Below are 114,071 nucleotides of genomic sequence, written 5' to 3'. Positions count from 1 at the left end.
TGCGGGGAAGCTACCGAGCCGGCGACCGGAATAGACCGTTCCGCCCGAGAGACCACCCCTTCGGGAGGGCTTGGGGTGGGTGGGGTTGACGCGGTGGGTGTCCGATGCGGGGCGTCGCGGGGCCGCGGAAGGGCCGGGCGAGGAATGCGGCGGGGCGGGGTTTTCCGGTGCGTCGCGCCGGTTACTCGGTGCGCGGGTCGGCCCCGGGCGGGGCGCCAGGACCCACGCGCCAGACCAGCGACAGGAACGGTGGACCAGACCATGCGAATCGCGTTTCTCACCGCACCGGAGGGCGTCGAGCAGGTGGAGCTGACCGAGCCGTGGCGTGCGGTGGCCGCGACCGGCGAGACCCCGCAGCTGATCTCCACCAGCGCCGGCGAGGTGCGGGCGTTCAACCACCTCGACCGGGGCGACACCTTCCCGGTGGACGGCACCGTGGTGGACACCTCGCCCGAGGAGTTCGACGCCCTGGTGCTGCCGGGCGGCGTCGCCAACCCGGACGCGCTGCGCACCGACCCCCGCGCGGTGGCGTTCGCACGGGCGTTCTTCGACGCGGACAAGCCGGTGGCGGCGATCTGTCACGCGCCGTGGACGCTCATCGAGGCCGATGTGGTCCGCGACCGGACCCTGACCTCCTGGCCGAGCCTGACGACCGACCTGATCAACGCCGGCGCCCACTGGGTGGACGAGCCGGTCCAGGTCTGCCGGGCCGAGCCGGGCCCGCTGGTGACCAGCCGCGGGCCGGACGACCTGCCGTACTTCAACGAGGCGATGCTGCGCGAGTTCGGCCGGGTCGCCGCCTGAGTCGGGCCGCCGCCCGAGCCGGGCCGCCGCCCGAGCCACCGCAGAACCGCGCCGGAGGGCGTCATGAATCTCGGATTTCTCACCCCCCTGCTCCACGAGCCCGGCCCCTGGGCCTCGGTGTACTACAACACCTCCCAGATCGCGGCGGACGCGGAGGAGCAACTGGAACTCCAGGCCCGGGCGGCCGGCGACCAGCTCGCCGCGCAGGGCGCCGACGCCGCGACCTGTCGGGCGGTGCGCGAGGCGTGCGCCGGGCTCGGCCGCGAGGAGGTCGGGCACGCGCTCTTCGCCACCGGGGGCCGGGTGGTGCTCGACGTCCCGCTGACCGAGCCGCCGCCCTCGCCGCCGATGACCGAGTGGGCGCCGCTGCCCCGGCTGGGCCCGATGCTGGACTTCGGGGAGCGGCGGCCGCCCACCCTGGTCGCGTTCGTGGACCGGGAGGGCGCCGACATCCAGCTGCGCGGCACGCATGGCCGGCCGCGTCCGCTGGACGAGGTCGACGGCCGGGACTGGCCGATCCACCGCACCCGGCGGGCCGACTGGTCCGAGCGGCACTTCACGCTGGCCGTGGAGAACACCTGGGAGGAGAACGCCCGGCTGATCGCCGAGAACCTCGCCGAGGACGCCGCCGACACCGGCGCGGAGCTGCTGGTGCTGGCTGGCGACCCGTTCGAGCGGGCCGCCGTCGCGGAGCGGCTGCCCGAGCCGCTGCGCGCCGTGACCGTGGAGAGCGAGTTCGGCGGTCGCGGGGCCGGCGCCAGGGAGGACCGGCTGGACGAGCGGATCGACGAGGTCAGGGCCGGGTTGCGGGAGCGGCGCGCGGCCGAGATGTACGACCGTTTCCTGGCCGGTCGGGTGGAGACCGACGAGCGCGGCGTCGAGGCGGTCGAGGGCGTTCCGGCGCTGCTGGAGGCGGCGCGGGAGCACCGGATCGACACGCTGCTGGTCCGGCTGGACGGGTCCGACCTGGCCCGGGACGTCTGGGTGGGCGCGGGTCCTGACCAACTGGCCGCGCGCCGCTCGGAGTCGACGTATCTGGGCGAGCCCGACCCGGTGGCGGCGCGCGCCGACGACGCGCTGCTGCGCTCGGCGGCGGCCACCGACGCGGAGGTGGTCGTGGTGGCGGGCCCGGTGCCGGAGGAGCCGCCGTTCGTGGCGCGGGACGGGCTGCCGGCGGGCGGCCTGGGCGCGGTGCTGCGGTGGTCGTACCGGGACGGCGTGCCCGACGGCGGGCACCGGCCGCCCGGCGACATCCCCGGCGGCGGCCCGCGCACGCCGGGGTGAATCAACGGGTCACCCCCGGGGTCCGCGCGCGACGGTCTCGTCAGGACCCACTCGTCAGGACCCGCTCGTTAGGACCAGCCGCGCGCGGGTACCCGGGGGCGCGGACGCCCGGGCGCTCGCGCGGGCCCGGGCGCCCCCAGCGCGAACAGGGCGCGAACACGGCGCGAGCGCGCCGGGAGGAACCAACCGCCGCGAGGCACCAACCGCAGAGCCGGCCGCGCGCATCCGGGAGGCAAGGGCAGATGACATCCGCAGACCAGTACCTGGCCGAGTTGGGTCAGCAGCTCCGGGTGGACGCGGTGCGCGCCACCTCGACGGCCGGCTCGGGGCACGCGACCTCGTCGATGTCGGCGGCCGACCTGATGGCCGTGCTGCTGGCGCGGCATCTGCGCTACGACTTCGACTGGCCCGACCACCCGGGCAACGACCGGCTGATCCTCTCCAAGGGCCATGCCTCGCCGCTGCTGTACGCCGCGTTCAAGGCGGCTGGCGCGATCAGCGACGAGGAGCTGCTGACGTTCCGCACCCTGGGCAGCCGGCTGGAGGGCCACCCGACGCCTCGGCTGCCGTGGGTGGACGTGGCGACCGGCTCGCTGGGTCAGGGGCTGCCCATCGGGGCCGGCGTCGCGCTGGCCGGCCAGCGGCTCCAGGAGGCGGAGTCCCGGGTGTGGGTGCTCAGCGGCGACAGCGAGCTGGCCGAGGGCTCGGTCTGGGAGGCGTTCGAACACGCGGGCTACGAGCGGCTGTCCAGCCTGACCGCGATCCTCGACATCAACCGGCTGGGTCAGCGCGGCCCGACCCGGCACGAGTGGGACCTGGACGCCTACCGGCGGCGGATCGCCGCGTTCGACTGGCACACCATCGAGGTCGACGGGCACGACCCGGCGGCGATCGACGCGGCCTACACCGAGGCGGCGGGCGTCACCGACCGGCCGACCGCGATCCTGGCGCGCACCATGAAGGGACGCGGCGTCGCTGCGGTGCAGGACCGGGAGGGGATGCACGGCAAGCCGGTGCCCGACGAGGCGGAGGCCGTCGAGGAGTTGGGCGGGCCGCGCGACCTGCGGGTCGAGGTGCGCCGCCCGGAGGCGACGACGGTCCCGCGCTCCCCGGGCGGGCCGCAGCCCGAACTGCCGCGCTACGCGGTGGGCGAGAAGGTCGCGACGCGGAACGCCTACGGCGAGGCGCTGGCGGCGCTGGGCGCGGCGCGGCCCGAGGTGGTGGCACTGGACGGCGAGGTCAGCGACTCGACGCGTTCGGAGTTCTTCGCCAAGCAGCACCCGGACCGGTTCTTCGAGTGCTACATCGCCGAGCAGGAGCTGGTGGCGACGGCGGTCGGGATGGCGGTGCGCGGCTGGCTGCCGTTCGCCTCGACGTTCGCCGCGTTCTTCACCAGGGCGCACGACTTCCTGCGGATGGCGACGGTGAGCCGGGTCGGGCTGTGCCTCGCGGGCTCGCACGCCGGGGTGGCGATCGGCGAGGACGGGCCGTCGCAGATGGGCCTGGAGGACCTGGCCATGTTCCGGGCGCTCCACGACTCGACGGTGCTCTACCCGTGCGACGCCAACCAGGCCGCCCAGCTGGTCGCCGAGATGGCCGAGGAGACGAGTGGGCTGCGCTATCTGCGCACCTCGCGCGGCGCCGACCCGGTGATCTACCCGCCGGAGGAGCGCTTCCCCGTCGGCGGCAGCAAGGTGCTGCGCTCCTCGCCCGGCGACCGGCTGACGGTGGTGGCCGCCGGGGTGACGGTGCACGAGGCGCTGCGCGCGGCCGACGAGTTGGGCGAGGAGGGCGTGCCGGTGCGGGTGGTCGACCTGTACTCGGTGAAGCCGGTGGACGCGGCGACGCTGCGGGAGGCGGCCGAGCAGACGGGCTGCCTGCTGACCGTGGAGGACCACCGGCACGCCGGCGGCCTCGGCGACGCGGTGCTGGACGCGTTCACCGACGGCCGCCCGGTGCCCCGGCTGCTGCGGCTGGCGGTGGACTCGCTGCCGGGTTCGGCCAAGCCGGACGAGCAGCTGCGGGCGGCCGGCATCGACGCCGGGGCGATCGCCACGGCGGTGCGGCGCCACCTCGCCGGCCACGGCGCGTGAGGCCCGAGCCGGTGAACGGGGCGGCCTCAGCCGGCGGTTGACGGGGCGCCGCGCGTGGAGCCGGCGAGAAGCTCCTCGGCGGTGGCGGTCAGGGCTGGCAGCGTGCCCAGGGTGCGGCGGGCGCGTTCGGCCAGGTCGGCGGCGGTGCCCAGGCCCAGGTCGGCCAGAAGGGCGGCGAACCCGCCGGCGTGCGCCCGCCGTTGCTCCTCCGTCCCGGCCTCGGCCAGCACCAGCTGGCAGCGGGCCTGGGTGGCCACCAGCCAGAACAGCACCTCGCGGTGGCGGCCGGCCCGGATCAGCTCGCGGCTGGCGTCGATCGCGACGGGCCGCGCCGGCGCCTGGACGTCCGAGCGGAACGGGAACGGGGTGGCGGCGGCGAGGGGCGCGGCCGCGTCGAACGCCTCGGCCAGGGTGGCCAGATGGGCCTCGGCGCGCTCGGCGGTGAGGGTGGCGCAGCCGAGCGCCGCCAGCAGCGGCGGGTAGGCGTCGGGCAGGCCGCGTTCGGCCAGCAGCTCCCTGGTGCGCAGGTAGCGCAGCCGCACGGTGGGGTTGCGCAGCCCGGCGACCAGCAGCACATGGGTGGTGACGCCGGTGGGGAAGAGCCAGCCGAGCACGGCCGCCGGCGAGGGCGGGGCGAGGTCGGGGGCGGTCTCGGCGACATGGGTCAGCCCGTTCCGCGCCCGGGCCAGCGCGTGCTCGTACCGGGTCCGCACCCAGGCGGGCTCGGCGAAGCGCCCGGCCACCGCGCGCCGGAGCCGGGTCAGGTGGCCGGTGGGGTCGGCGATCAGGGTGTCGGCGGGCGGCGGGTCGGCGCGGAACGGGCCGGCCAGGTGGTAGTCGGCGAGCACCGCCTCGGGGCTGGCCAGCTCGGCGTGCGGCACCAGGCTGATCTCGACCAGCGCGCCCCGGTGGAGGAACTTGCCGGGCTTCGTCGGGGGTTGAGGGTCGGTGGTGACGACCATGACGTCGATGTCGGAGCCGCGCGGCACCTCGGCTCCTTCGGGGAGCCCCACCGTCGATCCGCCGAAGTAGGCCCCGGCGAACCAGGGTTGTGCCGCCGCGTTCGTCCGCACCCAGTCGCGCGCGGCCTCGCGCGCCTCCCCGATCAGCATCGGTCCATGGTGCACTCCCCCGGGGCCCGTCGCGGACGACGGGCCCCGGGGCCTCGCGCGGGGACTTGGCCGGCCGGGAACAACGGTCAGCCCGGCTCGCCGAAGCGGGCGGCGGCCAGGTAGTCCGGCTTGGGGTCCAGGGCGGCGGCCAGCCGGAAGTGGCGCAGCGCCTCGTCGCCGCGCGCCGCGCGCTGGAGCGTGCGCGCCAGCGCGAAGTGCGCGTAGGCGTTGTCCGGCTCGCGCTCCACGATCAGCTGGAACTCCTGCTCGGCGCTGCGCAGTTGCGCGCCGAGGAAGAACGCGCGGGCGCGCAGCAGCCGGGCGGAGGTGTTCTCCGGGTAGGCGCTGACCACGGGGTCGAGCAGCTTGAGCGCGCCGCGCGGATCGCCGGCGTCCAGCAGCTGCTCGGCGGCCCGGTAGGCGATGACATGGGTGGCGGGTGAGATCGGGGACACGTGCCCTCCTTGCGTGACATGGCGGGTGGGCGGCGTCGGCACCCTGTGGGTCCGACGGTCGCAACGTCTCCTTCGCACCCGGTATTCCCCGTGGCAGGCCGGGGAGCGCCGCCCGCACCACGGGCTACGCTGAGTGACCGTGCCCGAGAACGAGACCCTGCCCCGCCGTCGCCGGCTGCTGATCCTGGCCATCTGCTGCATGAGCCTGCTGATCGTGAGCCTGGACGTGACCGCGCTCAATGTCGCCCTGCCCGACCTGGGCCGTGAGCTGGACGCCGAGGTCTCCGGGCTCCAGTGGACCCTCGACGTCTACACGGTGGTGCTGGCCTCGTTCCTGATGCTGTCGGGCTCGATGGCCGACCGGCTGGGGCGGCGGCGGGTCTTCCGGGTGGGCCTGGTGATCTTCACCGCCGGCTCGGTGCTGTGCGCGCTGGCGCCGAGCCTGGGCTGGCTAATCGCGTTCCGGGCCGCGCAGGCGGTGGGCGGCTCGATGCTCAACCCGGTGGCGATGTCGATCATCACCAACACCTTCACGGACCGGCGGGAGTTGGCGCGGGCCATCGGCGCCTGGGGCGGGGTGGTGGGGATCTCGATGGCGATCGGGCCGATCGTGGGCGGCGCGCTGGTGCACTCCTTCGGGTGGCGTGCCATCTTCTGGCTGAACCTGCCGATCGGGCTGGCCGCGCTCGTGCTCACCACGCTCTTCGTGCCGGAGTCGCGGGCGCCGAGGCCCCGGCGGCTGGACCCGGTGGGGCAGCTGCTGGTGATCACGCTGTTGGGCGCGCTGACGTTCGGAATCATCGAGGGCGGGCGGGCCGGCTGGACCTCGCCGCTGCTGCTGGCGGGCGTCGGGGTGGCGGCGCTGGCGCTGGTGGGGTTGCTGGTCTACGAGCCGAGGCGGCGGGAGCCGCTGGTGGAGCTGGACTTCTTCCGCAGCGTCCCGTTCAGCGGGGCGTTCGTGATCGCGATCGCGTCGTTCGCGGCGCTGGCCGGCTTCCTGTTCCTGAACACGCTCTACCTCCAGGACGAGCGGCACCTCAGTCCGCTCCAGGCCGGGCTCTATCTGCTGCCGATGGCGGCGACCACGCTGGTGTTCTCGCCGCTGTCCGGGCAGTTGATCGGGCTGATCGGCGGGCGTGGCCCGCTGGTGGTGGCGGGCGTGACGATCGCGTTCAGCGGGGCGTGGCTGTCCGGCACGGACCCGGACACCTCGCTTGCGGTGCTGTTCACCGGCTATGTGCTGTTCGGCGTGGGCTTCGGGCTGGTCAACGCGCCCATCACGCACACGGCCGTGACCGGGATGCCCAAGGCGCAGGCCGGTGTCGCGGCCGGGGTGGCCTCGACGGGGCGGCAGGTGGGGTCGGCGCTGGGCGTGGCGGTGGTGGGCACGGTGTTGGCGGCCGGATCGCGGGCGGCTGGCTGGTGGGTGATCAGCGGCTGTGGCGCGCTGGTGCTGCTGCTGGGCGCGCTGACCACGGGGGCGCGGGCGCGCCGCACGGCGGACCGGGCCGGCGGCGGCAGCGAGGGCGATGGCAGCGGCGGGGGCGACGGCGGGGAACGGGGCCGGGGCTGAGGGGCCGCCGTCCCGAATGGCCGGGCCGGCGCCCGAGCCCTAGCGTGGTCAGCGCAGGGGGTGCCGCACGGCGCCGAAGACCGGTGAGGACCAGCGAGGAGAGCCGTCATGCCGTCGATCCCGGATGTCACCCTGAACAACGGCGTCACCATGCCGCAGCTCGGCTTCGGCGTCTTCCAGGTGCCAGACGACGAGACGGCCCAGGCCGTGGGGACCGCGCTGGAGGCGGGCTACCGGAGCATCGACACCGCCGCCGCCTACGGCAACGAGCGCGGCGTCGGGCAGGCGCTCGCCGCCTCCGGCATCCCCCGTGACCAGCTGTTCGTCACCACCAAGCTGTGGAACGACGACCAGGGCCACGACCGGGCGCTCGCCGCCTTCGACGCCTCGCTGGAGCGGCTCGGGCTCGACCGGCTCGACCTCTATCTCATCCACTGGCCGGCGCCGGAGCAGGATCGCTATGTCGACACCTGGCGGGCCCTGGAGCGGCTGTACGCGGACGGCCGGATCCGCGCCATCGGGGTCTCCAACTTCCATGTGACACACCTCCAACGGCTGATGGACGAGACGGGGATCGTGCCGGCCGTCAACCAGGTGGAGCTGCACCCGGGGCTGCCGCAGGTGGAGCTGCGGGCCTTCCACCGGGAGCACGGGATCGCCACCGAGGCGTGGAGCCCGCTGGCCAAGGGCGGGCTGCTGCGGGACGCGTCGCTCGGCCGGGTCGCCGAGCGGCACCACGTCACGCCCGCGCAGGCGGTGCTCCGCTGGCACCTCCAGCTCGGGAACATCGTCATCCCCAAGTCCGTGACGCCGGAGCGCATCCGGCAGAACCTGGACGTCCTCGACTTCACGCTGGACGAGGACGACATGGCGACGATCGCCGCGCTGGAGTCCGACCTGCGCACCGGGCCGCACCCCGACACCTTCGGCTGAGCGACGCGCCCGGGCGGCCCGGGCGGCCCGGGCGGCCCCCGGTTCAGTCGGCTATGAACCCGCGCGCCACGTCCTCAAGGCGCCGGCGGTAGTCGGCCCACCAGTCGGCGTCCGTGGCGGGCAGGTTGTCCCCCGGGGTGCGCAGGCCGACCGCGCCGTCGATGAGCTCCCGCAGGATGTCGGCGTGCCCGGCGTGCCGTTGGAGGTCGACGATCGTGTGGACGGCGATCCGGTGCAGGGTGACCTCGGCGCGCTCCGGGGCCCACCAGGGCACCCGGCCGCGCGTGTCCAGCGGCAGCTTCTGGATCACCGCGTCGGAGTGCTCGCCGACCCTGCGGTACTCGGCGATCAGGTCCCGGCTGGACTGGTCGGCGGTGGCCCACATGTCGACGTTGGGCTCGTCCTCGTGGAAGGTCCAGGAGAGCGGCTCGACAGGCTGGTCGAAGACCACGCCGAAGTAGTCGTGCTCGACGAGGGTGGCGTGCTTGACCAGGCCCAGCAGGTTGGTGCCGGTGGGGGTGAGGGGCCGGCGCCGGTCGTACTCCGAGAGCCCGTCGAGCTTCCAGACCAACGCGTCCCGCGCCTCCCGCAGGTAGTGCAGCAGATGGGCCCTCGTCGCGTCGTCGGTCCGGTCGGGCTGGTCTGGCTGGGCGGCGGTGCTCGTCATGCCGCCCACTCTGCCATCCGCCTCTGACAGTCGGGCCGGCGCGCGGGCCTCAGCCGGTGACGGGAGCCGTCGTGCCCCGGGGAACGAAGCGCGGGGCCGGCGACCAGCGCGGGGTGACCGGCCGGCCGTCGATCAACTCCAGCACGGACTCGGCGACCGAGACGCCGAACTGGTGGACATCCACGCTCATCGTGGAGAGCGCGGGCGAGGCCAGCCGGCACATCGTGGAGTCGTCCCAGGCCAGCAGCGACAGCTGCTCCGGCACCCGGACGCCGGCCGCCTTGGCCGCCCCGAGGCCGGCCACCGCCATCACGTCGTTGTCATAGATGATCGCGGTGGGTCGCTCGGCGCGGCGCAGCAGCTTCTCGGTCAACTCGGCGCCGGACTCGGCCGAGTAGTCGCCCTCGACGATCACCGGCTCGATCCCGGCGGCCCGGCAGCCGTCCGTGAGGGCCGCCGTCCTGGCCCGGGTGTGGACCAGGTCGCTGGGCCCGGTGACCCGGGCGATGCGCCGGTGGCCCAGCTCCAGCAGCCGGGCCAGCGCCTCGCGGACCGGCCCGGTGCTGTCGGTGACCACGGCGGGGACGTCGGGGCCGCCGTCCCAGGCGCCCACCATGATGGCGGGCAACCCGAGACCGGCGAGCACATCGGGACGCCGGTCACCGACGGTCAGGTTGACCACGATGACGGCCTCCACCAGATCGCGCTCGGCCCACCTGCGGTGGGTGGCGATCTCCTCCTCGTGGGTCGCGACCACATGGAGCAGCACGGACAGACTGCGCTCCGCCAGCGTCTCCTCGATGCCGGCGATGAACTCCATGAAGAACGGCTCGACCCCGAGCAGCCTCGCCGGCCTGGCCAGGACCAGGCCGACGGCCTCCGAACGTCCCACCTCAGCTCCGCGCCGCCGCGTGCAGCGAGTTGACGGAGCGCAGCACCAGCGGCGCGGTCAGCTCGGCGGGGTCGATCTCGGCGGCGGTGCGCACCTGGAAGGTGTGCGACTCGCCGGCGAGCAGGGTCACCAGCGCGTCGTCCACGACGGCGTCCGGGGCAGCCCGGTCGGCGAGCAGCGCCACGTCCCTGGCGAAGGACGAGGCGGTCACCTCGACCCGGTAGCCGTCGGCCACCCGGGTCACCCGCGCGGTGAGCGCGGCCGGGTCGTAGGCCAGGTCGCGGTCCTCCTCGAAGTAGTGGAAGGAGCGGGTCTCGCCCACCGTCGCCACCAGTACCTCCCGTCGCGCTTCGGCCGCCTTCAACAGCGAGTCGGCCACGTCGAGTTCGGCGGCCGAGCGGGCCGCCACGCCGAGGGAGATGGTAGCGGTCTCGCGCACCTCGCCGTCGAACGTGACCCGCTCCAGGCGGAGTTCGCCGGCCCACTCGGTGCCGGTGTCGTTGACGGCGACCAGCGCGGTCCGCCCGTTCCTGGGCTGGAAGGTGAGCAGCCGGGGGGCGTAGACGTGCTTGAGGCCGTAGTACAGCGGCTTGGGCCGCTCGTCGCCGTCGATGGCCGCCCAGGAGGTCACCGGCCAGCAGTCGTTGAGCTGCCAGACCAGCGAGCCGGTGGTGCGCGGCCAGTAGGAGCGGAAGTGCTCGATGCCGAAGACGACGGCCCTGGCCTGGTTGAGCTGGGTCGCCCAGTGCCAGTCCTCGAAGGTGTGGGTGTCGGGCAGGTGCGGGGCCATGCCGCGGTCCAGCTTGCCGTTGCCGTCGTCGGCCTTCTGGTGGAGCAGGAACGCGGGCGAGGTGGCGGTCAGCGGCCGCTCGGTGATGGCCTCGGTGAGGGTCGCCCAGGTCGGCGGGCCCTGGAAGCCGAACTCCGAGCAGAACCTGGGGGTGTGGTCGCGGTAGGTGGTGTAGTCCACGCGGTTCCACACCTCCCACTCGTGGCGGGTGCCGTGGTCCTGGTCGTTGGGGTGCAGCTCGGTCGGGTGGTAACCGGGGCTGTTCGGGCTGCCGGCCGAGTAGGGGCGCTCGGGGTCCAGCTCGGCGATGACGCGTGGGAACAGGTCGGTGTAGTAGCCGTAGCCCCAGGTGGCGCCGTTCAGGTCCCGCTGCCAGCCCCAGTCCATGTAGCCCCAGAGGTTCTCGTTGCCGCCGTTCCACAGCGCCAGCGAGGGGTGCGGGGTGAGGCGGGCGACGTTCTCCCTGGCCTCGGCCTCGAACTCGGCCCACAGCTCGGGCTCCTCGGCGTAGGTGGAGCAGGCCAGCAGGAAGTCCTGCCAGACCAGCACGCCGCGCTCGTCGCACAGGTCGTAGAAGTCGTCGGTCTCGTAGATCCCGCCGCCCCAGATGCGGAGCATGTTCATGTTGGCTTCGACGGTCTGGTCGATGCGGCGGGCGAGGCGCTCCCGGGTGATCCGGGTCAGGAAGTGGTCGTCGGGAATCCAGTTGGCGCCCTTGGCGAAGATCGGCTGGCCGTTGACCACGAAGGTGAACGGGGTGCCGTGCTCGTCCGGGGTGGTGTCCACGGTGATGGTGCGGAAGCCGACCCGGCGCTCGAAGGTGTCCAACGGGTCGGCGCCGGCGGCCAGTTCGACCGTCACGTCGTAGAGCGGCTGGTCGCCGTAGCCGACCGGCCACCACAGCTCGGCGTCGGGGACGTCGACGGTGAGGGTGGCGCTGGTGGCGTCGGCGGGCACGGTGGCGGTGGCGGTGTGCCCGGCCACGGTGGCGGTCACGGTCAGCTCGCCGGCCGCGCCGAGGCCGGAGCGCTCGATGTCGGCGTGCACGGTGAGCCGGCCGGCGCCGTCCTCGGTGACGCTGGCCAGCGGGCGGACGCTCGCCAGCCGGGCGACGCGCCAGCGCTCCAGGGTGACGGGCTTCCAGATGCCGGCGGTCTGGAGGTCGGGGCCCCAGTCCCAGCCGAAGCTGCACGCCATCTTGCGGACGGCGTTGAACGGGTGCGGGTAGACGTGCGGGCGCGGGCCGAGGCGGCGCTCGGCCTCCTCGGCGTAGGCCAGCGCGGAGCGGAAGGTGACGACCAGCTCGGCGGGGGTGCCGTCCAGCAGCTCGCGCACGTCGTAGCGGTAGGAGCGGAACATGTTCGCGGTCGAGCCCAGGGTGCGGCCGGCCAGCTCGACGGTGGCGACGGTGTCGAGGCCATCGAAGACCAGGTCGACGCGCTCGTCGTCGGCGGCCGCCGGGGCGTCGACGGTGGTGGCGTAGCGCCAGTCCGTGCGGTGCGCCCAGACCAGCTCCTCCTCGACGCGGTTCTGGTAGGGGTCGTTGATCAGTCCGGCGTTCAGCAGGTCCAGGTGGGCGCTGCCCGGCACGTGGGCGGGCACGGTGCGCCCGGAGATGTTCTCCGGTACCGGACCGGCGATCGCCGTCAGCTGCCAACCGTCGTGCAGGGCATGGCGGATCATCGTGATTACTCCCAGGTGGTGACGAGCTCAGACCGGTTGAGATTGTTATGGTGCCGAATTAAGTAAGTCAACAGCGTCTCCCCTCTCCTCCTCCCTCGCCTGGACCGTAAGGCCGGATTTCTGCGGATATATCGCCAACCTCGTTCGAAGCCCTGGTGATCCAGATCACACTCTCTGAGTCGAAGGGCATTCGACGACGATCACCGTGGATCACCCCGGCACGGGGTGGGGGCGGCGGTCGAAACCGCCGCCCCCACCCCGTACGAGCCCCGCCCCGGCCTCCCGGATCAGGGGCGGGCGACCTCGGGTCCCGCGCCCTGGAGGGGCACGGAGACCGGCCGGTCGAACTCGTACCAGGAGCCCGTGGTGTGGTCGTAGCCACGCCCCAGGTCCTCGCGGGTGATGGCGCCCGGCGAGTCGGCCAGCGAGCGGCCCCGCTCGTCCGGGTTGGGCGCCGCCTTCGCCAGCAACTGGGTGTAGGAGTGGCGCGGGTTGAGGATCACCTCGTCGGCAGGGCCGCGTTCCACCACCCGCCCCCGGTACATCACCAGGATGTCGTCGGAGAAGTGCCGCGCCGTGGCGAGGTCATGGGTGATGTAGAGCACCGCGAGGTTGTCCTCGCGCTGGAGCCTGGCCAGCAGGTTGAGCACGCCCAGCCGGATCGAGACGTCCAGCATCGAGACCGGCTCGTCGGCGATCACCACCTGCGCCCCGGGCGCCAACGCCCGCGCGATGGCGACCCGTTGACGCTGGCCGCCGGACAGCTCGTGCGGCCGGCGGGGCGCCATGTCCTCGGCCGGGGTCAGGTTGACCCGCTCCAGCAGCTGTTCCACGCCCCTGCGGGTCTCCTCCGCGCTCCGCGCCCGGCCGTGCAGCCGCAGCGGCCGGGACAGGTGGTGCTCGATGGTGTGGAACGGGTTGAGCGAGGCGAACGGGTCCTGGAAGACCATCTGCACGTGGTCGCGGTACTCCCGGTCGCGGACCGGGGTGCCGTCCTCCTTGGTCGCCACGATGCGCCCGCCGGTCGGCTTCTCCAGCCGGGCGATGGTCTTGGCCACCGTCGACTTGCCCGAGCCCGACTCCCCCACCAGCGCCACGGTGCGGCCCGGGGTGAGGGTGAACGAGACGTGGTTGACCGCGCGCAGCGTCGAGCGGCGCAGCCCGGAGCGGATCGGGTAGTCCTTGACCAGGTCGCGGACCTCCAGTGTGGTCATGGCTGCGCCCTCTCGTTCGCGCTCGCCGCCGGCGGTTCGGTCCGCGACGCGGACTCGCCGGTGCGGATGAAGGAGCCACGGTCGCCCGTCAGGCTGGGGAAGGACTCCAGCAGCTTGCGGGTGTACTCGTGCCGTGGGCTGGCGTAGATCTCCTCGGCCGGCGCGTACTCGACGATCTCACCGGCCCTCATCACCGCGATGCGGTCGGTGAGTTCGAGGAGCAGCGGCAGGTCGTGGGTGATGAAGATGACCGCGAAGCCCAGCTCGTCCCGCAGCCGGATGATCTCCCGCAGGATGCCCCGCTGGACCACCACGTCGAGCGCCGTGGTGGGCTCGTCCATGATCATCACCTGCGGGTTGAGCAGCATGGCCATGGCGATCATGACCCGCTGCCGCATCCCGCCGGACAGCTCGTGCGCGAAGGAGTCGAGCCGCTGGGGGTCGACGCCCACCAGGGTCAGCACCTCGGCGCACCGCGCCCGCCGTTCCTCCTTGGACATGCCGGGCTCGTGGGTGGTGAGCACGTCGTCCAGCTGCTCGTGGATGGTGATCACCGGGTTGAGCGAGTTCATCGCGCCCTGGAAGACCATCGACAGCTTGGACCAGCGGAACGCCCGCAACTCCTCGTTCTCCAGGGCCAGCAGGTCGATGTCCTGCCCGGAGCGGTCGTGGAAGGTGACGGAGCCCTCCGTGACCTCGGCCGGCGGCCGGTGGAGTCGGTTGATCGCGTAGGCGAGGGTGGTCTTGCCACAGCCGGACTCGCCGGCCAGGCCCAGGATCTCGCCGCGCCGCAGGGTGAGCGAGACGTCCTTGACGGCGTGCACCGGGCGTTCGCTCCGGTAGACGACGTTGAGCCCCCTCACCGTGAGGACCAGGTCGTCGCGGCGCTCGGCGGGCGACGACTCGGTGACCGCCTCGTGCCCGGCGACGGCCGCCTCGGCGACGTCGCCAACGGCCTTGACCTGACGGGTGATCCGCAGCTTGGGGTTGATGATCTCGTCGATGCTGAAGTTGATCAGCGCCAGGCCGCAGCCGAAGAGCGCGATCAGCAGCCCCGGCGGAACGAACCACCACCAGGCCTCGTACTGGAGCGCGAAGCCGTTCTGGGCGAAGTAGAGCATGGTGCCCAGGGTGTGGCTGTTGGACGCGCCCAGGCCCAGGAAGGACAGGCCGGCCTCGGCCAGGATCGCCGCGATGACGGCGAAGACGAACTGCGAGGCCAGCAGCGGCAGCAGGTTGGGCAGGATCTCGACGGAGACGATCCGCCACCGCTTCTCCCCCGCCACCCGCGCCGCCGCGACATAGTCGCGGTTGCGCAGCGAGAGGGTCTGGGCGCGCAGCACCCGCGCGGCGGCGGCCCAGCCGGTGACGGCCAGCACCAGCGCCACCGTCCACCAGCCACGGTCCTCCGCCGGCACGAAGCCGGCGACCACGATCACCAGCGGCAGGCCGGGGATGACCAGCATGATGTTGGTGAACAGGGAGAAGCCCTCGTCGATCGCGCCGCCGAGATAGCCGCCGACGATGCCGAAGAGCGCCGAGAGCAGCGTGGCGAGCACGCCGACCAGCAGGCCGATCTGGAGCGATCCTCTGGTGGAGTGCGCCAGTTGGGCCAGCACGTCCTGGCCGGTCTGGGTGGTGCCCAGCAGGTACTCGCCGCTGGGCTCGGTCATGCCGATCGGGTCGATCGCGTTGGGGTTCTGGAAGAACGGCGGCCCGACGATGCCGAAGAGCGCGATGCCCAGCACCAGGAACAGGCCGATGCCCAGCTTGGGCGACCAGCTCGGCAGCAGGGCGCGCAGACCGTTCTTGCCCCGGCGCGGTGCCGTGGCGATCGGGTCGGTCGTGCCCCCGATGGGCGGCGCGCCGTCGTCGGCGCCGCCGGGGAGCGGACTGAGATTGGTCACGTTGCCGCTCCGTTCAGTTCTCGACTCGGGTACGGGGGTCGATGGCCCCGTACAGGAGGTCGACGACCAGGTTCGCCCCCAGCACCGCCACCGTGATGACCAGGAAGATCCCCTGCATCAGGGCGTAGTCGCTGTTCTGCACGGCCGACAGCAGCCGCGAGCCGATGCCCGGGTAGGAGAAGACCTGTTCGGTGATGATGGAGCCGGAGACCACGAAGCCCAGCGAGATGGCGAAGCCCGCCACCGAGGGCAGCACCGCGTTCCTGGCCGCGTAGCGGCTCATGATGCGGCGGTCGCGGAGCCCCTTGGCCTGCGCGGTGAGGATGTAGTCCTCGGAGATGGTGGAGACCATCATGTTGCGCATTCCCAGCAGCCAGCCGCCCACCGAGGAGACCACGATGGTCAGGGCCGGCAGGGTGCCGTGTTCGATCACCGAGCTGATGAACTCCCAGTTCCAGCCGGTGGACAGCGCCACGTCGTAGCCGTGGTTGAGCGGGAACCACCCGAGCTGGGAGGAGAAGACCAGCACGAAGATCAACGCCAGCCAGAAGTACGGCACCGCCGAGAGCACGGTGGTGGCCGGAACGAGGTGGTCCAGCCAGGAGCCTCGTTTCCAGCCGACCACCGCGCCGAGCACCACGCCCAGCGCGAACGACAGCAGGGTGGCGATGCCCACCAGGCCGACGGTCCAGGGCAGGGACTGCCCGATGACGTCACTGACCTTGGCCGGGAAGGCACTGGTCGCGATACCGAGATCACCTCTGGCCAGATTGCCCAGATAGGTGAAGTACTGGTTCCACAGGGGCTCGCCCGAGTCGGACCCGAGCAGCGCCTCGAAGGACTCGCGGACCTCGGGGCCGACCTGGCCGCCGCGCTGCTGGAGCTTGCCCAGCAGCGCGTCGACCGGGTTGCCCGGCATCATTCGCGGGATGAAGAAGTTCAGGGTCAACGCCGCCCACAGGGCGACGAGATAGAACCCCAGCTTCCGGACGTAGTACCTCATCAGGCGGCGTCACTCACCGGCGGGCTTCAGGTTGCGGAAGATCTGCGACTGGTCGGGGCGCGACCACACCGCCGGGAAGGCGTAGAGGTTCACGTCCGTCGGCCAGCCGGAGAACTTGCCGGCGTTGAACTCGCTGGTGGTGCCGGCGACCATGATCGGGATGTAGGGCATGTCCCGCTCGATGGCGGCCTGGATGGTGTCGTAGTACGGCTGACGCGCGTCCTGGCCGTCCTCCGGGTTGAGCTGACCCAGCTCCTCGATCGCCGCGTCCACCTCGGGGTTGGCGTAGCGCGACCAGTTCGGGTTGGCGCTCTCACCGACCGGCTTGGTGCTCTGGCTGTGGAAGAACTGGTAGTAGATGTAGTACGGGTCGGGGGAGGCACCCGGGTAGAGCGAGTCGATCGCCAGCTGGAAGTTACCGGTGTTGCGAGAGTCGGTGACCTCGTTCCAGGACGCCTGGTTGACCGTCAGCTTGATGCCGACCTCGTTCAGCTGCTCGGCCATGGTGTTGACGGCGGTGATGTAGTCGGTCCAGCCGGTCACCACGTTGACCGTCATCTCCAGCTTGACGCCGTCCTTGGCGTAGATGCCGTCGCCGCCCCTGACATAGCCGGCGGCCTCCAGGATCTCCTCGGCCTGCGCGGCGTCGGCGGTCATGCTGGCGGTGCGGTTCTCCAGGTCGGCGGAGACATAGGCCGCGTCCCGCTCGGGGAGGGCGAAGCCGGGCGAGATCTCGCTCGAAGTGTTCTGGAAGGCCAGCGAGTTGAGGGTCTCGCGGTCCATGGCGTGGAAGATCGCCTGACGGACCGCCGGGTCCGTCTGCGGCCCCTCGCAGCCCAGCTCGGTGTTGGCGCAGGTCACCAACACCGTCTGGTTCATGGGGATGGTGATGACCTTGTAACCCTCGTGGTTCTCCTCGAAGTTGGCGATGTCCGGCACCGGGCCGGTCTGCCAGTCGATCTCGCCGGCGGCCAGCGCGTCGGCGCCGGCCTGGTTGCCGGAGAGCGCCACATAGCGAACGTTCTTCAGCTCGGGCTCGCCGTCCCAGTAGTCCGGGTTGGACGTCAGGGTGAACGCCTGGGGCTTGAAGTCATCGAGCAGGAACGGGCCGGTTCCGACCGGCTCGGCCATGATGTCGGTCTCCGGCTCTTCTATGCCGGCCCAGATGTGCTCGGGAACGATCGGCGACTTGCCCAACAGCTGGGGCGCGTCCATATACGCCGGGTCCTCGAAGCTGACGGTCACATGGCTGGCGTCCACGACCTCCGTGGTGCCGTCGAAGCCGAAGCTGTTGAACGCCGGGGTGTCCCGGATCAGGTCGAAGGTGAAGGCGACGTCCTCCGCGTCGAACGCCTCACCGTCGGACCAGGTGACGTCCTCGCGCAGCGTGATGCTCAGCTCGGTGCCGTCCTCGTTCCAGGCGTACTCGGTGCCCAGCCGGCCGGCCGGCTCGTCCTGGCGCGCGGTGTTGAAGAAGAAGAGGGGCTCGTAGATGGAGCCGATCCCCTCGATCGCCTCCGGCGAGTAGGGGTTGTAGTTGCGCTGCCACTCGCCGGCGAGCCCGGTGTAGACGATCAGCGTGTCGGGGTCGGTGGACGACCCTCCGCCGGACCCGCCACACGCGGTCGCGAGCAGACCGATCGTGACCGTCCCGATCGCCGCCGCTCTCGCGCGCCGCCACCTTGCGTGCAAGGACATTCTCGTTCCTCTCTTAGCCTGCCCCGACGTTGGGGCATGGGCGGAGTCACCCAGGGGTATGTGATTGTTAAGCCGCCGAATTAACAAAGTCAACCCTCCAATGACACGAACAGACAACGACGCGCCCGCACTTGGGGCGGACACGCCCCGCACCCGCGCTGCCACCGTGCGCCATGTCGCATGGTGCGTCTCCCGTCCCGTCGTTCACACTGGCCAAATGCTTCGTCAGCCAAATAAACTAAGAGTCGCGCAGTGTCACCCGGGCGACGCGTACCGAAGCGGTGAACTCTCGCGCGGAGTGCGGAGGATGAGGATTCAGTGAGCGGACCTGCCGGAGCGACCCCCCATGCCAGCAGCAGGGCGGCGGTGCTCGACGTGATCCGGGCAGCCGGCACCATCAGCCGGGTCGGGCTTGTGAAGGCCACCGGGTTCACGGGCGCCACCATCTCCACCGTGGTCCGTCGCCTCATCGACGACGGGCTGGTGCTGGAGTCCGGCCGGGCGGAGTCCACCGGCGGCAAACGCCGGGTGCTGCTCCAGCTCAACCAGTCCTCCCGGTTCGCCGTCGGTGTGCATCTGGACCATGCCGGCATCACGTATGTGCTCACCAACCTGGGCGGTTCGGTGGTCGCCCGGATGTCCCGGGCGGGCGTTGGCACCGACGATCCGCCGGTCATCATGGAACGCATGGCGACGGAGGTCGACGCGCTGATCGACGGCGCCGGTGTCGACCGCAGCAGGATACTGGGCCTCGGCCTGGTCGCCCCCGGCCCCCTGAACCAGATCAGCGGGATGCGCGTGAGCCCGCCGACGATGCGGCACTGGGAAGACTACCCACTGGCCAGCGGGTTGGAGACCGCCACCCGGCTGCCGGTGGTCCTGGACAACGACGCCACCGCCGCCGCGCTGGGCGAGCACTGGTCGGGCGACGTGGGCGGCACCTCCACGTTCGCCGCCATCTACATGGGCACCGGGATCGGCGCCGGCCTCGTGGTCAACGGGATCACCTACCGGGGCGCCAGCGGCAACGCGGGCGAGATCGGCCATATTTGTCTTGATGTGAACGGTCCCGCGTGCTGGTGCGGGGCCCGGGGCTGCACCGAGATGCTGGCCGGTCCCGGCGCCGTGGTCAGCGCCGCCCGCGCCGACGCGACGCTGGCCCGCTCGGCCGGCCTCGCCGACGCCCCCGAACGCCCGCGCTGGCTCGCCGACTTCGCCGCGATCACCCGGGCCGCGCTGCGCGGCGACGCCCGCGCCAAGCAGCTGCTGGAGAGCTCGGCGCGGCACCTGGCGGTCGCCGCCCGCACCCTGGCCAACGTGATGGACCTGGAGCAGCTGGTGCTCACCGGCCCGAGCCTGGCCATCGCCGGCTCGATCTATCTGCCGGTGGTGCAGGACGAGTTGGACCGCGCGTTCTTCTCCCGGGCCACCCACTCCATCACCGTGCGGCTCTCCCGCTCGGCCGCCACCGCGCCGGCCATCGGCGCCGCCGCGCTCGTGCTCCAGTCCGAACTGGTGCCGCTGCGCGAGGGGTTGCGCCTGCCGGACAACCTGGGCGACGCGGAGCCCACCGGGCAGCCGACGAGCCGCTGACCTGCGGCGGGCGCGGGAGCGCGCGCCGTGCGCCCCGGCGACCTCACGGGAACGCACCACCCTAAGTGAAGAAATATCGCGGTATCTCTCCTCTAACGGGTTAATTCCGCAGGGGCGGCACATGACCGCGCCGTGGGACGGGGACAGAACGATTCGTCCAGGCGATCCCCGACGAACTGGAGCGCCTCCCTTGGCCACCTCCGACACCGTCCACCACTGCCCGTTCGACTTCGCGGAAGGGCTGGAATTCGACCCCACGCTCAGACGCCTGATGACCGAGGAACCGGTCGCCCGCGTCACCCTCTCCTACGGCGAGGGCACGGCCTGGCTGGTCACCCGCTACGAGGACGTGCGGCTGGTCACCACCGACCGCAGGTTCAGCAGGGCCGCCGTCGCCGGGCGGAACTTCCCCCGGATGACCCCCGCGCCCATCGTCCAGTCCGAGTCCATCAACCTGCTCGACCCGCCGGCCAGCAGCCGGCTGCGCCGCCTGGTGGCGCAGGCGTTCACCGCGCCCAGGGTGGAGGCCATGCGGCCGGCGATCCAACGGATCGTGGACGGCCTGCTGGACGAGATGGCCGACCACGGCCCGCCGGCCGACCTGGTCGCCCACCTCTCCTCCCGGCTGCCGCTGACCACCATCTGCGAGGTCCTCGACATCCCCGAGGACGACCGGCCCGAGCTGCGGCGCCGGGCGATGGCCATGATGGCCACCGGCGCTGCCACCAAGGAGGCCGCGATCCAGGCCAAGGCCGAACTGCGCGCCTACTTCAAGGAGTTGACCCAGGTCCGCCGGGCCAGCCCGGGCGAGGACCTGATCAGCCACCTGGCCACCGCGCGGGACGGCGAGGAGCGGCTGGGGCCCGACGAGCTGGCCGTGATGGCGATGGTCCTGATGATGACGGGCCACGACACCAGCACCTACCAGCTGAGCAACATCACCTACACCCTGCTCACCCACCCCGAGCAGCTCGCCAAGCTGCGCGCCAGGCCGGAGCGGCTGCCGGACGCGCTGGAGGAGCTGCTGCGGTTCATCCCGTTCCGCAAGGGCGTCGGGATTCCCCGGATCGCCCTGGAGGACGTGCGCATCGGCGACGTCACCATCCGCGCCGGCGACACCGTGCACGTGTCCTATCTGGCGGCCAACCGGGACCCGGCACGCTTCCCGAACCCGGACGAGCTGGACCTGGACCGGTCGCCGGCGCCGCACATGACGTTCGGCTGGGGGGTCCACCACTGCATCGGCGCGCCGCTGGCCGTGATGGAACTGCGGCTGGCCATCGGCACGTTGCTCGCCCGCTTCCCCGGGCTGCGGCTCGCGGTACCGGCCGAGCGGGTGCGGTGGAACGACGAGTCGATCTGGCGCTACCCGTATGAGCTTCCGGTCGCTTGGTGACCGGCACCACCACTGAGACTGCCGTCGATACCGCGCCGGGCGCCCCGGGCCCCGGTCGCGGCAAGGGGAGGGGATCATGGCCATTCTGTGCAGACCAGCGATCGCGGTACCGGAGCACGTGCTCACCCTGGAGGAGACCCTCCGGCTGGCACGCACCATGCACGCCGACCATCCGCAACTCGCTCTGGCCCTGCGGCTGATCGAGAACACCGGGGTGCGCACCCGGCACATCGTGCGCCCGATCGAGGAAACGCTTGAGCACCCCGGCTTCGAGGAGCGGAACCGGGTCTACGAGGCGGAGGCCAAGCGCCGGGTGCCGCCGGTGGTCTACCGGGCGCTGGACCAGGCGGACCTGACCGTTCGGGACATCGACCTGATCGTCTATGTCTCGTGCACGGGCTTCATGATGCCCTCGTTGACCGCCTGGCTGATCAACACGTTGGGTTTCCGGCCGGAGACGCGTCAACTGCCGATCGCCCAGCTGGGCTGCGCGGCCGGCGGCGCGGCGATCAACCGGGCGCACGACTTCTGCCGGGCCTATCCGGGGACCAACGCGCTGATCGTGGCGTGCGAGTTCTGCTCGCTCTGCTACCAGCCCACCGACCTGGGCGTCGGGCAGCTGCTCTCCAACGGTCTCTTCGGGGACGCGGTGGCCTCGGCCGTGGTGCGCGGCCGGGGTGGCAGCGGGGTGCGTCTGGAGCGCAACGGCTCGCATCTGGTGCCGGACACGGAGGACTGGATCTCCTACGCGGTGCGGGCCACCGGCTTCCACTTCCAGTTGGACAAGCGGGTGCCGACCACCATGAAGATGCTGGCGCCCGCGCTGCGCACCCTGGCGACCGAACACGAGTGGGACGTCTCGGGGCTGGACTTCCACATCGTGCACGCGGGCGGGCCCCGCATCCTGGACGACCTGTGCCACTTCCTGGACGTGCCGCCGGAGATGTTCCGCTTCAGCCGGGCCACGCTGACCGAGCGGGGGAACATCGCCAGCTGTGTGGTCTTCGACGCGCTGGAGCGGCTGTTCGCCGCCGGGGGCGTGCCGGAAGGCGCCAGGGGGCAGATCGCGGGCTTCGGCCCCGGCATCACCGCCGAGATGGCGCTGGGGAGTTGGGTGACCGGGGAACGGCCGGCGGTGGCCGGCCAGACCCGGGGGTCGACGCGCCGGGCCGGCGTGGCCTGAGCCCGGGGGTGCTCAGCCGGCCCCGGCCCTCGCCCCGGCCAGGTAGGCCGCCGCCATGTCGGTGTGGGTGGGGAAGGCCAAGGTGGCGGGGCGGGTGAGCACCAGCCACTCGGTGGCCTCGGACGTCGGCCGGGACGGCGGCAGGCCGGCCGCGTCCACGGGCGGGAACAGCGCGAAGACGTTGAGGTTGCGCTCGGTGCTCCGCACGTCGTAGAGCGTGACGCTCTCCGTGGAGGCGGTCAGGCCGGTCTCCTCCCACAACTCGCGGGCGGCGGCCTGCCGCCAGTCCTCGCCGATCTCCATATAGCCGCCGGGCAGGGCCAGTTCACCACGGCAGGGCTCGATATCCCGGCGGACCACCACCAGGCCACGGCTGCCGTCCGCCGCCACCACGGGCAGCAGGGCGACGGCCACCGGCAGGGGGTTGGCCCAGAGCGTCTCGCCACAGCGCGGGCAGTCCCTGGGCCAGCCCTCCACGGCGGCGTACCCGGCGCCGCAGTAGGGGCAGTGCGTCACGGTGCGGCCATAGGTGTAAGCCATCGAAGCGTCGCTCCGCCTTTCGTTCTGTTCCGCTGGGTCTTTCGCCGGCGTTCCGCCGGGTCTCCGCTGCCGCGCCGGGCGGCCCGGTCCCCGGTCCCCGAATGCCCTCGGGCGAGCGGGATCTTCGGAGAGGCTACGCTCTCCCGGGCCAGGTCAGGGCTTGCGCCCGACGCCGCCGACGATCTCCAGGTCGGAACGCGCCGGGCGGGCCCCGGGCGTTGGGCGCCACAGCGGGCAGGAGACCACGCCGGGCTCGACCAGGTCCAACCCGTCGAAGAAGCCGGCGACCTCGGCCCGGCTGCGCAACAGGTAGGGGGCGGCACCGGTCCGGTTGTACCGGCCCTGGGCCTCGGCGAACGCGGGGCGGCCCGTGACGCCGTCGTTCGCCGACAGATGGCTGCCCGGGGGCAGCGCCGCCAGCAGCGCGCTGACGATGCCCCGCGCCTCCCCGTACTCCTCGACATGGCCGAGGACGCCGCTGAGGATCAGGCCCACCGGCCGGTCGAGGTCCAGGGTCTGGTCGACGGCCGCCAACACCCCCGCCGGGTCCCGCAGATCGGCGTGCACATAGTCGGTCGCGCCCTTGGGGCCGCTCGCCATCAGGGCGCGGGCGTGGGCGATGACCAGCGGGTCGTTGTCGACATAGACGATCCGGGCGTCGGGGCGGACGCGTTGGGCGATCTGGTGCGTGTTCTCCGCCGTGGGCAGCCCGGTGCCGATGTCGACGAACTGGGTGATGCCGGCCTCGCGCGCCAGGTAGTGGATGCTGCGGCCCAGGAACTCCCGTGAGGCGCGGGCCACCTGGCGGACCTCGGGGAAGATCCGGCAGTAGTCGTCACCGGCCGCCCGGTCCACCGCGTAGTAGTCGCGCCCGCCGAGCCAGTAGTTCCAGATCCGCGCCGAGTGCGGCACCGTCCGGTCGATCATGGGCGCGTCTTCGGTCACGGCGCGTTTCTCCTGATGGTGCCATGGTGCTGCGGTGCGGGTGGGACGTCTTAGCGGCCGGACGGTGGGGCGCGGGAGGCGCCGGGGTGGCGGGGCGCACGCCGTGCGGACCTGGCCCGTGGGCCGGGACGGCGCGGGCGGTGGGCACCGCCGGGACGGTCGCCGGCGGCGTCTCGCTCAGCGGGCCCACCCCGGTCGACAGCGCGGGGAAACGTCGAGGGTGGCGGACGAAGTGGCCCGCGGCGTGCGGAGATTCATAACAGCAACGCATCATAGATGCGCTCTATCGATGCGTCGATAAAGCGTCCAGGACTGATGGCACGTCAGGCGGCCGGAACGCGCGCGCCGTTGCGCTCAGGGGGCCGGGGCGGCGCCGTCAGTCGGCGCGGGTGGTCAGCACCTCGTCGAGGTCGTAGCCGACGGGCTCCTCCAGCTGGGCGTAGGTGCACTCATCGGGCTGCCGGTCGGGGCGCCAGCGGCGGAACCGGGTGGTGTGCCGGAAGCGGTCGCCCTGCATGTGGTCGTAGGCGACCTCGCAGACCCGCTCGGGGCGCAGCGGCAGCCAGCTGAGGTCCTTGCCGCCGGTCCACCGGCTGGGGCCGCCGGGCAGTCGGTCCCTCTCGTGCGCCTCCTCGCGCGCCCAGTCGGCCCACGGGTGGCCCTCGACGGAGTCCATCAGCAGCGGCGTCAGCTCGGCCATCAGCTCCTCGCGCCGCCTGGCGGTGAACGAGGCGGCGACGCCGACGTGTTGCAGCCGGCCGTCGGCGTTGTAGAGGCCCAGCAGCAGGGAGCCGACGACGGGGCCGCTCTTGTGGTGGCGCAGGCCGGCGAGCACGCAGTCGGCGGTCCGCTCGTGCTTGATCTTGACCATGGTGCGCTCGTTGGGCGTGTAGGGCTGGTCGGGCCGCTTGGCGACGACGCCGTCCAGGCCGGCGCCCTCGTAGCGCTGGTACCAGTCCTGGGCGAGCGCCAGGTCGGTGGTGGCGGGGGCGAGGAAGAGCGGCGGGCCGGCGTCGGCCAGCGTCTCGACCAGCAGCCGGCGGCGCTCGGCCAGCGGCTCCGCCAGCAACGACCGCTCCCCCAGCGCCAGCAGGTCGAACGCGACAAAGCCCGACGGGTGCCGCTCGGCGAGCATCCGCACCCGGGAGTCGGCCGGGTGGATGCGCTCCAGCAGGGCGTCGAAGTCCAGCCGCCCGGCGCGGGCGATGACGATCTCGCCGTCGAGCACGCAGCGCTCCGGCAGCCGCGCGAGGAGGCCCTCGGCCAGCTCGGGGAAGTACCGGGTGAGCGGCTTGGTGGAGCGGCTGCTGATCTCGATCTCCGGGCCGTCCCTGAAGACGATCGCCCGGAAGCCGTCCCACTTGGCCTCGTAGTGCAGCCCGGGCGGGATGCGCGCGGCCGGCTTGGCGAGCATGGGCTTGACGGGGGGCATCACGGGCAGCTCCATGCTGCGGATTGTCCCCGCGGGCCGCCGGCCGCGCCCCCGGCGCGCCGCCGTTCGGGCGGGGCGGGCGTCCGTGCGCGTTACCTGGCGACGAACTGGGTGAGTATCGCCTGCACCTCGTAGATGTCGACGCCCTTGGTGAAGGTCTTCTGGAGCGGCGTCGGGTTGCTGGAGACCCAGATCTTCAACTCGGCGTCCAGGTCGAAGTGGCCGGCGGTCTCGACCGAGAAGTGCGTGATGCTCTTGTAGGGGATCGAGTGGTACTCGACCTTCTTGCCCGTGATGCCCTGCTTGTCGACCAGGATCAGCCGGCGGTCGGTGAACAGCAGCGTGTCCCGGATCAGCAGGAACGCCGCCTGCACCCGCTCCCCCTGCCCGAACAGCCGCCCGTACTCCTGCTGCGCCTGCCCCGGGTCGATCGCGTGCGCGTTGCCGAACAGTGCCATATCTGGCCCCCCACCGTGCGAAGTCGCTGTCCTGGCACTGTACCGGGGGGCGCCGACAGTCGGGGGTGGTGTGCCGGCCGTCCGGGCGCGCCCCCGTGGCCGGACGGCCCGGGTCGGCCACATTGGGGTGTCGGGAACGTGTGGTGGACGGATCGCGAGGCCGGGAGGCGTGCGTGGCGGATCATCCGGTGGCGGGCTATCTGGTGTGGGCCCTGCTCTTCGGGGCGCTCTTCGGCTGGGAGGCGCTGACGCTGGCCCGGCCCGAGGCGGGGCTGCCGACGCTGAGCGACGCGATGGACGCGGTGATGCGCTACCCGGTGGGGCGTTGGGTGCTGTTCGCGGTGTGGCTGTGGTTCGGCTGGCACACCTTCGTGCGCGGCTGGCACTTCCTGCTGCGCGGCCCGGTCGAGTGAGGGCGGCGGACGACGGTGCGACCCCCGACGGCGTTGGTGCTGGCCATGACGGCGCTCGGCTATGTCCTGCTGATGGCCACGTTGGCACTGGGCCTGGTGCGGGCCCGTCGGGAGCGGGGCGCACGGCAGCAGGCCGAGCCCGGAGGGCGGCGGGGCCGGGCGGCGCTGGTGTGGCGGGTGGCCGAGACGGTGCTGGGCGGCTGGGCGGTGCTGGTCGTGGTGCTGCTGGGCTACTACTACGGGCTGGCGGACCTGGGCGGCAACTTCCTGGTCGGCGGGCTGACCGGGAGCGCGGCCCTGCTGGCGATCGCGCTGCCGCTGTTCGCGCTGGCTTCCTGGGGTTGGGAACGCGCCGGGGGCCGGAAGCGTGCCGAGGACCGGCGGCGCGCGGGTGCGCGCGGGGGGCGCTCGCGGTGAACGGGCGGCGCCTCGGACTGCGGCGAGGCGCGCCCGGACCTACCGTGGAAACATGGCTGAGGCGTTGGAGGTCACGGTCGGCGGGCGCCAGGTGCGGGTGAGCAACCCGAACAAGGTGTACTTTCCGGAGCGCGGCTACACCAAGCTGGACGTGGTCGAGTACTACCGGGCCGTGGCCGACGGCGCGCTGCGGGCGCTGCGGGACCGCCCCACCACGCTGCAACGCTTCCCCGACGGCGTCACCGGCGAGGCGTTCTTCCAGAAGCGCGCGCCGAAGAACATCCCCGACTGGATTCCCACCGGGCGGATCTCGTTCCCCAGCGGCCGGCACGCGGACGAGTTCGCGCCGAACGAGCCGGCCGCCGTGGTGTGGGCGGCCAACCTGGGCTGTCTGACGTTTCATCCCTGGCCGGTGCGCCGCGACGACACCGAGCACCCGGACGAGCTGCGGATCGACCTCGACCCGCAGCCGGGCACCGACTATGCCGACGCCGTCCGGGCCGCGCTGGAACTGCGGGAGCTGCTGGAGGAGTTGGGGCTGCGCGGCTGGCCGAAGACCTCGGGCGGGCGCGGCATCCACGTCTTCGTGCCGATCGTTCCCGAGTGGACGTTTCCCCAGGTGCGGCGGGCGGCGATCGCGGTGGGGCGCGAGCTGGAGCGGCGCGCGCCCGAGCGGGTCACCACGGCCTGGTGGAAGGAGGAGCGCGGCGAGCGGATCTTCGTGGACTACAACCAGATGGCCAGGGACCGCACCATCGCCAGCGCCTACTCGGTCAGGCCGCGCCCGACGGCGACGGTCTCGGCCCCGTTGACCTGGGAGGAGGTCCCCGACGCCCGCCCGGAGGACTTCGACCTGGCCACCATGCCGGGCCGGTTCGCCGAGGTGGGCGACCCGCACGCGGAGATGGCCGAGCACCCGTGCCGGCTGGAGGCGGTGCTGGAGCTGGCCGAGCGGGACGAGCGGGAGCACGGCCTGGGCGACCTGCCCTACCCGCCCGACCACCCCAAGGTGGCCGGCGAGCCCACCCGGGTGCAGCCCAGCCGGGCCCGGAAGAAGAAGTGACCGGCGGCGGGCGCGGCGTTCAGGACTTGCGGGCGACCCCGCCGGCCTGGCCGACGTCCTGGGGGCCCTGGCTGGCCGCCGGGTCGGGCCGCCAGCGGGGCACGGTGACCACGCCGGGCTCGACGAGTTCGAGGCCGTCGAAGTACCCCCGGATCTCGTCCATCGTGCGGAGCCGGTACGGAATGGCGCCGGACGCGTTGTAGGCGGCCTGCGCGGCGCAGTACACCTCGTCGGTGTCGGTGCCCTCGTTGATGGAGAGGTGGCTGCCGGGGGCCAGCCCGGCCATCAGGCGCCGCACGATGGACTGGGCCTCCTCGAAGGTCTCGACATGGCCGAGGATGCCGCTGAGGATCACGCCGACCGGCAGGTCGAGGTCGAGGTGCTCGGCGGCCGCTTCGAGGATGCGCTCGGGCTCCTGGAGGTCCGCCTCCACATAGGCGGTGTGGCCCTCGGGCGTCGAGGTGAGCAGCGCGTTGGCGTGCATCAGCACCAGCGGGTCGTTGTCGAAGTAGACCACCCTGGCCTCGGGGTTGACCCGCTGGGCGACCTGGTGCGTGTTGTCCACGGTGGGCAGCCCGGTGCCGACGTCGAGGAACTGCCAGACGCCGGCGTCGCGGGCCATGTAGCGGATGGAGCGGACGAGGAACTGCCGGGAGCAGCGGGCGACGTCCACGATGCCGGGGAACGCCTCCCGGTACTGGTCCCCGGCGATCCGGTCCACCTCGTAGTTGTCGCTGCCGCCCAGCCAGTAGTTCCAGATCCTGGCGGAGTGCGGCACGGAGGTGTCGATCTTGGACACCGGCACGGGACGGGGGGTTGACGCGTCGTCTGTCACGGGCGCTTCTCCTGCGGTGCGTCTGCGGTGCGTCGGGCCTGCCACGCCCAACGTAGCCGCCCGGGCGGGCCAGCCGGGCCAGGCTCACCACAGGCGGCGCGGGGCGCTCGCGGGCGCTCGCGGTGAGCCCGGGCAGGATCAGGCGATGCGGCCCAGGTCGGCGGCGTGCACCGGGTGGGCCAACGGCTCGCCCGCGCCGATGTGCGCCAACTCCTCCAGCACCACGTCGGCCAGCCGGTGCAGCTCGGTGCCCTGGGCGCCGGCGACGTGCGGGGTGAGCCAGACGTTGTCCAGCGTCCACAGCGGGGAGTCGGCGGGCAGCGGCTCGGGCTCGGTCACGTCCAGGACGGCGGTCAGCCGGCCGCTGACCAACTCCGGCTCCAGCGCCGCGTGGTCGACCAGCGCGCCCCTGGCGGTGTTGATCAGCACGGCGCCGTCGCGCATCAGGGCGAGGCGGGGGGCGTTCAGCATGTGGCGGGTCTCGGCGATGGCGGGCGCGTGCAGGCTCACCAGGTCGCTGGTGGTCAGCAGCTCCTCCAGCGACAGCGGGGTGGCGCCGAGCGCCGCCGCGCCCTCGGCGTCGAGGTAGGGGTCGGAGATGACGACCTCCAGGTCGAAGGGGCGCAGCGCCTCCGCGACCAGCCGGCCGATCCGGGAGGCGCCGACCAGCCCGACCCGACGCCGGTGGTTCCCGACGGTGGGGAACTGGCGCAGCAGGTCGACGTGGCCACGGCCCTCGCGCAGCCGGGCCATGGCGGCCGGGACGCCCTTGAGGGTCAGCAGGATCATCGCCAGGGTGTACTCGGCGACGGGCTGGGCGTTGGCCTGGGCGGCGGTGGAGACCTGGATGCCGCGTTCCCAACAGGCCGGCGCGAGGTGGCCCTTGACCGTGCCGGCGGAGTGCAGCACCGCGCGCAGGCGGGGGGCCGTGGCGAGCACCGCGTCGTCCACGACGGGGCTGCCCCAGCCGGTGACGAGCACCTCGATCTCGGCGAGCCGGGCGCGGGCGGCCGGCGAGGTGAACTCGGTGAGCACCGAGCCGTCTCCCAGATCGGCCAGCTCCCGGAGCCGGGCCAGCTGGGCCTGGGTGAAGAGGCGGTCCGGGAGGTCGGGGAACATGGCGAGAGCGGCCTGGGGCAGTCGGCGCTGCACGTGCTTCCTCCGGGGTGGGGCTGTCGAGGCGGTGCTGTCGAGGTCGAGCTGTCGAGGTCGAGCTGTCGAGGTGGGGGCGGCGGTAAGCGATTGCTGAGCCCCGTGCATGGTATGCGACGGGGGTGGGGCGGGACGCGGGAGCCCTGGGGGCTCCCGCGAAGCGGGGCCCGGGGAGCCCGGGGGCTCCCCGGGCGGGGCGGGTGCGCGCCGGCGGGGGCCGGCGCGGGTGCCCTGCGGGCGGCGCGGGTGCCCTGCGGGCGGCGGTCAACGGGCGGGGGCGGGTTGTGGATGCGCCCGGCGGGGCGGGGGCGCGCGGCGGGGCGGGGCGCACCTGAGCGAGGGGCAGCGCGCGGGCGCCCGCGCCGGGGACGGGGGGCCGGGGCGGTGGCTCGCGCCGGGGGGGCACCGGTGCCTGGTGCGTGCGCTCGGGGCGGGGACGCCTCGTGGCCCGGGCTCAACGAAGCGTTCCCGGGGCCGCGCGCCGAAGCCGAGCGGTGCCAGCCGACGCGGGCACCCTGCGGGCGGCATGGACTCGGGGCCGGTACCCAAAGGCCGGCGCGCAACGAAGCGTTCCCGGGGCCGCGCGCCGAAGCCGTGAGGGATACGAGCCGACGCGGGCACCCTGCGGGCGGCATGGACTCGGGGCCGGTACCCAAAGGCCCGCACGCAACGAAGCGTTCCCGGGGCCGCGCGCCGGAGCCGTGAGGGGTGCGAGGCGGCGTGGGTGCCCCGTGGCCGGGGCTCAGCGGGGCGGTCTTGGGTGCGGGGTGCCGGCTCGGCGGCGTTTTCTCGTGGCTGACTGTGGCGGGGATCAACGGGGCCGCGCAGGCCGGCCGTTGACCGTCGGGGCCGTCGGCGCGCCGGGCCGGCGGGGGCGGCCTCGGCCGACGCGCCTCGTCGGCAGGTGCCGCCCGCTGAGGCTCCCCGCCCTGGCGGGCGTCGGCGCGGCGGTGTGCGGAACGGGCATGGGCCGCCGAGGGCGGGCGAGACTCCGGGCGGGGTGATCCACCGGTGGCGGTGAGCAACAGGGCCGCACGGCCCGGACGTTGACCGACAGAGCCGGGGCCGCCGGCCGTAACTCAGGCGCGCCGCTGGCCGCCAGGGCCGCCGGGCCGGGGCCCGGCTGGCGGTGGGGCGCGGGCTCGCCGTGGGCGAGGCCACGTCAGTGGGGGGCCGTGGTGGTCAACGTTGTGATGGCGGTGTCGAGTTGGGGCGGGGTGAGGTCGGCGCGGGCGGTCAGGCGGAGGCGGGAGATCCCGTCGGGGACCGAGGGCGGGCGGAAGCAGCCGACCAGCAGGTCCCGGTCCCGGCAGGACTCGGCCCAGGCGAGGGCCGCCTCGGGCGAGGGCGCGCGGAGCGACAGCACGGCGGCGGCCGGTGGGTGGGCGGTCAGCCCGGCGGCGGTGAGGCGTCGGTGCAGGGTGGCCGCCGTCGTTCGGGCCCGTTCGGCCAGCGCCGGTTCGGCGCGCAGCAGGCGCAGCGCGGCCAGCGCGGCGGCCACGGCCGGCGGCGCCAGGCCGGTGTCGAAGATCATGGTGCGGGCGGTGTTGACCAGGTGCCGGATGACGCGTTCCGGGCCCAACACGGCGCCGCCCTGGCTGCCCAGCGCCTTGGAGAGGGTCACGGTCGCCACCACGTCGGGCGCCCCGGCGAGGCCCGCCTCGGCCAGCGCGCCGCGCCCGCCGGGGCCGAGGACGCCGAGGCCGTGCGCGTCGTCGACCAGCAGGGCGGCGCCGTGGGCCCGGCAGACCTCGGCCAGCGCGGGCAGCGGCGCGGCGTCCCCGTCGACCGAGAAGACCGCGTCGCTGACGGCCAGCGCCGGCCCGTCGTGGGCGGCCAACGCGGCGGCGACGGCGGGCGGTTGGGCGTGCGGGACCACGGTGGTCGTGGCGCGGGACAGTCGGCAGCCGTCGATGAGCGAGGCGTGGTTGCCGGCGTCGGAGACGAGGAGGGTCCCGGCGGGGGCGAGCGCGGTGAGGGCGGCCAGGTTGGCGGCGTACCCGGAGGCGAAGACCAGCGCGGACTCCGTTCCGCAGAACGCGGCCAGCTCCGCCTCCAGTTGGGCGTGGGCCCCGGTGCTGCCGGTGACCAGGCGGGAGCCGGTGGCGCCGGCGCCCCAGCGGTGGGCGGCCTCGGCGGCGGCCGCCGCCACCTCGGGGTGGCGGGCCAGGCCGAGGTAGTCGTTTCCGGCCAGGTCCAGCGCGGTCGAGTCAGCGGCGCGGGGGCGCAGTCGGCGGGTGAGGCCGGCCTTGGCGCGGCGTTCGGCGGCCTCGTCGAGCCAGTCCAGCACGTGTGCGGGGGTCGGGCGCGGGCGCGTCGTCATGCCGGCCGTTCCCCCGTTTCGCCTTCCGCGTCTTGTTGACTGCCCATAAAGCTAGTGGGCGGCCGGCGTGCGCAACATGCGGGGATGGACAGACGGCCGCCGACTCCTGTTGTGGGGTTCTGCCTTGGACCTGAGGGGGGCGGGTGCGACAGGATCGGGAGCCATGGACCTTCTGGACCGGCTGGTGGACAAGGGGCTGCGCCGCGCGCGGCCCACCCGCGAGGAGGCGCTGGCCGTGCTGGCCACCTCCGACGACGAGCTGCTGGACGTGGTGGCGGCCGCCGGCCGGGTGCGGCGGCACTGGTTCGGGCGGCGGGTGAAGCTGAACTACCTGGTGAACCTCAAGTCGGGCCGCTGCCCCGAGGACTGCTTCTACTGCTCGCAGCGGCTGGGCTCGAAGGCCGAGGTGTTGAAGTACACCTGGCTGAAGCCGGAGGAGGCGGCCGAGGCGGCGAGCGCCGGCGTGGCCGGGGGCGCGAAGCGGGTGTGCCTGGTGGCCAGCGGCCGGGGACCGACCGACCGGGACGTGGACCGGGTCTCGAAGACGATCGAGGCGGTGCGCGAGCGCCACCCGGAGGTGGAGGTCTGCGCCTGCCTCGGCCTGCTGTCCGAGGGGCAGGCCGGCCGGCTGCGCGCGGCGGGGGCCGACGCCTACAACCACAACCTCAACACCTCCGAGGCGACCTACGGGGACATCTGCACCACCCACGGCTACGAGGACCGGGTCGCCACGGTGCGGGAGGCCAGGTCGGCGGGGCTCTCGGCGTGTTCGGGGCTGATCGCGGGGATGGGCGAGAGCGACGAGGACCTGGTGGACGTGGTGTTCGCGCTGCGGGACCTGGACCCGGACTCGGTGCCGGTGAACTTCCTGATGCCGTTCGAGGGCACGCCGTTGGCGGGAACGTGGGAGCTGACGCCGGCGCGGGCGCTCCGGGTGCTGGCGATGACGCGGTTCGTCTGCCCGGACGTGGAGGTGCGGCTGGCCGGCGGACGGGAGACGCATCTGCGGTCGCTCCAGCCGTTGGCGCTGCACATCGTGAACTCGATCTTCCTGGGCGACTATCTGACCAGCGAGGGCCAGGCGGGCCGGGAGGATCTGGCGATGATCGCGGACGCGGGGTTCGAGGTGGAGGGCGCGGACAGCGACACGCTGCCGGCGCACCGGGACGGCCTGGTGACGGTGCGTCGCCGGGGCGCGGGCACCGATCTTCCGCCCAACGCCTGAGGGGGCGCGCTGTGTTGACGCCTGGTCAGATAGTGCGGCGGCCGGCCGACGTGTTGGCGCTGGACCGGGAGCACGTCTGGCACCCGTACGGTCCGATGCCGGCGGCCAACGGTCCGCTGCTGGTGGATTCGGCCCGTGGGGTGCGGCTGCGGCTGGCCGAACCGGCGTTCGGGCAAAGGGAGTTGGTGGACGGGATGGCCTCCTGGTGGTCGGCCGTGCACGGCTACCGGCATCCGGTGCTGGACGCGGCGGCGGCCGAGCAGCTGGGCCGGATGAGCCACATGATGTTCGGCGGCCTGACGAACCGTCCGGCCGTCGAACTGGCCGCGCGGCTGGTGGAGTTGACGCCCGGCGAGCTGCGGCACGTGTTTCTCGCTGACTCCGGTTCGGTGTCCGTCGAGGTGGCGCTGAAGATGTGCCTCCAGTACTGGGTCTCGGTCGGACAGCCGGAGCGGCGACGGCTGTTGACGTGGCGGGGCGGCTATCACGGCGACACCTGGCACGCGATGTCGGTGTGCGATCCCGAGGGCGGGATGCACGAGCTGTGGTCGGGGGCGCTGCCGCGTCAGGTGTTCGCGGATGCCCCGCCGCCCGGCTTCGACGCGCCGCCCGACCCCGGCTATGTCGAGCGGCTGCGGGCCCTGATCGCCGAGCACGCAGGGGAGTTGGCGGCGGTGGTGGTCGAGCCGGTGGTGCAGGGCGCCGGCGGGATGGCGTTCCACTCCCCCGGGTATCTGCGGGTGCTGCGGGAGGCGTGCGACGAGCACGGGGTGCTGTTGGTCTTCGACGAGATCGCCACCGGATTCGGGCGCACGGGGCGGCTGTTCGCCGCCGAGCACGCGGATGTGGTGCCCGATGTGCTGTGTCTGGGCAAGGCGTTGACGGGTGGTTACCTGACGCTGGCGGCGACCCTGTGCACGCCCCGGGTGGCGGAGGGCATCTCGCGGGGCGAGGTGCCGGTGCTGGCGCACGGGCCGACGTATATGGGCAACCCGTTGGCGTGCGCGGTCGCGTTGGCCTCGGTCGACCTGCTGCTGGCCGGGGACTGGGCCGGCGAGGTGGCGCGGATCGGGGCCGGGCTGCGGGCCGGTCTCGCGCCGGCGGCCGAGCTGCCGGGGGTGCGGGAGGTGCGGGTGCTGGGCGCGATCGGGGTGATCCAGCTGGACCACCCGGTGAACCTGCCGGCCGCCACCGAGGCGGCGGTGCGCGCGGGCGTGTGGCTGCGGCCGTTCCGGGACCTGATCTACACCATGCCGCCCTATGTGACCGAGGACGCCGACGTGGCGCGGATCTGCGCGGCCGCCGTGGCGGCGGCGCGGGCGGGGTGAGGCGCCGTGCGTGCGGAGGGTGAACGGCCGGCGGCCGGGCGGGTGTTGGTGGTCAGCGGGACCGGGACCGAGATCGGCAAGACGGTGGCGACGGCCGCCGTGGCGGCGGTGGCGCTCGCCGCCGGGCGGCGGGTCGCGGTGCTGAAGCCGGCGCAGACCGGGCTGGCGCCCGGCGAGCCGGGCGACGCGGCCGAGGCGGCGCGGCTGGCGGGGCCGTTGACGGCGCGGGAGTTGGCCCGGTTCCCGGAGCCGCTGGCGCCGGCGACGGCGGCCGCGCGGTGTGGGCTGCCGCCGGTGGGTCCGGCCGAAGTGGCCAAGGCGGCCGAGGAGTTGACGGCCGATCACGACCTGGTGCTGGTGGAGGGCGCGGGCGGGCTGCTGGTGCGGCTGGACGAGACGGGCGGCACGCTGGCGGACGCGGCGGTGCTGCTGGGCGCGCCGGTGCTGGTGGTGGTGGCGGCGGGGCTCGGCACGCTCAACCTGACCGCGCTGACGGCGGAGGCGCTGGCCGCGCGGGGGCTGGGGCTGGCGGGCGTGGTGATCGGCAGCTGGCCGGCCGAGCCGGACCTGGCGGCCCGCTGCAACCTGGCCGACCTGCCCGTGGCGGCGGGCGCGCCGCTGCTGGGCGCGGTGCCGGCGGGGGCGGGCGCGCTGCGCCCGGCGGACTTCCGCGCGCGGGCCGGGAGTTGGCTGGCGCCGCCGCTGGGCGGCCGGTGGCGGTCGCCTGCGACGACCGCCGGGGCGTGAGCGGGGGCGCTGCCGCGCGGGTGCGGGGGCGCGTGAGCGCCAGGGCGCTCAGCGCGCGGGGGTGCGCGGCCGGCGCCCGGCTACGGGGGAAGCGGCCTGCACCGTGGACAGTCGACCGTTCCGCGAGGACTGGTCGTTCTGGTTGCTACTCGGCCTCCAGGACGAAGAACAGGAAGGACAGGAAGCGCGGCATGGCAGCCATGGCCTCGGGAAACAGCTCGCGGGCGGCGGGATCAGGGTCCGGCTCGCTGATGACCGTGATCCGGAAACCTGCCCCGGTGAACGCCCTGACCGTCGCGTGCAGCGGCCTGTGCCAGCGACTCACCAATGCGGTCTGGCTGCCTATGGTCCACTCCGTGGTCCACCTGGTGGTGTCGAAGTAGTCGCATTCCGCCTCTCGGCCGACCTCGCGGTGAATGAGATTGACGGCGAAGGGATGGTCGATGGAAGCGATCAGTCGCCCACCGGGCTTGAGCACGCGTCGCAGCTCGGCCAGCGCCGGCCCCCAGTCCTCCAGGTAGTGCAGCACCAGGGACGCGACCACATCGTCGAACGTGTCATCAGGGTAGGGAAGTGGGCCGCCCAGGTCCGTCACCCGCAGGTCCGCACCGTCGCCGAGCCGCCGCCGGGCCAGCTCCAGCATCCCGGCACTCGAGTCGAAGCCGCTCACCACAGCGCCACGGTCGCGCAGCGCGGCAGACAGGAGCCCCGATCCACAGCCGGCGTCGAGGACCCGCCGGCCAGCCACGTCTCCAGCGAGGGCCAGCATCGCCGGACGCTCGTAGTAGGCGTTCACCAGGTTGGATTCATTCACGGCCGTGTACGCCTCGGCGAAGCTGTCGTAGTCGTTGACCCTCGGCGAATCCACACCCTCCACGGGTGGCGAGGCCAGCCTGACGGACATCACGTGTTCTTGGTACTCGCTGGAGATCATGGTGCGGAGACGTGTGCCGCACCAGTTCGGTTCCTTCCTGTGGCCAAATGTTCCTGTCGCCAACTGGGGGTGCCGTCACAAACGGCGAACCTCGTGAAACGCCTCGGGAAACAGTCCGGACCGTGAGCGACGACGACAAGCTCCTGGAATCGCACCGACCGCCCGATGTCCACCCCGCGCCGGCGGCACGCGGCGCGGCCGGCGGCTACGGGCACCGTCGGGAAATCGTTCCCGTTGGGGAGGGGGTCGGTGGCACCATGCGCGGATGCATGAGGCACCTTCCGACCTCGACCCCCGCGCGCTCGGCGCGCTCCTGCGCGACCGTTGGGGCCTCGCGCCGACCGTGCTGGAGCACGCGCCCGTCGGCTTCGGCGGCTACCACTGGCGGGCCTCGGACGCGGCGGGGCGGCGGTGGTTCGTGACCGCCTGGGACCTGGACGCGGGGCCGACCGATCCGTCGACGCTCGCCGCCGCGCTGGCCACCGCCGCCACCCTGGCGGCCCAACTCGACGGCGTGGTCGGCCCGTTGACAGACGGCGAGGGGCGGAGCACGCACCGGCTCGGCCGCCGCTACGCGGTGGCCGTCTTCCCGTGGGCGGCCGGCGCCTCCGGCGAGCACGGCCAGCCCCACTCGGCGGAGCAACGGCGGGCGTTGCTGGGCCTGTTGGCGGCCGTGCACCGGGCGGCGCCCGCCGTTCCCGAGGCGCCGCGCCGCGATCCGGGGTTGGCGGGGCGGCCCGCGCTGGAGCGGGCGTTGGACGCGCTGGACACGCCGTGGACCGGCGGCCCCTACGCCGAGCCGACCCGCCGATTGCTCACGGACCGTCAACCCGCCGCGCTGCGCGCCGCGTTGGCGGACTATGACGCGCTGCTCGCGCGGGTGCGCGCCGAGGGCGTGCCCTGGGTGCTCACCCATGGCGAGCCGCACCCGGGCAATGTGCTCTGGTCCGAGGGGCGGCCGGCGTTGATCGACTGGGACACGGTGGGGCTGGCCCCGGCCGGGCGCGACCTGTGGCAGGTGACGGAGGACCCGGCCGAGCTGGCCGCCTACGCGGCGGCCGGCGGCGGCCCGGTCTCCTCCGCCGCGCTGCGGCTCTACCGGCTGCGCTGGGATCTGGACGAGATCACGCTCTATGTCGACCAGCTCCGCCGTCCGCACGGCGCCGATCGGGACACGGCGACCGCCTTCGAGGGCCTGGTCGAGTCGTTGGACCGGGCGCTGGCCGCCGTCGGCTGAGGCCGCCGACGCCGGACGCCGGGGCATGGTTGCCTCCGCGCCATCGACCCTGTTTTATCGTTAAATCGCACGTTCCACACATGGCACCGAGCCCCCGGAGAGAGTCACACCCATGCCCAAGGCGGTGGTCGACCCCGTACTGCGACGCTGGCGCGCCGCGCTCTTCATGCTCTTCCTCACGCCCGGCTTCGCCCTGGCCTCCTGGGTGACCAGGACCCCGGCGATCAAGGAGGCGGTGGACGTCTCGACCGCCGGCATGGGCCTGATCCTCTTCGGCCTCTCCATCGGCTCGATGATCGGGGTGCTCTCGTCGGGCGCGCTGGTCGCCCGGCACGGCGGCCGGTGGGTCGCGGTGCTCGGCGGCTCGTCGATCACGCTGGGTCTTGCGGTGCTGGCCTGCGGCGCGGCCGGCGGCATCGGTCCGGTGGTCTTCCTGGGCCTGGCGTTCTTCGGCTGCGGCACCGGCCTCCAGGAGATAGCGGTGAACGTCGAGGGCGCCGCCGTGGAACGGGCGTTGGGCCGGCCGGTGATGCCGGCGCTGCACGGCTGCTTCAGCGGCGGAACGGTGCTGGGCGCCGGCGCCGGGATCGGGCTGACCGCGCTGGACTTCCCGGTCTTCTGGCATCTGGCGCTGGTCACGGTCCTGGCGGCGGCCGGGCTGCTGTGGGCGCGGACCCGGGTGCCCGGCGGCACCGGCCGGGAGGAGCCGGGCGAGAACGGCGAACGGACCGGCCGGGCACGGGAGCGGCTCGCGGTCTGGCGGGAGCGCCGGGTGGTGCTGCTGGGCCTGATCGTGCTCGGGATGGCGCTGGCCGAGGGTTCGGCCAACGACTGGCTGCCGTTGATCATGGTGGACGGGTTCGACCTCGACGAGGTGGCCGGCTCGGTGGTGTTCACCGTCTTCGCCGCCGCGATGACGGTGGGCCGCTTCTCCGGGCAGGTGCTGTTGACGCGCTTCGGCCGGGTCGCGGTGATGCGCGGCGGCGCGGTGCTGGCCTGCCTCGGGGTGCTGGGCGTGATCACCGCGCCGGGGCCCGAACTCGCCGCAGGGGCCGTCCTGTTGTGGGGTCTGGGCGCCTCGCTCGGCTTCCCGGTCGCGATCTCGGCGGCCGGCGACGACCCACGGGGCGCGGCGGCGCGGGTGAGCGCGGTGGCCACGACGGGCTACTTCGCGTTCCTGGTCGGGCCGCCGGCGCTGGGCTTCCTGGGCGAGGAGTTCGGGCTGCGGAACGCGATGGTCGCGGTGCTGGCGGTGGTGCTGGTCGCCGGCGCGGTGGCCGGGGCGGTGCGGCCGTCCGGCCGGAGCGCGCCGGTGGCCGAGGGGCAGGAACGCGGCGGCCGCGCCGTCCCCGAGGCCGGCCCCCACGACAGGACCGGCGGGCCCCACGACGAGGCCGCGAAGCCGAACGACGAGGCCGCCGAACCGCGCCGCTGAACCCGCCCGCGCGGAGCCGCACCGCCGAACCACCCCGGCCAGCCACACCGTTGACCGTTCCGGAGTCGGCGGGGCCGCGCCGTCGGCCGTCCGGCGCGACGACGCGCGCCCGCCACGGACGGTGGAACTCCCGTGGCGGGCGCGGCCGTTGCGCAGCGCGGGGCCGAACGTCAGGCGCAGGCCGTCCCGTTGAGCGCGAAGCCCGTCGGGGCGGCGGGGGTGCCGCCGTGGCTGGCCTGGTAGCCGAGGGTGACGCTGCCGCCCGGCGGGATGGTGGCGTTGTGCGCCACGCCCGTCGCGGTGACGGCGCCGCTCTCGGCCGAGTAGTGGGCGTTCCAGCCGGCGGTGATGGCCTGGCCGGCGGGCAGGCTGAACGTGAGGCGCCAGTCGTCGAGCGCTGTGTCACCGGTGTTGCTGACGGTGATCTCGGCGGTCAGGCCCGTGTTCCAGGCGTTGGTGGTGGCCGTCACGGCGCAGGCCGCCGGGTCGGGGTCCGGGTCGGGGCCGGGGTTGCCGGTCGGCTCGTCCAACCCGAAGAAGGCGATGGCCCGTTCGGCCATCCCGCTGCCGGGCAGGTCGTGGCCCATGCCGCTGATGCTGATCGCCTCGACCGGGGCCTGCTCACCGGCGTTGCCGTAGCGGGTCCTGGTCCAGTTGGGCTGCGGGCTGTCGGTGAGCGCCGGGGTCTGGCTGACGCCCAGGACGTTGGTCCACTGCTTGATCTCCTCCCCCAGGTTGTTGTGGTGGAGGATGGCGTCCTGGGTGCCGTGCCACAGCTGCATCCGGGGCCTGGGCCCGGTGTAGCCGGGGTAGGCGGCGCGCGCGATGTCGCCCCACTCCTGCGGGGTGCGGCTGATCTGGCCGTTGGCGCACTGGCTGTTCCAGCCCGAGCCGTCGGTGGTCGCGAAGCAGCCGAAGGGCACGCCCATGAAGGCCGCGCCGGCCTGGAAGACGTCGGGGTAGTTGCCGAGCAGGACGTTGGTCATCATCGCGCCGGAGGAGGCGCCGGTGACGAAGATCCGGTCGGGATCGGCGTTGTGGTGGGTCTCCACATAGCTGATCATCGAGCGGATGCCGACCGGGTCGCTGCCCCCGTTCCTGGTGAGGGCCTGGGGCGAGGAGACGTCGAAGCACTGCCCCTCGCGGGTCGCCGAGGGGTAGATGACGACGAAGCCGTACTGGTCGGCGAGCGAGGCGAACTGGGTGCCCGAATAGAACGCCGGGCCCGAGCCGGTGCAGTAGTGCACCGCCACCAGCACGGGCGGCTCGTCCTGGACGGTGTCCGGAACGTACAGGTGCATCCCGAGGTTGCTCGGGTTGGCGCCGAAGTCCCTGATCTCGGTGAGGGTGGCCGCCTGCGCGGGAGGCGCGGCGACCAACAGGGCGGCCAGCGTGGGGAGTACGGCGGCCAGCAGGGCGAGGCCGAGCCGGCGGAGCCGGCTGCGGCGGACGGGGGGTGTCGCGGCTCTGGTGGACATGTTTCCGCCCTTTCTAGACTGCGGATCGTGAAGGGTCTGTTGCGGCGGTTGAACGCCCTGGACGCCGACGCGGCCGCCGCCGTCCGCGTCATCGCGCACTACCAGGCGCTGTTGGGCGGCGGGGCGGTCGATCCGGTGACCCTGGTGCGTTCGACGGCCGGGCTGGTGCGCTGCCCGGCCGGTCTTGAGCTGGCCGACGGCCGTCGGGTGCGGTTCGCGCCCGACGGGGTGGCCCTGCCCGGGGTGCCCGGGCGGGTCTCCGACAGCGTGGAGCTGCGGCCGGCGGGGCGCGTCTGGCTCGAACGGGCCGGCTCGGCCGAGCCGTTGGACGCCCTGGTGCTGGAGTGGATGGCCCTGGCGGCCCGGGTGGGTCCCGGGCTGACCGGCCCCTCGCCCAGGGCGGCCGACCCCGCCCTGGTCGAACAGGTGCTCTCCGAACGCGAGAGCATCGAGGACCGGACCCGCGCCGTGCGGCTGCTCGGGCTGCACCCGGGCGTTCCGCTGCGGGTGCTCGCCGTCGCCGCCGGGCAGGACGCGGGGGTCACGGCGGTGACCCTGCTGGCCCGCTGTGGGCTGCCGGCGCTGGTGCGGGTCGCGACCGTCGGGCCGCTGGCCGCCGCGCTGGTTCAGCCGCAGGGCGGCGAGGGCTCGCCGGCGGACGCGCTGCGCGCCGTGCTCGCGGAGCGGGACGCGGAACGGCTGCCGGGCGGCGAACGGTCCCGGGGCGTGCGGTGCGGGGTGGGCGGCGCGGTGCCGCCGAGCCGGGCGGCCGACTCCTGGGCGCGGGCCCGTACCGCGCTGCGCTTCGCCACCGGGGTCGGGCCCGACGCGGGGGTGGTGGACCACGACGCGCTGGGCCCGCTGGCGCTGCTGGCCGAGGTGCCGGCGGCCAGGCTGCGGGCCGACGCCGGGGTGCGGGCCCTGGCCGAACTGGCCGAACGGGACGGCGGCGCGCTGGGCGTGGCGGCGCTGGAGGCGTTCTGCCGCACCGGTTCGCTGCGGCAGGCGGCGGCCGCGCTCCATCTCCACCACAGCTCGGTGGCGGCCCGGCTGGCGGTGGTCGAGGAGGCGCTGGGCTGGCGGCTGCACGAGCCCGGCGACCGGTTCAAGGCGCAACTGGCGCTGTACGGCTGGCGGTTGAGTAACGACGTCGAACCGGAGGCGGGTTGACGCTCCGTCGGAAGGTCTCGGGCGTTCACCGGTTCAACCCCGCCGCGAGTGCCGCGAGCCCCTCGTCGTTGATCCGCTGCCCGATGCCGGAGTGGACGACGGCCGCACAGCCGTGGAACGTGCCCGGGTAGCGCCGGAGTTGGGCCGGCACGCCGGCCGCGTGCAGCGCCTCGGCGAAGGCCAACGCCTCGTCGCGCAGCGGGTCGAACTCCATGGCGGCGACGAACGTCGGTGGCAGGCCGGCGAGTTCCGTTGCCCTGGCCGGTGCGGCATAGGCCGGGACCCCGGTCGTGCCCGGCACGCCCGACCCCAGGTAGGCGGCCCAACTCAAGGAGGCGTTGCGGCGGTTCCACACCGGGGTGTCGGTGAAGCGGCGCGCGCTCCCGGTGGCGAGCCGGTCGTCGAGGGCGGGGCTGTGCAGATGGAGGTGGCGGGCCGCCGGCCCGCCGAGGTCGCGCGCCAGCAGCGCGGCCCCGGCGGCCAGCCCCGCCCCCGCGCTGTCTCCCCACAGCGCGAGCCGTTCCGGGTCGACGCCCAGCACTTCGGCGTGTTCCGCCAGCCAGAGCCAGCCGGCGTACACGTCGTCCAGCGGCGCCGGATACGGGTGTTCGGGCGCCAGCCGGTAGTCCACGGCGACGACCACGGCGGGCAGTTCGCGGGCGAACCGCAGGTTGAGGTCGTGATCCACGTCGAAGGAGCCGAGGACGAAGCCGCCGCCGTGCACGCCGTAGACGGCGGCCAGCGGCCCGGCGGCGCCCTCGGGGCGGTAGATCCGCAGCGGCACCTTGGGGTCGCCGGCCGAGCGGCCCGGCGCCAGCACCTCGCGCACGGCGACCCCACGCTCGTCGGCCGCCGCCATCGCCGCCGCCAGCTCGGCCGCCTGGGCGGCGCGGGCTGCGGGCAGGTCCGAGATGTCGATCTCGGCCAACATCGCCGCAGCCGCCGCCAGTTCGGGGTCGAGGGGGTAGCCCATGCCGGGTGTGCCTTTCGCTCTCCACGGGCGGCGCCGTGCCGCCTTCCGAACGTGACACGCCCGCCGCCGCACGGCAGCAGACGGGCGTCGGGGAAACCGGGCACGCGGCCCGACGACCGCGCACGGCCCAGGTGGGAGGGCCGGACCGGGGGCCACGGTACCCGCTGGGCGACCGTTCCGGCCGCGCCGCACGCGGGCCCGACGACCGTGCCCGGCGGCCGAGTTGGGCCGAACCCCGGAAGGGATCACCGAAAATTTTCAGATCCTTACCGGAAGTCTTGACGGGCCCGGTGGCCCTTCCTAGTGTCACGGCGCCGCAGGGAACCGCCCCCGGGACGACCGCGCCGACGGCTCGGCCGTCCGCCCCACCCCCCACCGAAGGAGCCCCCGACCGCATGAAGAGAACCCGCACTCTCGGCCGGCTCGTCGCCCTGGCGGCCCTGCCCCTGGCCCTGCTCGCCGGGCCGACGGCGGCCCAGGCCGCAGGCTCCGCCGGCTCCCCCGCCAACTCCCCCGCCGCAGCGGCGCGTTCACCGGAGGCGACCGGGGCGGGCGCCGAACGGGCCGGCCCGGGGCGGGAGATGCGCTGGGTCGGCAGCTGGACGGCGATGCCGCAGCTCACCGAGCCGCACAACATGCCGCCGCCCCCGTTCACCGGCGAGGAGTCCGTCCTGGTGGACACGACGCTCCGTCAGACGGTGCGGATCACCACCGGCGGCGAGCGGTTCCGGCTGGCCTTCTCCAACGAGTTCGGCGGCGCGCCGCTGCCGTTGACCAGCGTCGCCGTCGCGCTGCCCAGGGACGGGCAGGCCGGCGTCAGCGCGGTCGAGCCGGGCAGCTCGGTGCCGGTCACGTTCAGCGGCGGGCGGAGTTCGGTGACCGTGCCGATCGGCGCGCGCTATGTCAGCGACCCGGTGGACCTCGCCCTCCCGCCGGGCAGCAACCTCACCGTGACCACCTATCTGGCCACCGGCCAGGCCACGTTGTCCCTCACCTCGCACCCCGGCTCGCGCACCACCTCGCACCTGCTGGCCGGCGAGCATGTGACCGCCGACGACCTGCCGGGCGCCACGCCCACCGACCACTGGTACCTGCTCAGCGGCGTCGAGGCGTGGTCGCCGGCCGACCACCACGGCACCGCCGTGCTCGGCGACTCGCTCACCGACGGCCGGGGCTCCACCACCAACGGCAACGACCGGTGGACCGACCAGCTCTTCGACCGGATGGCGGCCGACCCGGACACCGCGCACGTCTCCCTGCTCAACCAGGGCGCCGGCGGCAACCGGGTCCTCAACGAAGGACTCGGCCCCAGCGCGTTGGCCCGGCTGGACCGGGACGTGATCGCGCAGAGCGGCGTCGAGCGGCTGATCCTCTTCGAGGGCGTCAACGACATCGGCACGGCGGAGGCCACCGAGGAGGCCCAACGGGCCGTCGCCGACGAGCTGATCACCGCCTACGACCAGATCGTCACCCGCGCCCACGCCCACGGCATCGAGGTGTTCGGCGCGACGCTGCTGCCCTTCGGCGACAACGAGATGTACGACGACCCCGAGGGCTGGCGCGAGTTGGCGCGCCAGAGCGTCAACGACTGGATTCGCGACAGCGGACGGTTCGACGCGGTGCTCGACTTCGACGCGGTCACCCGCGACCCGGCGCAGCCGGAGCGGCTGCTGCCCGACATCCACGACGGCGACTGGCTGCATCTGACGCCCGAGGGCTACGGCCTGCTGGCCGCCTCGGTGCCGCTGGAACTGCTGCGGTAGCCCCCGACAGGCCCGGCGTTCCCGACAACCAGCCCGTCCCCGCCGCAAACCGGGCCGGGCCGGCGACCCTCGTGTGGTACGGGGCGCGCGAGCGCCCCACAGCCCCCACCGCGCGAGCCGCCGGCCCGGCCCTCCCACGGTAGCCAACTCCCCGGCGGGCGGGCAGGAGGTCCCGCCGTCCCCCGCCGCGCCCCGACCACATTCCGCGGAACGGAATGTTCCGGGATGTCTTGTGCGGCGTCCGGAGGGATGCCTACGATTTCCGGCGATGGTTCGTCGAATCGATTCGACGAACGGTTCGACCGACGGTTCGGACGCCCAACTCCGCTGTGCGCCAACGGAGTTGGAGTGAAAAGGGGCCCGGCCAGGAAGGGAGCCAAGCGGATGGTCACCATCAAGGACGTGGCCCGGCACGCCGGCGTCGCGCCCAGCACGGTCTCCTATGTGCTCAGCGGCTCCCGCAAGATCTCCGAGGAGACCAGGACCGCCGTCCGCGCCGCCGTCGAGGAGCTGGGCTACCACCCGCGCGCCTCGGCGCGCACGCTGCGGCGCGCGCGCAGCGAGGTGCTGGTGCTGGCCGTGCCGAGGGAGCCGGGCAAGTACCGGGCGGTGGACGGCCGGTTCGCCATCGACATCGGCGACATGGCCAGAGACCGGGGCTACGACCTGCTGCTGATGACCGACCCCGACGGGGTGCGCGGGCTGACCCGGGTGGCCCGCAGCGGGCTGGCCGACGGCGCGGTGCTGATGGCGGTGCGCGAACGGGACCCGAGGATCGAGGCGTTGCGCGCGCACGGCTTCCCCACCGCGCTGGTGGGGCACGGCGACGAGAGCGAGGGCGACGACCCGCCGTGGGTGGACCTGGACTGGGCGGCTGCGGTCGCGCTGGCCGTGCGGGAGGCGGTGGCCGCCGGGCACCGGCGGATCGCGTTCTGGGCCTCGGCCGACCACGAGTTCGAGGCCAGGAACGGCTATGCGCTGCGCGGCCTGGCCGGCGCCGAGGCGGCCGCGCGGGAGACCGGGGTCGAGGTGCGGGTGCGGCGTTCCACCGTGGAGCCGGACGAGGCGCGCGCCCGGCTCGTCGAGCTGCTCACCGCGCGCCCGCGCCCGACGGCGCTGCTGGTGCAGCACCTGATCCCGTTGCCGCTGCTGCTGGAGGAGATCGCGGCGCTGGGGCTGCGGGTCGGCGAGGACCTGGCGGTGGTGCTGGTCGGGAGCCTCCCGGACGAGGCGGGCGCGCTGCGGCTGCCGCGCGTCGAGCTGCCGGTGGGGCGGATGGCCGAGGCGGCGGTGCGGCTGGTGGTCGAGGCGATCGAGAAGCCGGAACAGCCCTATGCGGCACGGGAGTTGATCGCGCCGGAGCTGGTGGCCGGAGGCCCGCCCATCGCGCCCCCGAGCGGCTGAGCGGGCGCGGAGCCGCGGCACCAGACGGACCGGACGAATCCGAACGAAGCGCGAACGAGAGAGTCATGCCAGCAAGCAACGGAAGGACCCGCCGGTCGGCGGTGGCCGTCGGCCTGACGGCGGTCACCCTGGCCGCCGGCCTCGCCGGCTGTGCCGCCGAGCCGGACCCCGACACGGTGACGGTGCTCAACTCGGCGACGGACACCGCCGAACACGAGGCCAACCAGGACTTTTTCGACCGCTGCGCCGAGCCGTTGGGCCTGCGGGTGGAGCAGATCAGCGTGCCGGCCGACCAGGTGGCGTCCAAGGCGCTGCGGATGGCGTCCTCGGACTCGCTGACCGACATCCTGGAGCTGGACGGCTCGGAGCTGCCGCAGTTTGCGGAGACCGGCGGGCTGCGGCCGATCGACGAGGTGGGGGTGGCGACCGAGGGCTTCTCGGACAGCTCGGTGGCGCTGGGCTCCTTCGACGGCACCCAGTACGGGGTGGCCCGCTCGGTGAACTCCCTCGCGCTGATCTACAACACCGAGCTGCTGGCCGAGGCCGGCTTCCAACCACCCACCACCTGGGACGAGTTGCGGCGGACGGCCGCCGAGCTGACCTCGGGCGACACCTATGGGATGGCGTTCTCGGCCACCCCGGACGCGGACGGTGTCTACCAGTTCCTGCCGTTCTTCTGGTCGGCCGGCGGCGACGAGGCGCGGCTGACCGAGGGCGAGGGCGGGGCGGCGGCGCTGGCGTTCTGGAAGGAGCTGGTGGATGCCGGCTCGGTCTCCCGTTCGGTCGTCAACTGGAACCAGCAGGACGTGAACGACCAGTTCCTCTCCGGAAGGGCCGCCATGATGATCAACGGGCCCTGGCAGGTGCCGGTGCTCGACGCCCAGGACGAGGTGGACTGGGCGGTTGCCGCGATCCCCGTCCCCGAGGCGGGGCGCGACCCGGTGCCGCCCATCGGCGGCACCGTGATGACCGTGCCGAAGAACGACGACCGCGAGCGGGAGCGGAACGCCGGCCGGCTGCTGAGCTGCCTCAACTCCGAGGAGAACCAGCTGGCCTGGGGCGAGCGGGTCAACAACGTGCCGACGCTGGCGACGGCCGCCGAGCGCTACCGCGAGCAGCACCCGAAGCTGGCGCCGTTCGCCGACCTGGTGCGGACCGCGCGCTCGCGCACCGAACGGGTCGGCACCCGCTGGCCGGTGGTCGGCGACGCGCTGGCCGGCGCGTTCCAGTCGGTGCTGACCGGGCGCTCCTCCCCCGAGGACGCGCTGCGCGCCGCCCAGCGGCAGGCGGGTGAGGAGCGGTGAGCACGACGACGACGCGCCGACGCGCCCCCGGTTCCCGTCAACGGGCGCTCTACCGCTGGCTGTTCGTGCTGCCGGCCGTGCTCTATCTGCTGGCGTTCTTCGGCTATCCGCTGGTGCGCAACATCCTGATGAGCTTTCAGGAGTTCACGCCGCGCACCTACTTCACCGGCGAGGCCCCGTTCAACGGCCTGGAGAACTGGCGGGCGGTGCTGGACGATCCGCTGCTGGGCGACGCGCTGTGGCAGACGATGGTCTTCACCGTGGGCTCGCTGCTCGGGCAGTTCACCATCGGCCTGGCCCTCGCGGTGTTCTTCTCCCGGCGGTTCCGGCTCTCCGGGACGATCCGCGCCGTGCTGCTGCTGCCCTGGCTGGTGCCGATGGTGGTCTCGGCGGTGGTCTGGCGGCGGATCATGGACGAGGAACACGGGGTGCTCAACAGCTTCCTCGACCTGGTGGGCCTCAGCTCCGACGGGGTGCCGTGGCTGTCCAGCCCGAGCGTGGCGCTGGCCTCGGTGATCCTGGTGAACATCTGGATCGGCATCCCGTTCAACATGGTGATCCTCTACGGCGGCCTGGCGGAGATACCCGAGGAGCTGTACGAGGCGGCGGCGCTGGACGGGGCCGGGCCGTGGCGCACGTTCTGGCGGATCACGCTGCCCATGCTGCGCCCGGTGGTCACGGTGGTGCTGGTGCTGGGCTTCATGTCCACGGTGAAGATCCTGGACCTGGTGCTGGCGCTGACCGGCGGCGGGCCGGCCGACTCCACCCAGACCCTGGGCACACTCACCTACCAACTCTCGTTCCTGCGCCTGGACTTCGGCCAGGGCGCGGTGGTGGGCAACATCCTGATCCTGATCAGCGCGGTCTTCGCCGTGCTCTATCTGCGTGCCAACCGGGCCGATCTCGGCCCGGGGAAGGGTAGATGACGATGCGTCAGCGAACGGGTTCCTCCCGCGCCGCCCGCTGGGGCAGCACCACGGTCGCGCTGCTGGTGCTGGCCGTGATGCTCTTCCCGGTCTACTGGATGGTCTCCACGGCGCTCCAGCCGCACTCCTCGATCGCCTCGGCCGACCTGCTGCCGACCTCGCCGAGCCTGGACAACTTCCGTACCGCGCTGGAGAGTCAGGGCGGTTCGCTGGTGACCAGCCTGGTGGTGGCGCTGGGCGCGGTGGTGGTCTGCCTGGCGCTGGCGGCGCCGGCGGCGTACGGGCTGGCGCAGTTCGGGCTGCGCGGCGGGCGGACCATCGTCTTCGGCACGCTGATCACCCAGATGGTGCCGGGCATCGTGGTGGCCAACGCGCTCTACAGCGCGTACGCCGAGTTGGGCCTGGTCAACTCCTATCTGGGGCTGATCCTGGCGGACGCCTCGCTGGGGCTGCCGTTCGCGATCGTGCTGCTGCGGGCGTTCATGGTCTCCATCCCGAGCGAGGTGGTGGAGGCGGCGCTGGTGGACGGGGCGAACCGGTTCACGGCGTTCGTGCGGATCGTGCTGCCGATGAGCCGGAACGCGCTCATCACCTCCGGGCTCTTCGCGTTCCTCTTCGCGTGGGCGGACTTCGTCTTCGCGTTGACCCTCAATACCACCGACGACGTTCGGCCGGTCACGCTGGGCCTCTACCAGTTCATCGGGGCCCATGTGAGTGACTGGGGAGCGGTGATGGCCACGGCCGTGCTGTCGGCGATCCCGGCGGCGATACTGCTGGTCGTCGCCCAGAAGTACATCGCCGCCGGGATCGCCGGCGGCTCCCTGAAGTAACCGGACGACGTAGCCGGCCTCACCCGGGGCAGGCGAGCCCAGCGAGACGGGCAAGCGCTTGCCCCAACCGAACCACCATCCTGACAAGGGTCGAAAGAACTGATGAGCACTGCCGATTCACCGCACCTCGCCCACTCCCCCGATCCCGCCGGCGCGGCCGGCTACCCCACGTTCCCGCCCGGCTTCGCCTTCGGGGCCGCGACCGCCGCCTACCAGATCGAGGGCGCCCACGACGTCGGCGGGCGCGGCCCGTCGATCTGGGACACCTACTGCCGCACGCCCGGCAAGGTCGCCGACGGCGCCACCGGGGACGTGGCCTGCGACCACTACCACCGCTACCGGGAGGACGTGGCGCTGCTGCGCGAACTCGGCGTCGACGACTACCGGTTCTCGATCGCCTGGCCGCGCGTCCAGCCGACCGGCTCGGGGCCGGCCAACGCCGAGGGGATCGCGTTCTACGACCGGCTCCTCGACGAGCTGCTGGCGGCCGGTATCCGCCCGGCGGCCACGCTCTACCACTGGGACCTGCCGCAGGCGCTGGAGGACAGGGGCGGCTGGCGGGTGCGGGAGACGGCCGAGCGGTTCGCCGAGTACGCGGCGATCGTCGCCGACCGGCTGGGCGACCGCATCCCGCGCTGGATCACCCTCAACGAGCCGTTCTGCGCGGCGTTCGTCGGCTACGCCATCGGCCGGCACGCGCCGGGCGCGCGCGAGGGCAGGGGCGCGCTGGCCGCCGCGCACCACCTGCTGGTCGGGCACGGGCTGGCGGTGCGGGCGCTGCGCGCCGCCGGGCAAGGCGAGGTGGGGATCACACTCAACCCGGACCGGCTGCTGCCGGCCAGCGACTCGGCGGCGGACCTGGCGGCGGTGCGCCGGGCGGAGACGCTGCACAACGCGGTCTGGTTCGACCCGCTCTTCGCCGGCCGCTACCCGGAGCACGAGGCCGAGACCTGGGGCGGGCTGGCCGACGGCTCCTACCGCGAGGACGGCGATCTCGACCTGATCGGCGCCCCGTTGGACTTCGTCGGCGTCAACTACTACCGCCCGATCACGATCGCCGCCGCCCCGCACCGGGAGGCCGACCCGGCGCGGCGCACCGCCGTCGACATCGGCGTCGAGGAGACCTGGCGGGACGACGTGCGGCACACCACCATGGGCTGGCCCGTGGTGCCCGAGTCGTTCACCGACCTGCTGGTCGACCTCGACCGGCGGCACCCGAACCTGCCGCCGCTGTACATCACCGAGAACGGCTCGGCCGAGGCGGACACCGTGGCCGACGACGGGCAGGTGCACGACGCCGACCGGGTCGCCTATCTGCGGGACCACCTGGCGGCGCTGGCCGAGGCGGTGCGCGCCGGCGTGGACGTGCGCGGGTACTACGTCTGGTCGCTGCTGGACAACTTCGAGTGGGCCTTCGGCTACGACAAGCGCTTCGGCATCGTGCGCGTCGACTACGACACCCTGGAGCGCCTGCCCAAGGACAGCTACCGCTGGTACCAGGGCCTGATCCGCCACCACCGGCGGCGCCACGGCCAGCGGCCGCAGGACGTGTCGGGGACAGCCGACCAACGACAGGACTAGGGAGACCCGAACACCGTGAAGTTCACCGACGGTTACTGGCTGATGCGCGAAGGGGTGGCGGCCTCGTTCGCCACCTGGGTCGCGGACGCGCGGATCGAGGAGGACCGGCTGACCCTGTGGGGCGCCACCGGCCGGGAGCGCGGCCGGGGCGGCACGCTCAACAGCCCGCTGCTGACCGTGGAGGTCTTCTCCCCGGCCGAGGGGGTGATCGGGGTGCGCTCCACCCACCACGCCGGGTCGCGCGACCGGGGCCCGCACTTCGCGCTGCGCTCCGACGAGGGACACGCGGGCAAGGCGCGGGCGTCCGGTTCGGTGCTGGAACTGGCCAGCGGGCCGCTGGCGTTGCGGGTGGACACCGAGGAGCCGTGGCGGCTCGACTTCCTGGCCGAGGGGCGCCTCCTCACCTCGGCGGGCAAGCGCGGCACCGGCTTCGCCACGCTGGACGGGCAGCACCACATCGTCTCGCAACTCTCCCTCGGCGTCGGCGGGTTGGTGTACGGGCTGGGCGAGCGGTTCACCCCGTTCACCAGGAACGGCCAGTCCGTCGAGGTCTGGCAGGCCGACGGCGGCACGGCCAGCGAACAGGCGTACAAGAACGTGCCGTTCTACCTCACCAACCGGGGCTACGGCGTCTTCGTCAACCACCCCGGGCGGGTCTCCTACGAGATCGCCTCGGAGTCGGTCGGTCAGGTCCAGTTCAGCGTCGAGGACCAGTCGGTCGAGTACTACGTGATCTACGGGCCCACCCCCAAGGAGATCCTGGACCGCTACACCGCGCTGACCGGCCGGCCCGCGCTGCCGCCGGCCTGGTCGTTCGGGCTGTGGCTGTCCACGTCGTTCACCACCGACTACGACGAGGACACCGTCGGCCGTTTCACGCGCGGCATGGCCGAGCGCGAGATCCCGCTGAGCGTCTTCCACTTCGACTGCTTCTGGATGCGGGCGTACCAGTGGTGCGACTTCACCTGGGACCCGGACGTCTTCCCCGACCCGGAGGGGATGGTGCGCCGGCTGAAGGACCAGGGGCTGCGGGTCACGGTGTGGATCAACCCCTACATCGGGCAGAAGTCGCCGCTCTTCGACGAGGGCGCGCGGCTGGGCCACCTGGTGCGCACCGCCGAGGGCGACGTGTGGCAGTGGGACATGTGGCAGGCCGGGATGGCGCTGGTGGACTTCACCAGCCCGGCGGCCAGGGAGTGGTACGCGAGCAAGCTGCGGGCGCTGCTGCGGCAGGGCGTGGACGGCTTCAAGACGGACTTCGGCGAGCGGGTCCCGACGGACGTGGTCTGGTCGGACGGCTCGGACCCGGAGCGGATGCACAACTACTACACCCAGCTCTACAACGAGACGGTCTTCCGGGTGCTGACCGAGGAGCGGGGCGAGGGCGAGGCGGTGCTGTTCGCGCGCTCGGCGACGGCCGGCGGGCAGCAGTTCCCGGTGCACTGGGGCGGGGACTGCGAGTCCACGTTCGAGGCGATGGCGGAGTCGCTGCGCGGCGGGCTGTCGTTGGGGCTCAGCGGCTTCGGCTTCTGGAGCCACGACATCGGCGGCTTCGAGGGCACGCCGACGCCGGCGGTCTTCAAGCGGTGGGTGCAGTTCGGGCTGCTCTCCTCGCACAGCCGGCTGCACGGCTCGGGCTCCTACCGGGTGCCGTGGGAGTACGACGAGGAGGCCGTCGAGGTCACCCGCGTCTTCACCCGGCTGAAGAACCGGCTGGCGCCCTATCTGCTGCGGGCCGCCGAGCAGGCCAGGGACCGGGGCACGCCGGTGATGCGGGCGATGGTGCTGGAGTTCCCCGACGACCCGTCCTGCCATCCGCTGGACCGCCAGTACATGCTGGGGGAGAACCTGCTGGTGGCGCCGGTGTTCAGCGAGGACGGCGAGGTCGAGTACTACGTGCCGGCCGGGACGTGGACGCATCTGCTGACCGGCGAGCGGGTTACCGGGCCCGGCTGGCGGCGGGAGCGGTTCGGCTTCGACAGCCTGCCGCTGCTGGCGCGGCCCGGGTCTGTGATCCCGTTCGGGGCGCGGGACGACGGGCCCGAGTACGCCCTGGCCGAGGGCGTCACCCTGCGGGTGCACGCCCCGGAGGACGGCGTCGAGGTGGTCACCCGGGTGCCGGCGGGCACCGGGGAGCGGGCGGCCGTCTTCCGGACCCGGCGGAGCGGCGACGAGCTGACGGTGACCGCCGAGGGCGCGCCGGGCGGCTGGTCGGTGGTGCTCGCCGGGCCCGACGGGTACGGCGAGCCGGTGCCGGTGTCCGAGGGCGCGCACGCGGTGACCCTGCCGATGGCCGGCTAGGCCGCCGGCCGATGAACCCGGCGCGCCGCCCGCCCCTCCTGCCGGGGAGCGGGCGGCGCGTCGCTCGTGCGGGCGGCGTTGTCAGTGGTGGCGTCTAGGGTGAACGCGCCCGGGTTGGCCGGGATTTCGAGGATCTTCGCCGAACGCCGAGGAACGGAGCAGCCCTTGACCACGCTCGCCGACCGCCCGCACACCGCGCTGCTCGTCATCGACATGCAGCGGGACGTGGTCGCCGCCGCGCACCGCGCGGACGAGGTGATCGCCCGGATCAACGCCCTGCTGGACCGGGCCAGGGCCGAGGGCGTGCCCGTGGTCTGGGTGCAGCACTCCGACGCGGACATGCCGATCGACAGCGAGGGCTGGCGCTTCGTGCCCGAGCTGGTCAGGCGGGATGACGAGCCGCTGGTGCACAAGCTCTACGGGGACTCCTTCGAGGCCACCTAGCTGGAGGAGCGGCTGGCCGAGCGCCGCGTCGGCCGGCTGGTGGTGACGGGCGCGCAGACGGATGTCTGCGTCCGCTCCACGCTGCACGGCGGGCTGGTCCGCGGCTATGACGTGACGCTGGTCGGGGACGCGCACACCACGGAGGACCTGTCGGCGCACGGCGCGCCGCCGCCGGAGCAGGTGATAGCCCACACCAACCTCTACTGGCGGTTCCAGAGCGCCCCGGGCCGGCGGTGCGGCACGGTGAACGCGGCGGACGTGGACTTCGGGCCGGCGGCGACCGGGGCGGCCTGACGTTTCGGGGTGGCCGGCGCGGCCTGACCGGAGCCGGGCTCACGCGTCGTCGAGCCGGTCGATCCTGGCCAGCAGCGGCGGGGTCCAGTGCCGGCCGTAGGCGGCGCGGAGCGCGGGGTCGCGCCAGTCGAGCCCGGTGACCCGCGTGCGGCAACGGGGCGCGCCGCAGCGGCAGTTCATCGACCAGTCGTCGACGGCGGTGAGGGTGGCGTAGTCGATGGTCAGCTCCTCGCCGGCGGCGACGTCCCGCCGGGTCTCGATGGTGAGGGCGTCCCGGTGCCAGAGGTTCGGCTCGCAGGAGTGGTTGCCGAAGCGCACCGGGTGGTCGGGGGTCAGCAGCAGATGCAGGCCCTCGCCCACCGAGAGGCTGTCGTGCCGGGTGAGGGTGGCCAGCGTGGCGTCGTCGATCAGCCGGCCGCCGAGGCGTTCGACCACGGTGCCGGCCGGCAGCGGGACGCCGGCGACGAGCCCCCGGCCCTCGATCGGCGAGCTCCCGACCTCGACGCCCGGGTGCAGCCAGCAGGTGGCCGGAACGGGGCCGAGGCCGGGGACGACGCCTCCGGCGCGGTCCGGGGCCGAGCGATCACGGCTGGGGTGGTTGGGGTGGTTGGTCACGGTGCGTTGCCTTCCGGTTGGGTCTTTCCTTGCGTTTCTGAGCGCGCCGGGGGCGATCCTGTGATCGTTCCGACATGGTTCGGGGCGTTTTAGGCGTCGGTGACCGGGAACCCGCCGTGGTCGAGGTGATAAGACATGTCGAAATCGACCAAGACGGTCGCGGACGCATCCGCCCACCCCGCCCACCCCGTTCACGAGCTGCCCGGCCACCAGGAGTGGCGGCTGCTGCTGGAGGAGCGCGCGGCCGAGCGCGCCCTGGGCTCCGTTCCCGAACGCGCCGTCTTCGGCGAGCAGTTGCCGGAGACCGACTGACCGGACCGACCAGCGGGGCGGGAGGAGAGGCGGCATGACCGCACAGACCGAACGCACGGCGCGAGCGCTGCTCGACCGCTGTGGCGAGACCTACGCGGCCCAGGCGGGCATCCGGCTGCGGGACACCCCGGCGCCGCTGTACCAGACGCTGGTGCTGGCGCATCTGCTGTCGGCGCGGATCAAGGCCGATGTCGCGGTGGCGGCGGCCCGGGCGCTCTTCGACGCGGGGATGCGCACCCCGCGCGCCATGGCCGACGCCACCTGGCAGCAGCGGGTGGACGCCCTGGGCGTGGGCCACTACCGCCGCTACGACGAGCGGACCGCCACCCAACTCGGCGACGGCGCCCGGCTGTTGCTCGACCGGTACGGGGGCGACGTGCGGCGGATGCGCGAGGAGGCGCCGACCCGGCTGCGGGAGTATCCGGGGATCGGCCCGATGGGCGTGGACATCTTCCTGCGCGAGGTGCAGGCCGTCTGGCCCGAGTACGCGCCGTATGTCGACAACCGCGCGAAGGAGGGCGCCAGCCGGGTCGGCCTGCCGCGTTCGCCCCGGGCGCTGTCCGGGCTGGTGCGGAGGGCCGACATTCCCCGGCTGACAGCGGGCCTGGTCCGGGTATCCCTGGACAAGAGGTTGGCCAGGGACGTGACCGACCTGGCCCGCGCCTGAACCGAGCACGACCGGTCCTGGAGGCGGACGATGACCGACGCCGAGGCATTCGAGATGGACGCGCTGTGGGCGGACTTCCACAACGCGGTGAACATGACCTCGCAGGAGTTGGCGGCCTGGCTGCGGGTGAGCAGCGCGGGCGAGGACGCCGAGCGCCTTCCCGAGCGCGCCGGCTCCGAGCGGGGACGCGGGGTCCTCGCGATCCTGCGGAAACGCCAGATGGATCTCACCGATGCCGACATCGACCTGATGCGCGAGGTCGTGGAGACCGTCACGACCGAACGGGCGGCCGGCCCGCGCGAGGAGCGGCCGGAGCCCGACTGGCGCTACCAGCTGATGTCGCTGGGCCACGACCCGCTGCGCGCCGGCTGAGCGCGGGCGCGCGGCGGGCGGCCGAGCGCGGGACCCCGCCCTCGGCCGGCGGGTTCCCGGTGGGCGGGTTCCCTCGGGGCGGGGCCACCGCGCGGTATGTCAACCGTCGGCCGGGCGGGCGCCCAGCCGTGCCCGGCCCGCCCTGGGCACTGCCGCCGGGCGGGCCACCGCCCGCCACCACGGGTCGGGCTCGGGCGCCGCCGCCGGCTCCACGGAGCCGCCCGGCCGGGGCACGGCCACCGGCACGCCCTCCCGCCCGGCGGCGGACAGCGCCAGCTCCACCGGCTCGTCCCAGGCGTGCGGCCCCAGGTTGAACGTGCCCCAGTGGATCGGCAGCAGCAGCCCCGGCGCACCGCCGGCGGCCAGGTCCAGATGGGCCCGCACGCCCTGCTCGGGCGTCATGTGGATGTCGGGCCAGAACTCCTCGCTGTAGGCACCTATCTGGATCATGGTGGCGTCGAACGGGCCGTGCTCCTGGCCGGTCTTGGCGAAGCCGGGGAAGTACCCGGTGTCCCCGCTGTGGTAGATCCGGTGCTCCTCCCCCGCGACCACCCAGGAGGCCCAGAGCGTCTGCCAGCGGCCGAAGAGCCCCCGACCGCAGAAGTGCTGCCCGGGCTCGGCGGTCAGCGTCAGCCCGCCGACGCGCGTTGACTCGTGCCAGTCCAGCTCCACGATCCGGGACGCCGGCACCCCCCAGTGCTCCAGGTGCGCGCCCACGCCCAGCGGCACGGCGAAGACCGCGTCGCCGGCGAGGAGGGTGCGCACCGTCGCCATGTCCAGGTGGTCGTAGTGGTCGTGGGAGATCACCACGGCGTCCACCGGGCCCAGCTCGGCGGGCAGGATCGGCAGCGGGTGGAGCCGCCTGGGGCCGGCGAAGGAGAACGGGGAGCAGCGCTCGGCGAAGACCGGGTCGAAGAGGACCCGGTGGCCGTCGATCTCGGCGAGCACGCTGGCGTGGCCCAGCCAGGTCAGCCGCAGCCCGGAGGCCGGCGGCTCGGAGGTCGCGAGCCAGGCGGGCCGGTCCGTCGGCGGCCGGCGGAGCGGGGTGCGGCGCAGCCGGTCCTCCCGGCGGGCCAGCTGCCGCAGCATCCCCGGCATGGCCCGCAGGTCCGCCATCCGCACCGGGCGGTCGTTGCGGAAGGCGCCGTCCCGGTACTGCGGCGAGCGCCGGATGCGGGCCAGCCGCTCACCGGTGGGCTGGGCGCCGAAGGCGGCCGGGCGCAGGCGCGTGAGCGCACCGGCGCGGGAACTGGGTGGGGTGGCGGAGCTGGGTGGGGTGGCGGACGAGGGTGGTGGGGACAACGCGACCTCCGGAGCGCGGGTACCCGGAACGGGCATGTTTCTCAGCCTAGTTCGTGCCTCCGACATTCCCCGTCCCGTCCCCCGCGCGGGCGGGCGGACCGCTGGTCGGACGGGGTTTGCCGTTCCCCGGCCGGACAGCGGATAGTTGAGGCATGGCTGTTACCACCGTGGTTGTGATGGGTGTGTCGGGTGTGGGGAAGACCACGGTGGCGCGGCCGTTGGCCGAACGCCTGGGGGTGCCGTTCGCGGAGGCGGACGACTTCCACTCGCCGGCGAACATCGCGAAGATGTCGGCCGGCACGCCGCTCACCGACGAGGACCGCGAGCCGTGGCTGGAGGCCATAGGCCGCTGGCTGCGGGAGCGCCGCGAGTCGGGCGAGGGTGGCGTGGTGACCTGTTCGGCGTTGAAGCGGTCCTACCGTGACCTGCTGCGGGCCGAGGCGGACGGCGAGGTGTTCTTCCTCCATTTGACGGGCTCCTCGGAGCTGGTGGGCGAGCGGATCGAGCGGCGCACCGACCACTTCATGCCGCCGTCGCTGCTGCGCAGCCAGCTGGCGACGTTGGAGCCGCTGGGCGAGGACGAGACGGGCCTTTCGCTGGACGTCTCCCCGGGGCCGGAGCAGTTGGTCGCGGAGGCGGTGCGAGGGCTGCGCCCCTAGGCGGGACCGGGCCGGGCACCGGGGGCCCCGGGCGCCGGGGCCTTCGGGTGCGGGCCCCGGTGGCCGGTGAGCGTCAGCGGGGCGCGGGCTGCGCCGCGTGGTCATGTCCGCGACGGGCCATGCGCCGTGGCAGGCCGGCGAAACCGGTGCGCGCCACGCACGCCCCCACCGACCGGCCGTCCCCCGAACTCGGTGTGGTCCCCGCGCATCGGAGGGCACACACCGCCAGAGCTGACCCGCGTTCGACAACACGCCCGCACCTGGCGAACACGCACCAGGTAGGTCAGGCGTCGTAGCCCGCGCCACAACCCCCACCACACCGCAGCGTCTCGTCGTTCACCCACGACCCGTCGGGCTGACCCGCGCCAGCCACCGGCCCGCCGGCGCATCCCGGCCGCCAAGGCCGGGGAGCCCCCGGGCACCGCCGGAGGCGCTCAGCGGACGATGGAGACCAGGCGCAGGACCGCGTCCGTCAGGGCGGGGTCGCCCTCGGTCTCGATCGAGCGTGCCGCCTCCTCCGGGGTGGTCATCCGGCTGGCCAGCCGCCACAACACATCGGCCGGTATGTGGAGTTGGGCGGTCGGGGGGCCGTCGGGGGTGGGGCGCAGCGCCCAGCGTTCCGGTTCGCGCACCGCCGTCCAGTGGCCGCCGGCCGGGCCGGGGACGGTGACGGTGACCGTCGTGCCGGCGGGGGCCGGGACCGGCGCGAGGGTGGTGGGGAGGGCGCGGAGGAACGTGTCGAGTACCGGCCGCAGCAGCTCGGGCCCGTCCGCGCCGGGCCGGTCGGCGGCGTCCCTGATCTGCTGCTGGTGGGTCCAGCCTTCCGTGTACTCGCGGGCCAGGTGGAGCCAGAGCGGCGGGTCGACGCCGGGCGCGGCCCAGGAGACCTCGACGCCGGCGGGCGCCGTGAGGTCGAGGCCGGACCAGGAGGCGTCGGCCTGGGGTCCGAGGTGGCCGATGAGGTCGATCAGCAGGCGGGGGCTGAGCTGCCGGGCGGTGGTGACGAACTCGCCGTTGGCGCGCGCCAGATAGGCGGGCAGCGTCTCGCCCTCGGCGAAGGGCGGGGCGGGGTGCCCGTCGCGGGCGTGGGAGAGGCGGCGCAGCTGTCCGTGCAGCAGGTGGGCGACGATGTCGCGCACCTGCCAGCCGGGGCAGACGGTGGGCAGCTCCCACTCGTCGGGGCTCAGCTGGGCGAGGAGGTCGAGGAGCGCGGCGCGCTCGACGGGGAGCAGGGGCCGCAGGTCGGTCGGCGGGCCCAACCAGTCGACGGGCGGGGGTGGTTGGTTCGCGGGGTGCATCGCCCGAGTAGATCACGGGCCGCTGACAACGTTGACGCCCGCGCGGCGCGGTCCCGGGTGCAGCGGGGCGCGCCACGCGGGCGGACGGGCGCCTCGTGTCAGTCGCCGCCACCGAAGGCGGCGTCGAACGAGGCGGTGGGCGGGGGATAGTCATAGGAACGCAGCCGGGCGAGCGCCTCGGGCGCGCCGGCCAGCCGGTCCATGCCGGCGTCCTCCCACTCCACGGAGATGGGCCCCTGGTAGTCGATCGACCGGAGCATCCGGAAGACGTCCTCCCAGGCCACGTCGCCGTGCCCGGCGGAGACGAAGTCCCAGCCGCGCCTCGGGTCGCCCCACGGCAGGTGGGAGCCGAGGCGGCCGTTGCGGCCGTCGAGCCGGCGGCGGGCCTCCTTGCAGTCGACGTGGTAGATCCGGTCCCTGAAGTCGTAGAGGAAGCCGGTCGGGTCGAGGTCCTGCCAGACGAAGTGGCTGGGGTCGAAGTTCAGCCCGAAGGCCGGCCGGTGGTCGATCGCCTCCAGGGTGCGCTTGGTCGTCCAGTAGTCGTAGGCGATCTCGCTCGGGTGCACCTCGTGCGCGAAACGGACACCTTCGGCGTCGAAGACGTCGAGGATGGGGTTCCACCGGGCGGCGAAGTCCTCGTAGCCGCGCTCGATCATCCCGGGCGGGACCGGCGGGAACATCGCGACCAGGTGCCAGATCGAGGAGCCGGTGAAGCCGATCACGGTGTTCACGCCGAAGGCGGCGGCCGCCCTGGCGGTGTCCTTGATCTCCTGCGCGGCCCGGGTGCGGACGCCCTCGGGCTCCCCGTCGCCCCAGATGCGGGCCGGCAGGATGCCCTCGTGGCGCTCGTCGATCGGGTGGTCGCAGACCGCCTGGCCGACGAGGTGGTTGGAAATGGCCCAACACTCCAGGCCGTACTTCTCCAGCAGCGCGCGGCGCCCGGCGACGTAGTCGGGCTCCCTGAGCGCGCGGTCCACCTCGAAGTGGTCGCCCCAGCAGGCCAGTTCGAGTCCGTCGTAGCCGAAGTCACGGGCGAGCCGGCAGACCTCCTCCAGCGGGAGGTCGGCCCACTGGCCGGTGAAGAGGGTGAACTTGCGGGACATGGTGTGCGTTTCCTTCCGTTGCGCGCTGCTCACTCTGCGGCCTGGACGGGGGTGTGCACGGCGTTCTTCTCCGCGCTCTCCTCGATGGCGGCCAGCACCCGCTGGACCTGGAGGCCGTCGGCGAACGAGGGCGCCGGCTGGGTGCCCGCCGCGATCGCGTGCACCAGGTCCCTCGCCTGGTGGGCGAAGGTGTGCTCGTAGCCGAGCCCGTGGCCCGGGGGCCACCAGCCCTCCAGGAAGGGGTGGTCGGGCTCGGTCACCAGGATGCGGCGGAAGCCGCCCTCGGTCGCCGGCTGGGTGTTGTCGTAGAACTCCAGCTCGTTGAGTCGTTCCAGGTCGAAGGCCAACGAGCCGTCGGAGCCGTTGAGTTCGATCCGCAGCGCGTTCTTGCGCCCGGTGGCGAACCGGCTGACCTCGAAGGAAGCCAGCGCCCCCGAGGCCAGCCGGCCGGTGAACAGGGCCGCGTCGTCGACCGTGACCTGGCCCACGCCGCTGCCGTCGGGCAGCGGACGCTCCTTGACGAAGGTCTCGGTGTAGGCCGAGACCCCGGTGATCAGCTCGCCGGTGAGGTGCTGCGCCAGGTCGACGACGTGGGCGCCCAGGTCGCCCAGCGCGCCGGAGCCGGCCAGCTCCTTGCGGAGCCGCCAGACCAGCTTCAGCTCCGGGTCGGCGCCCCAGTCCTGGAGGTAGACGGCGCGGACGTGGCGCAGCGCGCCGATCCGGCCCCGGGCGACCAGCTCGCGCGCCAGGGCCAGGGCGGGCACGCGGCGGTAGTTGAAGCCGACCATCGCGATCTGGCCGCGCTCGCGCGCCGCCTCGGCGGCCGCGACCATGGCCTCGGCCTCGGCCACCGTGTTGGCCAGCGGCTTCTCGCACAGCACGTGCTTGCCGGCCTCCAGCGCGGCGATGGCGATCTCCGCGTGGCTGTCCCCCGGGGAGCAGATGTCGACGAGCTGGACGTCGTCCCTGGTGATCAGCGCACGCCAGTCGGTCTCGGTCGCCGACCAGCCCAACCGGTCGGCGGCGGCGTCGACCTTCGCCTGGTCACGGCCGCACACGGCGGCCATGACCGGCGAGAGGGGCAGGTCGAAGGCCCGCCCGACGGAGCGCCAACCCTGGGAGTGCGCGGCGCCCATGAAGGCATAGCCGACCATGCCCACGCCGAGGGTTGGGCTTGTGGAGGAGTTAGGCATGGAAATCCCTGTCAGTTGAAGCCGGTTGGCAGGTACTGCTCGACGTTGTCCTTGGTCACGACGGCCGAGTAGAGCTGGATGAACGAGGGGATCTCGAACTCGGCCAGGCCGCCGATGCCCTTGGCCTGGCCCACCGCGCGGGCCAGGTCGATCGCCGAGGCGGCCATCGTGGGCGGGTAGAGCACGGTCGCCTTGAGCACCGTGTTGTCGGCCTGGATGGCCTCCATCACATGGCGCGAGCCGGCGCCGCCCACCATGAAGAACTCGTCGCGGCCGGCCTGGTCGATGGCGCGCTCGGCGCCCACGCCCTGGTCGTCGTCGTGGTTCCACAGGGCGTTGAACTCGGGGACCGCCTGGAGCAGGCCCGCCATCACGTCCTGGCCCGACTCGACGGTGAACTCGGCGGCCTGCCGGGCCACCTTCTCGATGTTGGGGTAGTTGGCCAGCGCGTCGTCGAAGCCCTGGGTGCGCTGCTGGGTGAGTTCGAGGTTGTCCGGGCCGGAGAGTTCGACAACCCTGGCCCCCTCCACGTCCTTGAGCTGCTCGCCGATGTAGTGTCCCGCGTTCAGCCCCATACCGTAGTTGTCGCCGCCGACCCAGCAGCGGTAGGCCTGGGGCGTGTCGAAGACGCGGTCGAGGTTGATCACGGGGATGCCGGCGTTCATCGCGTTGAGCGCGACCTGGGTCAGCGAGCGGCCGTCGGCCGGCAGGATCACCAGCACGTCGACCTGGCTGTTGATCAGGCTCTCTATCTGCCCGATCTGCTGCGCCGTGTCGTTGGAGCCCTCGGTGATCTCCAGGGTGACGTCCTCGTACTCGTCGGCCCGGCTCCTGGCGTGCTCGTTGATCGCGTTGAGCCAGCCGTGGTCGGCCTGGGGGCCGGCGAAGCCGATGGTGACATCGGGTCCCGGCTCCTCGGACGAGGCGGCCTGGTTCCGCTCCCCGCCGTCGCTCTCGTCGTCGTTGCTCTCGTTGCTGGTACATCCGGCGAGGAAGACGCCCGCGCCGGCGGCGGCTCCGCCGAAGAGGAGACCTCTGCGGCCCAGTCCTGAAGAAATGTTCATGAGGAGGAGGAACCTTCCATGGGAAAGATGTGGTCGGGGTGGTGCTCGGCTGGTGTGGGGGCCGGCTAGGTGGTGTGGGCGGCGGATCGGCGCTGGAGCAGCACGGCGGCCACGATGATGGCGCCGGTGGCGATCTGCTGGAAGGCGCTCTCCAGGTTGTTCAGCACGAAGAGGTTGGTGATCAGGGTGAAGACCAACACGCCCAGCACGGAGCCGATGATGGTGCCTCGGCCTCCGGTGAGCAGGGTGCCGCCGATGATGGCGGCGGCGATGGCGTTCAGCTCGTAGAGGTTGCCGTTGGTGTTCTGGCCGGAGCCGGACAGGACGACCAGCATGAACGCGGCGATGCCGCAGCACAGGCCCGACAGGGCGTAGAGCAGCAGGCGTTGGCGCTTGACGGCGATGCCGGCGAGGCGGGCCGCCTCGGGGTTGCCGCCGATGGCGGCGGTGCGGCGGCCGAAGGTGGTGCGGTTGAGCAGCACCCAGCCCAGCGCGGTGATCACGGCGAACATGATGACCAGCGGGGGGATGCCGAAGACGTAGGAGGAGCGGCGGCCGAGGTCGAGCACCGGGTCGACGGTGACCATCTGGGTGGAGCCGTCGGTGATCTCCAGGGAGAGACCGCGCGCCGAGACCATCATGGCCATGGTGGCGACGAAGGGCACCATGGGCCCGTAGGCGATCAGCACGCCGTTGACCAGGCCGCAGCCGAGGCCGACCGCCAGGGCGCAGAAGACCATGCCGGCCATCCCGTACTCCTGGGTGGCCACCGTGGTGCACCACACGGAGGCCAGGGCCACGATCCCGCCGACGGAGAGGTCGATGCCGCCGCCGATCATCACGAAGGTCACGCCGACGGTGACCACACCGATCACGGACGCCTGGGTGAGCACCAGTTGGAGATTGTTGGTGTCGAGGAACTGATCGCCCGCCGTGATCGCGCCGATCACGCAGAGGATGGCGAGGACCACCAGCAGCGAGATGGTGTGCAGGTCGAAGAGCTTGCCCAGGATCAGCCTGGGGCCGTTGGGCGGGCCCTGGTCCCGGGTGACGACACCCGACGGCGGGCCCGGTGGCGCCGGCTTGTCGAGCGAGGCGGTCGGGGACGGTTCAGAGGTGGCGCCAGTGGTCACGCCTGGCTCCCTTCCATGACGAGGTCGAGAACCCGGTGCTCGTCGAGCTCCCGGGCCGGTGCGGTGTGCACCACCTGGCCCTCCCGCAGCACCAGCACCCGGTCGGCGAGCCCGAGGACCTCGGGTATCTCGCTGGAGACCAGCAGAACGGCCACGCCGTCGTCGGCCAGGCGGCGGATCAGGGCGTACAACTCGGCCCGGGCGCCGACGTCCACCCCTCGGGTGGGCTCGTCGAGCAGCAGGACCTTGCATCGGCGCAGCAGCCAGCGGGCCAGCACGGCCTTCTGCTGGTTTCCGCCGGAGAGCGTGCGGATCAGGGCGTCGGGGTTGTCCGGCCGCAGCGACAGGTCCCTGATGTTGGTGTGGGCGGCGGAGCGTTCGCCGGAGCGGTCCAGCCAGCCGCCCCGGGAGAAGCGGGGCAGCGAGGAGATCGAGACGTTGCGGGTGACGGAGTCCGTCATGAACAGCGCCTGCGCCTTGCGCTCCTCGGGCGCCAGCCCGAGGCCGGCCCGGACGGCGGAGACGACGCTGCCGGGGCGCAGCCGCTTGCCGTCGACGGTCACCCGGCCGCCGCTGGGGGTCCTGGCGCCGTAGATGGTCTCCAGGATCTCGGAGCGTCCCGAGCCGACGAGGCCGGCCAGGCCGACGATCTCGCCGGGCCGGATCTCCAGGTCGAGCGGCTCGAACTCGCCCTGGCGGCTGAGCTGTTCGGCGACCAGCACGGGCTGGTCGGCCGAGCCGTCGAACGGGGTGGCGCGCTTCGGGAAGTCGTACTCGACGTCGCGGCCGGTCATCAGGGCGACGATGTCCTTGGTCGCGGTCTCCTTGGCCGGCAGGCCCCGGGCGACGGCGCGGCCGTCCTTGAGCACGGTGACCCGGTCGCCGATCCGGCGGATCTCCTCCAGCCGGTGCGAGATGTAGACGACGGCGACGTTGTCGGCGGTGAGGTTCTCCACGATGCGGAAGAGGTTGTTGACCTCGTCCGGGTCGAGGACGGCGGACGGCTCGTCCATGACGATGAGTTGGGTGTCGTGGGAGAGCGCCCTGGCCATGCTGACGACCTGTTGGCCGGCGGAGGAGAGGTCGCCGACGATGGTGTCGGGGTGGATCTCCGGGTGGCCGAGCCGGGCCAGCAGCTCGGCGGTGCGGGCCCTGGCCTCGCCCCGGCGCACGAAGCCGGCGGTCGACGTCTCGTGGCCGAGGTGCACGTTCTCGGCGACGGAGAGGTGCAGCACCAGGTCGAGTTCCTGGTAGATGGTGGAGATGCCCAGGCGCATCGCGGAGACCGGGTTGGAGAGGGTGACCCGCTCGCCCCGCCAGGTGATCTCGCCCGAGTCGGGCTGGTGGGCTCCGGCGACCACCTTGATGAGGGTGGACTTGCCGGCGCCGTTCTGGCCCAGCAGGCAGTGCACCTCGCCCGGCAGCACCTCCAGGTCGACCCCGTCCAGGGCGCGGACCCCGGGAAAGGACTTGGTGATGCCGGAGAGGGTGAGGATCGGTGGTGGCGCGCTTGCCATGACTGGTCTCCTGTGGCTCTCCTGCGCACGGGGGGCCGGTGCGCGGACATGCGGGGGTAGGGCGTTGGCGGTGCTGGTGGTGCTGATGGCCGCCTGAGGGGCCCGTCGGCCCCCTTGCGTCGGCGGTGAGTTCGGGTGCGGCGCCCGGGGCGCCTCAGGTCGGGGTGTAGCTGAAGAGGTGGTCGCTGATCAGGCGCGCGGCGCCGGTGACGCCGGCGACCGGTCCGAGTTCGCCGAGGACGATGGGCAGGTTGCCGGTGGCCAGCGGCAGGGACTGCCGGTAGACCTGGGTGCGGATGCTGGCGAGCAGCGTGTGGCCGAGGCCGGTCACGCCGCCGCCGATCACGACGAGTGCGGGGTTGAAGAAGCTGACCAGCGCGGCGATCACCTGTCCGGCGCGGGCGCCGCCCTGGCGGATGAGGTCGAGCGAGGCGACGTCGCCGGCGGAGGCGGCGGCGGCCACGTCGGACGCGGTGAGCGAGCCGGCGGCGTTGAGCCGGGAGGCGAGCTCCACGGAACGGCCGTCCCTGGCCGCCTGTTCGGCGTCCCTGGCCAGGGCGGCGCCGCCGAAGTACGCCTCCAGGCAGCCCCGGTTGCCACAGGGGCACTGCCGGCCGTCGACCTCGACCTGGATGTGGCCGATGTCGCCGGCGCTGCCGGTGGCACCACGGTGCACCTTGCCGTCGGCGACCACGCCGCAGCCGATGCCGGTGCCGATCTTGACGCAGATGAAGTCCTGGACGGAATGGGCGACTCCGGCGTGCTGTTCGCCCAGCGCCATCAGGTTCACATCGTTGTCGACCATGATCGGGCAGCCCAGCTCCTGGCTGAGCACCTCGCGGATGGGGAAGCCGTCCCAGCCGGGCATGATCGGGGGCGCCACCGGCACCCCGTCGGGGAAGCGCACCGGTCCAGGGACGCCGATTCCGGCGCCGTCGAAGTGCTCAGCCAGGCCCGCGTTCCTGAGCTTCTCCGCCATGGAGAGCACCTGTTCGCAGACCGCCACCGGCCCCTCGCGGACGTCCATCCGCTCGGTGAGGTGCCCAAGGATCTCCAACTCGGGCCCGGTGACCGCCACGTCGAGGGACGTGGCGCCGATGTCCACGCCCAGGAACCGGAGTTCGGGAGCGAGCCGCACGTTGTGCGAGCGCCGCCCGCCCCGGGAGGCCGCGAAGCCGTCGCCGACGACGAGCCCGGTCTGGAGAAGGCGGTCGATCTCCACCGCCAGCTTGGACCGGGACAGCTCGATCTGGTCGCCGAGCTGCGCCCGGGAACTGGGGCCCGCGTCCCGCAGCAGCCGAAGCAGCCGCGCCTGATGCGCGTTCGCGGGCCGAGCCGTCATGCGCCTCACGCTGCCCCTCCCGCCACCGTCGGCATCGGTCCCCGGCACGAGATCCGTGTCGGGCTTGACGAGGGAATGTAGCAGCGAGGAGGCGGGCAGGGAAGAAGTTCTGCGTGAATCACTGAAACTTTTTCCTCGCTGAGGACAAAGCCTCGTCGGGCGGACCTCCCACCTGCGCGAACCGTGCCCGCTCCCCCGCCGCCGCTCCCGGCCGCCGGAGGCTCCCCGAGCGCCCGCGCAGCCGTCCCGCACGCCCGCCTCGGGTCCGCCGCACGCCCGCCTCGGGTCCGACTCTCACCCGACCGGGCGCCGAACCGGGCCCGTTTCCCCGGGCGTCCGGCACCGGAGCGGAACGCGCTGGGACGTCCGTTCGCGCGGAACGCGGGGGTGTGCTCCGTTCACCCAGCGGGCAGCGGAAGTGGGGAGAGCCGTAAACTCGTTCCGGGGAACTGAAGATCGAGGAGGGGAGGGGCAGGTTCCCGCGCGCCGTTTCCGTACCGCGATCACCCCCACGCCATTTGGGAACCCCGCTTATGCCACTCATCCGAGCGTCACAGCTGATTCGTCCCCTGCGGCGACCCGAGCGCCCCGAGCAGTCGCGGCGCCCGCCGCTCATCCGGGAACTGCTGCTCGTCAGCGTCCTCTATCTCGCCTACAAACTGGGCCGACGCGCGGCCAACGGGCAGTTTCACGACGCCTATGAGAACGCCGAACGCGTGTGGGACCTGGAACGCGCGCTCCGGCTTCCCAGCGAGGCGGCCGTGCAGGATCTGGTGTTGCACAGCGAGGCGTTGATCCGTTTCATCAACGTCTACTACGCCACCGTGCACTTCCCGGCGACGGTGGCGTTCCTGATCTGGATGTACTGGCGCCGGCCCGGGTTCTATGTCTGGGTGCGCTGGGTGATCACCTGGCTGACGGGGGCCGCGCTGGTGCTGCACCTGCTGGTGCCGCTCGCCCCGCCCCGGCTCTTCCGGCCGCTGCGCATGATCGACACCGGCCTGGTGTACGGGCCGGCCGTCTACGACAAGCCGGACCCCGACTCGATGGCCAACCAGTTCGCGGCCATGCCCTCGCTCCACGTCGGCTGGTCGGTGCTGATCGCCGTCGGGCTGATCGTCGCGACCCGGAGCCGCTGGCGGTGGCTGTGGCTGGCGCATCCGCTGATCACGGTGACCGCCGTGGTCGCGACCGCGCACCACTACTGGATGGACGGCCTGGTCGCCTGCGCGATCCTGGGCGCGGTGCTCTTCTTCCTCCGCCCACCCCGGCGTTCCGCGCCGCAGGCGACGGGCGGCCGCCGACGCAGCGCTGACGGCACCCCGACGACGGTGCCCACCACGGAGGTCACCGGGCCGGACGCGGTCCCCGAGATCGGCACCGTCGGCCCCGGCGCGCTGCGGGAGGGACGGGCGGCGACGGAACTGGCCGGGCCCGAGGCGCGGCTGGCGCCGAAGGACGGCTGACCGACGGTCCGAAGGACGGGCGAGCCCAGCGAAAAACCCCGGGAGAGCAAAAGCGATCATTCTCGATCAGTTCTCCCGGGGTTTTTCGATCAGAGACCGGCCGCGTCACGGTCCGCTTTCGCTCCCTTGCCCAGGGCATTGCCGCGCCATATCGTGGTGCCCAACTTCCCTGTCCGCGTGGGGAACTGACGCGGATCAAGGGGTTTTCTTCGGGGAGGGGAACACCTCATGTCCGGACGTGGCCGCCACCGCCGCTATCGGCCCAGCGCGGTCTCCCGCGCCTCGCTGACCGTGACCGCATCGGGGGCCGGCCTCGCGCTGCCCCTGGTGAGCGCCAGCGGCGCCTCGGCGGCGCCCGTCGAGACATGGGAACTGGTCGCCGAATGCGAGAGCGGCGGCACCTGGGACATCAACACGGGGAACGGTTTCTACGGCGGCTTACAGTTCCAGCAGAGCACCTGGGAGGCCTACGGCGGAACGGCGTACGCGCCACGCGCCGACCAGGCCACCAAGGACCAGCAGATCGCGGTCGCCGAGGCGGTACTGCGCGGGCAGGGCCCCCAGGCGTGGCCCACCTGCTCGGTGCGGGCGGGGCTGACCAGGGACGGGGCCGCGCCGGAGATCACCCCGGACGCCGAGCCGGCCGCCGCTGAGGCCGCCCTTGACGCCCGGCCGGCCGCCGAGGCGGCGACGGACGCGCGTCCCGCGGCGGCGAGCGTGGAGGCGCCCGAGCGGTACGAGGTGGTCAGCGGCGACACCCTCTCCGGCATCGCCGAGGAGCACCGGGTCTCCGGCGGCTGGCAGTCACTCTACGAGCTGAACCGCCGCACGGTGGGCGGGAATCCGGACCTGATCTTCCCCGGCCAGCGCCTGTCGCTGCGGCCCGGCGACGAGGCCCCCGCCGAGGAGCCCGAACCGGAGCCAGAGCCGGAGCCCGAACCGGAGCCAGAGCCGGAGCCAGAGCCAGAGCCAGAGCCCGAACCGGAGCCCGAACCAGAACCGGAGCCGGAACCCGAGCCCGAGGCCGACGAGGTCCAGGGCGAGCGCGCCGAGGAGCCGGCGCCCGAGCCCGAGCCGACGCCCACCTACCACTCCCCCGTGGCCGCCGGCACCGGCACCGCCTACCACGCCACCGGCGGCTCCTGGTCCCTGGGCTACCACACCGGCGTCGACTTCCCCGTCTCCACCGGCACCACCGTGAAGTCCGTGACGGAGGGCCAGGTCGTCTCCGCCGGCTGGGCCGGCTCCTTCGGCTACGAGGTGATCGTCCGCCACCCCGACGGCCACTACAGCCAGTACGCCCACCTCTCGGCGATCTCCGTCTCCGAGGGCCAACCGGTCAGCGCCGGCCAGCGGTTGGGCCGCGCCGGTTCCACCGGCAACTCCTCGGGTCCGCACCTGCACTTCGAGGTCCGCACGGGCGAGGCGTTCGGCACGGACATCGACCCGGTCGCCTACCTCCGCCAGAACGGGGTCACCCTCTGAGCGCGCGACGGCCGCCCCCGACCATCGGGCGCGCGGGGTTCGCACACCCGTTCCTCCCGGGATGTTGGCCGAACTCGCCTCCCGGGGACGCGATCTGAACGTTCGTGACCTTGGACTTACGGTTTGCCGGGACCCGAAACCGCCCACCGGTCACCGGAGATTCGGCGGAAACCAGCCGGGCATCCCTGGGGAGTAAGGCCCACGGTCGCGCCCGCCAATCGGGACAGATGCTCCACTAACCCCCCAGCAGGGGGAGGTTGGCCTTCCGTTTCCTTCCCTGGACTGGCAGTCGGTCAGTAGTCTCGACCGTCGGGGCCAATGAGCGCATATGCAGGGGACATTGGAGACGTCGATGGAACGACCCACCTGGGCGCCGCAGGGCATTGACCTGTCGGTGCCGAGCGTGTCGCGCATGTACGACTATTACCTCGGTGGCTCACACAATTTCGAGGTGGACCGGGTCACCGCCCGCAAGGCCATGGAGGCGTTTCCGGGACTTCCCAAGATCATGCAGGCCAACCGCGCCTTCATGCGCCGCGCGGTGCGCTACGCGGTGGACGAGGGGATCACCCAGTTCCTCGACATCGGCTCCGGCATACCCACCTTCGGCAATGTGCACGAGGTGGCCCAACAGGCCAGCCCCGAGGCCCGGGTGCTCTATGTGGACAACGACCCGGTGGCCGTGGCGCACAGCCGCGCGGTGCTGAAGGACGTGCCGAACGCCGGGATCACCGCCGCCGACTTCCGCGAGCCCGAGGCCATCCTGAGCAGCCCCGAGGCCGGCCGGCTGCTGGACCCCGAACGGCCCGTGGTGCTGCTGCTGGTGGCGCTGCTGCACTTCCTCGACGACGAACAGAAGCCCCACCAGCGGCTGGCCACCCTGCGCGACGCGCTGGCCCCCGGCAGCCTGCTGGTGCTCACCCACGCCTCCGTGGACAACGGCCCCGTCACCGTCGAGCAGGGCAGCCGGCTCTCCGAGATCTACCGGGCCGGCGGCAGCGACCTGGTGATGCGCTCGGAGCCCGAAGTGGCCCGGTTCTTCGAGGGGTTCGAACTGGTCGACCCGGGGCTCGTGCCCATAGGGCGCTGGCGGCCCGAGGACCACATCGAGGACGAGGACCCGATGGCGTTCAGCGGCATCGCAGGGGTGGGACGCAAGGCGTGACCGACGAGACCCCCACCCATCACCTCCCGCCCGACGGACTGCGGCGGTTCGCGACCATCTGGTGCCGCGCGGTCTACCCGGCCACCGCGACCTCCATGACCAAGCGGGAGTTCGAAAGCCTGCTGCTCGCCCTCAGCGAGCGGCTCGCGATCGCCCTGCGCGCCCAGCCGTTCGACCCCAGCCCCGGGGTCTCCGTCGGCGAGGCCCTGGTCACCGCGCACTGCACCGCGCCCGAGGCGCTGCCCCGGGTGCTCGGCGTGATCGACGCCTATCTGCTGCTCTACTGCGCCGACCTGACCGTGCTCGGCCAGGACGAGGGCCGCAGCCGCTGCGCCCGGCTCCAGCACGCCATCGCGGCCGGCTTCGCCCGCGCCCTCCAGGAGCGGACCCGCAGCGAGCAGGAGTCGCTGTCGGTGGCGGCGCTCACCGCCCAGACGGAGATCGCCAACGCACTCCACGAGAGCGAGACCCGGTTCCGCGCGGTCTTCAGGGACGCCGCGCTCGGCATCGGGATCGCCGACATCAACGGCGACATCATCGACACCAACGAGTCCTTCGCCCGCATGATGGGCGGCCTCGGGCTGCCCACCAGGCGGCGCAACGTCCTGGACTGGACCCACCCCGACGACTCGCCCGAAGTGTGGCGGCTCCAGCGGGAGTTGATGCGCGGCGAGCGCGAGCACTACCAGGTCGAGAAGCCCTACAGCCGCAGCGACGGCACCGTGCTGTGGACCAACCTCACGGTCTCCCTGCTGCGCGACGCCGAGGGCGAGCCCCGCTACATGCTGGCGATGATGGAGGACGTCTCCGAGCGCCGGCTGCTCAACCTGCGGCTGCGCTACCAGGCGACCCACGACGCGCTGACCGACCTGCCCAACCGCTCCATGTTCTTCGAGCGGCTGGAACAGGCGCTGGCCGCCGGCTCGCCGCAGAGCCGGGTCGGGCTGTGCTACCTCGACCTCGACGGGTTCAAGGCGGTCAACGACAGCCTCGGGCACGCCGTCGGCGACCAGTTGCTGATCGCGGTCGCCGAACGCCTCCAGTCCTGCGCCTCGGAACCGGGGCAGATGCTGGCCAGGATCGGCGGCGACGAGTTCGTGGCGCTGGTCATCGACCCGCCGACCGCCGACTCGGTGGCCGAGTTGGCCCGCCGGGCGCTGGCCGCGCTGGCCACCCCGGTGACCGTCGGCGACCGGGAGCTGATGGTGCGGGCCAGCATCGGCGTCGTCGAGGGTCCCACCCGCAACCTCACCTCGGCCGAGGTGCTGCGCAGCGCCGACATCACCATGTACCGGGCCAAGGCGGAGGGGGGCAATCGTTACGCCCTCGCCGACCCGGACTCCGACGCGCGGGCCATCAGCCGGCACCACCTCACCCACCATCTGCCGGCCGCGCTCAAGGGTTGCGAGTTCTTCATCGAGTACCAGCCGCTGGTGCGGATGGAGGACGGCAGCCTGGAGGGCGCCGAGGCGCTGGTCCGCTGGAGCCACCCGCGCCACGGCGTGCTGGGCCCCGACCGGTTCATCCCGCTGGCCGAACACACCGGGCTGATCGTGCCGTTGGGGCGCTGGGTGCTCCAGGAGGCGGTGCGGCAGGCGTGCAAGTGGCAGGTGCGCGGCATCGGCGGCCCCCGGCCGCTGCGGGTGAACGTCAACCTCTCGCCGCGCCAGCTGCACCACCCGGAGCTGGTCGAGGACACCGTCGCGGTGCTGGAGGAGGCGGGGCTGCCGCCCAGCGCGCTGTGCCTGGAGGTGACCGAGACGGCGATGATCCGCGCCGACGAGAACGAGCTGCGGCCGCTGCGGGAGCTGGCCGAGCTGGGCGTGGGCATCGCGCTGGACGACTTCGGCACCGGCTACTCCAACCTGGCCAACCTGCGTCGACTGCCGGCCAACACGCTGAAGTTGGACCGTTCCTTCACCCAGGGGCTCCAGCGCAACCCGGCCGACCCGGTGGACCTCAAGATCGTGGAGGGCATCGTCTCGCTGGCCCACGCGCTGCGGCTGTCGGTCACGGTCGAGGGCGTGGAGACCTCCACCCAGGCCGAGCAGCTGCGGGACCTGGGCTGCGACTCGGCGCAGGGCTGGTTCTACGCCCGACCCGGCCCGCCGGAGCGGCTGCCCGAGGCGGTCTGAGCCGGGCGGGCCCCTCAGGAGGTCAGGGGGTCAGAGGGCTCGAACGACCAGGCGAAGCGGGGCCGCCGCCCTCGGCGGCGGCAGCCGCAGCGGCCCGGCGCCCGGGGTGAGCGAGCCGAGCACGGCCGCCGCCCGGGCGCCGGTCGCGGCCGGCAGGCTGCCGGGCAGGCCGTGCGCGGTGAGGAAGCCCAACAGCGCGAAGAGCAGCGCCTCCTTGGCGTCCGACGGCAACCCCAGGGCGTCCGTTGGGCGCACCCCGGTCGGCGCGGCGAGGGCCCGCGTCCGGCGCAGCAGCGTCGGGTTGCGCACCCCGCCGCCGGAGACCAGCAGCTCGGTCAGCCGCAGCGCACGGCAGGCCGCCGCGACCAGCTCGGCCGTCAACTCCGTGACGGTGGCGAGCAGATCGTCCGCCGGCAGGCCGCCGGCCGGCAGCCGCTCGCGCAGATAGCCGGCGTGGAACAGCTCCTTGCCCGTGGACTTCGGCGGCGGCAGCCGGTAGTACGGCTCGGCCAGCAGCCGCGCCAGCAGCGCCCGGTCCACGCGTCCCCTGGCCGCCGCCGCCCCGTCGCGGTCCATCCGAAGCGCGCCGCCGCTGGTCTCCACGGCGGCGGCGTCGATCAGCGCGTTGGCCGGCCCGAGGTCGTAGGCGACCAGCCCGCCCTCGGCGTCCCTGGCGGTGATGTTGGCGATGCCGCCCAGGTTGAGCACGCCCCGGCCGGCCGCCGCCGGGACCCGTTCCGCCGGGCCGCCGAGCAGCAGCAGCGCGTCCAGCAGCGGAACGAGCGGCGCGCCCTGCCCGCCCCTGGCGATGTCCCGGGTGCGGAAGTCGGAGACCACCGGCAGCCCGGTGGCCTCGGCGATCCAGGCGGCGCCGCCGAGTTGCAGGGTGCCCAGGGCGCGGGGTCCCTCGACCCAGTGGAAGACGGTCTGCCCGTGCGAGGCGACCAGGTCGGCCCGGCCGCCGGCGACCTCGGCCACCGCCCGGGCCGCCACCCGGCCGAAGAGGCGGCCGAGTTCGGTGTCCAGCCGGCAGACCCGCTCCAGCGTGGTGGCCGCCGGCGGCAGCGCCCCGGCCAGCTCGGCGCGGAGCGGGTCGGGCAGAGGGTCGCTCACCGTGCCCAACGGGCGCAGCACCACCGCCTCCGCCGCCCCGTCCGGCTCGTCCGGGTCGGGCGCGAAGGCGAGTTCGGCGACGGCGGCGTCCACCGCGTCGTGCGAGGTCCCGCTGAGCAGACCCACCACCCGCCAGGGTCTGGCGGCGGGAAACGCGGTGCGGTCGGCCCGGGCCGGCTCGGTAGGATGAACAGTGTCCATGGCGGTGCTCCGTTACGCTCCGTTTACGCCTGATGGCCCGCGCCGCCCGCTGATTCCTCTCACCATTGGAGCATCCGAGGATGGCCCGACACCTCATCACCAGTGCGTTGCCCTATATCAACGGGATCAAGCACCTGGGGAACATGGTGGGCTCGATGCTCCCCGCCGACGTCTACGCCCGCTACCTGCGGCAGCGCGGCCACGACGTGCTCTACATCTGCGCCACCGACGAGCACGGCACCCCGGCCGAGCTGGCCGCCAAGGCGGCGGGCCTGCCGGTCGCCGCGTTCTGCGCCGAGCAGCACGCCGCGCAGAAGGCGGTCTACGACGGCTTCGGCCTCGCCTTCGACTACTTCGGGCGCACCTCGTCGCCGCAGAACATCGAGGTCACCCAGCACTTCGCGCGAAAGCTGGCGGAGCACGGGTTCATCGAGGAGCGATCGACCCGGCAGGTGTTCTCCATCGCCGACGACCGCTTCCTGCCCGACCGGTACATCGTCGGCACCTGCCCGTTCTGCGGCTACGAGGCCGCCAGAGGCGACCAGTGCGAGAACTGCACCCGGGTGCTGGACCCGACGGACCTGCTCGACGCCCGCTCGGCGGTCAGCGGCAGCACCGACCTGGAGGTGCGGGAGACCAAGCACCTGTTCCTGCTCCAGTCCAAGCTGGAGCCCGAGGTCGAGGCGTTCGTCGAGCGGCAGGGCGCTGAGTGGCCGACGCTGGCCTCCTCCATCGCCCGCAAGTGGCTGACCGAGGGGCTGCACGACCGCTCCATCACCCGGGACCTGGAGTGGGGCGTGCCGCTGCCGGCCGACGTGTGGCCCGAACTGGCCGCCGAGGGCAAGGTGTTCTACGTCTGGTTCGACGCGCCCATCGGCTATATCGGCGCCACCAAGGAGTGGGCCGACGCGGCGCCCGACGGCGAGGAGCGGGACTGGCGGTCCTGGTGGTACGAGGCCGACGACGTCCGGTACACGGAGTTCATGGCCAAGGACAACGTGCCCTTCCACACGGTGATGTTCCCGGCCACCCAGCTGGGCACCAGGGAGCCGTGGAAGCAGGTCGACTTCGTCAAGGCGCTCAACTGGCTGACGTACTACGGCGGGAAGTTCTCCACCTCGCAGAACCGGGGCATCTTCACCGACCAGGCGCTCGAACTGCTGCCCGCCGACTACTGGCGGTACTTCCTGATGGCCTCGGCGCCCGAGTCGGACGACTCGGCGTTCTCCTGGGAGCTGTTCGCCTCGGTGGTCAACAAGGACCTGGCGGACACCCTGGGGAACTTCGTGAACCGGGTGCTGTCCTTCTCCCGCAAGCGGTTCGGCGACGCGGTGCCGGCCGGGCACGCGCCGGGCGAGGCGGAGCGCGCGCTGGGCGAGGAGATCGCGGGCCTGCTGGCCGAGTACGAGCGGCAGTTGGAGGCGCTCCAGTTCCGCAAGGCGGCGTTCGCGCTGCGCGCGCTGTGGAGTGCGGGCAACGTCTATCTGGAGTCCAAGGCGCCGTGGAAGGAGATCAAGGCGGACCCGGAGGCGGCGGCGCTGACGCTGCGGACGGCGATCAACCTGATTCACCTGTACGCGGTGGTCTCCGAGCCGTTCGTGCCGTTCACCTCGGCCGCGCTGCGCGGGGTGTTCGCGCCCGAGGACCCGGCGGTCGCCGGGCGGCTCGGCGAGCGGTGGGTGAGCGAGGCGGCGGCGCGGGCGCTGGACGCGGTGCCGGCCGGCACCCCGTTCACCGTGCCCGGGGTGCTCTTCACCAAGCTCACGGACGAGGACCTGGACGCCTACCGCGAGCGGTTCGGCGGCGCCGAGGAGGCGTGAGTCGGCCGGCGGCCGCCGCCCGCCCGGTCACGGGTGGCCGGCGGCGGCCGCCGCGCGCTCCCTGGTCTCGATGAGGTGGCCGACCAGGCAGACCAGCACCCGGGTCGCCGAGGCCGCCTTGCGGGCGTCGCAGGTGATCACCGGCACCCCCGGGTCCAGGTCGAGCGCGGCCCGCACCTCCTCGGTCGAGTAACGCACCGCGCGGTCGAACTCGTTGACCGCGACGACGAATCCCAGGCCACGCCGCTCGAAGAAGTCGATGGCGGGGAAGCAGTGTTCGAGCCGGCGGGTGTCGGCCAACACCACGGCGCCGAGCGCGCCCTGGCACAGCTCGTCCCAGACGAACCAGAACCGTTCCTGCCCCGGGGTGCCGAACAGGTAGAGCACATGCTGGTTGTCCAGCGTGATCCGGCCGAAGTCCATCGCGACGGTGGTGGTGGCCTTCCGCTCGACGCCCTCCAGGCTGTCGGTGTCGGCGCTGAGCTGGGTCAGCAGCTCCTCGGTGCTCAGCGGCTCGATCTCGCTGACCGCGCCGACCAGGGTGGTCTTGCCGACCCCGAAGCCGCCGGCGACCAGGATCTTGGCCGTGGTGGGGAACGGGTCGGGCGCGCCCGGTTCTCCCCCGGTCGGGGCGTCGGAACGCTTCTCGGGGGCGTCGGTACGCCTCTCCGGTCCGGGGGAACGCTTCTCAGAGCCGTTCGCGGAGTCCACGCAGCACCGCCTCCAGCAGGTCTCGGTCGGTCGGGGAAGCGCCGGTGGGCTCCGGCGCGTTGACGGTCACGGCGCCGCAGGCCAGCAGGTCGCCCAGCAGGACCTTGGTGACGGCGGCCGGCAGCCGCAGGTGGGCGGCGAGTTCGGCGACCGAGATCGGCGCCCGGGTCAGGGCGAGCACCTGGCCGTGCTCGGGTCCTGGCGGGGCGCCGCGCGCCGGGCGGCCGGTGGCGCGCACCAGGGTCATCAGGTCGAGGCGGGTCGCCGGGCGGGTGCGTCCGTCGCTCGCGGTGTAGGGGCGCATCAGGCGCCCGGCCCGGTCGTCGAGCCAGGCGCCGAGGGAGGCGCCGCGCGGTCGTTCCACGGGCGGGCCTCAGCGTCCCGCCGGCAGCCGCAGCGGGGTCTCCAGCACCGAGCGCACGCTTCTGACCAGGAGGGTCATCTCGTAGCCCAGCACGGCGACATCGGCCCTGCGGTCGGCGAGCGCGGCCAGGCAGGCGCCGGTGCCCGCCGTGCAGACGGTCAGCAGGGCCGACTCCCACTCGACCACCACCTGCCGCACCCGGCCGCCCTCGGCGAACCGGGCGCCGGCGCCCCTGGCCAGCGCGTGCAGCCCGGAGGCGAGCGCGGCCAGTTGCTCGGCCGTCTCCCGGTCGAGGCCGTGGGCCGCCCTGACCAGGCCGTCGATGCTGAGCAGCAGCGCGCTGCGGGCGTGCGGCACCCGTTCGACCAGGCCGGTCAACAGCCGGCCGAGGTCGGGGCGTTGCTCGGCGGACGAGTCTGGCAGGCGTTCGGTGGCGGAACGGTGCGGGGCATCGGCCGGGGGGTCGTTCCCGGGGTCGTTCCGGGGCTCGCTCGCGGGACCGCTCGCCGGGTCACTCGCTGGGTCGTCGCTGTCCATCGTTGCTGGTCTCCTCGGGCGGGCCCGGTCGCGGGCCCGGCTGGGGGCTCCCGCGCGGGGCCCTGGGATGGGGATGCCGACCGGGGGCGAGCCGGGCGGGCGGCGGTCAGGAGTGGCGCGGCTCGGCCTCCTCGGCCAGGCTGGCGCCGCGCCGGAAGGCGGCCATCAACCCCGGGTCGGGTGGCTCGGCGGCCTCGTCGACCGGCTCGGGGCGCGGCGGCATGGCGTCCCGCAGCTGCGGCACGAGGTGCTGCTGGCGGCGGCGCCTGGGCAGCGGCGGCCGGTGGTCGGGCCCGGCGCCGGCGGCCGGAACGGGCAGGTCGGGGGCGGTGACGGTGGGCGGCAGCGGGACCGGGGTGGCCGCCTCGGCCGTGCTGGGCGCGGAGGGGAAACGGGTGGCGGCCAGCGGGGGCCCCAGCGTGCGGCCCGGGGTGAAGTGGCCCTCGGCCTCGTCCCCCAACAGCTCGTGGGGCAGCACCAGCACGGCCTGGACGCCGCCGTAGATGTTGCTCTGGAGCCGGACGCCGATCCGGTGCCGGCGGGCGAGGGTGGCCACCACGAACAGGCCGACCCTGCCGTCCTCCAACAGCGCGGCGACGGAGTGCCGTTCGGTGCCGGCGAGGACCGCGTTCAGCTGGCTCTGCTCGGCCGGGGTCATGCCCAGGCCCCGGTCCTCCACCTCGATCGCGAGCCCGGCGGTGACCGGCTCGACGCGCAGCAGCACCTGGGTGCCGGGGGCGGAGAACTCCGTGGCGTTCTCGACCAGTTCGGCCAGCAGGTGCACCACGTCGGCGACCGCGTGCCCGCGCACGGTGCCCTCGACGGGCGGCACCAGCTTGACCCGGGAGTACTGTTCGACCTCGGCGATGCAGGACCGCAGCACCTCGGACATCCGCACCGGGCGGCTCCACTGGCGCCGCGAGATGGCGCCGCCGAGCACCGCCAGGTTCTCCGCGTGGCGGCGGATGCGGGTGGCCAGGTGGTCGAGGTGGAAGAGGCCCTTGAGCAGTTCCGGGTCCTCGACGTCGTGCTCCAACTCGTCGAGGTACTCGATCTGTTGGTGCACGAAGGACTGCACCCGCCGGGCCAGGTTGACGAAGACCTCGACGCGCTCGTCGGTGCCGGTGCGTTCGTCGGCGAGCGCCACGGCCTGGGCGACGGCGGCCTGGGCGGCGTGCCGGCTGACGGCGATCTCGTGGCGCAGCTGGTCCAGCGGCTGGTCGCCCGGCTCGGTGGGCGCCGGGCTCTCGGGCGGTCTGATGCGTTCGCCGCGCTCGACCTGGTCGAGCAGCGCCTGGAGTTCGACGCGGCCCCTGGCCGCCTGGCGGCGCAGGGCGTGCAGCCGGCCGGCCTGGCCAGCCGCCTCGGCGCCGGCGAAGGTCGCGGCGAGCGCCAGCACGGCCCCGGTCAGCAGGGTGCCGCCGGTGAGCACGGCCCACAGCGCCCCGTCGGAGCCCTGGCCGTCGACGGCGGGGCGACTCTGTAACACATAGCCGACCGCCAGCGCGGCGAGCAGCGCCACGACCGCCGCCGGCAGCACCGCCAGCGCCAGCAGTCGGCGCCGGAACCCCGGCTCGCGGAGCACCGAGCCCCGGCCGGTCGGCCGGCCATGGCGAGCGGTGCGGGCCACCTGGCGGAGGGGTACTGGCATGGGTGTCCTTATCGTGCCGGTCAGATCTGCCGAAGCAACGCTAGGCGCCAACAGGCAGGCGAACAGGCATAGTTCTGACATTCGCCACCCCCCGCCACCTCCCATCGGGTGAATTCGGCGAAGCGACTTGACCGGCCAGGGCCGGCCGGGGTTCAGCCGTCCGTCAGCCCCGACGCGCGGACCGTGACGTTCAGCCGACCGCGCACGCCCAGCGCGGGCGGGCCGCTGCCGGGAGATGTGCGCGGCACCCCGTGGTAGGCGAGCCGGGCTGGCCCGCCGAAGACGAACGCGTCCCCCGAGCGCAGCGTCACATCCGTCCACGGGCGGCCCCGGCCCTCGACGTTCCCGAACCGGAAGACGCACGAGTCGCCCAGGCTGAACGAGACCACGGGCGCCCGGGAGCGCTCGTCGCTGTCCCGGTGCATCCCCATCCGGGCGCCGGCCGCGTAGTGGTTGACCAGGGCGACGTCATAGGGCTCCGCCGAGGCCGGCTCCCCGGGCAGCGCGGCGGCCACCGCCGCCAGCGCCCACTCCCCCAGCCAGTCGGGGAACGGCTTGACCGGGGCGCCGTCCCCGTCGACCACGGTGCGGGCGTAGCCGTACGGGTACCAGTGCCAGCCGAGGCTCAGCTGCCGCGCCGACATCGTGCCGGTGCGGGTGCGGACCTCGCGCAGCCCGGCGGGCGGCTGCGCCCAGGCGCGGCAGGCGGCCAGCAGCTCGCGCTGACGGTCCTCCCCGAGCCAGTCGGGGAGGTGGACGGCGCCGGGGGCGACGGTCTGCGGCGGGCGGGGAAAGAGATCGGGGAGGTCGGGCCGGGCGGCGGGGTGCCGGTCGGGGGTGGGGCGTCGGCTCATGGGGCCCATGATGCTGGCCGGGTCTGACATTCCGGCCGGCTCGGCCGGTGCCGTAGGGTCGCTTGCGGTTCGGGACCCAGGGCGGGGCCCGAGGACCCCGGGCGGGGTCGGGCGGGAGGAGTCAGGATGACCGAGGTGCCGACGGAGCCCCTGTTGACGGCGGTGCGGAACTTCCGCGACCTGGGCGGGCTCCCCGCGCGGGGCGGGCGCACGGTGCGCCGGGGGCGTCTCTTCCGCAGCGGGCACCTGGCGCACGCGACCGCCGAGGACGCGGCGTTCCTCGGCTCGCTGGGCCTGCGGGCGGTCTTCGACTTCCGCAATGCCGCCGACCTGGAACTGGACGGGCACGACGTGGCGCTGCCCGGGGTGCGGAACGTGAACATACCGCTCAACGACCCGGCCGACGGCGCCGCGTTCTGGGACCTGGTGCGCCGGGGCGACGTCGACCGGCTGCGGCAGCAGCTGGCGGCGGGGCGCGGTGAGGAGCAGATGAAGGCGACCTACCGGTCGATCGTGCTCGGCAAGGCCGCCGAACAGGGGCGGGTGCTGGCCGCGTTGGCCGAGGGCGACGTCCCGGCGCTGCTGCACTGCGCGGCCGGCAAGGACCGCGCGGGACTGACGGTGGCGGTGGTGCTGCTGGCGCTGGGCGTGGAACGGGAGGTCATAGCCGAGGACTACCTCAGGTCCAACGCCCCGCAGAGCCGCTATCTGGTGCGCAGGGACGAGCCGGCCGCCCGGCCGGGGGCCACGGCGCTGGACCTGGAGGTCCAACGGCTGCTCGCGCCGATGTTCGACGCCCGGATCGAGTATCTGACGGCGGCCTTCGACACGATCGACACCCACTGGGGCGGCACCGAGCGCTATCTCACCCACGGCCTGGGCCTGACCCCACCGGCCAGGGACCGACTGCGGTCAACGCTGCTGGAGTGACCGGAGGCTCCCGGGCCCTGGGGGCCCGGAAGCCCAACCCCCCAGCCGGGCACGGCGGTCCACCCCCGAAGGGCCCACCTCCCGGCCCGCAGGGCCGAACCGCCGCCCCGGGAGGGGCGCCCCGCGCCCCGCGCCCCGCAGGGGCGGGCGGCCACCCGGTCTCGCCGGCCGGGCACGGGCCCTGGTCGGGCCGGACCCACTCCGTCCAAACGGGCCCATGATCCGGCACGCGGGCCTCACCCCCGAACCCGAGGTCACGGCTCTCTGCCGAGGGGCCAACCCTGCGCCCCCAGCGCACAGTTCCCCGGCCGGGGCCACGGGCCCGGCCCCGCAGAACCCCCGGCAACGCCGGGCACGTCCGCCGCCCGAAGGGCAACAGATCCTCCGACCGGGCCCACAGGCCCGGCCACCGGGCACAGGCCCTGGTCGGGCCGGACGCACTCTCCGCCCGAAGGGCAGATCCTCCGACCGGAAAACGGGTCCGGCCCCGCAGGGCCGAACCGCCGCCCCGGGAGGGGCGCCCCGCGCCCCGCGCCCCGCAGGGGCGGGCGGCCACCCGGTCTCGTCGGCCGGGCACCGTGCCCGGCCGGCGGCCGTGGCCGCTCCCCGAAAGAGAACTACTTGCTGCGCACCACCACGAAGTCCGCCAGCTCCGTCAGCCGTCGCCTCGTCGCCGCCGGCAGGGCCACCGACTCCAGCGCGTTGATCGCGATGTCGTACTGGCGCCTGGCCTCGTCGGCGGTCCACCGCCGACCACCTGCCTCGTCGATCAGCTCGGCCCGCGCGGCGAACTCCGCCTCGTCGAAGTCCTCGAACTCCTCGCGGCTCTTCTTCACGTCGGCGGTCAGCAGCGCCGTGAGCCGCGCGGCGGCCGGCCCCTCGGCGGCCATGGCGGCGACCACCGGCAGCGACTTCTTCCGCTGTCTGAGGTCGCTCCAGGTGAGCTTGCCGGTGGAACGGGGGTCGCCCCAGATGCCCAGCAGGTCGTCGACGGCCTGGAACGCCAGCCCCAGATGGCGCCCGTAGGCGTCCAACGCGTCGGCCAGCGCGTCGTCGGCGCCGCCCAGCACCGCACCGATGGAGGCGGCGAAGGCCAGCAGCGCGCCGGTCTTGTTGCCCTCCATGGCCAGGCACTCGGCGACCGTGACCCGTTCCCGGTGCTCGAAGGCGATGTCCTGGGCCTGTCCGTCTATCAACTGCCGGCTGGCGGTGGCCAGCCGGCGGGCCGCGCGCGCGGCCTGCGCGTCGTCGCGGTCCAGGATGATCTCGCTGGCCAGCGCGAAGAGCGCGTCGCCGACGAGGATGGCCTGGGCCGGGCCGTGCACCTTCCAGACGGTGTCCCGGTGGCGGCGCTGCTCGTCGCCGTCCATCAGGTCGTCGTGGAGCAGCGAGAAGTTGTGCACCAGTTCCACGGCGACCGCGCCCGGCACGCCCACCTCGGGGGCGGCGCCGGCGGCCTCGGCGGAGAGCAGCGCCAGCGCCGGGCGGACCGCCTTGCCACTGTCGGCGTCGGTGGGGCGGCCCTCGGCGTCGATCCAGCCGAAGTGGTAGGCGGCCACGGTGTCCATCGGCGGGGCCAGCCGGCCCACGGCGGCGCGCAGCGCGGGTGTGGTCAACGCCCGGCTGCGCTCCAGCAGTTCGACGACGGCGTGCGGCGCCGGGCCGGGCGGCTCGGGCGCGTCGGGGGCTTCGGGTCGGGGGGCGGCCGGGTTCACGCGGTCTCCTTAGCCGGTCGTTGGGGGGTGGGCTCTCCCTGGACCGCCGCGCGCGCCGCCGCGAGGCCGCTGCGCACCGCGCTCTCCATGGTCGCTGGCCAGCCGGTGGCGGTCCATGCCCCGGCGAGGTAGAGGCCGTCGGCGCAGGTCACGGGACCGGGGCGGAGTCGGCCCACGCCCGGCGTCGGCGCGAAGGTGGCGGTGCGCTCGCGGGTGACGAAGAAGTCGAGCAGCCTGGCCTCGGCCGCCCTCGGCAGCAGCCGTTCCAGCTCGGGAACGTAGCGCTTGCGCAGCACCTCGGCGGGCTGCTGGATCTCCTCGTCGGCCGCCGACTGGGACAGCGCGAGGTACTGGCCGCCCCTGGCCGCCGGCAACGCGTCGAGTCCCGAGGGGCCGGTGCGGTCGAAGACCCACTGGACGGGGCTGTTGACGGCGGCGAAGAACGGGCGCCGCAGCACCGGGCGGTCGTAGATCACGTGGACGTTGAGGATGGGCGAACTGTCGATGGCGAGCAGCCGGTCGGCGTCGGGCAGCGCGCCGGGCGGCAGCAGCCGGTGCGCCGCCTGCTGCGGGACGGCCAGCACCACGGTCTCGCCGGCCAGCTCTTGGTCGGGCCGGTGGCCCTGGCCCGGGCGGCTGCTGATGCCGAGCCGCCAGCCGCCGCCTGGCGCGGCGCGCAGCGACCTGGCGCGGGTCGCGAGCAGCACCCGCACGCCGGCGCGGGCCAGCGCGGCGCGCGCCAGCTCGTCGTGGAGGGTGCCGAGCGGCACCTGGGGCAGGCCGATGTCGGCGGCGCCGGGGCTGCTGAGCAGCCCGGTGCGGAAGACCTTGGCGGCGAGCGCCAGCGAGACGTCCTCGGCCCTGGCGTTGAGCGTGGCCACGCCGACCAGGTCCCAGAGCGCGGCGACGGCCGTCGGGCTCTGGCCGTGGGCGCGCAGCCAGTCGGCGAACGAACGGTCGTCCAGCGCGGGGTCGGCCGGGTCGAGCCGGCGCAGCGCCAGCGCGGCGCGCGCGACCCTGGCCCGCTCGGCGAGCCCGAGGTGGGGGTAGCGGGCCAGCCCGCCGGCCAGGTGCAGCGGAACGGGCAGCGCGGCGCGGGTGATCCGGCCCAGCGTGCCGCGTTCGGCGTCCAGCACCGGCACGTCGAGGCGGCGCTGCACGGGTGCCAGCCGGGCGCCGCCGATGCGTTCCAGCAGGCCCCGGTAGGCGGTGCAGCAGCGCAGGTAGACGTGCTGCCCGTTGTCGACGGTCAGCTCGCCGACGGCCGACTCGCGGCGGAAGGAGAACGCCAGCCCGCCGAGCCGGGGTCGGGTCTCGACCAGGGTGACGCGCTGGCCGCGCGCGGCCAGCGCCAGCGCGGCGGTGATGCCGGCCAGTCCGCCGCCGACCACCAGGGCGCGGCGGCGTTCGCCGGTCACGCGCGCTCCCGGAGCGCGGCCCTGCGGGCGTCGAGCCCGGCCAGGCCCCGGACGGCGACCAGCGCCTTCTGCGCGGTGGGCAGGGCGACGCGGCCGCGCAGCACGGCGTGCGGGTCGGCCGCGATGCGGTCCAGCAGCCGGTGGTAGATGCCGGCCATGGCGGCGACGCAGGCGCCGGAGCGGCGGTCGAGCATGGGCAGCAGGCGGAAGCCGTCGGCGAACAGCTCGCGGGCGCGCCGGACCTGGAAGCGGACCAGGCCGGCGAAGTCGGCGCCGTGGTGCGGCGGGTCGTGGTGCGCGCCGTCGGTGAGGCCGAACTTGCGCAGTTCCTCCTCGGGGAGGTAGCTGCGGCCGTGGCCGGCGTCCTCCCTGATGTCGCGCAGGATGTTGGTGAGTTGCAGGGCCAGTCCCAGGGTGTCGGCGTACTCGGGGGCGCGGTCGGCGCCCCGGACGCCCGGCACGGTACCGAAGACGCCCAGCGAGAGGCGGCCCACCGCGCCGGCGACGCAGCGGCAGTAGGAGCGGAGTTCGTCCCAGGTCTCGTAGTGGCGGCCGTGGACGTCCATCAGCACGCCGTCGATCAGCTCGTCGAGGGCGTCCAGCGGGACCGGGTAGCGGCGCGCGGTGTCGGCCAGCGCGACGGCGACGGGGTCGGTATCGTCCTCGGCAACCTGCTCGGTCCGCACCCGCTGGAGCAGCTCGCGGGTGGCGCCGAGACGTTCCTCCTTCTCGGCGGCGGGCAGCGCGCCGTCGCCGATGTCGTCGACGCGGCGGGAGAAGGCGTAGAGCGCGGAGAGGGCGCGGCGGCGGGGCGCGGTCAGCAGCCGGATGCCGTAGGCGAAGTTCTTGGCCTGGTGGCCGGTGACCGCCTCGCAGTACTGGTAGGCGGCGAGCACGGGGGCGGGCGGTGCGGGGCTCTTGGTCACGGGCTTGAGCCTCACGTTCCTCGTCGTCGCAGTGCGGTGGCCGCCGCGTACACCAGGCGGCCCCGGCTCGCGCGCGGGGGGCCGGCCAGCACGTCGTACCCGGCCTGGGCGATGGCGTGGGCCGCCGCGTAGCCGCCGCCGAGGAACCCGGCGAGCAGCAGCCGCAGCCGCCCGTGGACGCTGCCCACCAGGGGGGCGCCCTCGTCGAGCAGCCTACGTGCCCTTTCGGTCTGGTACGCGACCAGGGTCCGAACGGAGGCGTTGGCGGTCGGCCGGGCCAGGTCGCGTTCGGTCACGCGGAACCTGAGCATCGCGGTGGCCGGCAGGTAGACCCGTCCCCTGGCGAGGTCCTCGGAGACGTCCTGGAGGTGTTCGACCAGTTGGAGTGCGGTGCATATGGCGTCGGAGCGGCGGACCCGCTCGGGGGTGGCGGTGCCGGTGACGGCCAGCACGAGGCGGCCGACGGGGTTGGCCGACAGCTCGCAGTAGCGCAGGAGTTGGCTCTGGGTCTCGTAGCGGCGGACCCGCTGGTCGAGGCGGTTGGCCTCGACGAGGTCGCGGAAAGGCTCGGGGGTCAGGCCGGCGCGGCGGACGGTGGGGACGAGGGCCAGCAGCAGCGGGTGGCGGGGGGCGCCGCCGGGGGCGAAGGCCCGGTCGAGGTCGGCGGCCAGGGCGTCGAGCAGGGCCAGCCGGTCGTCGGAGCGCTCGCGGTCCACGCCCAGCAGGGTGGCGTCCGCGCCGCCGGGCGGAAGGTCGCCGTCGCCGATGTCGTCGACCAGGCGGGCGAAGCCGTAGACGGCCATCAGGTCGTCCCGCCAGGCGCGGGGGAGAAAGCGCGGGGCCACCGGGAAGTTCTCGTGGGCGGCCTTGGCCAGCGTCGCCGCCGACGGGTCGCTCGTGGCGGTCACCACGCGGGCCCCGTCCTCACCGTTGCCGTCATGCTCGTATTTCTACCTTGGGTCGCGAAGCCTCCATGTCCGGACACGCTACCCCGGCCGGCCGGGGAACCGGCCCCGGCCGCCGGCGTCCGGCGGGCGGTGGCCGGGCGACGCCGGCCGTCCCGCGCCTACTTGTTGGTCTCCTCCTCGTAGGCCTTCAGCACCTGCTCGGTGGGGCCGTCCATCATCAGCACGCCGCGTTCCAGCCAGAGCACCCGGTCGCAGGTGTCCCTGATCGTCTTGTTGTTGTGGCTGACGAGGAAGACGGTGCCGGCCTCGGCGCGCATCTCGCGGATGCGTTCCTCGGAGCGGCGGCGGAACTTCTTGTCGCCGGTGGCCAGCGCCTCGTCGATCATCAGCACGTCGTGTTCCTTGGCGGCGGCGATGGAGAACCGCAGCCTGGCCTGCATCCCGGAGGAGTAGGTGCGCATGGGCAGGCTTATGAAGTCGCCCTTGTCGTTGATCCCCGAGAACTCGACGATCTCCTCGTAGCGTTCGCGGATCTGATCCCGCGTCATGCCCATGGCCAGGCCGCCGAGGATCACGTTCCGCTCGCCCGTCAGATCGTTCATCAGGGCGGCGTTGACGCCGAGCAGGGAGGGCTGGCCGTCGGTGTAGACCTTGCCGGTCTCCGGCGGGAGGAGGCCGGCGATGGCGCGCAACAGGGTCGACTTTCCTGAGCCGTTGGAGCCGATCAGGCCGATCGCCTCGCCCCGGTAGGCGACGAAGCTGACGCCGCGCACGGCGTGCACCTCGCGGACCCGGGCGTTGGGCTCGCGGCGGATGATCCGGCGCAGCGCGGCGGTGGCGTTGCCGCGCTTGGCGGCGCCGTTGACGCGGTAGACGATGTGCAAATCGTCGGCGATCACGGTGGGGACCCGGCCGTCGTCGACGACCTTCATCGGGGCGGGGATGTTCCAGTCAGCCACGGCCGTACCGCTCCTCCGCCTTCCAGAAGTACACGAAGCCGCCGATGCCGACCACCACGGCCCAGCCCAGCGCCCACCACCAGGTGGTCATCGGAACGCTGTCATGGTACGGGCCGTCGATCAGGGCGTAGCGCATGAGGTCCATGTAGACGGCCGCCGGGTTGGCCTCCAGCACGGTGGCGACCCAGGACGGCCACTTGGCGGTGTTCTCCACCATGTAGCGGAGCGGGAACATCACGCCCGAGGCATACATCCAGGTCCGCAGCACGAAGGGCATCAGCTGCACCAGGTCGGGGGTGGCGGAGCCCAGCCGCGCCATGATCAGCGCGAGGCCGACGTTGAAGACCAGTTGGAGCGCCAGCGCCGGGAGCACCAGGAACCAGGTCCACCCCGCGAAGTGACCGGAGCCGATCACGATGAGGACCAACACGATCATGGAGTAGAGCAGTTGCTGGAGTTGCTGGAGCGAGAACGAGATCGGCAGCGAGGCCCGGGGGAAGTGCAGGGCGCGGACCAGGCCCAGGTTGCCGGAGATCGACTTGACGCCGGAGAGCACCGACTGCTGGGTGAAGGTGAAGACGAAGACGCCGGTGACCAGGAACGGGATGTACTCGCGGTTGGACATCCCGCCCTTGCCGCCCAGCAGCAGGCCGAAGATCAGGAAGTAGACGAAGGCGTTGAGGAGCGGGGTGAAGACCTGCCACAGCTGGCCGAGTTTCGCCTGGCTGTACTGGGCCATGAGCTTCGCCTGCGAGAAGGCGAGGATGAAGTAACGACGACCCCAGAGCTGCCGCACGTACTGCGGCAGCGAAGGTCGAGCGCCGCTGACGGACAGACCATGACGGGCCGCGAGTTCTGCTAGTGGCACTTCGCGGGGGGACGCACTCTCGTGCGTGGTCTCACTCACCTTGGGAAACTTTCGTCCTCGCAGGGCACAGGGCGGTAGGGGCCGCGCGAACGCTTCGGCCCCAGGATGGTCTCAGACCCGAGCTTGTCAGATAACAGGAGGTCGTCCCAGCCGGGTCAGGCGCCATACCGTACGCCAACGCATCGCCCTGCGTTGACCACACGGGGTGCGCCAGCCCTCGGCGAAGCCGCCGAACCAGGCCCGCAGTGCCGGCCAGGACGGGCGCCTGACCAGGGTGAGCAACAGCCAGACCCCGAGATAGACGGGGACCAGCGGGATCGGGAGGTTCCGCCGGGCCAGCCAGACCCGGTTCCTCGCGACCATCCGGTGGTACATCGCGTGCCGCGAGGGGGCGGTGGCCGGGTGGTGGAGCAGCAGATCCGCCCGGTAGTCGATGGCCCAGCCGGCGTCCAGCGCCCGCCAGGCGAGGTCGGTCTCCTCGTGGGCGTAGAAGAAGTTCTCCGGGAGGCCGCCGACATCCCGGAAGACGGCGGTGCGCACCGCGTTGGCGCCGCCGAGGAAGGTGGTGACCCGGGAGGAACGCATCGGGTCGGAGGCGCGCAGCCGGGGAACGTGGCGGCGCTGGGTGACGCCGGTGTCGGGGTCGGCGATCCGGAAGCTGATGATGCCGAGCCCGGGGTCGGCGGCGAACGCCTCCCGAACCAGCCGGACCGTTTCTTTGTCCGGAAGCAGACCGTCGTCGTCCAAAAACAGCAGTACGTCGACGTCGGAGCCGGCCGGGCCGAAGGACTCGATGCCGACGTTCCGACCACCGGGAATGCCCAGGTTCTCGGGGAGTTCGACGCCGCGCGCGCCCTCGGGCAGCGGCGGCAGCTCGGCGCCGTTGCCCACCACCACGACCTCGACGGGCTCGCCCTCCTGGGCGGCGACCGAGTCCAGCAGGGCGCGCAGCTCGACGGGGCGGTCGCCCATGGTGAGCACGACGGCGCCGACGGTCAGCTTCGCCGCGTCCGAGGCCGCCTCGGGCGCCGGGTCCCGCCCGCTCACCGCAGCCTGCTGGAGGCGAGGATGGAGACCAGGTGCAGCAGGGTCTGGAGCAGCGCGACCGCCGCGAGCAGGGCCACCCCGAGCCGGGTGAAGAACAGCTCGCCGCCGATCGCGTCCAGCACGGCCACCACCAGGATCAGCAGCGAGGCCTCGACGCCGCCGACCAGCCGGTGGAACTTCAGCGCGGCCGCCGCCCTGCGGGCCACCGCGAGCCCGGAGGAACGGGGCGTCGCCGCCTCGTCCCTGACCGCCGGCAGCCCGCTGCGGGCGCGGGCCACGTCGACCAGGTCGGTCTCGGCCTTGATCAGGATCGCGCCGAGCGCGGCCAGGGTGCCGAGGAAGGCCCACAGCCAGTTGGCCGACTCCTCGTGCTGCCCGAAGAGGTCGGCCGCCCGCATCCCGAAGCCGACCAGCAACGCCGCCTCGGAGAGGTAGTGGCCGATCCGGTCCAGGTAGACGCCGGTGATGGAGGTCTGGCCGCGCCAGCGGGCGACCTCGCCGTCCACGCAGTCCAGCAGGAGGTAGAGCTGGATCAGCAGGGCGGCCAGCACCGCGCCGACCAGCCCCGGGATCAGCAGGGCGGCGCCGGCGGCCACCCCGGCGAGAACCATCAGATAGGTGAGCTGGTTGGGCGTGACCCGGGTGTTGACCAGGTGCCTGGTCCAGCGCAGGGAGATCTCCCGCATGTACAGGCGACCGGCCCAGTGCTCCCCGCTGCGGCGGTCCTTGACGCCAGCGGGGTGCACCACGGGGCGGAGTTCAGCTACCGATGGCTTTGACATAGTCCGCGTACGCGTCCCTGATTTCGTCGGTGGTCAGGTCGAGGTGTTCGAGGATGGTGTAGCGCCCGGGCCTGGTCTGCGGGGCGAAGGCGACGGCGGTGACGAACTCCTCGGTGGAGAAGCCGATCTCCTCCGAGCGCACGGGCAGCCCGTGCCGCCGCAGCACCGAGGCGAACAGGCCGCACGCCTCCGGGTCCCCGCGCAGGTGCATGGCGAACGCGGCGCCGAGGCCGACCTGTTCGCCGTGCGGCGCCGAACGGCGGGGGTAAAGGATGTCCAGCGCGTGGGAGATCTCGTGGCAGGCGCCGGAGGAGGGGCGGGTGTGCCCGGCGATCGACATGGCGATGCCGCCCAGCACCAGCGCCTCGGCCAGCACCGTCAGGAACTGGTCGTCCCCGCAGTCCCCCGGGTGCCGCAGCACCGCCTCGCCCGCCTGGCGCGCGATGGCGGCGGCGAGGCCGTCGATCTGCTCGCCGGTCTCCCGGTGGGACAGCTCCCAGTCGGCGATGGCGGAGATGTTGGAGACCGCGTCGCCGATGCCGGAGCGGACATAGCGGATCGGGGCGTCCCTGATCACCTGGAGGTCGACCACCAGCGCGATCGGCGCCGGCACGCCGTAGGAGCCGCGCCCGGCGTCGTTGTCCAGGGTGGAGACGGGCGAACAGATGCCGTCGTGGGCGAGGTTGGTGGCGACCGCCACCATGGGCAGGCCGACGCGGGCCGAGGCGTACTTGGCGGCGTCGATGATCTTGCCGCCGCCGAGGCCGACCACCGCGTCATAGTGGCCCGAGCGCATCGCGTCGGCCAGCTGGACGGCGGCGTCGATGGTGCCGCCGGCGACCTCGTACCAGTCGGCGCCCGGCAGGGCCGGGGTCAGGCGCTCGCGGAGCGCGGCGCCCGAGCCCTTGCTGATGGCGACGGCCAACCGGCCGGAGGAGGAGATCCGTTGGTCGGCCAGCAGCCCCGCCAGGTTGTCCAGGGCCCCGGCGGCGATGTCGACCGAGACGGGGGACGGGATGAGGCGGGTCAGTACCGGCACGCGATCTCCCTGCCCCGGGCGAGGTCGTCGTGGTTGTCGATCTCGACCCAGCTGACCTCGCCGATGGGGGCGGTGTCGATGCGGAAGCCCCGGTGGACCAGCTCCTGGTAGCCGTCCTCGTAGTAGAGCTGCGGGTCGCGCTCGTAGGTGGTGCGCAGCGCGTCGGCCAGCTCGGCGGCGGCCTCGGGCTCGATCAGCGTGACGCCGATGTACTCGCCGGTGGCCTCGGCGGGCTCCATCAGCTTGGTGATCCGGCGGACGCCCTTCTCCGGGTCGGCGACGACCTTCATCTCCTCGTCGGCCAGCACCTTGACGGTGTCCAGCGCCAGGATGATCCGGCGGCCCTCGCCCCGGGCGGCGAGCAGGGTGCGCTCGACGGACGGCGGGTGGACCGTGTCGCCGTTGGCCAGGATCACGCCCTCGGCGATGGCCTCGCGGGCGCACCACAGGGAGTAGGCGTTGTTCCACTCCTCGGCCTTGTCGTTCTCGATCAGGGTGAGCTTGACGCCGTAGCGGCGCTCCAGGTCGGCGCGGCGCTCGTGAACGGCCTCCTTGCGGTAGCCGACCACGATGGCGGCCTCGGACAGGCCGACCTCGGCGAAGTTCGCCAGGGTGAGGTCGAGCACGGTCCTGCTGTCCTCGCCCTCCAGGTCGACCACCGGGACCAGTGCCTTGGGCAGGGTGTCGGTGTAGGGGCGAAGACGCCGTCCGGCGCCGGCGGCCAGCACGAGGCCGATCATGCGGGTTCTCCTGTTTCGTCGTGTACGGCTGGCGCCTGGGAGGAGATCCAGAAGCGGATGCTCTCCCCCAGCACCAGGAGCGCCACGGCCCCGGCGAGGACCGCGAGCGCGATGGTGAAGCCCTGGCCGCCGGACCACAGGGCGGCGGCGACCGTGACCGCCAGGGCACGGCCCTCGTGTCCGCCGGTGGCCGTGACCAGCCAGCGGGGAGGCGCCCCGGCGCCGCCCCGAAGGCGGTACACCGTGTCGTAGTGATGGTAGGCGCTCGCGGCCACCAGGCAGAAAGCCGCCGGCAACGCACCGTTCACCTCGCTGTGGGCGGCGAGCAGCAGGATGGTGAGGTACTCGCCGGCCCGGAACAGCGGCGGGAGCAGCCAGTCGAGGCGACCCCGCAGCGGGCGGGCGACGGCCTGGCCGGCGGCGATCCCGTAGCCGAGGGCGCCGAGCACGGCGAACCAGCTGCCCTCGGCCAGCACCGGGGGCAGGGTGGCCAGCAGCACCAGCACGCCCAGGGCCGCCCAGCCGGGCGCCGGCACCCGGGCGCCGCCGGGCAGCGGCAGGCGGGCGGCGGCCAGCGCGAGCGGGCCGCTGTCGGCGAGGCCGGCCAGCGCCTCGGGGGCGCCGGGCGCGGTGCCGCGCGAGCGGAGCGAGCGCAGCAGCCGGCCGGCCGTGGTGTAGCAGCCGGCGAAGCCGGCGGCGACCAGCAGCACCACCAGGGTGGTCCTGGGGGTGGTCAGCGCGGTCAACACGGCGATCAGCAGCCAGCGTTCGCCGATGGGCAGCACGATCATGCGGCGGGCCCAGACGGTCCAGCCGATGCGGTCGAGCCGGCCCGATATGGCGTTGGCGCCGCCGCCCGACGGGCTGGGCGGGTGCGCCTCGTTGAACGCGAAGTCCACGATGTGCCGGCAGGTGCCCAGGACCATGGCGCCCAGCGCCAGGGCCCAGACGTCGTCGTCGGAGCGGGCGGCGCCCAGGGCGAGGCCGGCGTAGAACGCGTACTCCTTGGCGCGGTCGAAGGTGGCGTCCAGCCAGGCGCCCAGCGTGGAGTACTTCAGCGCGTAGCGGGCCAACTGGCCGTCGGCGCAGTCCAGTACGAACGAGGCCAGCAGCAGCACGCCGGCGGTGACGAAGCCCCAGCGCTCGCCGGTGGCGGCGCAGCCGGCGGCGACCAGGGCGGTGAGCAGCGAGGCGGTGGTGACCTGGTTGGGCGTGTAGCCCCGGCGGGCGCACCAGCGGGCGAGGTAGCGGGAGTAGGGGCTGACCAGGTGCGTGGTGGTGAAGCCGTCGCGGGACTTGACGGCCGAGCGCAGCCGGACGGCCTCCTCGTCCACGGCGGCGACCCGCGCGGCGGCCTCTGCCCTGGCCGGCTCGTCGAGCGGCACCTCGGCGACGAGGGTGCCCAACTCCGGGCGGTGCGGCGGCGCTCCGGCCTCGGCGAGCAGCGTGGCCAGCCGGTCCACCGTGGGCGCGGCCTCGGGCGGGGCGGCCAGCGGGCCGCCGGCGGCCGCGCCGGTGCGGCCGGCGTCGGCGAGCGCCGCGAGGGCAGCGGCCAGGGCCGCCCGGCCGGCGGGCGCTGCGGTCAGGGCGCCGGGGACGGCGGCTGTGGCGAAGCGGGGGTCGGTCAGGGCGAGGCGCAGGCTGTGCCGGTGGCCGACGAAGCGCGGGTCGACGAGCGCGACCCGCTCGCCGGCGGGAACGGCCGCCACGGCCTCGGCCAGCTCGGCCGGCCGCCGGACCACGGAGACGTGGAACCCGAGTGCTCTCAGCTCGTCCTCGATCGAGGACCCGGGATCGGGCGGTCCGGTGAGGATGGCGCTGGACAGCTGACTCACTCCTTGCGACAACTCCGCGCTCTGCGGCGGCATGTCGGCAGAGATTATCTGATGACCACCGCGCGGCAAGAACGGCGTTGGGGTGGGGAAACCCACGGTTCACTTCCGGTGTCCGACGAACACCGAAGGTGACCCTACGCGATGCCACTGACACCGAGCGAAGTCGTGCTGCCGCCGGGGCCGCTGAGGCCGTCCCGCTCGGTCGCTCGCCCTGGTCGAGAGGGCCAGGGCCTAAGCTGCGGGCCATGAGTTGGCTGATCACCGGCGGTGCCGGTTACATCGGGGCCCATGTGGTGCGGGCGATGCTCGCCGCCGGGGAGCGGGTGGCGGTGCTGGACGACCTGTCCACGGGGGTGGCGGAGCGGCTGCCGGCCGGGGTGCCGCTGGTGCGCGGCTCGGTGGCGGACGGGGCGGTGGCCGAGCGGGCGCTGCGCGAGCACGGAGTGACGGGGGTCGTTCATCTCGCGGCGCAGAAGCGGGTGCCCGAGTCGGTGGCCCGGCCGACCCTCTACTACCGGGAGAACGTCGGCGGGCTGGCCACGCTGCTGGACGCGATGGTGGCGGCCGGCGTGCGGCGGCTGGTCTTCTCGTCCTCGGCCGCCGTCTACGGCTCCCCCGACGTGCCACTGGTCACCGAGGAGACGCCGTGCCGGCCGATCAACCCGTACGGCGAGACCAAGTTGGCCGGCGAGTGGCTGGTGCGCGCGGTGGGCCGGGCGCACGGGGTGCGTTCGGTGTGCCTGCGGTACTTCAACGTGGCGGGCGCCGCGAGCCCGGAGCTGGCCGACCGGGGCGCGGCCAACGTGATCCCGCTGTTCTTCGAGCGGATCGAGGCGGGGCTGCCGCCGGTGATCTTCGGCGACGACTACCCGACACCGGACGGCACCTGTGTGCGGGACTACATCCATGTCGCGGACCTGGCGGACGCGCATCTGGCGGCGGCCAGGGAGCTGGCCAGGGCCGATGCCGGGGCGCCGGCCGGGGACCTGACGGTGAACGTGGGCACCGGTGTCGGCGTCTCGGTGCGGGAGTTGGCGGCGGCGGTCGGTGCGGCCACCGGCTGGTCGTCGCCGCCGGTGGTCGAGGGGCGGCGCCCGGGCGACCCGGCGCGGGTGGTGGCCTCGGCCGCGCTGGCCGCCGAGCGGCTCGGCTTCACCGCGCGACGCGGCCTGGGCGAGATGGTCTCCTCGGCCTGGGAGGGGTGGCTGCTCCGGTCCGCCGACCCGGCCGCCGGCTGACTTCGGCGCTGTGCCTTCCGGCCATCGCCGCCGGTCGGGGTGGCTGTGGCGCACGCCTCGGCGCCGACCGGGAACGCGCAGGTCAGAGCACATGACAACGGTGTTCAGTGCCGCGTTGCCTGATACCCCCCGCCCGTAGTTCACTGTGTGGGGAGCCTACGAAGAGGGGGCGGCGCGCATGGGCGCGGGACATCAGCACGGCGGGCACGGGGCGGGCCACGGGAGCGGGGCCCCCGGCACCAGGGGTGCGGCGTACCGGGGGCGGCTGTGGGTGGCGCTGGGCATCGCGCTGCTGCTGCTGGTGGCCCAGTTGGTGGGCGCGCTGGTGACCGACTCGCTGGCGCTGCTGGCGGACGCCGGCCATGTGGCGACGGACGCGGTGGGCATCGGGATGGCCCTGGTCGCGATCCACTTCGCCAACCGGCCGGCGAACCGCGAGCGCCAGACCTTCGGCCTGGCCCGGATGGAGATCCTGGCGGCCCTGGTCAACTGCCTGCTCCTGCTGGGCGTTGGCGGCTACATCCTGCTGGAGTCCATCAGCAGGCTGCGCGAGCCGACGGAGGTGCCGGGCGGCACCACGGTGATCTTCGGCGTCGTGGGGCTCGCGCTGAACTGCCTCTCGTTGGCACTGCTGATGCGCGGCCAGCGGGAGAACCTGAACGTGCGCGGCGCCTTCCTGGAGGTGCTGGCCGACGCGCTGGGCTCGGTGGCGGTGATCGTGGCGGCGCTGGTCATCCTGCTCACCGGCTGGCAGCGCGCCGACCCGGTGGCCTCGTTGCTGATCGCGCTGATGATCGTGCCGCGCACGGTCAAGCTGGCCAGGGAGGCGCTGGAGGTGCTGCTGGAGTCGGCGCCGCGGGACGTGGCGGTGGCCGAGGTGCGGGACCACATCCTGCGGATGCCGGGCGTCGAGGGCGTGCACGACCTCCATGTGTGGACCATCACCTCGGGGATGCCGGTGCTCTCGGCGCATGTGGTGGTCAGCCCCGAGCGTCTCGACGCGGTGGGGCACGAGCAGACCCTCCACGAGTTGCAGCACTGCCTGGGCGACCACTTCGAAGTGGCGCACTGCACCTTCCAGTTGGAGCCCTCGGGGCACGCCGCCCACGAGGCGGGGCTCTGTCACTAGCTCCGCCACCGGCGAAGCGGCGGAAGGCGCCGTCGGCGCGCCCCGGGCGGCGGCGGCCGTCACAGCGGCGGTCACGACGGGGGCAGCGGCGGCGGGCCGCCGGCGATCCGGTCCAGCGGCAGCACGGCCCAGATGACCTTGCCGCCGTCGGCGGTGGCCCGCACCCCGCAGGAGCCGCCGGACTCGTGGGCGGTGGCCTGCACCAGCAGCAGCCCGCGCCCGCCGGTGCGCTGCCGCTCCGGGCTGGCGGCCAGGGCGTGCGGCCGGTAGGGGTGGCCGTCCTCGACCCGCACCCACACCCAGTGGGCGTCCACGGCGACCTCGACGCCGATCGTCGGCGTGAGGAGGGCGGCGTGCCGGACCGCGTTGGTGACCAGTTCGGTCAGGATCAACAGCAGGCCGTGGAGGCGGTCGGCGGTCAGCGGCGCCGCCCGGCGGCGCAGCAGGTCGCGCACCGCGTGCCGGGCCTGGGGCACCGACCGCTCCTCGGGGGCGAGGGTGAACCGCCAGGTGCCCTGCCAGCCGGGCGCCGGGGGGCGCCCGGTCGCGTTCGGGCTCGGGGGGGCTTCCGACGATCTGTCCATGATGTTCGCCACGGGCCTTTCTCCTTAGTTTCGCTGGGTCCACTCGCTTCACACACGCTGCGGCGCTCCGACTCGGCGGGGCCCGCGCGGCGTCGCCGTCGGGTCACCCGCTGTGTCGAGTCTTGGCATGTGCCAGCGCAACATGACCGAGTGCGCGAAACTCATGAGAAAGCGGACGAGATCAGACCAACTCGCTTCGTTCACGATCGAGTTGAGCAATGAAGCGACCGTTCACCCCGGGCGCAACGTTTCGCTCCGGGGTGGCTCACCCCTGCGCGCCGGGCGAGCACACGTTCGGTGGGGCCGCGCGGCACTCACCCGTCCGGACGGGCGCACGGTAGTGAACGACCAGAGGATCGACGCACCGGCGCGAGCGCCGGTGCGAGGGCGCCACCGTGTCGCGAATATACGGAAGTTGAGAAATCGGACTACCAGGGGGCGACCACCTGGTACCTTTCGGTACAGGCACTCCCATACATGCCTACTATCACGATGTATATGAATTACCCCGAACCATAAGGAAAAGGGCAGAGCCCACTTCCAGGCGCCATTTCGGTGAGTGTTCGAGTCGCTTCAGGGGCAAGGTCATCCCGACTCGTTATCCCTGGCCGTTGGAGTGCTGCTGTCATGGCTCTTCCGCAAGGTCCTCTGGAGCATCGCTACCAGGGGGAACATCCGGTGCGGACCCTCGCCTACCTCTTCCGGGACGACCGCCTCCGGCTCCTGGTCGCCGTCTTAGCGTTCGTGGTCAAGCACAGCCCGGTGTGGCTGTTGCCCCTGGTCACGGCCAACATCATCGACATCGTCGTCGAGCGCCGACCGATCGGGGAACTCGGCAGCAACACCATGGTGTTGCTGATCGTTCTGATGCTCAACTACCCCACCCACCTGCTCTATGTCCGCTGTATGCACGGCAGCGTGCGCCGGGTCGGCACCGGGCTGCGCTCGGCGCTGTGCCGGCGGATGCAGGAGCTTTCGATCGGATACCACTCCCGGGTCAGCGCCAGCGCCCTCCAGACCAAGGTGATCAGGGACGTGGAGAACATCGAGGTCTCCGCCCAGCAGAGCGCCGACACCGGACTGGCCGCCATCATCACGCTGACCGGCGGCCTGGCCGTGATCGCCTTCCGGGTGCCGACCGCGCTGCCCGCGTTCATCATCATCGTGCCCGCCGCCGCGCTGCTGGTCCGCCGGCTGCGCACCCGGCTGCGCAGCAAGAACGAGCAGTACCGCCGGCAGGTCGAGCAACTCTCCACCCGCGTCGGCGAGATGACCAGCCTGATCCCCGTCACCCGGGCGCACGGCCTGGAGCGCACGGCCATCGGCCGGGTGGAGGGCTCGCTCAGCCAGGTGCTCCGCGCCGGCATACGGCTCGACCTGCTGAACGGGCACTTCGGGGCGCTGGCCTGGATTCTGCTCAACGCCATCGGCATCGGCTTCCTGGCCGGTGCCGCGATGATCTCCTACTACGCCTGGCTGCCGATCACCGCCGGCGACGTGGTGATGCTCAGCACGTTCTTCACCACGCTCACCGGGTCCATGACCATGCTGATGGGCCTGGCGCCGATCATCACCAAGGGCCTGGAGTCGGTGCGTTCGGCCGGCGAGGTCCTCCAGGCGCCCGACCTGGAGGAGAACACCGGCAAGACCCAGGTGAGCGAGGTCAAGGGCCGGCTGAAGTTCGAGCGCGTCACCTACCGGTACGACGGGGAGGGGCCGGCGGCCGTCGTCGACTTCGACCTGACCGTGCCGCCCGGCGAGACCATCGCCCTGGTGGGCGCCTCGGGCGCCGGCAAGTCCACCGTGCTCAACCTGCTGATCGGCTTCATCCGGCCGGTCTCGGGGCGCATCCTGCTCGACGGCGTCGACATGAGCACCCTGGACCTGCGCAGCTACCGCCGCTTCCTGTCGGTGGTGCCCCAGGAGTCGGTGCTCTTCGAGGGCACCATCAGGGAGAACGTCGGCTACGGAATGCCCGACGTGGACGCCGCCACCGTGCGCGCCGCACTGCGGGACGCCAACGCCCTGGAGTTCGTGGACCGGCTGCCCGAGGGGCTGGAGACCGTGGTGGGCGAGCGCGGCGCCCGGCTCTCCGGCGGGCAGCGCCAACGGATCGCCATCGCCCGGGCGTTGATCCGCGACCCGCGCATCCTGGTGCTCGACGAGGCCACCTCCGCGCTGGACACCCGCTCCGAGGCGCTGGTGCAGGAGGCGATGGACCGGCTGATGCGCGGGCGCACCGTGTTCGTGGTGGCGCACCGCCTGTCCACCGTCCGCAACGCCGACCGGATCGTGGTGATGGAGCACGGCCGGATCTCGGAGGTCGGCACCCACGCCGAGCTGCTGCGGCGCGGCGGGGCCTACTCCCGGCTCCAGGCGGGCCAGATCACCTGACCCGCTCGGCGGGGGCCGGGCCCGGTGCTCAGCCGGGTCCGGCCCCGTCGGGCTCAGCCGGCCTCGGCCGGGCCGGGATCGGCCCCGCCCGGCGCGGTCTCGGTCACCTCCCCTTCCGTGAGGGCCAGCCAGCGGGTCAGCCCCAACTCCCGCAGGAACGGCAGGTCGTGGCTGGCCACCAGCAGCGCGCCCCGGTAGGACGCCAGCGCCGAGGTGAGCTGCCGCACGCTGGCCAGGTCCAGGTTGTTGGTCGGCTCGTCCAGCAGCAGCAGCTGCGGGGCGGGCTCGGCCAGCATCAGCGCGGCCAGCGTGGCGCGGAACCGCTCCCCGCCGGAGAGCGTGTCCACCCGCTGGTCCGGCAGCTCCTTGCGGAAGAGGAATCGCGCCAGCTGGGCCCGCACCCGCTGCGGGTGCGCGGTGGGCGCCAGCGCCGCCACGTTCCGCGCGATGGAGAGGCCACCGTCCAGGATGTCCAGCCGCTGCGGCAGATAGCGCAGCGGAACGTGGACCTCCGCCTCCCCCGAGGCCGGCGCCAGCCGGCCGGCGATCGTGTTCAGCAGCGTGGTCTTGCCCGCGCCGTTGGGCCCGATCAGGCCGATCCGCTCCGGGCCGAGCACCTGGAGGTGGGCCGTGGCACCGTTGCGCAGCGCCAACTTCCGCAGGGTGAGCACCTGTCGGCGGTTGGGCACGGCGGTGTGCGGGAGGTCGACGCGGATCTCGTCGTCGTCCCGCACCGCCGCCTCGGCCTCGGTGAGGCGTTCCCTCGCCTCGGCCAGCCGCTCCTCGTGGAGGATGCGGTGCTTGCCGGCCGAGACCTCGGCGGCCCGCTTGCGGGCGCCGGCGACGATCTTCGGCAGCCCGGCGGTCTCGGCGGCCCGCCGGCCGGCCCTGGCGCGGCCGGCCAGCTTGTCGTGCGCCTCGACCAGGTCCCGCTTCTGCCGGCGCACGTCCGCCTCGGCGGAGCGCGCGGTCCGCACCGCCGCCTCCTGTTCGACGGCGAGCGCCTCCTGGTAGGCGGAGAGCGGGCCGCCGAAGCGGACCACGCGCCCCTCGCGCGGGTCGGCGATCTGGTCGACGCGCTCCAGGAGTTCCCGGTCGTGGCTGACCACGACCAGCACCCCGCGCCAGGCGGCCACCGCCGCGTACAGCCGCTCCCTGGCCCGCAGGTCCAGGTTGTTGGTCGGCTCGTCCAACAGCAGCACGTCGGGCCGGCGCAGCAGCAGCGCGGCCAGCCGCAGCAGCACCGTCTCGCCGCCGGAGACCCGGCCCACGGTGGTGTCCAACCCGATGTGGGACAGGCCGAGTTGGTCGAGGACCGCGCGGGTGCGGCCCTCGACGTCCCAGTCGTCGCCGACGGCGGCGAAGTGTGCCTCGGAGGCGTCGCCCGCCTCGATGGCGTGCAGCGCCGCGCGGGCCTCGGCGATGCCGAGCAGCCGGTCGACGGGCTGCGTGGTGTCCAGGGTGACGCTCTGCGCCAGGACGCCGACCTCGCCGGCGACCCGGACGGTGCCGGCGGTCGGGGTCAGCTCGCCGGCGATCAGCCTGAGCAGGGTGGACTTCCCGCTGCCGTTCAGCCCGATCAGCCCGGTGCGGCCGGGCCCGATCGCCAGGTCGAGGCCGTCGAAGACGCGGGTGCCGTCGGGCCAGTCGAAGACCAACCGCTGGACGGAGACATGGGTGGTGCCGGTAGACATGAGGGCCCTCCAGATGCGTGCCGGGCAGCGCCGCACGGCGGCGGCTGCCAGAAGTGATCAGCGGAACGCGAAGTGACACCGGGCCCGAAGGGACACCGAGTGACGGAGGAAGGCCAGAGAGACAGAATCTGTCAAAGAAAGAAATCTGCCGAGGGAACGGAAGAGAATCCCGAGGACCTCCGAGGTCAACCGCGTGGAGCGGGGCGTTCGTGCCGCCGTCCGCGAACGGGACGGCCGAGGGCACGAGCCAACCGGGCTCGCGGTGTCATGACCTCAGCTGAACAACGGATCTCCCGACCTCGACAGCAGATACGTGGGCGAGTGTAACGAGCGCTGTCGGGCCGGGGCAAGCCGTGAAACCGCCCCGGCCCGTCCCCTCGAAGCGCGGCCGGCCGCGCCGGTGGGCCCGGCCGGCCGGGTCTCAGCTCTGCTGCGCCTTGCGCGCCAGCAGCCTCGCCTTGCGGGCGGCGAGCCGCTCGTCGAAGATCCGCGCCTCGGAGTCGAGGCCACCGAGGAACGTGCCCAACTCCTCCTGCGCCTTGAGCCCTTCGGGGCTCAGCCCGCCGATCTCCATGACGCCGAGGTAGCGCAGCACCGGCTGGAGCACGTCGTCCAGGTGGATGCGGAGGTTGTAGATGCCGCCGACGGCCATCCGGGCGGCGGCGCGCTCGAAGCCGGGGATGCCGTGTCCCGGCATCCGGAAGTCGACCACCACGTCCCGCACGGCCCGCATCGTCTGGTCCGGCGCGATCTCGAAGGCCGCGCGGAGCAGGTTGCGGTAGAAGACCATGTGCAGGTTCTCGTCGGTGGCGATCCGGGCGAGCAGCCTGTCGCAGATCGGGTCGCCGGACTCCCGGCCGGTGTTCCGGTGCGATATACGCGTCGCCAGTTCCTGGAACGCGACATAGGCGACGGAGTGCAGCATGGAGTGCTGGTTGTCCGACTCGAAGCCCTCGGACATGTGGGCCATCCGGAAGTTCTCCAGCTGGACCGGGTCCACGGCGCGGGTGGTCAGCAGGTAGTCGCGCAGCACTATGCCGTGCCGGCCCTCCTCGGCGGTCCAGCGGTGCACCCAGGTCCCCCAGGCGCCCTCGCGGCCGAAGATGCTGGCGATCTCGTGGTGGTAGCTGGGGAGGTTGTCCTCGGTGAGCAGGTTGACCACCAGGGCGGTCCGGCCCACGTCGGTCACCTGGGACTGCTCGATGGACCAGGGCTCCCCACCCAGCGGGCCGTCGAAGTCGCGCCCCTGGCTCCAGGGCACGTACTCGTGGGGCATCCAGTCCTTGGCCGCCTTGAGATGGCGGTTCAACTCGGTCTCGACGACCTCCTCCAACGCGTAGATCAGCTTGGCATCCGTCCAGTCGCCTGATCTGCCGGTGGGGTGGGCTGGGTCGAGGGTCACATGATCTCCTGCTGTATCCGGGAGTACTTACGACACCGTAGGTTACGGTACCGTAAGTTGTTACTCGCCGGTCTGGCAAGGATCTGCGGGGCAACTCACAACGAGGACGGCCAGGGCCCGATGGCCCTGGCCGTCTCGTGTGGCGTCAACGGACGCGCGGGGCACGGTCGTTGTCAGCGACCCTTGCGTTCGGGGCGCACCAGGCCGGCGCGACGCAGGGCGTCGGCCATCGCGCTGTTCGCCGGCGGGGGGCCGCCGGCCCGCTGCCCGCCGCCACCGCCGCGCCGCCCGCCGTTGCCGCCGCTCCCCCGGGGCGCGCCGCCGCCCCTGCGGTCCCGCTGCCGGGGCGCGCCGCCGCGCTCCGCGCGCTCCGCGCCCCTGGGCGCCGGCTCGTCGTCCAGCCGCAGCGTCAACGAGATGCGCTTGCGGGGGACGTCCACGTCCAGCACCTTGACGGTCACGATGTCGCCCGGCTTGACGACCTCGCGCGGGTCGGAGACGAACTTCCGCGACATCGCGGAGACATGGACCAGCCCGTCCTGGTGGACGCCGACGTCCACGAAGGCACCGAACGCCGCGACGTTGGAGACCACGCCCTCCAGGGTCATCCCCGGCTCCAGGTCGCCCAGGGACTCGACGCCCTCCCTGAACCGGGCGGTGCGGAAGGCGGGCCGTGGGTCGCGGCCCGGCTTCTCCAGCTCTTTGATGATGTCGGTCACCGTGGGCAGCCCGAAGGTGTCGTCCACGAAGTCGGCCGGGCGCAGCGCCCGCAGGGCCGAGCCGTTCCCCACCAGGGAGGCGACGCCGCCGCCCGTGGCCTTCACCATGCGGCGCACCACCGGGTACGCCTCGGGGTGCACGGCTGAGGCGTCCAGCGGGTCCTCGCCGTCCCTGATCCGCAGGAAGCCGGCGCACTGCTCGAACGCCTTGGGACCCAGCCGGGGCACCTGGCGCAGCGCGGCGCGGCCGGTGAACGGGCCGTTGCCGTCGCGGTGGGCCACGATGTTCTCCGCGAGGGTGGTGCCGATGCCGGAGACCCGGGCCAGCAGCGGCACGGAGGCCGTGTTGACGTCCACGCCCACGCCGTTGACGCAGTCCTCGACCACGGCGTCCAGCGAGCGGGAGAGCTTCACCTCGGAGAGGTCGTGCTGGTACTGGCCGACGCCGATGGACTTCGGGTCGATCTTGACCAACTCGGCCAGTGGGTCCTGGAGTCGGCGGGCGATGGAGACCGCGCCGCGCAGCGAGACGTCCAGCTCGGGCAGCTCCCTGGCGGCGTAGGCGGAGGCCGAGTAGACCGAGGCGCCGGCCTCGGAGACCACCATGGAGATGAGCTTGGCGTCGCCCAGCCGGGCGATCAGCTCGCCGGCGAGCTTGTCCGTCTCCCGGGATGCCGTGCCGTTGCCGATGGCGATCAGCTCCACGCCGTGCGCCCTGACCAGGGCGGCCAGGGTGTCGAGCGACTCGGCCCAACGGCGGTGCGGGACATGGGGGTAGATCGTCTCGGTAGCGGCGACCTTGCCGGTGGCGTCGACGACGGCGACCTTGACGCCGGTGCGCAGCCCCGGGTCGAGGCCCATGGTGGGCCGGGTGCCGGCGGGGGCGGCCAGGAGCAGGTCGCGGAGGTTGGCGGCGAAGACGGCGACCGCCTCGTCCTCGGCGCGGGTGCGCAGCCGGGAGCGCAGGTCGATGCCCAGGTGCACCAGGATGCGGGTGCGCCAGGACCAGCGGACGGTCTCGGCCAGCCAGGTGTCGGCGGGGCGGCCCCGGTCGACGATGCCGAAGCGGTGGGCGATGGCCCGCTCGAAGCCGGTGGGCCCCTCGGGCGCCTCGTCGGCGGCCGGCTCGGGCTCCAGGGTCAGCTCCAGGATCTCCTCCTTCTCGCCCCGGAACATCGCCAGCACCCGGTGGGAGGGCAGCTCGGTGAACGGCTCGGCGAAGTCGAAGTAGTCGGCGAACTTGGCGCCGGCCGCCTCCTTGCCCTCCCTGACCTTCGAGACCAACCGGCCGCCGTTCCACATCCGTTCGCGCAGCTCGCCGAGGAGGTCGGCGTCCTCGCCGAAGCGCTCGGTGAGGATGGCGCGGGCGCCGGCGAGGGCCGCTTCGGCGTCCGGCACGCCGCGCTCGGCGTCGACGAAGGCGGCGGCCGCAGCGGCCGGCGCCACCGTGGGGTCGCCGAGCAGCCCTTCGGCCAGCGGCTCCAGGCCGGCCTCCCTGGCGATCTGGGCCTTGGTGCGCCGCTTGGGCTTGTACGGGAGGTAGATGTCCTCCAGCCTGGCCTTGGTGTCGGCGGCCCGGATGCGGGCGGCGAGGGCGTCGTCGAGCTTGCCCTGGGAGCTGATCGACTCCAGGATCGCCTCGCGCCGCTCGGCCAACTCCCGCAGGTAGCGCAGCCGTTCCTCCAGGGTGCGCAGCTGGGTGTCGTCCAGCGCGCCGGTGGCCTCCTTGCGGTAGCGCGCGATGAACGGCACCGTCGAGCCGCCGTCCAGCAGCTCGACCGCCGCGCTCACCTGCCCCTCCCGGACGCCCAGCTCCTCGGCGATCCGGCCCTCGACGGACCGGCCTGCGACAGGCTCGTTCACTATCTCGCTCCGCTTTCCCGGCGCGCCCTGCGCCGCGCTGTGCATTCTGGCAGGAGGCACCGACAGTCGCCCCGACAGGCGCGCCGCCTACGATGCGAACATGACAGCGGACGGAGCGGGAGAGCGGTCTCCCATCGGCTTAGGGGAGCCCGACGGCCCGGTGGAGCCCGACGGCCTGAGGGAGCGCCGGTGGCGGCGGGTCCACGAGCGACTCCTCGACACCGGGCTTGAGTTGTTCCTCGCCCACGGCTACGAGGCGACCACGGTGCAGGGCATAGCGCGCGGCGCCGAGGTGTCCGAGCGCACCTTCTTCCGCCATCTGCCCAGCAAGGAGGACGTGGTCCTGGAGCCGCTGCGCCGGCTGCACGGCTTCTTCCGCGACGAGGTGGACCGCCGGCCGACGAGCGAGGGACCGCTGCTGAGCCTGCGTCGGGCCATGGTGGCCGCGCTGCGCTCCGCGCCGGAGCCGCAACGTCAACTGGGCCTGCGGGCACTGCGGGTGGTGGGCAGGGACGAGCGGGCCCGCGCGCTGTGCCTGCGGCTGTACGCCGAGCAGCAGTCGGAGATCGCCGAGGTCGTGCGGGCCCACCGGGGCCTGCCGCCGGACGATCCACGACCCGCGCTGCTGGCGGGGGCGTTCGCCTCGGCCAGCCTGGTGGCGACCGAGCGGTGGAGCCGGGAAGGGGACGGCACCGCGCGTTCCCTGGAGCGCGTCGGCGAGTCGCACTACGCTCTGCTCCACGCGGCGCTCGGGAACGACCGGAACTCGTCGGTCACCACCACGGGTTCTCCCGACGCCGGCCACCAGCGCAGGCCCCGACCGAAGAGCTGAGGGTTCGTCAACTCGGCCACTCCATCGAGTGATATGAACGGCACACGTGCAGCTGAATTCTTTGCGGACTGCCACGCGTGAGGGGCAGGGTGCGAGACACGACGCAGCGCAGTCGTCCCCGACTCCCGTGGCAAGACCGGAGGGTTCACGATGCCAACCAGGCTCACCAGCGAGGAGACCGGCGCCCGGCGGCGCGGCCAGAGCTGGCTGTTGACGGCCCGCAGGGAGGATCTGGCGCGCTTCCGGCGGCTGGCCTCGGCGGCGATGCGGGAGTGGCAGCAGTCGCCTCGGGTGACCGAGGTGGTGTTGCACGGGGTCACCGAGCTGCTGTCCAACGTGGCGCGCCATGTCCCCGACCCGCGCTGTCGGTTGGAGCTGACCTGGGGCGGGGACGGGGACGGGGTGCGGGTCACGGTGCACGACCGCTCGGCGACGCTGCCCACCATCACGCTGCCGGACTGGACGGCCGAGGCGGGCCGTGGCCTGTGGCTGCTGCGGGAGATGGCCGACGACCTGGGGTTCGAGGCGGGCGCCGAGGGCAAGGCGGTCTGGGTTCTGGTGCGCGGCGACGAGCCGCTGGGCTGACCTGACCGGCCTGGAGGAGCGCGCGGCGACGGCCCATGGCGCCCGGTGCGTGTCCCCCGGCGCCCGCCGGTTCCCGCGCGCCGGCGCCCGCCGATCCGGTGAGCGCCCCCGCCCGGGCGAACTACCCCGAGGTCAGGACCCGTTCCGTCGCGCCGCCCCTGGCGAGGAAGTCCGCCAGCGGCAGCGTCGCCGCGCCGACCGTGACCGCGTCCGGGCCGAGCCGCCCGAGGTCGATGGTGCTGCGGCCGGCCGGGTGCGGCAGGGCGTAGGCGTCGGCGGCCCGGCGGACCTCGGGCAGCAGCCGGGGGCCGAGCGCCAGGCCGGCCCAGCCGCCGACCACGATCCGCTCGGGGTTGAAGAGGTTGATCAGGTCGGAGATCCCGGCGCCGAGGAACTCGGCGGTCTCGGCGAGCAGTTCGAGCGCGCGGGCGTCGTTGGCGTCGGCCGCCGCCAGCAGCGCGGTCAGCCCCAGCTCCTGGTCGGCGGTGCCGGGCGGTCCGCCGGCCTCGGCCCAGCGTTCCAGCAGGCCGCGCGCGCCCACATACGCCTCAAGGCAGCCGACGGCGCCGCAGCGGCAGCGGCGGCCGCCGAGTCGCAGCGTGGTGTGGCCGAACTCGCCGGCGGCGGACTCGGTGCCGCCGTAGGGCGCGCCGCCGGTGACGATGCAGGCGCCGACGCCCGAGCCCCAGAGCACTATCACCGCGTCCCCGCTGCCCCGGCCGGCGCCATACCACATCTCGGCCTGGCCGAAGGTGCGGGCGCCGTTGGCCACCAACAGCGGGATGCCGGGCGGCAGATCGACCTCGGCGCGCAGCAGTGACTCCAGGGGCACGGCGTCCCAGCCGACGGTGGCGCCGTGCACCACGGCGCCGGTGCCGGGCACGCGCTCCACGATGCCGGGCACGCCGACGCCGACGCCGAGCAGTTCGTCCTGGGCGACCTTGGCGGTCCGCAGCACGGCGGCGACGCCGGCGCCGATGTGGCGCACGACGGACCGCGCGTCGTGGCCCTCGTCGGTGAGCGGGTACTCCGCCCTGGCCAGCTCGGACAGGGCGATGTCGAACAGCTCGACGCGCACCCTGGTCTCGCCGACGTCCACGCCGATCAGCCGGCCGCAGTCGGGCGCGACGCGCAGCAGGGTGCGCGGGCGCCCGCCGTCGGACTCCACCGAGCCCGCCTCGATCAGCAGTCCGTCGGCGAGCAGTCCGCCGGTCACGTTGGAGACCGTGCCGGAGCTGAGGCCGGTGGCCTGTCCCAGCTCGTGCCGGCTCAGCGGCCCGTGGAAATAGAGCCGCCGCAGCAGCGCCGCCCGATTGGCGCGCCGCAGGTCCCGCACCGTCTGTCTCTTCGCCTCAGCCATGTGTTCCCTCCGCGGAGATCAACCTACCGGTGCGGACGGGGTTGACGCGCACTTACCTCCGGACTTAACTTACGTCAAAATTTAAGCCCCAGTCCGAGGCCGGGGCAAGCAGCCGCACACCCGAAGAAGGGTCCAACGACCATGCGTAGAACTCGCATAGCCCGCGCCGCAGCCGTGACGGCGGTGCTGACGGCGCTCACCGCCACCGGCTGCGGCGGAGGGAGCACCAGCGGCGGCAGCAACGACAACCCCGAGGAGCTGACCTACTGGGCCAGCAACCAGGGCACCAGCATCGAGCACGACGAGGAGGTGCTGCGGCCCCAGTTGGAGCGGTTCACCGAGGAGACCGGCATCGAGGTCAACCTGGAGGTCGTCCCCTGGGACAGCCTGCTGGACCGCATCCTGACCGCCACCACCTCGGGCGACGGCCCGGACGTCCTCAACATCGGCAACACCTGGTCCGCCTCGCTCCAGGCCACCGGCGCGCTGCTGCCGTTCGACGAGGAGACCTTCGAGGCGATCGGCGGCTCCGACCGGTTCGTGCCCTCCGCGCTCGCCGCCACCGGCGCCGAGGGCCAGGACCCGACGGCCGTGCCGCTGTACTCGCTGGCCTACGGCCTCTACTACAACAAGCAGCTCTTCGCCGAGGCGGGCATCGAGGAGCCGCCCGCCACCTGGGAGGAACTGGTCGAGGTCGGCGAGCAGCTGACCGACGGCGACACCTACGGGCTGGCCGTGGAGGGGGCGTCCATCCCGGAGAACGTGCACCACGCGTTCGTCTTCGGCCAGCAGCACGGCGCGGACTTCTTCGACGCCGAGGGCAACCCGACGTTCGACACCCCGGAGGCCGTGGCCGCCATCAAGCAGTACGTCGACTTCCTGGCCGCCGACGGGATCGTCGCCCCGGGCAACGCCGAGTACGCGCAGAACCAGTCGGTCTCGGACTTCGCCACCGGCAAGGCCGCGATGCTGCTGTGGCAGGCCGCCGGCACCTCGCTGGAGAACCAGGGCATGACGCCCGACGACTACGGCGTCGCGCCCGTCCCGTTCCAGGCCGAGCCGCCGGCCGGCGGCGAGGCGATCAACTCGATGGTCGCCGGCATCAACATCGCCGTCTTCGAGAACACCGACAACCGCGACGGCGCCCTGGACTTCGTTGAGTTCATGACCAGCGACGAGACCCAGCGGGCGCTCAACGCCGAGTACGGGTCCATCCCGCCGGTGGCCGCCGCGCAGGAGTCGGAGGAGTTCGCGACCGAGGAGCTGACCGTGCTGCGCGAGACCCTCGCGCAGAGCGCGGCGCCGATGCCGCAGGTGCCCGAGGAGAGCCAGTTCGAGACGCTGGTCGGCACCGCGATGGCCCAGCTCTTCGCCGACGCGGCCGGCGGCCAGGAGATCACCGAGGACGCCGTCCGCGACCGCCTCACCGCCGCCCAGCAGCAGATGCAAGGGTGACCGCGTTGACCACGACGGACCTCACGCCGCCCCGCGCCGTCGATGACGGCGCGGCCGGCGGCGGCCCCAGGCCGGGCCGCCGCCGGTTCCGGCTCCGGCTGCCCGACCGGGTGCGCCAGGGCGGGCTGCCCTACCTCCTGCTGCTGCCGGCCCTGCTCTTCGAGCTGCTGATCCACCTCGTGCCGATGGTCGTCGGCGTGGTGATGAGCTTCAAGGAGCTGACCCAGTTCTATCTCCGCGACTGGAGCCAGGCGCCCTGGACGGCGCTCTCCAACTACGAGGTCGCGATCGACTTCGACGCCCCGATCGGCGCCGCGCTGCTCGACTCGTTCGTGGTGACCTGCCTGTTCACCGTGGTCGCCGTCAGCCTGTCGTGGCTGCTGGGCACCACGGCGGCGATCCTGATGCAGGAGACCTTCCGGGGGCGCGGCCTGCTGCGCGCGCTCTTCCTCACGCCCTACGCGCTGCCGATCTACGCGGCCGTGATCACCTGGGCGTTCATCCTCCAGCGCGACAACGGGATGCTCAACCACGTCATCCACGACCAGTTGGGGCTCACCAGCGACCCGACGTTCTGGCTGATCGGCGACAACAGCTTCGTCTCGCTGGTCCTGGTCGCCGTCTGGCGCAACTGGCCGTTCGCGTTCCTGATCCTGATGGCCGCGATGCAGAACATCCCGCAGGAGCAGTACGAGGCGGCGCAGCTCGACGGCGCCGGCATCTGGCAGCAGATCCGACGGATCACGCTGCCCTCGGTGCGGCCGGTCAACCAGGTGCTGGTGCTCGTCCTCTTCCTGTGGACCTTCAACGACTTCAACGTGCCCTACCTGCTCTTCGGCAAGGCGGCACCCGAGTCGGCCAACCTGATCTCGCTGCACATCTACCAGTCGTCCTTCGGCACCTGGAACTTCGGCTTCGGCTCGGCGATGTCCGTGCTGCTGCTGCTCTTCCTGCTGCTGGTGACGGCCTGCTACCTGCTGTTCACCTCGCGCGGAAGGAAGGGCGAGCATGTCTGAGACCCTCGTGGCCAAGCGCCCGCACCGCTCCCCCACCGCGGCGCCGCGTTCGTTCGTGTGGACGCGGCGGATCGTGCTGACGCTGCTGTCGCTCTTCGCGGCCACGCCGATCTATGTGATGCTCAGCAGCTCCCTCAAGCCGCTGGAGGACGTCACCGGCGAGTTCCGCTGGATACCGAGCGAGTTGACGATCCGTCCCTATATCGACATCTGGGACACCATCCCGCTCGCCCGGTACTTCTGGAACTCGGTGATCGTGGCCGGCGCCGCGACCATCCTGTCGGTGACGGTGGCGATCTTCGCCGCCTACGCGGTGAGCCGGTACAACTTCCGGGGCAAGCGGGTCTTCACCATCAGCGTGCTCTCCACGCAGATGTTCCCCGGCATCCTGTTCCTGCTGCCGCTGTTCCTGATCTTCGCCAACATCGGCGACGCCACCGGGATACCGCTCTCCGGCTCGCGCGGCGGGCTGATCCTGACCTATCTGACGTTCTCGCTGCCGTTCTCGATCTGGATGCTGGTCGGCTACTTCGACTCCATCCCGCGCGGCCTGGACGAGGCGGCCCGGGTCGACGGCTGCGGGCCGATCGGCGCGCTGTTCCGGGTCGTGGTGCCGGCCGCCGTGCCGGGCATCGTGGCCGTCGCCGTCTACGCGTTCATGACCGCCTGGGGCGAGGTGCTCTTCGCCTCGGTCATGACCAACAGCGAGACCAGGACGCTGGCCGTCGGGCTCCAGGGCTACTCCACCCAGACCGAGGTCTACTGGAACCAGGTCATGGCCGCGTCGCTGGTGGTCAGCGTGCCGGTGGTCGCCGGCTTCCTGCTGCTCCAGCGGTTCCTCGTCACCGGCCTCACCGCCGGCTCCGTCAAGTGACCGGCTCCACCCGCCGATCGCGCGCCCGGGGCCCCCGCACGACTCCCGAAGGGACGAACCACCCGTGACCGAACTCAGCTCCCTGCCCGAGGACTTCGTCTGGGGCGTGGCCACCGCCGCGTACCAGATCGAGGGCGCGGCGACCGAGGGCGGTCGCGGCCCCTCCATCTGGGACACCTTCTCCCACACCCCGGGCCGGGTGGCGAACGGCGACACCGGCGACGTGGCGTGCGACCACTACCACCGCTGGCCCGAGGACCTGGGCCTGATGAAGACCCTGGGCGTGGACGCCTACCGCTTCTCGATCGCCTGGCCGCGCGTGCTGCCCGAGGGCCGGGGCCAGGTCAACGAGAAGGGGCTGGCGTTCTACGACCGGCTGACCGACGCCCTGTTGGAGGCGGGGATCACGCCGTTCCCCACCCTCTACCACTGGGACCTGCCGCAGGCGCTCCAGGACGCCGGCGGCTGGCCGGCGCGGGAGACCGCCGAGCACTTCGCCGACTACGCGGCGGTGGTCGCCGAGCGGCTGGGCGACCGGATCACCCACTGGGCCACCCTCAACGAGCCGCTGTGCTCCGCCTGGATCGGGCACCTGGAGGGCCGGATGGCCCCCGGGCTGACCGACATCGCGGCCGCCGTGCCCGCCTCCTACCACCTGCACCTGGGCCACGGCCTGGCGGTGCGCGCGCTGCGGGCCGCGATCCCCGACGCCCAGGTCGGGATCGTCAACAACCTCACCCACTGCGAGCCGTACAGCGAGCGCGAGGCCGACGTGGCCGCCGCCCGGCGGGCCGACGGCCACACCAACCGCTGGTGGATGGACCCGATCCACGGCCGGGGCTACCCGCAGGACATGATCGACGTCTACGGCGTGGACGTGCCCGAGCGGCCGGGCGATCTGGAGACCATCTCCGCTCCGCTGGACTGGCTTGGCCTCAACTACTACTTCCGCAACGTCGCGGCCGACGACCCGGCCGGCCCGGTGCCGCACATCACCCAGCCCGAACTCCCGGGCGCGCACACCACCCACATGGGCTGGGAGGTGTACCCCCAGGGGCTGGTCAGGACCCTGCGCCGGATGACGGAGGACTACGGAGCACGGCGGATCTATGTCACGGAGAACGGCTCCGCCTACCCGGACACGGTCGACGCCGACGGCCAGGTCCACGACCCGGAGCGGGTCCGCTACCTGGAGCAGCACCTGGCGGCCTGTGCCCGGGCCGTCGAGGAGGGGGTGCCGCTGGCGGGCTACTTCGCCTGGTCGCTGCTGGACAACTTCGAGTGGGCCTACGGCTACGACAAGCGGTTCGGCCTGGTCCACGTGGACTACGCCACCCAGCGCCGCACGGTCAAGGACAGCGGGCGCAGGTTCGCCGAGCTGCTGGCCCAACACCGGGGCGGCTGAAAGGAGTTGACCGCCACGCCGACGGGACGTCGGCCCGCAGGGCGCCCCCGAGCGGCGCGCCCGGCGGGTCGGGGTCGGCGCCGCCGGCCCCGGAATCCGTGGGGCGCGAGGGGCCCGGGAGGCGCCGCCGGGCGGCGGCCCCGGGGGACGACGCTGGGAGAGCGCTGGGAGAGCGCTCTCTGAGTGTGTTATAAAGGCCACCATGAGCGATCGTGCGGCCAAGGGGTCCCCGACGCTGGAGGACGTGGCCCGGGAGGCGGGTGTCTCCCGGGCCACCGTCTCCCGCGTGATCAACGGCATTCGGAACGTCGACCCCTCGATCCAGGACGTGGTGCGCCGGGCGATCGCCGCCACCGGTTACGTTCCCAACCGGGCCGCGCGCTCGCTGGTCACCCGGCGGGCCGGCTCCGTCGCGCTGGTGGTCTCCGGCGCGGGCGAGGACGACGGCGACGGGCCCGAAGCCCCGTTCCGCGGCCAGGTGTTGGCCGACCCGTTCTTCGGCCGGATCAGCAGCGGGGTGGTCGGCTTCCTGCGCCAGCGCGGGATGCACCCGCTGCTGATGCTGGCCGACTCGACGGACGCCAGGAAACAGGTCGTCAGCTATCTGAGGCAGGGTCACGCCGACGGCGCGCTGCTGGTCTCCATCCACGCCCGCGACCCGCTGCCCGAGATGCTGGTGGGCGCGGGGCTGCCCTGCGTGCTGTTCGCCAGGCCGCCGCAGCCGGTGCCGATCAGCTATGTGGACGTCGCCCACCGGGACGGCGGCCGGCTCGCCGCCGACCACCTGGTGGAGCGCGGCTGCCAGCACATCGCCACCATCAGCGGCCCGCTCGACGTGCTGGCCAGCCAGGACCGGCTCGCCGGCTTCCGGGACGCCCTCGCCCGGCACGGGCACCCGTACGTTCCCTGCGAGGAGGGGAACTTCACCCTGGAGAGCGGCGAGCGGGCCATGGCCGCGCTGCTGGCCCAACACCCCGAGGTCGACGGCCTGTTCGTGGCGAACGACCTGATGGCCCAGGGCGCCCTCCATGTGCTGCGGGAGGCGGGCCGCAGGGTGCCCGAGGACGTGGCCGTGGTCGGCTTCGACGACAGCAGCGCCGCCACCTCGGCCCGTCCCCCGCTGACCACGGTGCGCCAGCCGATCGAGGAGATGGCGGCCGAGATGACCCGGCTGCTGCTGGACCGCATCGACCAGCCGGACCGCAGGCTGACCTCGGTGATCTTCGAACCCACGCTGGTCCAGCGGCAGTCCGCCTGATCCCCGCTCCCGGCCCGGAGGCGGTCCCGGGCGTCCGGCCGGTCGAACGTTTCCGGCGATCCGGAAACGCGCACGCCCGTTGACACGCCATGCCCGGAGGGCCAGTCTTTCCCGGGAGAGCGCTCTCCCTTTCGGTCGTTTCCCGCACCCGGACGAGTGCGACGGCCTCCCCCCGCGTTAAGGAGAAGGTGTGCTTACCAGGAAAGAGACGTCACAGTCGACGTCAAGGTCACGTCGCGGACGGCCCGTCGCCGTCGTCGGTGCCGTGTTGGCGCTGCTGGGCGGTGTCTTCACGGTGGCGAACCAGACCGCGTCCGCCTCGCCGGGCGACGCCTCCACGGCCGAGGCGGCCGGCTCGGACGTGGGCCTCACGGCGGCCAGCGTCGTCGAGGTGACCGGCGGCGACGGCAACTGGCAGCTGACCGTGGACGGCGAACCCTATGTCGTCGAGGGCCTCACCTGGGGCCCGCCGGCGGACCAGGCCGCCGAGTACATGCCCGACCTGGCCTCGATGGGCGCCAACACCACCCGCACCTGGGGCACCGACGCCACCAGCAGGCCCCTGCTGGACGCGGCCGCCGAGAACGGCATCCGCGTCATCGCCGGCTTCTGGCTCCAGCCCGGCGGCGGCCCCGGCAGCGGCGGCTGCGTGGACTACGTCAACGACTACGACTACAAGGGCGAGCAGCTCGCCGCCATGAACACCTGGGTGAACGAGTACAAGGACCACCCGGGCGTCCTCATGTGGAGCGTCGGCAACGAGTCGGTCCTCGGCCTCCAGAACTGCTACGAGGGCGAGGAGTTGGAGGCCCAGCGGGTCGCCTACACCCAGTTCGTCAACGACGCGGCCCTGGAGATCAAGGCGCTCGACCCGAACCACCCGGTCACCTCGACCGACGCCTGGGTCGGCGCCTGGGAGTACTACGAGGCCAACTCGCCCGACCTGGACCTGTTCCAGGTCAACTCCTACGACGCGGTCTGCGGCATCCAGCAGGCGTGGATCGACGGCGGCTACGACCGGCCGTACATCCTCACCGAGGGCGGCCCGGCCGGCGAGTGGGAGGTCGACGACGACGTCAACGGCATCCCCGAGGAGCCGACCGACGTCGCCAAGGCCGAGGGCTACCAGGCCGCCTGGGACTGCCTGATGGCCCACGAGGGCGTGGCGCTGGGCGGCACGCTGTTCCACTACGGCCTGGAGAACGACTTCGGCGGCGTCTGGTTCAACCTGCTGCCCGGCGGCGAGAAGCGGCTGTCGTACTACGCGGTCTCGGAGATCTTCGGCGGCGAGGCGCCCACCAACACCCCGCCGGTGATCACCGACCTGGCCGTCGGCGGCGACCGCACGGCGGTGCCGGCCGGCTCCACGTTCGACCTCAGCGCCTCGGTCTCGGACCCGGACGGGGACGCGATCGCGTACGAGGTGCTGGTCAACAGCAAGTACATCGACGAGGGCGGCGCCCTGGTGCCGGCCGAGTTCACCGACAACGGCGACGGCTCCTTCTCGGTGACCGCGCCCAACCGCCCGGGCCCCTGGAAGGTCTATCTGGCGGCGCGGGACGGCCAGGGCAACCTGGGCATCGAGACCACCTCCGTCAACGTGGTGCCGCCGCCGGTCGACGGGACCAATGTCGCGCTGGGCGCCGAGACCACCGCGTCCACCTTCCAGGAGCAGGGCGACGGCGCGCCGTTCCTGCCGGAGCACGCCACCGACGGCGACAACGCGACCCGTTGGGCCAGCGAGTGGGCCGACCCGCAGTGGCTCCAGGTGGACCTGGGCGCCAG

95 protein-coding genes and 1 pseudogene (1 of these 96 running past the window's edge) are annotated in these 114,071 nt (G+C 73.2%); 46 read left to right on the top strand and 50 right to left on the bottom strand.

The window, feature by feature from the left end; genetic code table 11:
* The first annotated feature begins 261 nt into the window (after positions 1–261).
* The 3 genes from FH609_RS03190 (at position 262) to FH609_RS03180 (ending at position 4,181) form a co-directional block, all read left to right on the top strand.
* Positions 262–804 (top strand): type 1 glutamine amidotransferase domain-containing protein, encoded by a 543-nt coding sequence (locus FH609_RS03190; RefSeq protein ID WP_139673659.1) that lies wholly within the window; start codon positions 262–264, stop codon positions 802–804.
* 63 nt (positions 805–867) lie between these two features.
* Positions 868–2,088 (top strand): Vms1/Ankzf1 family peptidyl-tRNA hydrolase, encoded by a 1,221-nt coding sequence (locus tag FH609_RS03185; RefSeq protein ID WP_139673656.1) that lies wholly within the window; start codon positions 868–870, stop codon positions 2,086–2,088.
* Positions 2,089–2,330: 242 nt separating this feature from the next.
* Positions 2,331–4,181, top strand: a complete 1,851-nt coding sequence (locus tag FH609_RS03180; RefSeq protein ID WP_139673653.1) for a transketolase — start codon at positions 2,331–2,333, stop codon at positions 4,179–4,181.
* Positions 4,182–4,207: 26 nt separating this feature from the next.
* Here FH609_RS03180 and FH609_RS03175 read toward each other — a convergent pair whose 3' ends face one another.
* Complete coding sequence (locus tag FH609_RS03175) at positions 4,208–5,293, bottom strand: hypothetical protein (RefSeq protein ID WP_139673651.1); 1,086 nt, start codon at positions 5,291–5,293, stop codon at positions 4,208–4,210.
* An 86-nt stretch (positions 5,294–5,379) separates the two neighbouring features.
* Positions 5,380–5,748, bottom strand: coding sequence for a tetratricopeptide repeat protein (locus FH609_RS03170; RefSeq protein ID WP_193318085.1), 369 nt, complete (start codon positions 5,746–5,748; stop codon positions 5,380–5,382).
* A 139-nt stretch (positions 5,749–5,887) separates the two neighbouring features.
* Here FH609_RS03170 and FH609_RS03165 point away from each other — a divergent pair, with 139 nt between their 5' ends.
* Both FH609_RS03165 and FH609_RS03160 read left to right on the top strand, forming a co-directional pair.
* Positions 5,888–7,321, top strand: coding sequence for an MFS transporter (locus FH609_RS03165; RefSeq protein WP_264372789.1), 1,434 nt, complete (start codon positions 5,888–5,890; stop codon positions 7,319–7,321).
* A gap of 108 nt (positions 7,322–7,429) precedes the next feature.
* Entirely contained in the window at positions 7,430–8,254 is an 825-nt protein-coding gene (locus tag FH609_RS03160; protein WP_139673646.1) for an aldo/keto reductase, read from the top strand.
* A 43-nt stretch (positions 8,255–8,297) separates the two neighbouring features.
* Here the strand turns inward: FH609_RS03160 and FH609_RS03155 are convergent, their stop codons facing one another.
* The 7 genes from FH609_RS03155 to FH609_RS03125 all read right to left on the bottom strand — a co-directional run bounded on the left by FH609_RS03155 (position 8,298) and on the right by FH609_RS03125 (position 18,108).
* Positions 8,298–8,921: a DinB family protein gene (locus FH609_RS03155; protein WP_139673643.1), complete on the bottom strand. Its 624-nt coding sequence runs from the start codon at positions 8,919–8,921 to the stop codon at positions 8,298–8,300.
* 49 nt (positions 8,922–8,970) lie between these two features.
* Entirely contained in the window at positions 8,971–9,813 is an 843-nt protein-coding gene (locus FH609_RS03150; protein WP_139673640.1) for a LacI family DNA-binding transcriptional regulator, read from the bottom strand.
* Position 9,814: 1 nt separating this feature from the next.
* On the bottom strand, positions 9,815–12,286 hold the full coding sequence (locus FH609_RS03145; protein WP_139673638.1) for a beta-mannosidase: 2,472 nt from the start codon (positions 12,284–12,286) through the stop codon (positions 9,815–9,817).
* Between the two features lie 287 nt (positions 12,287–12,573).
* Positions 12,574–13,500 carry an ABC transporter ATP-binding protein gene (locus tag FH609_RS03140; protein WP_139667661.1) on the bottom strand — a complete coding sequence of 309 codons (927 nt, stop codon included), beginning with the start codon at positions 13,498–13,500 and terminating at the stop codon, positions 12,574–12,576.
* Entirely contained in the window at positions 13,497–15,407 is a 1,911-nt protein-coding gene (locus FH609_RS32255; protein ID WP_319789576.1) for a dipeptide/oligopeptide/nickel ABC transporter permease/ATP-binding protein, read from the bottom strand. Before FH609_RS32255 ends, FH609_RS03140 begins: the two co-directional genes overlap by 4 nt.
* A gap of 13 nt (positions 15,408–15,420) precedes the next feature.
* Positions 15,421–16,410, bottom strand: a complete 990-nt coding sequence (locus tag FH609_RS03130; RefSeq protein ID WP_139667660.1) for an ABC transporter permease — start codon at positions 16,408–16,410, stop codon at positions 15,421–15,423.
* 9 nt (positions 16,411–16,419) lie between these two features.
* Entirely contained in the window at positions 16,420–18,108 is a 1,689-nt protein-coding gene (locus FH609_RS03125; RefSeq protein ID WP_139667659.1) for an ABC transporter substrate-binding protein, read from the bottom strand.
* Between the two features lie 318 nt (positions 18,109–18,426).
* On the opposite strand from FH609_RS03125, the gene FH609_RS03120 reads away from it, so the two are divergent.
* The 3 genes from FH609_RS03120 (at position 18,427) to FH609_RS03110 (ending at position 22,280) form a co-directional block, all read left to right on the top strand.
* Positions 18,427–19,701 carry an ROK family transcriptional regulator gene (locus FH609_RS03120; RefSeq protein ID WP_139667658.1) on the top strand — a complete coding sequence of 425 codons (1,275 nt, stop codon included), beginning with the start codon at positions 18,427–18,429 and terminating at the stop codon, positions 19,699–19,701.
* A 190-nt stretch (positions 19,702–19,891) separates the two neighbouring features.
* Positions 19,892–21,097, top strand: coding sequence for a cytochrome P450 (locus FH609_RS03115; protein ID WP_226961361.1), 1,206 nt, complete (start codon positions 19,892–19,894; stop codon positions 21,095–21,097).
* Between the two features lie 76 nt (positions 21,098–21,173).
* A complete protein-coding gene (locus FH609_RS03110) occupies positions 21,174–22,280 on the top strand; it encodes a type III polyketide synthase (protein ID WP_139667656.1) in 1,107 nt (368 codons plus the stop codon).
* Positions 22,281–22,292: 12 nt separating this feature from the next.
* On the opposite strand, the gene FH609_RS03105 is transcribed toward FH609_RS03110, so the two are convergent.
* From FH609_RS03105 to FH609_RS03090, 4 genes are all read right to left on the bottom strand, one after another.
* Positions 22,293–22,820, bottom strand: coding sequence for an NUDIX domain-containing protein (locus FH609_RS03105; protein WP_139667655.1), 528 nt, complete (start codon positions 22,818–22,820; stop codon positions 22,293–22,295).
* A 153-nt stretch (positions 22,821–22,973) separates the two neighbouring features.
* Entirely contained in the window at positions 22,974–23,747 is a 774-nt protein-coding gene (locus FH609_RS03100) for an SAM-dependent methyltransferase (protein WP_139667694.1), read from the bottom strand.
* A 394-nt stretch (positions 23,748–24,141) separates the two neighbouring features.
* Entirely contained in the window at positions 24,142–25,212 is a 1,071-nt protein-coding gene (locus tag FH609_RS03095; protein WP_139667654.1) for an ATP-dependent DNA ligase, read from the bottom strand.
* Positions 25,213–25,289: 77 nt separating this feature from the next.
* Positions 25,290–25,655: a PH domain-containing protein gene (locus FH609_RS03090; protein WP_139667653.1), complete on the bottom strand. Its 366-nt coding sequence runs from the start codon at positions 25,653–25,655 to the stop codon at positions 25,290–25,292.
* A gap of 173 nt (positions 25,656–25,828) precedes the next feature.
* On the opposite strand from FH609_RS03090, the gene FH609_RS03085 reads away from it, so the two are divergent.
* From FH609_RS03085 to ligD, 3 genes are read left to right on the top strand one after another with little or no spacing between them, the layout of a single operon-like run.
* A complete protein-coding gene (locus tag FH609_RS03085; RefSeq protein ID WP_139667652.1) occupies positions 25,829–26,068 on the top strand; it encodes a DUF6186 family protein in 240 nt (79 codons plus the stop codon).
* Positions 26,069–26,083: 15 nt separating this feature from the next.
* Positions 26,084–26,485 carry a DUF6256 family protein gene (locus FH609_RS03080; protein ID WP_139667651.1) on the top strand — a complete coding sequence of 134 codons (402 nt, stop codon included), beginning with the start codon at positions 26,084–26,086 and terminating at the stop codon, positions 26,483–26,485.
* A gap of 52 nt (positions 26,486–26,537) precedes the next feature.
* Positions 26,538–27,548: a non-homologous end-joining DNA ligase gene (ligD, locus tag FH609_RS03075; protein ID WP_139667650.1), complete on the top strand. Its 1,011-nt coding sequence runs from the start codon at positions 26,538–26,540 to the stop codon at positions 27,546–27,548.
* 19 nt (positions 27,549–27,567) lie between these two features.
* Here the strand turns inward: ligD and FH609_RS03070 are convergent, their stop codons facing one another.
* The 3 genes from FH609_RS03070 to FH609_RS03060 all read right to left on the bottom strand — a co-directional run bounded on the left by FH609_RS03070 (position 27,568) and on the right by FH609_RS03060 (position 31,858).
* Positions 27,568–28,383 (bottom strand): SAM-dependent methyltransferase, encoded by an 816-nt coding sequence (locus FH609_RS03070; protein WP_193317894.1) that lies wholly within the window; start codon positions 28,381–28,383, stop codon positions 27,568–27,570.
* Positions 28,384–28,521: 138 nt separating this feature from the next.
* Positions 28,522–29,502, bottom strand: a complete 981-nt coding sequence (locus FH609_RS03065) for a hydroxyacid dehydrogenase (protein WP_139667692.1) — start codon at positions 29,500–29,502, stop codon at positions 28,522–28,524.
* 1,195 nt (positions 29,503–30,697) lie between these two features.
* Complete coding sequence (locus tag FH609_RS03060) at positions 30,698–31,858, bottom strand: 8-amino-7-oxononanoate synthase (RefSeq protein WP_139667649.1); 1,161 nt, start codon at positions 31,856–31,858, stop codon at positions 30,698–30,700.
* Between the two features lie 163 nt (positions 31,859–32,021).
* Here FH609_RS03060 and bioB point away from each other — a divergent pair, with 163 nt between their 5' ends.
* The 3 genes from bioB to bioD all read left to right on the top strand — a co-directional run bounded on the left by bioB (position 32,022) and on the right by bioD (position 35,158).
* Positions 32,022–33,083 (top strand): biotin synthase BioB, encoded by a 1,062-nt coding sequence (gene bioB, locus FH609_RS03055; RefSeq protein WP_122184281.1) that lies wholly within the window; start codon positions 32,022–32,024, stop codon positions 33,081–33,083.
* A gap of 95 nt (positions 33,084–33,178) precedes the next feature.
* Entirely contained in the window at positions 33,179–34,411 is a 1,233-nt protein-coding gene (locus tag FH609_RS03050) for an adenosylmethionine--8-amino-7-oxononanoate transaminase (RefSeq protein WP_264372766.1), read from the top strand.
* Positions 34,412–34,417: 6 nt separating this feature from the next.
* Positions 34,418–35,158: a dethiobiotin synthase gene (gene bioD / locus FH609_RS03045; protein ID WP_226961359.1), complete on the top strand. Its 741-nt coding sequence runs from the start codon at positions 34,418–34,420 to the stop codon at positions 35,156–35,158.
* A 145-nt stretch (positions 35,159–35,303) separates the two neighbouring features.
* Here the strand turns inward: bioD and FH609_RS03040 are convergent, their stop codons facing one another.
* Entirely contained in the window at positions 35,304–36,092 is a 789-nt protein-coding gene (locus tag FH609_RS03040; RefSeq protein ID WP_139667648.1) for a class I SAM-dependent methyltransferase, read from the bottom strand.
* A 265-nt stretch (positions 36,093–36,357) separates the two neighbouring features.
* On the opposite strand from FH609_RS03040, the gene FH609_RS03035 reads away from it, so the two are divergent.
* Both FH609_RS03035 and FH609_RS03030 read left to right on the top strand, forming a co-directional pair.
* The gene (locus FH609_RS03035; RefSeq protein ID WP_139667647.1) at positions 36,358–37,329 is read left to right on the top strand and encodes a phosphotransferase enzyme family protein; all 972 of its coding nucleotides are present in this window, start codon (positions 36,358–36,360) and stop codon (positions 37,327–37,329) included.
* Between the two features lie 112 nt (positions 37,330–37,441).
* Entirely contained in the window at positions 37,442–38,764 is a 1,323-nt protein-coding gene (locus FH609_RS03030; RefSeq protein WP_139667646.1) for an MFS transporter, read from the top strand.
* 170 nt (positions 38,765–38,934) lie between these two features.
* Here the strand turns inward: FH609_RS03030 and FH609_RS03025 are convergent, their stop codons facing one another.
* Positions 38,935–40,242, bottom strand: a complete 1,308-nt coding sequence (locus FH609_RS03025) for a PHB depolymerase family esterase (protein ID WP_139667645.1) — start codon at positions 40,240–40,242, stop codon at positions 38,935–38,937.
* Positions 40,243–40,269: 27 nt separating this feature from the next.
* On the opposite strand from FH609_RS03025, the gene FH609_RS03020 reads away from it, so the two are divergent.
* Positions 40,270–41,412, top strand: a complete 1,143-nt coding sequence (locus FH609_RS03020) for a PucR family transcriptional regulator (RefSeq protein WP_139667644.1) — start codon at positions 40,270–40,272, stop codon at positions 41,410–41,412.
* A 25-nt stretch (positions 41,413–41,437) separates the two neighbouring features.
* On the opposite strand, the gene FH609_RS03015 is transcribed toward FH609_RS03020, so the two are convergent.
* Positions 41,438–42,385 (bottom strand): alpha/beta hydrolase, encoded by a 948-nt coding sequence (locus FH609_RS03015; RefSeq protein WP_139667643.1) that lies wholly within the window; start codon positions 42,383–42,385, stop codon positions 41,438–41,440.
* Between the two features lie 395 nt (positions 42,386–42,780).
* On the opposite strand from FH609_RS03015, the gene FH609_RS03010 reads away from it, so the two are divergent.
* The 8 genes and pseudogenes from FH609_RS03010 to FH609_RS02975 all read left to right on the top strand — a co-directional run bounded on the left by FH609_RS03010 (position 42,781) and on the right by FH609_RS02975 (position 53,232).
* Positions 42,781–44,148 carry an SGNH/GDSL hydrolase family protein gene (locus tag FH609_RS03010; RefSeq protein WP_139667642.1) on the top strand — a complete coding sequence of 456 codons (1,368 nt, stop codon included), beginning with the start codon at positions 42,781–42,783 and terminating at the stop codon, positions 44,146–44,148.
* 384 nt (positions 44,149–44,532) lie between these two features.
* Complete coding sequence (locus tag FH609_RS03005) at positions 44,533–45,552, top strand: LacI family DNA-binding transcriptional regulator (protein ID WP_139667641.1); 1,020 nt, start codon at positions 44,533–44,535, stop codon at positions 45,550–45,552.
* 65 nt (positions 45,553–45,617) lie between these two features.
* The gene (locus tag FH609_RS03000) at positions 45,618–46,856 is read left to right on the top strand and encodes an ABC transporter substrate-binding protein (protein WP_139667640.1); all 1,239 of its coding nucleotides are present in this window, start codon (positions 45,618–45,620) and stop codon (positions 46,854–46,856) included.
* The gene (locus tag FH609_RS02995) at positions 46,853–47,782 is read left to right on the top strand and encodes a carbohydrate ABC transporter permease (protein WP_139667639.1); all 930 of its coding nucleotides are present in this window, start codon (positions 46,853–46,855) and stop codon (positions 47,780–47,782) included. Before FH609_RS03000 ends, FH609_RS02995 begins: the two co-directional genes overlap by 4 nt.
* A gap of 2 nt (positions 47,783–47,784) precedes the next feature.
* Positions 47,785–48,612 (top strand): carbohydrate ABC transporter permease, encoded by an 828-nt coding sequence (locus FH609_RS02990; RefSeq protein WP_139667638.1) that lies wholly within the window; start codon positions 47,785–47,787, stop codon positions 48,610–48,612.
* A gap of 102 nt (positions 48,613–48,714) precedes the next feature.
* Positions 48,715–50,193, top strand: a complete 1,479-nt coding sequence (locus FH609_RS02985) for a GH1 family beta-glucosidase (RefSeq protein WP_139667637.1) — start codon at positions 48,715–48,717, stop codon at positions 50,191–50,193.
* Positions 50,194–50,208: 15 nt separating this feature from the next.
* A complete protein-coding gene (yicI, locus tag FH609_RS02980; protein WP_139667636.1) occupies positions 50,209–52,494 on the top strand; it encodes an alpha-xylosidase in 2,286 nt (761 codons plus the stop codon).
* A 165-nt stretch (positions 52,495–52,659) separates the two neighbouring features.
* Positions 52,660–53,232: pseudogene (locus tag FH609_RS02975) on the top strand (isochorismatase family protein).
* Between the two features lie 39 nt (positions 53,233–53,271).
* Here the strand turns inward: FH609_RS02975 and FH609_RS31395 are convergent.
* On the bottom strand, positions 53,272–53,847 hold the full coding sequence (locus tag FH609_RS31395) for an SET domain-containing protein (RefSeq protein WP_226961358.1): 576 nt from the start codon (positions 53,845–53,847) through the stop codon (positions 53,272–53,274).
* 135 nt (positions 53,848–53,982) lie between these two features.
* Between FH609_RS31395 and FH609_RS31390 the strand changes: the two genes are divergently transcribed.
* The 3 genes from FH609_RS31390 to FH609_RS02960 are packed head-to-tail and all read left to right on the top strand — an operon-like array spanning position 53,983 to position 55,198.
* Positions 53,983–54,159, top strand: a complete 177-nt coding sequence (locus FH609_RS31390) for a hypothetical protein (protein ID WP_226961357.1) — start codon at positions 53,983–53,985, stop codon at positions 54,157–54,159.
* A 34-nt stretch (positions 54,160–54,193) separates the two neighbouring features.
* Complete coding sequence (locus tag FH609_RS02965; protein WP_139667634.1) at positions 54,194–54,826, top strand: endonuclease; 633 nt, start codon at positions 54,194–54,196, stop codon at positions 54,824–54,826.
* Between the two features lie 30 nt (positions 54,827–54,856).
* Entirely contained in the window at positions 54,857–55,198 is a 342-nt protein-coding gene (locus tag FH609_RS02960; RefSeq protein ID WP_139667633.1) for a DUF3140 domain-containing protein, read from the top strand.
* 99 nt (positions 55,199–55,297) lie between these two features.
* On the opposite strand, the gene FH609_RS02955 is transcribed toward FH609_RS02960, so the two are convergent.
* On the bottom strand, positions 55,298–56,536 hold the full coding sequence (locus FH609_RS02955) for an MBL fold metallo-hydrolase (RefSeq protein ID WP_139667632.1): 1,239 nt from the start codon (positions 56,534–56,536) through the stop codon (positions 55,298–55,300).
* 116 nt (positions 56,537–56,652) lie between these two features.
* Here FH609_RS02955 and FH609_RS02950 point away from each other — a divergent pair, with 116 nt between their 5' ends.
* Positions 56,653–57,159, top strand: a complete 507-nt coding sequence (locus FH609_RS02950; protein WP_139667631.1) for a gluconokinase — start codon at positions 56,653–56,655, stop codon at positions 57,157–57,159.
* 434 nt (positions 57,160–57,593) lie between these two features.
* Here the strand turns inward: FH609_RS02950 and FH609_RS02945 are convergent, their stop codons facing one another.
* The 7 genes from FH609_RS02945 to FH609_RS02915 all read right to left on the bottom strand — a co-directional run bounded on the left by FH609_RS02945 (position 57,594) and on the right by FH609_RS02915 (position 65,809).
* Positions 57,594–58,457, bottom strand: coding sequence for a maleylpyruvate isomerase N-terminal domain-containing protein (locus FH609_RS02945; RefSeq protein ID WP_139667630.1), 864 nt, complete (start codon positions 58,455–58,457; stop codon positions 57,594–57,596).
* 98 nt (positions 58,458–58,555) lie between these two features.
* A complete protein-coding gene (locus FH609_RS02940) occupies positions 58,556–59,560 on the bottom strand; it encodes a sugar phosphate isomerase/epimerase family protein (RefSeq protein WP_139667629.1) in 1,005 nt (334 codons plus the stop codon).
* Between the two features lie 29 nt (positions 59,561–59,589).
* On the bottom strand, positions 59,590–60,753 hold the full coding sequence (locus FH609_RS02935; RefSeq protein ID WP_139667628.1) for a Gfo/Idh/MocA family protein: 1,164 nt from the start codon (positions 60,751–60,753) through the stop codon (positions 59,590–59,592).
* Between the two features lie 11 nt (positions 60,754–60,764).
* On the bottom strand, positions 60,765–61,817 hold the full coding sequence (locus FH609_RS02930) for a substrate-binding domain-containing protein (protein ID WP_139667627.1): 1,053 nt from the start codon (positions 61,815–61,817) through the stop codon (positions 60,765–60,767).
* Between the two features lie 65 nt (positions 61,818–61,882).
* Positions 61,883–62,833, bottom strand: a complete 951-nt coding sequence (locus tag FH609_RS02925) for an ABC transporter permease (RefSeq protein WP_226961401.1) — start codon at positions 62,831–62,833, stop codon at positions 61,883–61,885.
* Positions 62,834–62,946: 113 nt separating this feature from the next.
* Complete coding sequence (locus FH609_RS02920) at positions 62,947–64,467, bottom strand: sugar ABC transporter ATP-binding protein (protein WP_139667625.1); 1,521 nt, start codon at positions 64,465–64,467, stop codon at positions 62,947–62,949.
* Between the two features lie 154 nt (positions 64,468–64,621).
* The gene (locus FH609_RS02915; RefSeq protein WP_139667624.1) at positions 64,622–65,809 is read right to left on the bottom strand and encodes an ROK family transcriptional regulator; all 1,188 of its coding nucleotides are present in this window, start codon (positions 65,807–65,809) and stop codon (positions 64,622–64,624) included.
* A 533-nt stretch (positions 65,810–66,342) separates the two neighbouring features.
* Between FH609_RS02915 and FH609_RS02910 the strand changes: the two genes are divergently transcribed.
* The 4 genes from FH609_RS02910 (at position 66,343) to FH609_RS02895 (ending at position 72,060) form a co-directional block, all read left to right on the top strand.
* Entirely contained in the window at positions 66,343–67,275 is a 933-nt protein-coding gene (locus tag FH609_RS02910; RefSeq protein ID WP_139667623.1) for a phosphatase PAP2 family protein, read from the top strand.
* A gap of 228 nt (positions 67,276–67,503) precedes the next feature.
* Positions 67,504–68,760 carry a transglycosylase family protein gene (locus FH609_RS02905; protein ID WP_139667622.1) on the top strand — a complete coding sequence of 419 codons (1,257 nt, stop codon included), beginning with the start codon at positions 67,504–67,506 and terminating at the stop codon, positions 68,758–68,760.
* 352 nt (positions 68,761–69,112) lie between these two features.
* The gene (locus tag FH609_RS02900) at positions 69,113–69,925 is read left to right on the top strand and encodes an SAM-dependent methyltransferase (protein ID WP_139667689.1); all 813 of its coding nucleotides are present in this window, start codon (positions 69,113–69,115) and stop codon (positions 69,923–69,925) included.
* On the top strand, positions 69,922–72,060 hold the full coding sequence (locus FH609_RS02895) for a putative bifunctional diguanylate cyclase/phosphodiesterase (protein WP_139667621.1): 2,139 nt from the start codon (positions 69,922–69,924) through the stop codon (positions 72,058–72,060). Before FH609_RS02900 ends, FH609_RS02895 begins: the two co-directional genes overlap by 4 nt.
* Before the next feature lie 30 nt (positions 72,061–72,090).
* Here the strand turns inward: FH609_RS02895 and FH609_RS02890 are convergent, their stop codons facing one another.
* The gene (locus FH609_RS02890; RefSeq protein ID WP_139667620.1) at positions 72,091–73,374 is read right to left on the bottom strand and encodes an anhydro-N-acetylmuramic acid kinase; all 1,284 of its coding nucleotides are present in this window, start codon (positions 73,372–73,374) and stop codon (positions 72,091–72,093) included.
* A gap of 80 nt (positions 73,375–73,454) precedes the next feature.
* Here FH609_RS02890 and metG point away from each other — a divergent pair, with 80 nt between their 5' ends.
* Entirely contained in the window at positions 73,455–75,194 is a 1,740-nt protein-coding gene (gene metG / locus FH609_RS02885) for a methionine--tRNA ligase (RefSeq protein ID WP_139667619.1), read from the top strand.
* 27 nt (positions 75,195–75,221) lie between these two features.
* Here the strand turns inward: metG and FH609_RS02880 are convergent, their stop codons facing one another.
* The 5 genes from FH609_RS02880 to FH609_RS02860 form a co-directional block, all read right to left on the bottom strand.
* A complete protein-coding gene (locus tag FH609_RS02880; protein ID WP_226961400.1) occupies positions 75,222–75,773 on the bottom strand; it encodes a GTP-binding protein in 552 nt (183 codons plus the stop codon).
* 109 nt (positions 75,774–75,882) lie between these two features.
* A complete protein-coding gene (locus FH609_RS02875; RefSeq protein ID WP_139667688.1) occupies positions 75,883–76,209 on the bottom strand; it encodes a DUF742 domain-containing protein in 327 nt (108 codons plus the stop codon).
* A 69-nt stretch (positions 76,210–76,278) separates the two neighbouring features.
* Positions 76,279–76,692, bottom strand: a complete 414-nt coding sequence (locus FH609_RS02870) for a roadblock/LC7 domain-containing protein (protein ID WP_226961399.1) — start codon at positions 76,690–76,692, stop codon at positions 76,279–76,281.
* Between the two features lie 220 nt (positions 76,693–76,912).
* Positions 76,913–78,457, bottom strand: a complete 1,545-nt coding sequence (locus FH609_RS02865; protein WP_139667616.1) for a sensor histidine kinase — start codon at positions 78,455–78,457, stop codon at positions 76,913–76,915.
* A gap of 152 nt (positions 78,458–78,609) precedes the next feature.
* Positions 78,610–79,311: an alpha-ketoglutarate-dependent dioxygenase AlkB family protein gene (locus FH609_RS02860; RefSeq protein ID WP_139667615.1), complete on the bottom strand. Its 702-nt coding sequence runs from the start codon at positions 79,309–79,311 to the stop codon at positions 78,610–78,612.
* 126 nt (positions 79,312–79,437) lie between these two features.
* On the opposite strand from FH609_RS02860, the gene FH609_RS02855 reads away from it, so the two are divergent.
* Positions 79,438–80,241, top strand: a complete 804-nt coding sequence (locus FH609_RS02855) for a tyrosine-protein phosphatase (protein WP_139667614.1) — start codon at positions 79,438–79,440, stop codon at positions 80,239–80,241.
* Between the two features lie 617 nt (positions 80,242–80,858).
* Here the strand turns inward: FH609_RS02855 and FH609_RS02850 are convergent.
* The 11 genes from FH609_RS02850 to FH609_RS02800 all read right to left on the bottom strand — a co-directional run bounded on the left by FH609_RS02850 (position 80,859) and on the right by FH609_RS02800 (position 92,469).
* Positions 80,859–81,878 (bottom strand): polyprenyl synthetase family protein, encoded by a 1,020-nt coding sequence (locus FH609_RS02850; protein WP_226961398.1) that lies wholly within the window; start codon positions 81,876–81,878, stop codon positions 80,859–80,861.
* A gap of 74 nt (positions 81,879–81,952) precedes the next feature.
* A complete protein-coding gene (gene hpnE / locus FH609_RS02845; RefSeq protein ID WP_226961356.1) occupies positions 81,953–83,374 on the bottom strand; it encodes a hydroxysqualene dehydroxylase HpnE in 1,422 nt (473 codons plus the stop codon).
* On the bottom strand, positions 83,371–84,300 hold the full coding sequence (hpnD, locus tag FH609_RS02840) for a presqualene diphosphate synthase HpnD (protein ID WP_139667613.1): 930 nt from the start codon (positions 84,298–84,300) through the stop codon (positions 83,371–83,373). The genes hpnE and hpnD overlap by 4 nt, the downstream gene beginning before the upstream one ends.
* Before the next feature lie 11 nt (positions 84,301–84,311).
* Positions 84,312–85,211, bottom strand: a complete 900-nt coding sequence (hpnC, locus tag FH609_RS02835; protein WP_405378948.1) for a squalene synthase HpnC — start codon at positions 85,209–85,211, stop codon at positions 84,312–84,314.
* 155 nt (positions 85,212–85,366) lie between these two features.
* On the bottom strand, positions 85,367–86,140 hold the full coding sequence (locus tag FH609_RS02830) for an ABC transporter ATP-binding protein (RefSeq protein WP_139667685.1): 774 nt from the start codon (positions 86,138–86,140) through the stop codon (positions 85,367–85,369).
* Between the two features lie 19 nt (positions 86,141–86,159).
* Complete coding sequence (locus FH609_RS02825; protein ID WP_139667611.1) at positions 86,160–87,074, bottom strand: ABC transporter permease; 915 nt, start codon at positions 87,072–87,074, stop codon at positions 86,160–86,162.
* 87 nt (positions 87,075–87,161) lie between these two features.
* Positions 87,162–88,007 carry a glycosyltransferase gene (locus FH609_RS02820; RefSeq protein WP_405378951.1) on the bottom strand — a complete coding sequence of 282 codons (846 nt, stop codon included), beginning with the start codon at positions 88,005–88,007 and terminating at the stop codon, positions 87,162–87,164.
* 71 nt (positions 88,008–88,078) lie between these two features.
* Positions 88,079–88,864, bottom strand: coding sequence for a CDP-alcohol phosphatidyltransferase family protein (locus FH609_RS02815; RefSeq protein ID WP_139667610.1), 786 nt, complete (start codon positions 88,862–88,864; stop codon positions 88,079–88,081).
* Positions 88,842–89,903, bottom strand: coding sequence for an iron-containing alcohol dehydrogenase family protein (locus FH609_RS02810; protein WP_139667609.1), 1,062 nt, complete (start codon positions 89,901–89,903; stop codon positions 88,842–88,844). The genes FH609_RS02815 and FH609_RS02810 overlap by 23 nt, the downstream gene beginning before the upstream one ends.
* The gene (locus tag FH609_RS02805) at positions 89,891–90,643 is read right to left on the bottom strand and encodes a sugar phosphate nucleotidyltransferase (protein ID WP_139667608.1); all 753 of its coding nucleotides are present in this window, start codon (positions 90,641–90,643) and stop codon (positions 89,891–89,893) included. The genes FH609_RS02810 and FH609_RS02805 overlap by 13 nt, the downstream gene beginning before the upstream one ends.
* Positions 90,640–92,469, bottom strand: coding sequence for a DUF5941 domain-containing protein (locus FH609_RS02800; protein WP_226961397.1), 1,830 nt, complete (start codon positions 92,467–92,469; stop codon positions 90,640–90,642). The genes FH609_RS02805 and FH609_RS02800 overlap by 4 nt, the downstream gene beginning before the upstream one ends.
* 254 nt (positions 92,470–92,723) lie before the next feature.
* Between FH609_RS02800 and galE the strand changes: the two genes are divergently transcribed.
* Entirely contained in the window at positions 92,724–93,716 is a 993-nt protein-coding gene (gene galE, locus FH609_RS02795; protein ID WP_139667606.1) for a UDP-glucose 4-epimerase GalE, read from the top strand.
* 178 nt (positions 93,717–93,894) lie between these two features.
* Positions 93,895–94,845: a cation diffusion facilitator family transporter gene (locus FH609_RS02790; protein ID WP_139667605.1), complete on the top strand. Its 951-nt coding sequence runs from the start codon at positions 93,895–93,897 to the stop codon at positions 94,843–94,845.
* A gap of 71 nt (positions 94,846–94,916) precedes the next feature.
* On the opposite strand, the gene FH609_RS02785 is transcribed toward FH609_RS02790, so the two are convergent.
* Positions 94,917–95,429, bottom strand: coding sequence for an ATP-binding protein (locus FH609_RS02785; protein WP_139667683.1), 513 nt, complete (start codon positions 95,427–95,429; stop codon positions 94,917–94,919).
* Positions 95,430–96,056: 627 nt separating this feature from the next.
* Here FH609_RS02785 and FH609_RS02780 point away from each other — a divergent pair.
* Positions 96,057–97,823, top strand: a complete 1,767-nt coding sequence (locus FH609_RS02780) for an ABC transporter ATP-binding protein (RefSeq protein ID WP_139667604.1) — start codon at positions 96,057–96,059, stop codon at positions 97,821–97,823.
* A 53-nt stretch (positions 97,824–97,876) separates the two neighbouring features.
* Here the strand turns inward: FH609_RS02780 and FH609_RS02775 are convergent, their stop codons facing one another.
* From FH609_RS02775 to FH609_RS02765, 3 genes are all read right to left on the bottom strand, one after another.
* Positions 97,877–99,517 (bottom strand): ABC-F family ATP-binding cassette domain-containing protein, encoded by a 1,641-nt coding sequence (locus FH609_RS02775; RefSeq protein ID WP_139667603.1) that lies wholly within the window; start codon positions 99,515–99,517, stop codon positions 97,877–97,879.
* 421 nt (positions 99,518–99,938) lie between these two features.
* Complete coding sequence (locus tag FH609_RS02770) at positions 99,939–100,919, bottom strand: acyl-ACP desaturase (RefSeq protein WP_139667602.1); 981 nt, start codon at positions 100,917–100,919, stop codon at positions 99,939–99,941.
* A 173-nt stretch (positions 100,920–101,092) separates the two neighbouring features.
* Entirely contained in the window at positions 101,093–103,501 is a 2,409-nt protein-coding gene (locus FH609_RS02765) for a Tex family protein (protein WP_226961355.1), read from the bottom strand.
* A gap of 100 nt (positions 103,502–103,601) precedes the next feature.
* Between FH609_RS02765 and FH609_RS02760 the strand changes: the two genes are divergently transcribed.
* Together FH609_RS02760 and FH609_RS02755 are read left to right on the top strand one after the other, a co-directional pair.
* Positions 103,602–104,333: a TetR/AcrR family transcriptional regulator gene (locus tag FH609_RS02760; RefSeq protein ID WP_139667600.1), complete on the top strand. Its 732-nt coding sequence runs from the start codon at positions 103,602–103,604 to the stop codon at positions 104,331–104,333.
* Positions 104,334–104,483: 150 nt separating this feature from the next.
* Complete coding sequence (locus FH609_RS02755) at positions 104,484–104,918, top strand: ATP-binding protein (RefSeq protein ID WP_139667599.1); 435 nt, start codon at positions 104,484–104,486, stop codon at positions 104,916–104,918.
* Between the two features lie 121 nt (positions 104,919–105,039).
* On the opposite strand, the gene FH609_RS02750 is transcribed toward FH609_RS02755, so the two are convergent.
* Positions 105,040–106,278: an ROK family transcriptional regulator gene (locus FH609_RS02750; protein ID WP_139667598.1), complete on the bottom strand. Its 1,239-nt coding sequence runs from the start codon at positions 106,276–106,278 to the stop codon at positions 105,040–105,042.
* A gap of 141 nt (positions 106,279–106,419) precedes the next feature.
* Here FH609_RS02750 and FH609_RS02745 point away from each other — a divergent pair, with 141 nt between their 5' ends.
* The 6 genes from FH609_RS02745 to FH609_RS02720 form a co-directional block, all read left to right on the top strand.
* Complete coding sequence (locus FH609_RS02745; protein ID WP_139667597.1) at positions 106,420–107,733, top strand: ABC transporter substrate-binding protein; 1,314 nt, start codon at positions 106,420–106,422, stop codon at positions 107,731–107,733.
* On the top strand, positions 107,730–108,749 hold the full coding sequence (locus tag FH609_RS02740; RefSeq protein ID WP_405378945.1) for a carbohydrate ABC transporter permease: 1,020 nt from the start codon (positions 107,730–107,732) through the stop codon (positions 108,747–108,749). The genes FH609_RS02745 and FH609_RS02740 overlap by 4 nt, the downstream gene beginning before the upstream one ends.
* Positions 108,742–109,623: a carbohydrate ABC transporter permease gene (locus tag FH609_RS02735; RefSeq protein ID WP_139667595.1), complete on the top strand. Its 882-nt coding sequence runs from the start codon at positions 108,742–108,744 to the stop codon at positions 109,621–109,623. The genes FH609_RS02740 and FH609_RS02735 overlap by 8 nt, the downstream gene beginning before the upstream one ends.
* Before the next feature lie 64 nt (positions 109,624–109,687).
* A complete protein-coding gene (locus FH609_RS02730; protein WP_139667594.1) occupies positions 109,688–111,028 on the top strand; it encodes a GH1 family beta-glucosidase in 1,341 nt (446 codons plus the stop codon).
* Between the two features lie 202 nt (positions 111,029–111,230).
* Complete coding sequence (locus FH609_RS02725; RefSeq protein WP_139667593.1) at positions 111,231–112,286, top strand: LacI family DNA-binding transcriptional regulator; 1,056 nt, start codon at positions 111,231–111,233, stop codon at positions 112,284–112,286.
* 190 nt (positions 112,287–112,476) lie between these two features.
* Positions 112,477–114,071, top strand: partial view of a discoidin domain-containing protein gene (locus FH609_RS02720; protein ID WP_226961354.1) — the 5' portion only. The gene runs 235 nt beyond the window's last position; 1,595 of the gene's 1,830 nt are visible here — the first part of the coding sequence; its start codon is at positions 112,477–112,479; its stop codon lies off the right edge, out of view.

The organism is Streptomyces sp. 3MP-14 (assembly GCF_006334905.2).
GTDB classification, from domain to species: Bacteria; Actinomycetota; Actinomycetes; order Streptomycetales; family Streptomycetaceae; genus Streptomyces; species Streptomyces triticirhizae.
This window is presented reverse-complemented; position numbering and strand designations above follow the sequence as displayed.

Excerpts from the sequence above, each read along its gene's own strand:
- FH609_RS02790 (WP_139667605.1), top strand. The coding sequence starts at position 93,895 with ATGGGCGCGGGACATCAGCACGGCGGGCACGGGGCGGGCCACGGGAGC.
- FH609_RS03190 (WP_139673659.1), top strand. The coding sequence starts at position 262 with ATGCGAATCGCGTTTCTCACCGCACCGGAGGGCGTCGAGCAGGTGGAG.
- FH609_RS02905 (WP_139667622.1), top strand. The coding sequence starts at position 67,504 with ATGTCCGGACGTGGCCGCCACCGCCGCTATCGGCCCAGCGCGGTCTCC.
- FH609_RS03065 (WP_139667692.1), bottom strand. The coding sequence starts at position 29,502 with ATGTTCCCCGACCTCCCGGACCGCCTCTTCACCCAGGCCCAGCTGGCC.
- FH609_RS03000 (WP_139667640.1), top strand. The coding sequence starts at position 45,618 with ATGCCAGCAAGCAACGGAAGGACCCGCCGGTCGGCGGTGGCCGTCGGC.
- FH609_RS02860 (WP_139667615.1), bottom strand. The coding sequence starts at position 79,311 with ATGAGCCGACGCCCCACCCCCGACCGGCACCCCGCCGCCCGGCCCGAC.
- FH609_RS03125 (WP_139667659.1), bottom strand. The coding sequence starts at position 18,108 with ATGTCCTTGCACGCAAGGTGGCGGCGCGCGAGAGCGGCGGCGATCGGG.
- FH609_RS03010 (WP_139667642.1), top strand. The coding sequence starts at position 42,781 with ATGAAGAGAACCCGCACTCTCGGCCGGCTCGTCGCCCTGGCGGCCCTG.
- FH609_RS02940 (WP_139667629.1), bottom strand. The coding sequence starts at position 59,560 with ATGTCCCGCAAGTTCACCCTCTTCACCGGCCAGTGGGCCGACCTCCCG.
- FH609_RS02805 (WP_139667608.1), bottom strand. The coding sequence starts at position 90,643 with ATGATCGGCCTCGTGCTGGCCGCCGGCGCCGGACGGCGTCTTCGCCCC.
- FH609_RS03145 (WP_139673638.1), bottom strand. The coding sequence starts at position 12,286 with ATGATCCGCCATGCCCTGCACGACGGTTGGCAGCTGACGGCGATCGCC.
- FH609_RS02990 (WP_139667638.1), top strand. The coding sequence starts at position 47,785 with ATGCGTCAGCGAACGGGTTCCTCCCGCGCCGCCCGCTGGGGCAGCACC.
- FH609_RS02910 (WP_139667623.1), top strand. The coding sequence starts at position 66,343 with ATGCCACTCATCCGAGCGTCACAGCTGATTCGTCCCCTGCGGCGACCC.
- FH609_RS03025 (WP_139667645.1), bottom strand. The coding sequence starts at position 40,242 with ATGTCCACCAGAGCCGCGACACCCCCCGTCCGCCGCAGCCGGCTCCGC.
- FH609_RS03060 (WP_139667649.1), bottom strand. The coding sequence starts at position 31,858 with ATGACGACGCGCCCGCGCCCGACCCCCGCACACGTGCTGGACTGGCTC.
- FH609_RS03185 (WP_139673656.1), top strand. The coding sequence starts at position 868 with ATGAATCTCGGATTTCTCACCCCCCTGCTCCACGAGCCCGGCCCCTGG.
- FH609_RS03155 (WP_139673643.1), bottom strand. The coding sequence starts at position 8,921 with ATGACGAGCACCGCCGCCCAGCCAGACCAGCCCGACCGGACCGACGAC.
- FH609_RS02955 (WP_139667632.1), bottom strand. The coding sequence starts at position 56,536 with ATGCCCGTTCCGGGTACCCGCGCTCCGGAGGTCGCGTTGTCCCCACCA.
- FH609_RS03035 (WP_139667647.1), top strand. The coding sequence starts at position 36,358 with ATGCATGAGGCACCTTCCGACCTCGACCCCCGCGCGCTCGGCGCGCTC.
- FH609_RS02755 (WP_139667599.1), top strand. The coding sequence starts at position 104,484 with ATGCCAACCAGGCTCACCAGCGAGGAGACCGGCGCCCGGCGGCGCGGC.
- FH609_RS03030 (WP_139667646.1), top strand. The coding sequence starts at position 37,442 with ATGCCCAAGGCGGTGGTCGACCCCGTACTGCGACGCTGGCGCGCCGCG.
- FH609_RS02900 (WP_139667689.1), top strand. The coding sequence starts at position 69,113 with ATGGAACGACCCACCTGGGCGCCGCAGGGCATTGACCTGTCGGTGCCG.
- FH609_RS02785 (WP_139667683.1), bottom strand. The coding sequence starts at position 95,429 with ATGGACAGATCGTCGGAAGCCCCCCCGAGCCCGAACGCGACCGGGCGC.
- FH609_RS03160 (WP_139673646.1), top strand. The coding sequence starts at position 7,430 with ATGCCGTCGATCCCGGATGTCACCCTGAACAACGGCGTCACCATGCCG.
- FH609_RS02745 (WP_139667597.1), top strand. The coding sequence starts at position 106,420 with ATGCGTAGAACTCGCATAGCCCGCGCCGCAGCCGTGACGGCGGTGCTG.
- FH609_RS02735 (WP_139667595.1), top strand. The coding sequence starts at position 108,742 with ATGTCTGAGACCCTCGTGGCCAAGCGCCCGCACCGCTCCCCCACCGCG.
- FH609_RS02875 (WP_139667688.1), bottom strand. The coding sequence starts at position 76,209 with ATGCGCCCCTACACCGCGAGCGACGGACGCACCCGCCCGGCGACCCGC.
- FH609_RS02865 (WP_139667616.1), bottom strand. The coding sequence starts at position 78,457 with ATGCCAGTACCCCTCCGCCAGGTGGCCCGCACCGCTCGCCATGGCCGG.
- FH609_RS02945 (WP_139667630.1), bottom strand. The coding sequence starts at position 58,457 with ATGCACCCCGCGAACCAACCACCCCCGCCCGTCGACTGGTTGGGCCCG.
- galE (WP_139667606.1), top strand. The coding sequence starts at position 92,724 with ATGAGTTGGCTGATCACCGGCGGTGCCGGTTACATCGGGGCCCATGTG.
- FH609_RS02960 (WP_139667633.1), top strand. The coding sequence starts at position 54,857 with ATGACCGACGCCGAGGCATTCGAGATGGACGCGCTGTGGGCGGACTTC.
- FH609_RS02820 (WP_405378951.1), bottom strand. The coding sequence starts at position 88,007 with ATGGGCGACCGCCCCGTCGAGCTGCGCGCCCTGCTGGACTCGGTCGCC.
- FH609_RS02750 (WP_139667598.1), bottom strand. The coding sequence starts at position 106,278 with ATGGCTGAGGCGAAGAGACAGACGGTGCGGGACCTGCGGCGCGCCAAT.
- FH609_RS31390 (WP_226961357.1), top strand. The coding sequence starts at position 53,983 with ATGTCGAAATCGACCAAGACGGTCGCGGACGCATCCGCCCACCCCGCC.
- FH609_RS03130 (WP_139667660.1), bottom strand. The coding sequence starts at position 16,410 with ATGAGGTACTACGTCCGGAAGCTGGGGTTCTATCTCGTCGCCCTGTGG.
- FH609_RS03095 (WP_139667654.1), bottom strand. The coding sequence starts at position 25,212 with ATGGAGCTGCCCGTGATGCCCCCCGTCAAGCCCATGCTCGCCAAGCCG.
- FH609_RS02775 (WP_139667603.1), bottom strand. The coding sequence starts at position 99,517 with ATGTCTACCGGCACCACCCATGTCTCCGTCCAGCGGTTGGTCTTCGAC.
- ligD (WP_139667650.1), top strand. The coding sequence starts at position 26,538 with ATGGCTGAGGCGTTGGAGGTCACGGTCGGCGGGCGCCAGGTGCGGGTG.
- FH609_RS03090 (WP_139667653.1), bottom strand. The coding sequence starts at position 25,655 with ATGGCACTGTTCGGCAACGCGCACGCGATCGACCCGGGGCAGGCGCAG.
- FH609_RS03050 (WP_264372766.1), top strand. The coding sequence starts at position 33,179 with ATGCCGGCGGCCAACGGTCCGCTGCTGGTGGATTCGGCCCGTGGGGTG.
- FH609_RS02830 (WP_139667685.1), bottom strand. The coding sequence starts at position 86,140 with ATGAAGGTCGTCGACGACGGCCGGGTCCCCACCGTGATCGCCGACGAT.
- FH609_RS03040 (WP_139667648.1), bottom strand. The coding sequence starts at position 36,092 with ATGATCTCCAGCGAGTACCAAGAACACGTGATGTCCGTCAGGCTGGCC.
- FH609_RS02985 (WP_139667637.1), top strand. The coding sequence starts at position 48,715 with ATGAGCACTGCCGATTCACCGCACCTCGCCCACTCCCCCGATCCCGCC.
- FH609_RS02855 (WP_139667614.1), top strand. The coding sequence starts at position 79,438 with ATGACCGAGGTGCCGACGGAGCCCCTGTTGACGGCGGTGCGGAACTTC.
- FH609_RS02760 (WP_139667600.1), top strand. The coding sequence starts at position 103,602 with ATGACAGCGGACGGAGCGGGAGAGCGGTCTCCCATCGGCTTAGGGGAG.
- FH609_RS02965 (WP_139667634.1), top strand. The coding sequence starts at position 54,194 with ATGACCGCACAGACCGAACGCACGGCGCGAGCGCTGCTCGACCGCTGT.
- bioB (WP_122184281.1), top strand. The coding sequence starts at position 32,022 with ATGGACCTTCTGGACCGGCTGGTGGACAAGGGGCTGCGCCGCGCGCGG.
- FH609_RS02930 (WP_139667627.1), bottom strand. The coding sequence starts at position 61,817 with ATGAACATTTCTTCAGGACTGGGCCGCAGAGGTCTCCTCTTCGGCGGA.
- FH609_RS03105 (WP_139667655.1), bottom strand. The coding sequence starts at position 22,820 with ATGGCTTACACCTATGGCCGCACCGTGACGCACTGCCCCTACTGCGGC.
- FH609_RS02890 (WP_139667620.1), bottom strand. The coding sequence starts at position 73,374 with ATGGACACTGTTCATCCTACCGAGCCGGCCCGGGCCGACCGCACCGCG.
- FH609_RS02780 (WP_139667604.1), top strand. The coding sequence starts at position 96,057 with ATGGCTCTTCCGCAAGGTCCTCTGGAGCATCGCTACCAGGGGGAACAT.
- FH609_RS03015 (WP_139667643.1), bottom strand. The coding sequence starts at position 42,385 with ATGGGCTACCCCCTCGACCCCGAACTGGCGGCGGCTGCGGCGATGTTG.
- FH609_RS03110 (WP_139667656.1), top strand. The coding sequence starts at position 21,174 with ATGGCCATTCTGTGCAGACCAGCGATCGCGGTACCGGAGCACGTGCTC.
- FH609_RS02915 (WP_139667624.1), bottom strand. The coding sequence starts at position 65,809 with ATGACGGCTCGGCCCGCGAACGCGCATCAGGCGCGGCTGCTTCGGCTG.
- FH609_RS02935 (WP_139667628.1), bottom strand. The coding sequence starts at position 60,753 with ATGCCTAACTCCTCCACAAGCCCAACCCTCGGCGTGGGCATGGTCGGC.
- FH609_RS02725 (WP_139667593.1), top strand. The coding sequence starts at position 111,231 with ATGAGCGATCGTGCGGCCAAGGGGTCCCCGACGCTGGAGGACGTGGCC.
- FH609_RS03100 (WP_139667694.1), bottom strand. The coding sequence starts at position 23,747 with ATGATCGACCGGACGGTGCCGCACTCGGCGCGGATCTGGAACTACTGG.
- FH609_RS03180 (WP_139673653.1), top strand. The coding sequence starts at position 2,331 with ATGACATCCGCAGACCAGTACCTGGCCGAGTTGGGTCAGCAGCTCCGG.
- FH609_RS03140 (WP_139667661.1), bottom strand. The coding sequence starts at position 13,500 with ATGACCACACTGGAGGTCCGCGACCTGGTCAAGGACTACCCGATCCGC.
- FH609_RS02815 (WP_139667610.1), bottom strand. The coding sequence starts at position 88,864 with ATGTCAAAGCCATCGGTAGCTGAACTCCGCCCCGTGGTGCACCCCGCT.
- FH609_RS03175 (WP_139673651.1), bottom strand. The coding sequence starts at position 5,293 with ATGCTGATCGGGGAGGCGCGCGAGGCCGCGCGCGACTGGGTGCGGACG.
- FH609_RS02950 (WP_139667631.1), top strand. The coding sequence starts at position 56,653 with ATGGCTGTTACCACCGTGGTTGTGATGGGTGTGTCGGGTGTGGGGAAG.
- FH609_RS03005 (WP_139667641.1), top strand. The coding sequence starts at position 44,533 with ATGGTCACCATCAAGGACGTGGCCCGGCACGCCGGCGTCGCGCCCAGC.
- FH609_RS02920 (WP_139667625.1), bottom strand. The coding sequence starts at position 64,467 with ATGGCAAGCGCGCCACCACCGATCCTCACCCTCTCCGGCATCACCAAG.
- metG (WP_139667619.1), top strand. The coding sequence starts at position 73,455 with ATGGCCCGACACCTCATCACCAGTGCGTTGCCCTATATCAACGGGATC.